Annotated in this window: 98 protein-coding genes and 1 tRNA gene (1 of these 99 only partly in view); 41 read left to right on the plus strand and 58 right to left on the minus strand. The window is 68.1% G+C overall.

The annotated features are described in order from the left end of the window. The 7 genes from ACYX7E_RS11660 to ACYX7E_RS11690 all read right to left on the minus strand — a co-directional run. Positions 1-133 carry the start of an anthranilate synthase component II gene (locus ACYX7E_RS11660; RefSeq protein WP_462080746.1) on the minus strand. The gene continues 455 nt to the left of window position 1, outside the view, so 133 of the gene's 588 nt are visible here — the first part of the coding sequence; the start codon lies at positions 131-133; the stop codon falls past the left edge of the window. A 157-nt stretch (positions 134-290) separates the two neighbouring features. Continuing rightward, positions 291-1,391, minus strand: coding sequence for a threonine aldolase family protein (locus tag ACYX7E_RS11665; RefSeq protein WP_462080747.1), 1,101 nt, complete (start codon positions 1,389-1,391; stop codon positions 291-293). Continuing rightward, positions 1,391-2,902 carry an anthranilate synthase component I gene (gene trpE, locus ACYX7E_RS11670; protein ID WP_462080748.1) on the minus strand — a complete coding sequence of 504 codons (1,512 nt, stop codon included), beginning with the start codon at positions 2,900-2,902 and terminating at the stop codon, positions 1,391-1,393. Before trpE ends, ACYX7E_RS11665 begins: the two co-directional genes overlap by 1 nt. Positions 2,903-3,148: 246 nt before the next feature. Further along, positions 3,149-4,078 (minus strand): lipid kinase YegS, encoded by a 930-nt coding sequence (gene yegS / locus ACYX7E_RS11675; protein ID WP_462080749.1) that lies wholly within the window; start codon positions 4,076-4,078, stop codon positions 3,149-3,151. A 378-nt stretch (positions 4,079-4,456) separates the two neighbouring features. Next, positions 4,457-4,933, minus strand: coding sequence for a ribonuclease E activity regulator RraA (gene rraA, locus ACYX7E_RS11680; RefSeq protein ID WP_462080750.1), 477 nt, complete (start codon positions 4,931-4,933; stop codon positions 4,457-4,459). Next, on the minus strand, positions 4,930-5,619 hold the full coding sequence (gene rpe, locus ACYX7E_RS11685) for a ribulose-phosphate 3-epimerase (RefSeq protein WP_462080751.1): 690 nt from the start codon (positions 5,617-5,619) through the stop codon (positions 4,930-4,932). The genes rraA and rpe overlap by 4 nt, the downstream gene beginning before the upstream one ends. A gap of 154 nt (positions 5,620-5,773) precedes the next feature. Then, positions 5,774-6,109 (minus strand): J domain-containing protein, encoded by a 336-nt coding sequence (locus tag ACYX7E_RS11690; RefSeq protein ID WP_462080752.1) that lies wholly within the window; start codon positions 6,107-6,109, stop codon positions 5,774-5,776. 209 nt (positions 6,110-6,318) lie between these two features. On the opposite strand from ACYX7E_RS11690, the gene ACYX7E_RS11695 reads away from it, so the two are divergent. From ACYX7E_RS11695 to ACYX7E_RS11705, 3 genes are all read left to right on the plus strand, one after another. Next, the gene (locus ACYX7E_RS11695) at positions 6,319-7,215 is read left to right on the plus strand and encodes a phosphoribosylaminoimidazolesuccinocarboxamide synthase (protein ID WP_462080753.1); all 897 of its coding nucleotides are present in this window, start codon (positions 6,319-6,321) and stop codon (positions 7,213-7,215) included. Between the two features lie 243 nt (positions 7,216-7,458). Continuing rightward, a complete protein-coding gene (locus tag ACYX7E_RS11700; RefSeq protein ID WP_462080754.1) occupies positions 7,459-7,794 on the plus strand; it encodes a DMT family transporter in 336 nt (111 codons plus the stop codon). Positions 7,795-7,810: 16 nt separating this feature from the next. Next, positions 7,811-8,311 (plus strand): Mpo1 family 2-hydroxy fatty acid dioxygenase, encoded by a 501-nt coding sequence (locus ACYX7E_RS11705; protein ID WP_462080755.1) that lies wholly within the window; start codon positions 7,811-7,813, stop codon positions 8,309-8,311. A 108-nt stretch (positions 8,312-8,419) separates the two neighbouring features. Here ACYX7E_RS11705 and ACYX7E_RS11710 read toward each other — a convergent pair whose 3' ends face one another. After that, entirely contained in the window at positions 8,420-9,331 is a 912-nt protein-coding gene (locus tag ACYX7E_RS11710; protein WP_462080756.1) for an SDR family oxidoreductase, read from the minus strand. Between the two features lie 293 nt (positions 9,332-9,624). Between ACYX7E_RS11710 and ACYX7E_RS11715 the strand changes: the two genes are divergently transcribed. The 6 genes from ACYX7E_RS11715 to ACYX7E_RS11740 are packed head-to-tail and all read left to right on the plus strand — an operon-like array spanning position 9,625 to position 15,631. Continuing rightward, on the plus strand, positions 9,625-12,462 hold the full coding sequence (locus ACYX7E_RS11715; RefSeq protein ID WP_462080757.1) for a monovalent cation/H+ antiporter subunit A: 2,838 nt from the start codon (positions 9,625-9,627) through the stop codon (positions 12,460-12,462). Beyond that, positions 12,462-12,854, plus strand: coding sequence for a Na+/H+ antiporter subunit C (locus tag ACYX7E_RS11720; protein ID WP_462080758.1), 393 nt, complete (start codon positions 12,462-12,464; stop codon positions 12,852-12,854). Before ACYX7E_RS11715 ends, ACYX7E_RS11720 begins: the two co-directional genes overlap by 1 nt. After that, positions 12,851-14,380 (plus strand): monovalent cation/H+ antiporter subunit D, encoded by a 1,530-nt coding sequence (locus ACYX7E_RS11725; RefSeq protein WP_462080759.1) that lies wholly within the window; start codon positions 12,851-12,853, stop codon positions 14,378-14,380. The genes ACYX7E_RS11720 and ACYX7E_RS11725 overlap by 4 nt, the downstream gene beginning before the upstream one ends. Continuing rightward, entirely contained in the window at positions 14,377-14,865 is a 489-nt protein-coding gene (locus tag ACYX7E_RS11730; protein WP_462080760.1) for a Na+/H+ antiporter subunit E, read from the plus strand. The genes ACYX7E_RS11725 and ACYX7E_RS11730 overlap by 4 nt, the downstream gene beginning before the upstream one ends. After that, positions 14,862-15,131, plus strand: a complete 270-nt coding sequence (locus tag ACYX7E_RS11735; RefSeq protein ID WP_462080761.1) for a K+/H+ antiporter subunit F — start codon at positions 14,862-14,864, stop codon at positions 15,129-15,131. The genes ACYX7E_RS11730 and ACYX7E_RS11735 overlap by 4 nt, the downstream gene beginning before the upstream one ends. Next, a complete protein-coding gene (locus ACYX7E_RS11740; protein ID WP_462080762.1) occupies positions 15,128-15,631 on the plus strand; it encodes a Na+/H+ antiporter subunit G in 504 nt (167 codons plus the stop codon). Before ACYX7E_RS11735 ends, ACYX7E_RS11740 begins: the two co-directional genes overlap by 4 nt. Here ACYX7E_RS11740 and ACYX7E_RS11745 read toward each other — a convergent pair. The 4 genes from ACYX7E_RS11745 to hppD form a co-directional block, all read right to left on the minus strand. Further along, positions 15,620-16,567, minus strand: coding sequence for a sodium:calcium antiporter (locus ACYX7E_RS11745; protein WP_462080763.1), 948 nt, complete (start codon positions 16,565-16,567; stop codon positions 15,620-15,622). The genes ACYX7E_RS11740 and ACYX7E_RS11745 overlap by 12 nt on opposite strands. A 115-nt stretch (positions 16,568-16,682) precedes the next feature. After that, positions 16,683-17,339 carry a hypothetical protein gene (locus ACYX7E_RS11750; RefSeq protein WP_462080764.1) on the minus strand — a complete coding sequence of 219 codons (657 nt, stop codon included), beginning with the start codon at positions 17,337-17,339 and terminating at the stop codon, positions 16,683-16,685. 129 nt (positions 17,340-17,468) lie between these two features. Next, a complete protein-coding gene (hmgA, locus tag ACYX7E_RS11755) occupies positions 17,469-18,746 on the minus strand; it encodes a homogentisate 1,2-dioxygenase (protein WP_462080853.1) in 1,278 nt (425 codons plus the stop codon). A gap of 227 nt (positions 18,747-18,973) precedes the next feature. Next, on the minus strand, positions 18,974-20,083 hold the full coding sequence (gene hppD, locus ACYX7E_RS11760; protein WP_462080765.1) for a 4-hydroxyphenylpyruvate dioxygenase: 1,110 nt from the start codon (positions 20,081-20,083) through the stop codon (positions 18,974-18,976). 86 nt (positions 20,084-20,169) lie between these two features. Here hppD and ACYX7E_RS11765 point away from each other — a divergent pair, with 86 nt between their 5' ends. Further along, positions 20,170-20,655 carry a MarR family winged helix-turn-helix transcriptional regulator gene (locus tag ACYX7E_RS11765; RefSeq protein ID WP_462080766.1) on the plus strand — a complete coding sequence of 162 codons (486 nt, stop codon included), beginning with the start codon at positions 20,170-20,172 and terminating at the stop codon, positions 20,653-20,655. 48 nt (positions 20,656-20,703) lie between these two features. Here ACYX7E_RS11765 and ACYX7E_RS11770 read toward each other — a convergent pair whose 3' ends face one another. The 4 genes from ACYX7E_RS11770 to ACYX7E_RS11785 form a co-directional block, all read right to left on the minus strand. Further along, positions 20,704-21,201: a DUF6265 family protein gene (locus ACYX7E_RS11770; RefSeq protein WP_462080767.1), complete on the minus strand. Its 498-nt coding sequence runs from the start codon at positions 21,199-21,201 to the stop codon at positions 20,704-20,706. Between the two features lie 220 nt (positions 21,202-21,421). Next, entirely contained in the window at positions 21,422-22,927 is a 1,506-nt protein-coding gene (locus ACYX7E_RS11775; protein ID WP_462080768.1) for a peptide MFS transporter, read from the minus strand. A 218-nt stretch (positions 22,928-23,145) separates the two neighbouring features. Then, a complete protein-coding gene (locus tag ACYX7E_RS11780) occupies positions 23,146-24,738 on the minus strand; it encodes an AbgT family transporter (protein WP_462080769.1) in 1,593 nt (530 codons plus the stop codon). A 126-nt stretch (positions 24,739-24,864) separates the two neighbouring features. Continuing rightward, the gene (locus ACYX7E_RS11785) at positions 24,865-25,740 is read right to left on the minus strand and encodes a tryptophan 2,3-dioxygenase (RefSeq protein ID WP_462080770.1); all 876 of its coding nucleotides are present in this window, start codon (positions 25,738-25,740) and stop codon (positions 24,865-24,867) included. A 261-nt stretch (positions 25,741-26,001) separates the two neighbouring features. Here ACYX7E_RS11785 and ACYX7E_RS11790 point away from each other — a divergent pair, with 261 nt between their 5' ends. Together ACYX7E_RS11790 and ACYX7E_RS11795 are read left to right on the plus strand one after the other, a co-directional pair. Next, positions 26,002-26,379, plus strand: coding sequence for a VOC family protein (locus ACYX7E_RS11790; RefSeq protein WP_462080771.1), 378 nt, complete (start codon positions 26,002-26,004; stop codon positions 26,377-26,379). 80 nt (positions 26,380-26,459) lie between these two features. After that, the gene (locus tag ACYX7E_RS11795; RefSeq protein WP_462080772.1) at positions 26,460-26,843 is read left to right on the plus strand and encodes a VOC family protein; all 384 of its coding nucleotides are present in this window, start codon (positions 26,460-26,462) and stop codon (positions 26,841-26,843) included. Positions 26,844-26,963: 120 nt separating this feature from the next. On the opposite strand, the gene ACYX7E_RS11800 is transcribed toward ACYX7E_RS11795, so the two are convergent. From ACYX7E_RS11800 to ACYX7E_RS11810, 3 genes are all read right to left on the minus strand, one after another. Next, positions 26,964-27,899, minus strand: a complete 936-nt coding sequence (locus ACYX7E_RS11800; protein ID WP_462080773.1) for an MBL fold metallo-hydrolase — start codon at positions 27,897-27,899, stop codon at positions 26,964-26,966. A gap of 178 nt (positions 27,900-28,077) precedes the next feature. Then, positions 28,078-28,389, minus strand: a complete 312-nt coding sequence (locus ACYX7E_RS11805) for a hypothetical protein (RefSeq protein WP_462080774.1) — start codon at positions 28,387-28,389, stop codon at positions 28,078-28,080. Beyond that, positions 28,386-29,726 (minus strand): tryptophan--tRNA ligase, encoded by a 1,341-nt coding sequence (locus ACYX7E_RS11810; RefSeq protein ID WP_462080775.1) that lies wholly within the window; start codon positions 29,724-29,726, stop codon positions 28,386-28,388. Before ACYX7E_RS11810 ends, ACYX7E_RS11805 begins: the two co-directional genes overlap by 4 nt. Positions 29,727-29,929: 203 nt before the next feature. Here ACYX7E_RS11810 and ACYX7E_RS11815 point away from each other — a divergent pair, with 203 nt between their 5' ends. Then, positions 29,930-30,880: a hypothetical protein gene (locus ACYX7E_RS11815; RefSeq protein ID WP_462080776.1), complete on the plus strand. Its 951-nt coding sequence runs from the start codon at positions 29,930-29,932 to the stop codon at positions 30,878-30,880. Positions 30,881-31,220: 340 nt separating this feature from the next. On the opposite strand, the gene ACYX7E_RS11820 is transcribed toward ACYX7E_RS11815, so the two are convergent. From ACYX7E_RS11820 to ACYX7E_RS11850, 7 genes are all read right to left on the minus strand, one after another. Then, on the minus strand, positions 31,221-31,424 hold the full coding sequence (locus tag ACYX7E_RS11820; RefSeq protein ID WP_462080777.1) for a CsbD family protein: 204 nt from the start codon (positions 31,422-31,424) through the stop codon (positions 31,221-31,223). A gap of 431 nt (positions 31,425-31,855) precedes the next feature. Next, positions 31,856-32,011 carry an entericidin A/B family lipoprotein gene (locus ACYX7E_RS11825; RefSeq protein WP_462080778.1) on the minus strand — a complete coding sequence of 52 codons (156 nt, stop codon included), beginning with the start codon at positions 32,009-32,011 and terminating at the stop codon, positions 31,856-31,858. 205 nt (positions 32,012-32,216) lie between these two features. Next, positions 32,217-33,140, minus strand: coding sequence for an arginase (gene rocF, locus ACYX7E_RS11830; protein WP_462080779.1), 924 nt, complete (start codon positions 33,138-33,140; stop codon positions 32,217-32,219). 78 nt (positions 33,141-33,218) lie between these two features. After that, positions 33,219-33,294, minus strand: a tRNA-Thr gene (locus tag ACYX7E_RS11835). An 86-nt stretch (positions 33,295-33,380) separates the two neighbouring features. After that, entirely contained in the window at positions 33,381-34,145 is a 765-nt protein-coding gene (locus ACYX7E_RS11840; protein ID WP_462080780.1) for an SPOR domain-containing protein, read from the minus strand. A gap of 9 nt (positions 34,146-34,154) precedes the next feature. Then, positions 34,155-34,925, minus strand: coding sequence for a type III pantothenate kinase (locus ACYX7E_RS11845; protein WP_462080781.1), 771 nt, complete (start codon positions 34,923-34,925; stop codon positions 34,155-34,157). After that, entirely contained in the window at positions 34,922-35,926 is a 1,005-nt protein-coding gene (locus ACYX7E_RS11850; protein ID WP_462080782.1) for a biotin--[acetyl-CoA-carboxylase] ligase, read from the minus strand. Before ACYX7E_RS11850 ends, ACYX7E_RS11845 begins: the two co-directional genes overlap by 4 nt. A 330-nt stretch (positions 35,927-36,256) precedes the next feature. On the opposite strand from ACYX7E_RS11850, the gene ACYX7E_RS11855 reads away from it, so the two are divergent. Together ACYX7E_RS11855 and ACYX7E_RS11860 are read left to right on the plus strand one after the other, a co-directional pair. After that, positions 36,257-36,538: a hypothetical protein gene (locus ACYX7E_RS11855; protein ID WP_462080783.1), complete on the plus strand. Its 282-nt coding sequence runs from the start codon at positions 36,257-36,259 to the stop codon at positions 36,536-36,538. 67 nt (positions 36,539-36,605) lie between these two features. Continuing rightward, a complete protein-coding gene (locus ACYX7E_RS11860) occupies positions 36,606-37,382 on the plus strand; it encodes a M90 family metallopeptidase (RefSeq protein ID WP_462080784.1) in 777 nt (258 codons plus the stop codon). 109 nt (positions 37,383-37,491) lie between these two features. On the opposite strand, the gene ACYX7E_RS11865 is transcribed toward ACYX7E_RS11860, so the two are convergent. The 5 genes from ACYX7E_RS11865 to dusA form a co-directional block, all read right to left on the minus strand. Continuing rightward, the gene (locus tag ACYX7E_RS11865) at positions 37,492-38,868 is read right to left on the minus strand and encodes an ATP-binding protein (RefSeq protein WP_462080854.1); all 1,377 of its coding nucleotides are present in this window, start codon (positions 38,866-38,868) and stop codon (positions 37,492-37,494) included. A 216-nt stretch (positions 38,869-39,084) separates the two neighbouring features. Then, on the minus strand, positions 39,085-39,771 hold the full coding sequence (locus ACYX7E_RS11870; protein WP_462080785.1) for a response regulator transcription factor: 687 nt from the start codon (positions 39,769-39,771) through the stop codon (positions 39,085-39,087). A 101-nt stretch (positions 39,772-39,872) separates the two neighbouring features. Further along, on the minus strand, positions 39,873-40,244 hold the full coding sequence (locus ACYX7E_RS11875; protein ID WP_462080786.1) for a hypothetical protein: 372 nt from the start codon (positions 40,242-40,244) through the stop codon (positions 39,873-39,875). 243 nt (positions 40,245-40,487) lie between these two features. Beyond that, on the minus strand, positions 40,488-41,396 hold the full coding sequence (locus ACYX7E_RS11880) for an arginine deiminase-related protein (RefSeq protein WP_462080787.1): 909 nt from the start codon (positions 41,394-41,396) through the stop codon (positions 40,488-40,490). A gap of 37 nt (positions 41,397-41,433) precedes the next feature. Further along, positions 41,434-42,399 (minus strand): tRNA dihydrouridine(20/20a) synthase DusA, encoded by a 966-nt coding sequence (gene dusA, locus ACYX7E_RS11885; RefSeq protein WP_462080855.1) that lies wholly within the window; start codon positions 42,397-42,399, stop codon positions 41,434-41,436. A gap of 328 nt (positions 42,400-42,727) precedes the next feature. Between dusA and ACYX7E_RS11890 the strand changes: the two genes are divergently transcribed. Both ACYX7E_RS11890 and ACYX7E_RS11895 read left to right on the plus strand, forming a co-directional pair. Continuing rightward, complete coding sequence (locus ACYX7E_RS11890) at positions 42,728-43,501, plus strand: DUF72 domain-containing protein (protein WP_462080856.1); 774 nt, start codon at positions 42,728-42,730, stop codon at positions 43,499-43,501. Beyond that, positions 43,494-44,222, plus strand: coding sequence for a DNA-formamidopyrimidine glycosylase family protein (locus ACYX7E_RS11895; RefSeq protein ID WP_462080788.1), 729 nt, complete (start codon positions 43,494-43,496; stop codon positions 44,220-44,222). Before ACYX7E_RS11890 ends, ACYX7E_RS11895 begins: the two co-directional genes overlap by 8 nt. A gap of 94 nt (positions 44,223-44,316) precedes the next feature. Here the strand turns inward: ACYX7E_RS11895 and ACYX7E_RS11900 are convergent, their stop codons facing one another. The 6 genes from ACYX7E_RS11900 to ACYX7E_RS11925 form a co-directional block, all read right to left on the minus strand. Then, positions 44,317-46,083, minus strand: a complete 1,767-nt coding sequence (locus tag ACYX7E_RS11900) for a serine hydrolase domain-containing protein (RefSeq protein ID WP_462080789.1) — start codon at positions 46,081-46,083, stop codon at positions 44,317-44,319. 312 nt (positions 46,084-46,395) lie between these two features. After that, the gene (locus ACYX7E_RS11905; RefSeq protein ID WP_462080790.1) at positions 46,396-46,974 is read right to left on the minus strand and encodes a hypothetical protein; all 579 of its coding nucleotides are present in this window, start codon (positions 46,972-46,974) and stop codon (positions 46,396-46,398) included. A gap of 31 nt (positions 46,975-47,005) precedes the next feature. Then, the gene (locus ACYX7E_RS11910) at positions 47,006-47,437 is read right to left on the minus strand and encodes a hypothetical protein (RefSeq protein ID WP_462080791.1); all 432 of its coding nucleotides are present in this window, start codon (positions 47,435-47,437) and stop codon (positions 47,006-47,008) included. A gap of 87 nt (positions 47,438-47,524) precedes the next feature. Continuing rightward, positions 47,525-48,238, minus strand: a complete 714-nt coding sequence (locus ACYX7E_RS11915) for an HAD family hydrolase (protein WP_462080792.1) — start codon at positions 48,236-48,238, stop codon at positions 47,525-47,527. A gap of 229 nt (positions 48,239-48,467) precedes the next feature. After that, a complete protein-coding gene (locus ACYX7E_RS11920; RefSeq protein ID WP_462080793.1) occupies positions 48,468-48,821 on the minus strand; it encodes an EF-hand domain-containing protein in 354 nt (117 codons plus the stop codon). A 435-nt stretch (positions 48,822-49,256) separates the two neighbouring features. After that, on the minus strand, positions 49,257-49,445 hold the full coding sequence (locus ACYX7E_RS11925; RefSeq protein ID WP_462080794.1) for a CPXCG motif-containing cysteine-rich protein: 189 nt from the start codon (positions 49,443-49,445) through the stop codon (positions 49,257-49,259). Positions 49,446-49,550: 105 nt separating this feature from the next. Between ACYX7E_RS11925 and ACYX7E_RS11930 the strand changes: the two genes are divergently transcribed. After that, on the plus strand, positions 49,551-50,729 hold the full coding sequence (locus ACYX7E_RS11930) for a PQQ-dependent sugar dehydrogenase (protein WP_462080795.1): 1,179 nt from the start codon (positions 49,551-49,553) through the stop codon (positions 50,727-50,729). 144 nt (positions 50,730-50,873) lie between these two features. On the opposite strand, the gene ACYX7E_RS11935 is transcribed toward ACYX7E_RS11930, so the two are convergent. After that, complete coding sequence (locus ACYX7E_RS11935) at positions 50,874-51,689, minus strand: lytic transglycosylase domain-containing protein (RefSeq protein ID WP_462080796.1); 816 nt, start codon at positions 51,687-51,689, stop codon at positions 50,874-50,876. A 195-nt stretch (positions 51,690-51,884) separates the two neighbouring features. Here ACYX7E_RS11935 and ACYX7E_RS11940 point away from each other — a divergent pair, with 195 nt between their 5' ends. Next, the gene (locus ACYX7E_RS11940; protein ID WP_462080797.1) at positions 51,885-52,403 is read left to right on the plus strand and encodes an adenine phosphoribosyltransferase; all 519 of its coding nucleotides are present in this window, start codon (positions 51,885-51,887) and stop codon (positions 52,401-52,403) included. Between the two features lie 32 nt (positions 52,404-52,435). On the opposite strand, the gene ACYX7E_RS11945 is transcribed toward ACYX7E_RS11940, so the two are convergent. From ACYX7E_RS11945 to ACYX7E_RS11955, 3 genes are all read right to left on the minus strand, one after another. Next, on the minus strand, positions 52,436-52,894 hold the full coding sequence (locus tag ACYX7E_RS11945; protein ID WP_462080798.1) for a hypothetical protein: 459 nt from the start codon (positions 52,892-52,894) through the stop codon (positions 52,436-52,438). Between the two features lie 85 nt (positions 52,895-52,979). After that, complete coding sequence (locus ACYX7E_RS11950) at positions 52,980-53,747, minus strand: LytR/AlgR family response regulator transcription factor (protein ID WP_462080799.1); 768 nt, start codon at positions 53,745-53,747, stop codon at positions 52,980-52,982. Continuing rightward, a complete protein-coding gene (locus tag ACYX7E_RS11955; RefSeq protein ID WP_462080800.1) occupies positions 53,740-55,014 on the minus strand; it encodes a histidine kinase in 1,275 nt (424 codons plus the stop codon). The genes ACYX7E_RS11950 and ACYX7E_RS11955 overlap by 8 nt, the downstream gene beginning before the upstream one ends. A 299-nt stretch (positions 55,015-55,313) precedes the next feature. Here ACYX7E_RS11955 and ACYX7E_RS11960 point away from each other — a divergent pair, with 299 nt between their 5' ends. Next, complete coding sequence (locus ACYX7E_RS11960) at positions 55,314-56,219, plus strand: dienelactone hydrolase family protein (RefSeq protein WP_462080801.1); 906 nt, start codon at positions 55,314-55,316, stop codon at positions 56,217-56,219. Between the two features lie 511 nt (positions 56,220-56,730). Beyond that, positions 56,731-59,457, plus strand: a complete 2,727-nt coding sequence (locus ACYX7E_RS11965; protein WP_462080857.1) for a TonB-dependent receptor — start codon at positions 56,731-56,733, stop codon at positions 59,455-59,457. Positions 59,458-60,044: 587 nt separating this feature from the next. Here the strand turns inward: ACYX7E_RS11965 and ACYX7E_RS11970 are convergent. Beyond that, on the minus strand, positions 60,045-60,713 hold the full coding sequence (locus ACYX7E_RS11970) for a Rossmann-fold NAD(P)-binding domain-containing protein (RefSeq protein WP_462080802.1): 669 nt from the start codon (positions 60,711-60,713) through the stop codon (positions 60,045-60,047). A gap of 42 nt (positions 60,714-60,755) precedes the next feature. After that, positions 60,756-61,082, minus strand: coding sequence for a DUF6122 family protein (locus ACYX7E_RS11975; protein WP_462080858.1), 327 nt, complete (start codon positions 61,080-61,082; stop codon positions 60,756-60,758). A gap of 242 nt (positions 61,083-61,324) precedes the next feature. On the opposite strand from ACYX7E_RS11975, the gene dbpA reads away from it, so the two are divergent. Further along, the gene (gene dbpA / locus ACYX7E_RS11980) at positions 61,325-62,707 is read left to right on the plus strand and encodes an ATP-dependent RNA helicase DbpA (RefSeq protein WP_462080803.1); all 1,383 of its coding nucleotides are present in this window, start codon (positions 61,325-61,327) and stop codon (positions 62,705-62,707) included. A gap of 252 nt (positions 62,708-62,959) precedes the next feature. Here the strand turns inward: dbpA and ACYX7E_RS11985 are convergent, their stop codons facing one another. Then, positions 62,960-63,223, minus strand: a complete 264-nt coding sequence (locus ACYX7E_RS11985) for a hypothetical protein (RefSeq protein WP_462080804.1) — start codon at positions 63,221-63,223, stop codon at positions 62,960-62,962. Between the two features lie 109 nt (positions 63,224-63,332). Continuing rightward, a complete protein-coding gene (gene glnE / locus ACYX7E_RS11990) occupies positions 63,333-66,245 on the minus strand; it encodes a bifunctional [glutamate--ammonia ligase]-adenylyl-L-tyrosine phosphorylase/[glutamate--ammonia-ligase] adenylyltransferase (RefSeq protein WP_462080805.1) in 2,913 nt (970 codons plus the stop codon). Between the two features lie 232 nt (positions 66,246-66,477). Between glnE and alkB the strand changes: the two genes are divergently transcribed. Next, the gene (alkB, locus tag ACYX7E_RS11995; RefSeq protein WP_462080806.1) at positions 66,478-67,122 is read left to right on the plus strand and encodes a DNA oxidative demethylase AlkB; all 645 of its coding nucleotides are present in this window, start codon (positions 66,478-66,480) and stop codon (positions 67,120-67,122) included. A gap of 283 nt (positions 67,123-67,405) precedes the next feature. Here the strand turns inward: alkB and ACYX7E_RS12000 are convergent, their stop codons facing one another. Together ACYX7E_RS12000 and ACYX7E_RS12005 are read right to left on the minus strand one after the other, a co-directional pair. Next, entirely contained in the window at positions 67,406-69,043 is a 1,638-nt protein-coding gene (locus ACYX7E_RS12000; RefSeq protein WP_462080807.1) for a phytoene desaturase family protein, read from the minus strand. Then, the gene (locus ACYX7E_RS12005) at positions 69,043-70,242 is read right to left on the minus strand and encodes a UDP-N-acetylglucosamine--N-acetylmuramyl-(pentapeptide) pyrophosphoryl-undecaprenol N-acetylglucosamine transferase (RefSeq protein ID WP_462080808.1); all 1,200 of its coding nucleotides are present in this window, start codon (positions 70,240-70,242) and stop codon (positions 69,043-69,045) included. Before ACYX7E_RS12005 ends, ACYX7E_RS12000 begins: the two co-directional genes overlap by 1 nt. Positions 70,243-70,430: 188 nt before the next feature. On the opposite strand from ACYX7E_RS12005, the gene ACYX7E_RS12010 reads away from it, so the two are divergent. Further along, positions 70,431-71,954 (plus strand): acetyl-CoA hydrolase/transferase family protein, encoded by a 1,524-nt coding sequence (locus ACYX7E_RS12010; RefSeq protein WP_462080809.1) that lies wholly within the window; start codon positions 70,431-70,433, stop codon positions 71,952-71,954. 203 nt (positions 71,955-72,157) lie between these two features. Here ACYX7E_RS12010 and ACYX7E_RS12015 read toward each other — a convergent pair whose 3' ends face one another. Together ACYX7E_RS12015 and ACYX7E_RS12020 are read right to left on the minus strand one after the other, a co-directional pair. Then, entirely contained in the window at positions 72,158-72,469 is a 312-nt protein-coding gene (locus ACYX7E_RS12015; RefSeq protein ID WP_462080810.1) for a GIY-YIG nuclease family protein, read from the minus strand. Positions 72,470-72,548: 79 nt separating this feature from the next. Beyond that, positions 72,549-74,822 carry a hypothetical protein gene (locus ACYX7E_RS12020; RefSeq protein WP_462080811.1) on the minus strand — a complete coding sequence of 758 codons (2,274 nt, stop codon included), beginning with the start codon at positions 74,820-74,822 and terminating at the stop codon, positions 72,549-72,551. A 172-nt stretch (positions 74,823-74,994) separates the two neighbouring features. Here ACYX7E_RS12020 and ACYX7E_RS12025 point away from each other — a divergent pair, with 172 nt between their 5' ends. Continuing rightward, complete coding sequence (locus tag ACYX7E_RS12025; RefSeq protein WP_462080812.1) at positions 74,995-75,696, plus strand: hypothetical protein; 702 nt, start codon at positions 74,995-74,997, stop codon at positions 75,694-75,696. A gap of 222 nt (positions 75,697-75,918) precedes the next feature. Here ACYX7E_RS12025 and ACYX7E_RS12030 read toward each other — a convergent pair whose 3' ends face one another. Continuing rightward, positions 75,919-79,884, minus strand: a complete 3,966-nt coding sequence (locus ACYX7E_RS12030) for an autotransporter domain-containing protein (RefSeq protein WP_462080813.1) — start codon at positions 79,882-79,884, stop codon at positions 75,919-75,921. 285 nt (positions 79,885-80,169) lie between these two features. Here ACYX7E_RS12030 and ACYX7E_RS12035 point away from each other — a divergent pair, with 285 nt between their 5' ends. The 3 genes from ACYX7E_RS12035 to ACYX7E_RS12045 are packed head-to-tail and all read left to right on the plus strand — an operon-like array spanning position 80,170 to position 86,926. After that, entirely contained in the window at positions 80,170-83,616 is a 3,447-nt protein-coding gene (locus ACYX7E_RS12035) for a transglutaminase family protein (RefSeq protein WP_462080814.1), read from the plus strand. A gap of 6 nt (positions 83,617-83,622) precedes the next feature. After that, positions 83,623-86,022 carry a circularly permuted type 2 ATP-grasp protein gene (locus ACYX7E_RS12040; protein WP_462080815.1) on the plus strand — a complete coding sequence of 800 codons (2,400 nt, stop codon included), beginning with the start codon at positions 83,623-83,625 and terminating at the stop codon, positions 86,020-86,022. A gap of 10 nt (positions 86,023-86,032) precedes the next feature. After that, positions 86,033-86,926 (plus strand): transglutaminase family protein, encoded by an 894-nt coding sequence (locus ACYX7E_RS12045; RefSeq protein ID WP_462080816.1) that lies wholly within the window; start codon positions 86,033-86,035, stop codon positions 86,924-86,926. 96 nt (positions 86,927-87,022) lie between these two features. On the opposite strand, the gene ACYX7E_RS12050 is transcribed toward ACYX7E_RS12045, so the two are convergent. From ACYX7E_RS12050 to ACYX7E_RS12060, 3 genes are all read right to left on the minus strand, one after another. Further along, complete coding sequence (locus ACYX7E_RS12050) at positions 87,023-88,096, minus strand: 3-deoxy-7-phosphoheptulonate synthase (protein WP_462080817.1); 1,074 nt, start codon at positions 88,094-88,096, stop codon at positions 87,023-87,025. 300 nt (positions 88,097-88,396) lie between these two features. Then, on the minus strand, positions 88,397-89,707 hold the full coding sequence (locus ACYX7E_RS12055; protein ID WP_462080859.1) for a sensor histidine kinase: 1,311 nt from the start codon (positions 89,705-89,707) through the stop codon (positions 88,397-88,399). A 68-nt stretch (positions 89,708-89,775) separates the two neighbouring features. Then, positions 89,776-90,489, minus strand: coding sequence for a response regulator (locus ACYX7E_RS12060; RefSeq protein WP_462080818.1), 714 nt, complete (start codon positions 90,487-90,489; stop codon positions 89,776-89,778). 146 nt (positions 90,490-90,635) lie between these two features. On the opposite strand from ACYX7E_RS12060, the gene ACYX7E_RS12065 reads away from it, so the two are divergent. After that, on the plus strand, positions 90,636-91,586 hold the full coding sequence (locus tag ACYX7E_RS12065) for an aspartyl protease family protein (RefSeq protein WP_462080819.1): 951 nt from the start codon (positions 90,636-90,638) through the stop codon (positions 91,584-91,586). Between the two features lie 114 nt (positions 91,587-91,700). On the opposite strand, the gene groL is transcribed toward ACYX7E_RS12065, so the two are convergent. The 4 genes from groL to ACYX7E_RS12085 all read right to left on the minus strand — a co-directional run bounded on the left by groL (position 91,701) and on the right by ACYX7E_RS12085 (position 98,261). Beyond that, positions 91,701-93,338 (minus strand): chaperonin GroEL, encoded by a 1,638-nt coding sequence (gene groL, locus ACYX7E_RS12070; RefSeq protein WP_462080820.1) that lies wholly within the window; start codon positions 93,336-93,338, stop codon positions 91,701-91,703. 117 nt (positions 93,339-93,455) lie between these two features. Further along, a complete protein-coding gene (gene groES, locus ACYX7E_RS12075) occupies positions 93,456-93,746 on the minus strand; it encodes a co-chaperone GroES (RefSeq protein WP_462080821.1) in 291 nt (96 codons plus the stop codon). 285 nt (positions 93,747-94,031) lie between these two features. Continuing rightward, complete coding sequence (locus tag ACYX7E_RS12080; protein ID WP_462080822.1) at positions 94,032-97,247, minus strand: amidohydrolase family protein; 3,216 nt, start codon at positions 97,245-97,247, stop codon at positions 94,032-94,034. Between the two features lie 519 nt (positions 97,248-97,766). Next, positions 97,767-98,261: an acyloxyacyl hydrolase gene (locus ACYX7E_RS12085; RefSeq protein ID WP_462080823.1), complete on the minus strand. Its 495-nt coding sequence runs from the start codon at positions 98,259-98,261 to the stop codon at positions 97,767-97,769. A 188-nt stretch (positions 98,262-98,449) separates the two neighbouring features. Between ACYX7E_RS12085 and cutA the strand changes: the two genes are divergently transcribed. The 12 genes from cutA to ACYX7E_RS12145 all read left to right on the plus strand — a co-directional run bounded on the left by cutA (position 98,450) and on the right by ACYX7E_RS12145 (position 110,840). Beyond that, positions 98,450-98,773 (plus strand): divalent-cation tolerance protein CutA, encoded by a 324-nt coding sequence (gene cutA / locus ACYX7E_RS12090; protein WP_462080824.1) that lies wholly within the window; start codon positions 98,450-98,452, stop codon positions 98,771-98,773. Positions 98,774-98,781: 8 nt separating this feature from the next. Further along, positions 98,782-101,166, plus strand: coding sequence for a protein-disulfide reductase DsbD family protein (locus ACYX7E_RS12095; RefSeq protein WP_462080825.1), 2,385 nt, complete (start codon positions 98,782-98,784; stop codon positions 101,164-101,166). Further along, complete coding sequence (locus ACYX7E_RS12100; protein ID WP_462080826.1) at positions 101,163-101,762, plus strand: TlpA family protein disulfide reductase; 600 nt, start codon at positions 101,163-101,165, stop codon at positions 101,760-101,762. Before ACYX7E_RS12095 ends, ACYX7E_RS12100 begins: the two co-directional genes overlap by 4 nt. Before the next feature lie 117 nt (positions 101,763-101,879). Next, on the plus strand, positions 101,880-102,323 hold the full coding sequence (gene aroQ / locus ACYX7E_RS12105; RefSeq protein WP_462080827.1) for a type II 3-dehydroquinate dehydratase: 444 nt from the start codon (positions 101,880-101,882) through the stop codon (positions 102,321-102,323). A 204-nt stretch (positions 102,324-102,527) separates the two neighbouring features. Continuing rightward, complete coding sequence (accB, locus tag ACYX7E_RS12110) at positions 102,528-103,019, plus strand: acetyl-CoA carboxylase biotin carboxyl carrier protein (RefSeq protein ID WP_462080828.1); 492 nt, start codon at positions 102,528-102,530, stop codon at positions 103,017-103,019. 10 nt (positions 103,020-103,029) lie between these two features. Next, a complete protein-coding gene (accC, locus tag ACYX7E_RS12115; protein ID WP_462080829.1) occupies positions 103,030-104,397 on the plus strand; it encodes an acetyl-CoA carboxylase biotin carboxylase subunit in 1,368 nt (455 codons plus the stop codon). An 83-nt stretch (positions 104,398-104,480) separates the two neighbouring features. Next, positions 104,481-105,395, plus strand: coding sequence for a 50S ribosomal protein L11 methyltransferase (gene prmA / locus ACYX7E_RS12120; RefSeq protein WP_462080830.1), 915 nt, complete (start codon positions 104,481-104,483; stop codon positions 105,393-105,395). A 683-nt stretch (positions 105,396-106,078) separates the two neighbouring features. Continuing rightward, a complete protein-coding gene (locus ACYX7E_RS12125) occupies positions 106,079-106,558 on the plus strand; it encodes a DUF3426 domain-containing protein (protein WP_462080831.1) in 480 nt (159 codons plus the stop codon). Positions 106,559-106,757: 199 nt separating this feature from the next. After that, complete coding sequence (gene fis / locus ACYX7E_RS12130; RefSeq protein WP_462080832.1) at positions 106,758-107,030, plus strand: DNA-binding transcriptional regulator Fis; 273 nt, start codon at positions 106,758-106,760, stop codon at positions 107,028-107,030. Positions 107,031-107,120: 90 nt separating this feature from the next. After that, positions 107,121-108,722, plus strand: a complete 1,602-nt coding sequence (purH, locus tag ACYX7E_RS12135) for a bifunctional phosphoribosylaminoimidazolecarboxamide formyltransferase/IMP cyclohydrolase (RefSeq protein WP_462080833.1) — start codon at positions 107,121-107,123, stop codon at positions 108,720-108,722. 106 nt (positions 108,723-108,828) lie between these two features. Further along, the gene (gene purD / locus ACYX7E_RS12140) at positions 108,829-110,115 is read left to right on the plus strand and encodes a phosphoribosylamine--glycine ligase (protein ID WP_462080834.1); all 1,287 of its coding nucleotides are present in this window, start codon (positions 108,829-108,831) and stop codon (positions 110,113-110,115) included. A gap of 251 nt (positions 110,116-110,366) precedes the next feature. Next, positions 110,367-110,840, plus strand: coding sequence for an acyl-CoA thioesterase (locus tag ACYX7E_RS12145; protein ID WP_462080860.1), 474 nt, complete (start codon positions 110,367-110,369; stop codon positions 110,838-110,840). An 86-nt stretch (positions 110,841-110,926) separates the two neighbouring features. Here the strand turns inward: ACYX7E_RS12145 and ACYX7E_RS12150 are convergent, their stop codons facing one another. Continuing rightward, a complete protein-coding gene (locus ACYX7E_RS12150) occupies positions 110,927-115,120 on the minus strand; it encodes an SNF2-related protein (RefSeq protein WP_462080835.1) in 4,194 nt (1,397 codons plus the stop codon). Positions 115,121-115,343 lie beyond the last annotated feature (223 nt).

Here is a 115,343-nt window from a genome sequence, read left to right on the forward strand (position 1 = left end):
CCGGCGCCAGCGCGGCGATCTGCGCAACGCTCAGCTCATCGTTGCGCACCACCTTGACCTCGGCCCCCAGGGCCTGCAGGTACTGCACGAGGTTCCAGGTGAAGCTGTCGTAATTGTCGAGCATCAACAACATGATTCAATCCGCGAGCAGGAAGATGGCGTAGAGGTGTTCGGCGATGTGGATGATGTGGATCCTGCCGACGGCGATGCGTTCGCGATGATTGCCTGTGCCGTGCATCGCCAGCGGGCGGCGCCAGACGGCACATCAGGTCGCCCACCAGACGACAGGATCACGACGCGACCGCCCGATCGGACGTCGCGCGCGCTGCGGACGCATGCGCGCGCATCAGGGCGGCATGCGCGTGGACCAGTGCATCCACCGCGTCCTCGCGCGTCGCCCAGGATGTCGCCAGCCGCACCACCTGGCGCCCTCCGCCGAGCGACTGCCAGGGCTGGAACTCGCAGATGGCCGCCAATGCGGAGGCCTCGTCATCGGTCACGAGCAGCAGCAACTGGTTCGTGGCCAGCGGTGCGGCGAACTCCGCACCGTTGCCGAGCAATCCGGCATGCAGGCGCGCGGCCATGCGGTTGGCATGCCGGGCCAGTTCGAAATACAGGCCGTCCTCGAACAGGGTCTCGAACTGCACGCCGAGCACCATGCCCTTGGCCAGCAACGCGCCGCGTTGCTTGATCAGGTAGCGCAAGTCCTGCTGCAGGCCGGGATGGACCACGACCAGCGCCTCGCCGAGCAGGGCGCCGTTCTTGGTCCCACCGATGTAGAACGCATCGACCAGCGCGGCGATGTCGGCCAGCGTCATGTCGTTGGCGTCCGCGGTCAGCGCGGCGCCCAGGCGCGCGCCATCGACGAACAGCAGCAGCCCGCGCGCGCGGCACAGGGCCGAAAGCGCGACCAGTTCGCTGCGCGAGTAGACGGTGCCCGACTCGGTGCTGTTGGACACGTAGACCAGCCGCGGCTGCACCATGTGCTCGTTGCCGTGCGCGTCGAGCAGCGCTTCGACGTCGACAGGCGCGAGCTTGCCGTCCGTCGACGGCGCCACCAGCACCTTGTGCCCGGTGGCCTCGATGGCGCCGGTCTCGTGGGTGGCGATGTGGCCGCTGTCGGCGGCGATCACCGCCTGGTGCGGGCGCAGGAACGCCGACAACGCGACCAGGTTGGTCTGGGTGCCGCTGGACAGCAGGTGCACGGCCGCGGACGGCTGTCCTGCCAGGGCACGGATCAGTTCGGCGGCACGCACACTGTGGCGGTCGCACCCATAGCCGGCGTTCTGCTCGTTGCTGGCGCGGACCAGGGCTTCGAGGATGCGCGGGTGCGCGCCCTCGCTGTAGTCGTTGCGGAAGACCAGCCGCGACGGCGTGGCATCGTCCTGCATCACAGCCCCCGTGCCGCTTCGGCCACCGCACGGAACAATGCCCGCCCCTTGTTCATCGTCTCGTCCCATTCCTTCTCGGGATCGGAGTCGTAGACGATGCCGGCGCCGGCCTGCACGTGCAGCCGTCCGTCCTGGATCACCGCGGTGCGGATCGCGATCGCGGTGTCGGCATCGCCGTGCCAGCCGATGTAGCCGACCGCGCCGGAATAGACGTTGCGCTTGATGGGTTCGAGTTCGCGGATGATTTCCAGCGCACGGATCTTCGGCGCGCCGCTGACGGTGCCTGCCGGGAAGGTCGCGCGCAGCACGTCGGCATAGGTCAGGCCCGGCTTCAGGTGGCCGGTGACTTCGCTGACGATATGCATGACGTGGCTGTAGCGCTCGATGACGAAGCGCTCGCCCAGCTCGACCGTCCCCGCCGCCGAGACATGGCCGACATCGTTACGGCCGAGGTCGATCAGCATCAGGTGCTCGGCGCGCTCCTTGGGGTCGGCCAGCAACTCGGCCTCGAGCGCCAGGTCCTCGTCGCGGGTCTTGCCGCGCGGACGGGTCCCGGCGATCGGCCGGACGGTGACCTGCCCGACGCCATCCTCGGTATGCTGCAGGCGCACCAGGATCTCGGGCGAGGAGCCGACCACCTGGGTGCCGCCGACATCGAGGAAATACATGTATGGCGACGGATTCAGCGCGCGCAGCGCGCGGTAGACGTCGACCGGGCGCGCATGGAACGGCACCGACATGCGTTGCGACAGCACGACCTGGAACGCGTCGCCCGAGGCGATGTAGGCCTTGCTCTTCTGCACGGCCTCGATGAAGCCTTCGCGGGTGAAGCCGGACACGAAATCGGCTTCGTCGAGCGCCGCCGGCACCAGGGTCTCGGGATAGCCGGCACCGCCATGGCGCAGGCGGTGGGCCAGGCCATCGAGGCGGCGGTTCGCCTTCGCCCAGGCCTGCGGCTCGCGCGGGTCGGCGTGCACGATCAGGTACAGGCGGCCCTTGAGGCTGTCGAACACGGCGACCTCCTCGCTGAGCATCAGCAGGATGTCGGGCGTTTCCAGCTCGTCCCGGTTGCCGTTGCCGGCCAGCCGCTTCTCGATGTATTCGATGCATTCGAACCCGAACCAGCCCACCAGACCGCCGGTGAAGCCCGGCAGGTCGTCGAGCTTGGGCACCGAGTGCGCCTTGCGCAGGCGCTCGACCTCGGCGAAGGGGTCGGCCACTTCTCGGGTTTCGACGACTTCGCCATGCTCGCTGACGGTCAGCGTGTGGCCATGGAATGCGAACACCCGCGACGCCGGCAGGCCGATGATCGAATAGCGACCGAAACGCTCGCCACCCTCGACCGATTCGAACAGGTAGGTATACGGGCCATCGGCCAGCTTCAGGTACACCGACAGCGGCGTATCGAGATCCGACAGGACCTCACGCACCACGGGGACAAGATTGTAGGAGGGCCCGGAGGCCTGGCCGTCAGCGGCGGCGTACTGCAGGAACTGCTGTTGCGAAATCACGCGACAAATCCTTCAACGACGAATGGGCAGGAGCGACGACAGCAGGAAGCCACCATCGCCAACCCAGGTCGGCGGCAAGGAGTTGCGGGATTGCAGGGACGCTCATGGCGCTACTGTAACCGGTCCGGGGGCCTGTCGTCATGAGCCGATGTCATGCCGGCCAAACGCAAGGGCATGCCGGCACAGGCCCTCTGCGACCCTCCTGCGCCGGGCATCCCCGTCAGACGCGCCCATCGGGCATGCCGGCTACGACGACAGCAGCGGGCTCGCCTCCGGCAGGTGCATGCGCACGCGTGCCGGCACGCAAGTGATGCGGAAGCTGCGCGCCTCGACCGGCTCGCCATCCAGATTGAGCGTCAGCGGTTCCGGTGCCTGGATCTCGACCCAGGGCAGGCGGGCACGTTCGGCGACGCGCTCTAGCGCCGCGGCCTTGCCATCGGCGACCACGGTGCCGAGCGTTGCCGCCACCTCACCTTCCAGTCCCGGCACCACGGTCAGTTCGAGCAGGCCGTCGTCGACCAGTGCATCCGGGCACAGCGCCTGCCCGCCGCCCGCCTGCCGGCCATTGCCGACCCCGAGCGCGATGAAACCGCCTTCCCATGCAAAGCCGGGGCCATGGATGCGCGCCTGGATCGGATCGATCCGGCCCAGCTTCGACAGGCCGGTCAGCAGATAGGCCAGCCCGCCGAGCATCTTCTTCAGGCCCTCGTTGGTCTCGACGGTGATGCGGGTGCCGAAGCCGCCGCTGGCCAGGTTGGCGCACCAGTGCACGCCATCGTCGGCGTCGATCCGCAACAGGTCGATCGGCTGCGCCGGACGGCTGGCAATGAGTTCGAGGGCGGCCAGCGGCGCATCCGGAATCAGCGCGGCGGCCGCAAAGTCATTGGCGGTTCCCAGCGGGATCAACCCCAGGGTCGGCAATGCCCCGGCCTCCTCGTCGCGATGGGCCAGCGTCGTCGCGACCTCGCTGAGCGAACCGTCGCCACCGGCGGCGACGATCGTGTCAACGCCATCGGCGATGGCCTCGGCGACGTAGCGCTCGGCATCCCCGGATTCCCAGGTCACCCGCACGTCCAGCGCGATGCCCCGCGTGCGCATCTGCGTCACCGCGTCGCGCAGGTCGTCATCGCCCGCGGACTTGCCATTGAGGATCAGACGCCAGCGGGGAGATGTCATGGAGCGGCGACCTGGTTGGTGGCGGATTGCGCAGCGGCGACGCTACGGGCAGACGCGCTAAGCCGCAGTGAATACGCACACTGCGGGCGGGAGGCTTGCGCCGGCACGCCGCACGCTCCCGCGATACCTGCGCCGGCGATGCATGCTGCGTCGATGCTCCAGTACGCATCGACGGCTGTCATCATCCGGCATCGGCAAACCGGAGCATGGCAGGCCATAGCAGGGACGACGGGCGGAGGCAGGATGCCTCCCTGCGGCGGGGTCCTTGGGCATCAGGCCGAACCAGCGGATGCCCAGGCCCCCTGACAATCCATCGGCCATCGTGGAGCAGCGCCCGCGCGGCAAACGCACGGCCAGCACGGACCTTCCCCGGCGTTCTCAGGCCACCAGCACGCGATCGGCCAGGACGACGCCATCCTCGTCTGCAGCCAGCCAGTCGCCGGGGCGGATCAGCACGCCACCGAATTCGACCGGCACATCCCGCAAGCCTTCGCCGCGCTTGTCGGTCTTCATCGGGCAGGTGCCCAGCGCCTTGACGCCCAGGTCCAGCAGGCTGATCGCCTCGCTGTCGCGGATCGCGCCATGCACCAGCACGCCAGCCCAACCATTGGCGACCGCCTTTTCCGCCAGCATGTCGCCGAGCATCGCGCGGCGGCCGGAACCGCCGCCATCGATCACCAGCACGCGTCCGTGACCGGGTTCGGCGACGGCTTCGCGGACACGCGAGTTGTCTTCGAGCGCCTTGACCGTGCTGACGATGCCGGCAAACGCGACCCGTCCACCGAAGTCACCCAACGTCAGGTCCAGGACCCGGACGTCCGCTTCGAACTGGTCGCACAGGTCGCAGGTCTTCATGCGCTGGTCCCGGCGGCGCGCGCCTGCGCGATCTCGGCCTGCATCTGCGTAATGACCGCCGCGTAATCGGGCTTGCCGAAGATCGCCGAACCGGCAACGAAGGTATCGGCGCCGGCAGCGGCGATCTCGCGGATGTTGTCGGGTTTGACGCCGCCATCGATCTCCAGCCGGATCGGTTTGCCGAGTGCGTCGATGCGCGCGCGCACCTTGCGCAGCTTGTCCAGCGTCGACGGAATGAAGGCCTGCCCGCCAAAGCCGGGATTGACCGACATCAGCAGCACCAGGTCGAGGTCTTCAAGCACGTAGTCCAGCACCTCCAGTGGCGTCGCCGGGTTCAGCACCAAGCCGGCCTGGCAGCCTGCGGACTTGATCAACTGGATCGTGCGATGCACGTGGGTGCTGGCTTCGGGATGGAAGCTGATCAGACTGGCGCCGGCCTGCGCGAACTCCGGCACGATGCGGTCGACCGGCGAGACCATCAGGTGCACATCGATCGGCGCGGTCACGCCGTGCTTGCGCAAGGCTTCGCAGACCAGCGGGCCGATCGTCAGGTTGGGCACGTAGTGGTTGTCCATGACGTCGAAGTGCACCCAATGAGCACCGGCGGCGAGCACGTTGTCGACCTCCTCGCCAAGGCGGGCGAAGTTTGCGGACAGGATGGACGGGGCGATCACGGGGGCTTGCATGGCGGTCCTGGGCGTAGGGCGGAAGCGGGCGCGTCGCTGCGCCCGGCGCCTAGTTTAGGCCATCTGCGGCCGCGGCCCTGACGGGCTTGCGGACACCGACAGCATGCGGCGCGTCCTGTCGCGTGCTGCCTTCTCCGCTGTCCCGCCGCCGCGGTCAGCCCTTGCGGCGACGCCGGGTCTGCAGCTTGTCGTAAGCGGCGTTGATCTCGCGTGCCTTCTGTTCGGCCTGCTCGCGCAGTTCCGGCGCGGCACCCGCGACCTTGTCGGGATGGTATTGCGACATCAACCGGCGATAGGCCTGGTCGATCTCGGCATCGCTGGCGTCGCTGGTCAGCCCCAGCGCGCGATAGGGCGCATCGCGGTTGGGCGTGATCCAGTCGGCATCGAACGCGTGCCCGATCAGCAGGCCGATCAGCCCGCCCGCAGGATGTCCGCGCATCAGCAACATGCCGGCGATGAAGCCGAAGAGTTTTCCGTACCAGCGTTTCATGCGCACAGTCTATGGCGTCCGGGGCGCCACGTCTCGGCAGCGTTTGGGTTCCCGGCGGAGGCGATCAGGCGCAAAGGGCCTGAAAACAAGGCCATCCGGCGGCCAGCTGCCCCCTCCCGGCGTCCCTGGCCGTCGCCCGGCCGTCCGGAACGCTGCATCCGGCCATGAAATCGCACTAAACTGGTCGGCCCGCCCGCTGGGAACCGCCCTTGGCAACCACGCTGCTCTCGTCCGATCTTCCCGGACTGACCCTGCGCCACCGCGGCAAGGTGCGCGATGTTTTCGACCTTGGCGACGAGAAACTGCTGATCGTCGCCACCGATCGCCTCAGCGCGTTCGATGTGGTCCTGCCCGACCCGATCCCGGGCAAGGGCGAGATGCTGTGCCAGATCAGCAATTTCTGGTTCGCGCGCACGTCGGCGTTGATGCCCAACCACCTGACCGGCATCGACGTCGCCAGCGTGTTGCCCGCTGGTGTCGACGCCAGCCTGTACGCACAACGCGCGGTCGTGACCCGCAAGCTGCGCCCGGTCCCGGTCGAAGCCATCGCCCGCGGCTATGTCATCGGCAGCGGCTGGAAGGATTACCAGCGGACCGGCCGCATCAGCGGCATCGCCCTGCCCGACGGCCTGCGCCAGGCCGAGAAACTCGCCGAGCCGATCTTCACGCCGTCGACCAAGGCCGCCGTCGGCGACCACGACGAGAACATCGACTTCGATACCGCGGTCAAGCTGGTCGGCGCCGATCTTGCCGAGCAGGTCCGCGACGCCACGCTGCGCCTGTACCGCCACGCCGCCGAGTACGCGGCACAGCGCGGCATCCTGCTGGCCGACACCAAGTTCGAGTTCGGGACCGATGCCGACGGCCGCCTGTATGTCATGGACGAAATGTTGACGCCCGACTCCTCGCGCTATTGGCCGGCCGACGAGTACGAGATCGGCACCAGTCCACCGAGCTACGACAAGCAGATCGTCCGCGACCATCTGGAAACCACCGGCTGGGGCAAGACCGCACCGGGTCCGCGCCTGCCGCCCGAAGTCATCGCGCGCACCCGTGCCCGCTATGCCGAAGCCCTCCAGAAGCTGGCAGGCATCTCGGTCGACTGACGGCGCATCCGCGCGACATCATCAGCCGCGCATGGCAACGCTGGCCCGCCGTATGTCCGGCATGCCTCCGGGAGACTGCCGGGCGATGACACGCGCATGGGGCCTCCGGATCAAGGCTGCGCCCGTTGAGCACGGCCGGCGTGCGACGAAGACCGGCGCAGGGTCAAGCACGCGGGGACAGGCTGGGTTCACTGCACGATCCCTTAGACTCCGCGCCCCTTCAAGCCGTCTGGAGTCACTGCCATGTCGCCTGCCTACCTCTTGCTCGGCATCGCTATCGTCGCCGAAGTCATCGCCACCAGCGCATTGAAGGCCTCCGAGGGATTCACCCGGCTGGGCCCGTCCTTGCTGGTGGTCGCCGGCTACGGCGTCGCCTTCTATTGCCTGTCGCTGGTCATGAAGACCATCCCGATCGGCATCGCCTATGCCATCTGGTCCGGGGTCGGTGTCAGCCTGATCGCCCTGATCGGCTGGCTGGTTTACCGGCAGCCCCTCGACCTGGCGGCGATCGTCGGCATCAGCCTGATCATCGGCGGGGTCATGGTTTTGCAGCTATTCTCGTCCACTGCCGCGCATTGACCCTGGGAGGGGTGCCATGAACGCCAGTGCAGACCACGATGCCACCGCGCCGCAGCGCCCGATCGATCGCTGGTTCGCCAGCTACAGCAGCGACCACCGCGACGACACCAACCAGGCGATCCATGTCTTCGCCGTCCCGGCGATCCTGTGGAGCGTCATCGCCCTGCTGTGGTGCATCCCGGTGCCCGGCACCTGGTTCGGCCCCGGGCTGTGGGCGGCGCTGGCGATGTTCGCGGCCTGGATGTTCTATTTCCGCTCATCGCGCGTCCTCGGTACCGGCATGCTGGCGATCTTTGTCGCGATGTCGTGGCTGACGCGCTGGCTGCATGACGGACTGGGCACCCCATTCCTGCTCGGGCTTGCGCTGGCGGTCTTCGTCGTGGCCTGGATCGCGCAGTTCGTCGGCCACAAGATCGAAGGCAAGAAGCCGAGCTTCCTGACCGACCTGGTCTACCTGCTGATCGGACCGGCGTGGGTGCTGTCGAAGCTGTATCGCAAGCTGGGGCTGCGCTGGTAACGGCCCTTTGGTCGCGACGGCCGTCGGTTACGGAAGCGGCCTGCGCCGTTGCCGCCTGCTGCCGATCCCCCTTGAGTGCAGGACGCCGGCGCGCGCGCCCAGGCGCTGCTACGACGGACGCGTGTTCCGCTCGGCGTCCGCCGCGATGAACATGCCGGGGATCGGCCGAAACGCCCGCGGCGCGTAGCCGAAATCCCGCTGGGCCGGGCCGTTGTCGAAGGCCAGGTCATCGCGCAGCCGCGCGAACGCGGCGTCACCGAAACCGGCGGCGATGCCGATCCTGCGTGCCGCCCACAGCACGGTCCGGAACAGCGGCGAAGGGAGGACCCACAGCGGACGCGGTGGTTCCAGCGACTGCAGCACGCGGCGCACCATCTCGCGATACGGCAAGACCTCGCCTCCCGCGAGCGCATAGATCCGGCCATGGCTCGCATCGGCCGCCTGCGCAGCGACGGCGGCCTCGGCCAGATCCTCGACATGCACCGGCTGGCGCAACCCGGTCGCATCGCGGGGCAGCACGAAGCAACGCAGCCGGCGGGCAATCGCAGCGATCCGGCTCAGGTTGACGTCGCGCCCGCTGCCATAGACCAGCGTCGGCCGCAGGATCGTCATGGCGGCGCCGCGCTGGGCGGCGGCCGCCATCAGGGAGGCCTCGGCATGCTCCAGCCGCTGCACGATGTCGCGCTCATGCGCGTCTGCAGAGTCGGCCTTGACGCCAATGCTGGTGGAGCCGAAGGCCACGACCCGCGGCGCGATCACCTGCGCCAGCGCGTACCACTGCGCAAACGCATCCAGGGGGCCACAGCTGAAGATCGCATCGGCTGCCGCCGGCAATCCGTCCACATCCGCGAAGCTCCCCTGCCGCCAGGTCAGTCCCGGGGCATCCGCACGCAGGCTGCGCGTGACCCCGACCACGTCCCAGCCCAGCGCGCGCAGCCGCGCCTGGAGGGGCATGCCGATCTGGCCACTGGCGCCGAACACCAGGGCCAACGGACGCCGGGGCGCGCCCGCGGCGGTCATGGCCGATGGCTCCCGACACCCTCGGCAGGGCGTGGAAAGACGGGAGACCACATCATCGCGGCAGGGATCATGCAGCAAGGATAGGCGATGGACCTGCATGACGCCGGGCCGGCAAGGGACGGACGCGGCCCCCCTCCGGGGCCGCTACGCAGGGCCGGGCGGACGGGCGCCAACGGCGACCTATTTCGTCGAAAAGAGGCTGATCGTCATGTTCCCGCGCATATTTTCTGTTAACGGGACGGCGGCGTACTGCTAGAATCGAACGCCTTGCTCGCGAATCGCGCATTCCCTGCATGCCCTCACCGCTCTACCTCCTGCTCTCGCTGCCCTTCCTGCTCGCGGCTGCCGTCATGGCGGTCCCCCGAGACACGTCCAGAGGCACGATCGCATGGATGGCGGCAGCGGCACCGCTGCTGGGGCTGGGGATCCTGGCCTGGCTGACGCCGGAGGTCATCAACGGCGGCATCCTGCGCGGCGGTCACGCCTGGATCCCGGAAGCCGGCCTCGACTTCACGCTCAGGCTCGATGGCCTGGCCTGGATGTTCGTGCTGCTGATCCTCGGCATCGGCGCCCTGGTGGTGCTGTACGCGCACTACTACCTGTCGAGCCGGGACAGCGCGCGGCGCTTCTTCTGCTACCTCCTGCTGTTCATGGGCGCGATGCTCGGCATGGTGCTGGCCGGCAACCTGCTGCTGCTGGTGGTGTTCTGGGAGCTGACCAGCATCAGTTCGTTCCTGCTGATCGGCTTCTGGTCGCATCGCCAGGACGCCCGCGAGGGCGCACGGATGGCGCTGACGATCACCGGCATGGGCGGGCTGGCGCTGCTGGGTGGCGTGCTGGTGATCGGACGCATCGTCGGCAGCTACGACCTCGACATCGTGCTTGCGTCCGGCGACCTGATCCGCGACAGCGCGCTGTATCCGTTCGCGCTGGCGCTGGTGCTGCTGGGCATCTTCAGTAAGAGCGCGCAGTTCCCGCTGCACTTCTGGTTGCCGCATGCGATGGCGGCGCCGACGCCGGTGTCGGCCTACCTGCATTCGGCGACGATGGTGAAGGCCGGCGTGTTCCTGCTGGCGCGCCTGCACCCGGCGCTGGCCGGCACCGACCTGTTCTTCTACACGGTCAGCGGTGTCGGCGCGGCGACCCTGCTGTTCGGCGCCTGGAACGCGATCTTCCAGCACGACATCAAGGGCCTGCTGGCGTACTCGACGATCTCGCACCTGGGCCTGATCACCCTGCTGTTCGGCCTGTCGACGCCGATGGCGGTGGTGGCCGGGCTGTTCCACATCATCAACCATGCTGCGTTCAAGGCCTCGCTGTTCATGGCCGCGGGCATCATCGACCACGAGACCGGCACCCGCGACATGCGCCGGCTCGGCAACCTGCGCAAGCTGCTGCCGGTGACCAGTGCGCTGGCAGTGATCGCATCGATGGCGATGGCCGGCATCCCGCTGCTCAATGGCTTCCTGTCCAAGGAGATGTTCTTCGCCGAGGCGCTGGACATCCAGCAGCACGCGCATATGCGGACCGCGATCAGCGTGGTCGCCGCGCTGGCCGGCGTGTTCGGCATCGCCTACAGCCTGCGCTTCGTGCACGACACGTTCTTCGGCGAAGGCCCGCGCGCGCTCGATACCGAGCCGCATGAGCCGCCGCGCTGGATGCGCATCCCGGTCGGCATCCTGGTCGCGCTGTGCCTGGCGGTGGGCGTGTTCCCGGCCTGGACCGTCGGCGCGGCACTCAAGACCGCCGCCATCGGCACGCTGGGCGATGCGACGCCCGATTTCAGCCTGGCGATCTGGCACGGCTTCAACCTGCCGCTGATGATGAGCATCGGCGGCATGATCGGTGGCGTGCTGCTGTACCTGGGCCTGCGCCGGCTGTTCGACCTGCATGCGGTGATGCGACATTCGGCCGGCCGCCGCCTGTTCCACCTGAACATCGAGACGCTGTTCCGCCTGGCCACGCGCTTCAACGAGGCCGTGGCCAACGGCAGCTTGCAGCGCAGCCTGTTCTGGCTGATCGTCGTGTCGATGGTCGCGGCGGCATTGCCGTTCGTGGGGCGACTGTCGCTGGAGATCGCCCACCTGCCGGCGCCGCAATCGATGCCGCTGCTGGGCTGGCTGCTGTGGACGGTGCTGGTCTCGGGTGCGATTGGCACCGTACTGGTGCACGGCAAGCGCCTGACCGCGCTGATCGTCATCGGCTCGGTCGGCCTGATGGTCAGCCTGCTGTTCGTCTACCTGTCGGCGCCCGATCTCGCACTCACCCAGCTGCTGGTCGAGATGGTGACGATCGCGCTGATGATGATGGCGCTCAACTACCTGCCCAAGCAGTCCAAGCACAATGCCCGCACCAAGTACCGCAAATGGCGCGACGTCATCATCGCGCTGTTCGCGGGCGTGGGCGTCGCCGGCCTGGCCTACGCGATGATGATGCGGCCGCTGGACTCGGTGTCCACGGAACTGCTGGCGCGTGCGCTGCCCGAGGCCTATGGCCGCAACGTCGTCAACGTGATCCTGGTCGACTTCCGCGGCTTCGATACCTTCGGCGAGATCACCGTGTTCGGCATCGCCGCGCTGGTCGTCCACGCGATGCTCAAGTGGGTCCGCCTGAAACCCGATGAAGTGATGCCCGGGCCACCGGTGCAGTTGCCGATCCCGGCCGACCTGACGCAACTGTTGTTCCCGCTGGCGCTGACAGTGTCGATCTACCTGTTCCTGCGCGGCCACAACGCGCCGGGCGGTGGCTTCATCGCCGGCCTGGTGATCGCGGTGCCGGTGTTGATGAAATACGTGCTGCAGGGCGCGCGCTCGGTCGAGGCGACGTTCGGTTTCGACTACCTGCGCGGCATCGCGATCGGCTGGCTGTTCGCGATCGTCGGCGGCGTGGGCTCATGGTGGTTCGGCTATCCCTTCCTGACCAGCGGGCATGTCGACCTGGAACTGCCGGTGATCGGCAAGCTCGCGCTGGCCAGTGCGATGGTGTTCGACATCGGCGTGTATGTCGTGGTGTTCGCCGGCACGCTGCTGATGCTGTCGACGATGGGCACGGTGCGGCAGCGCCGCGACGATGCCGCGAGCGACGCCGCCGACGCAGACATGGCCGCTGCACCCGCCAGAGGAGGCGCCTGATGGAACTGGCAATGGCCACCGCGATCGGCGTCCTGGTGTCGGGTGGCGTCTACCTGCTGCTGCGCGCACGCACGTTCGACGTGATCCTCGGGCTGACTCTGCTGTCGTATGCCACCAACCTGCTGATCTTCTCCTCCGGGCGCCTGGTCGTCGGCAAGCCGCCGGTGCTGCGCGAGGGCGTCGCCGCGACCCTGGCCAATCATGTCGATCCGCTGCCGCAGGCACTGGTGCTGACCGCGATCGTCATCGCCTTCGCGATGACCGCGATCATGGTAGTCATCGCGATGCGCGAACACGCCGACCTGCGCAGCGACCACGTCGACGGCCATGAGCCCGAAGCCGAAGAGCGCCGCACCGAAGCGCCTGCCGCGCGCGACGGAGGCATGCGATGAAGCACCTGGCGATGCTGCCGATCCTGATCCCGCTGCTGACCGGCGCGCTCCTGCTGCTGCTCGAGCGGCACCACCGCATGCGCGTGCTGCGGGTCGGCGCCTGGATCGGCATGGCGGCGCTGCTGGCATCGGCGATCGCGCTGCTGCTGCAGGTCCACGAGCAGGGCATGGTCGTGTACCTGCTGGGCGACTGGCCGGCACGCCTGGGCATCGCGCTGATGGTCGACCGCTTGAGCGTGATGATGGTGCTGACCACCACGCTGCTGGCGATTCCGTGCCTGATGCACGCCTGCGCCGGCTGGGACCAGCGTGCGCTGCATTTCCACACCCTGTTCCAGCTGCAGCTGATGGGCCTCAACGGCGCGTTCCTGACCGGCGACGTCTTCAACCTGTTCGTGTTCTTCGAGGTCATGCTGATCTCGTCGTACGGCCTGCTGCTCAGCGGCGCGCGCGGACCGCGCATCCGCGCCGGCATGCACTACGCGGTCTTCAACATCGCCGCATCGACGCTGTTCCTGATCGCCCTCGGCCTGCTGTACGGCATGCTCGGCACCTTGAACATGGCCGAGATGGCACTGCGGATCGCCAATGCCAGCGCGCAGGATGCCGGCATGCTGCGCGCCGGGCTCGGCCTGCTGCTGGTGGTGTTCTGCGCCAAGGCCGCGCTGCTGCCGCTGTACCTGTGGCTGCCCGAGGCCTACGCGCGCGCGCCTGTCGCGGTCGCCGCGCTGTTCACCATCATGACCAAGGTCGGCCTGTACGCGGTGCTGCGCATCAGCAGCCTGATGCTGGGGCCCGATGCCGGCGCCCTGGCCGGCTTTGCCTCGGGCTGGCTGCTGCCGGCCGGCGCGGCGACGCTGGTGCTGGCCGCGCTCGGCGTGGTCGGCGCGCCGCGGCTGCGCATCGGTATCGCCTACCTGGTGCTGCTGTCGGCGGGCACGCTGTTCGTCGCCTTCGCGATCGCCACGTCCGGCACGATTTCCGCGGGCCTGTACTACCTGCCGCACAGCGCATTCGTCACCGCCGCGCTGTTTCTGATCGCCGACCTGGTCCAGCGCCATCGCGTGCACAGCGGCGACTACCTGATGCCGATCTCGGCGATGGCCGACAAGACCCTGCCGGCATTCCTGTACATGGTGGCCGCGGTCTCGGTGATCGGCCTGCCGCCGCTGTCGGGCTTTGTCGGCAAGCTGATGCTGTTGTCGGCCACGCCGCAGGACCGGATCGCCCTGGTCTGGACGGTGATCCTGGCCAGCAGCCTGATGGTGCTGATCGGCATGTCGCGCGCGGGCACGCAGCTGTTCTGGCGGGTCGAACCGGCGCCGAAGGACCTCGACACGCCGACCGTGCGCCGCATCGAGATCGCCGCGATCGTGGTGCTGCTGGGCTATGGCATCGCGATGACGCTGGCCGCCAATCCGATCCTGGCCTACACCCGTGCGACGGCCGAGCAACTGCTCGCGCCTGCCGCCTACATCGAGCAGGTGCTCGGGACGACGCCACAACTGAGGAGGCCTTCGCCATGAAGAACCGCCTGTTGCCATCGATCCCGCAGAGCCTGACGGTCTTCCTGTTCTGGCTGCTGATGGCCGAGGACGCCGGCGCGGCCAACCTGGTCATGGCCACGTTGCTGGCGTTCCTGATGCCGCTGCTGGCGGCGCGCCTGGAACGCGAGTTCGCGCGCCTGGGCCAGCTGTCGATCCTGCTGCCGTTCATTGGCCTGGTGCTGTACGACATCGTCGTCGCCAACGTCACCGTAGCCCTGCAGGTGCTGGGACCGGAACGCAAGCTGCAATCGGGCTTTATCTGGATGCCGCTGGCGATGACCAACATCCACGGCATCTCGGCCCTGGCCAGCGTGATCACGCTGACGCCGGGCACGGTGTCGGCCGAACTGTCGGAAGACCGCAGCCACCTGCTGATCCACTACCTCAGCTCCGATGATCCCGAGGCGCTGGTGGCACTGATCAAATCCCGCTACGAAGCGCCGCTGCACAAGGTGTTCCCATGATCGGCGTCGCGATCGTCGTTTCGCTGCACATCGTCGGGCTGGCGATGCTGCTGTCGCTGTGGCGCCTGCTGCGCGGCCCCAGCGCGCCCGACCGCATCCTCGCGCTGGACACGCTGTACGTCAGCACCGTTGCCCAGTTGATCCTGTTCGGCATGCATCTCAACACCGCGATCTACTTCGAAGTCGCGCTGATCATCGCCATGCTCGGTTTCGTCGGGACCGTGGTGATGAGCAAGTACGTCATCCGCCGGGATATCGTCGAATGAACCTGGCCTGGGAAATCCTGCTCGCGTTGCTGCTGCTGGTCGGCTGCTTCTTCACGCTGCTCGGCGCGATCGGGCTGGTCAAACTGTCGGATTTCTTCCGTCGCATCCATGGACCAGCCAAGGCGAGCACGCTGGGCGTGGGCTGCATCCTGGCAGCCTCGGTGGCGTATCACGCCGCCTACGGCAGCGGCCTGCATCCGCGCGAACTGCTGATCACGGTGTTCCTGTTCCTGACCGCACCGGTCAGTGCGCACCTGATGTCGCGCGCGGCGCTGTCGCTGATGGACAAACGCCCCTTGCATCCGGGTGAGATCCCCGACAGCGATGTACCGGCCGATTACGATGCGCGCAATCGCGGCGCAGGCAACAGTGACACGGAGGCTGGCGACACGGGTGCCGGCGACGCAGGCCCTGACGGCGCAGGCCCGTCGCCCACCGCATCCTCGTCCGACGACGCCGGCAAGGCGGCGGCGAATCCGCGCCCGCCGTCAGATCAGTAGCAGCTCCAGCGCGACCCATCCGGCGAACGCCGCGACCAGTACGCCGCCCTCGATGCGGCTGATGCGCAGGTCACCGCGCAACAACGGATACAGCACCAACACGAAGGCGATCGCCGCAGGCAGCTCCAGGCGGACGAACGATTCCGGCAGCGACAGCGGACGGAACGCGGCCATGCCGCCAACGACGACCAGCAGGTTGAACAGGCTCGAGCCGATCACATGCCCGGCGACGATGTCGCCACGCCCGCGCCGGGCGGCGGCGATCGCGGCCGCGACCTCCGGCAACGCGGTGCCGATCGCGACCGGCAACAGGCCGACCAGCAGCGGCGTCCAGCCCCAGGCCACACCGAGCGCGCCGGCCGACTGCACTACGTACTTGGCGCCGAAGAACAGCAACGCAGCAGCGATGACGAAACGCGCGACGCCCAGCCACAGCCCTGTCGGCGTGGTCGCGTAGTCCGCGATGGCCTGCTGGACCTCGGACGCCTCGCGGCGGCCGCGTGCCAGCACGAATACCAGCATCGCGACATAGCCCAGCAACAGCACGCCCCCTTCGACCCGGCTGATGCTGCCATCCAGCCCGAACACGATCAGGGCCAGGGTCGCCACGGCCAGCAACACCAGCAGGGGCGACAGCAGGCGCATGCGCAACAACAGCGGCGCGGCCAGCGCGGCCACGCCCAGGGTCAGTCCAAGATTGGCGATGTTGCTGCCGACCGCATTGCCCAGTGCCAGGTGGATGTCGCCGGTGAACACCGCGCGCGCATTGACCGCCAGTTCCGGCAGCGAGGTCGCGAACGAGATCAGCAGCAGGCCCGCGACGAACGGGGAAGCGCCGAAGCGCTGCGCCAGCCCGGAGGCGCTCTTGACGATGGAGTCGCCGCCCAATGCCAGCAGCAGCAATCCGGCGAACAGCAGTCCCAGTGCTTCCAGCATCCCCACTCCCCCACGATGGCCGTCCCGGGATTCTATGCCCGATTTGCGTTCCGGCGACGCGACCGGGCCTCCGCCACAGCGAAGGCCCGCATCAGTCCATCAGCCAGTCAGCCGGTCAGGAGCACCCTTCGACATAGTCGACCTGGGGCGGCACGCCGACGCGCCAGCGCGTCACCGCGCCATCGGCGCCGGTCTCGAAAACCAGCACGCCATTGCCGCCGGCATCGGCCTTGACGCGCAGGTTCTTCGCGCCTTCGACGTACTTGTGGGGATGGGTCTCGACGCGGCCGGGATACAGCTTGGCGATGTCGTCGGCCTTCATGCCAATGCGGCCGCCGCCGGGAGCCACGATATCGCTCGCGCGCACGTCCAGACGCGAGAAGCGATCGCCCTCGATCATGAAGGCGATCCGGTAGCCGGCCCCGGTCGGCGGCTGCGGGATCAGGTAGTAGCAACCGCCCGGCTCGGACGGCGCGGCACTGCCCAGATCAGCGCCCCAGGACATCCGGACCTCTTCCTCGGTCGCACCGAATGCCGCCGGACCGAAGCCCGAGAACGAGATCGCGCCTTCCGCCGGCATCGCAGTGGCGGCAGGCGGCGCAGGGGCGGCATCGGCGACATCGGGTGATGTCGCGGTATCGGCAGCAGGTGCTGCAGGCGCCGGGGCATCCGCGGCGGGCGTCGGCGTCGACGCGGTATCGGGCGTACGCGATGCGTCGCAGGCGGCCAGTGCGACCACCAGCGTGGCAGCGGTGAGCAGGTGAAGCTTCATCGGCGATCTCCGGAGCGGGCTCGAGTGATCGCCGATTGTGCGCCCGAAACCGTCAACGCAGCGAAAAGTCGCCGGCCGTTCCGCTCCGCCCTGCCCCCTCTCTCGCCCTGCCGCGTCCGCTCGCCGCGGTCAGACCGGGGCGACGAAGTGGCTGCGCAGTCCGGCCCAGCAGGCCTGGTAGTCGCGCTGCCGGTGCGCCGCCGCGATCGCCTGCGCGGTCGTGCGGATCACCGCCCGGGTCTCGAACATGAAGGCCATCGTGCCGGCGATGACGTCCGGATGCGACAGGTCGGCACTGGAGGCCTTGGCGAACGTCGCCGCATCCGGTCCATGCCCGGTCATGCAGTTGTGGATCGAACATCCGCCCGGTGCGAAACCGTCGGCCTTGGCGTCGTAGACGCCATGGACCAGGCCCATGAACTCGCTGGCGATGTTGCGGTGGAACCACGGCGGCCGGAACGTGTCCTGCGCCACCAGCCAGCGCGGCGGGAAGATCGCGAAGTCCACGTTGCCCACGCCGGGGGTATCGGTCGGCGACGTCAGCACCAGGAAGATCGACGGATCGGGATGGTCGAAGCTGATCGAACCGATCGCGTTGAAACGGCGCAGATCGTAGCGGTAAGGCGCGTGGTTGCCATGCCAACCGACCACGTCCAGCGGCGAATGCCCGATGTCGGCACGCCACAGGTGGCCCTGGAACTTGGCGACCAGCTCGAACGCGCCCTGCACGTCCTCATAGGCCGCGACCGGGGTTTCGAAATCGCGCGGATTGGCCAGGCCGTTGGCGCCGATCGGCCCCAGGTCCGGCAGGCGCAGGAACGCGCCGAAGTTCTCGCAGACATACCCGCGCGACGGACCGTCAGGCAGCTCCACGCTGAAACGGATGCCTCGCGGGATCACCGCGACCTGCTGCGGTTCGACGTCCAGCACGCCGAGTTCGGTGGCGATCCGCAGGCGCCCCTGTTGCGGCACGATCAGGAGTTCGCCGTCGGCATCGTAGAAGAAGCGCCCCTGCATCGAACGGTTGGCCGCGTACAGGTGGATGCCCACGCCCTGCTGCGCGGCCGGCGAGCCGTTGCCGCCCATCGTGTACAGGCCATCGACGAAATCGACCGCCTGCTCGGGCAGCGGCAGCGGATCCCAGCGCAACTGGTCCGGCGACACCGGCGCATCGCCGAAATCGCTGTGCAGGCGCGACTGCGGCAGCAGCGAGAACTCGCTATGCATCGCCGCCGGACGGATCCGATACAGCCAGCTGCGCCGGTTCTCCGCACGTGGCGCGGTGAACGCGCTTCCCGACAACTGCTCGGCGTACAGGCCATACGCCACCTGCTGCGGCGAGTTGCGGCCGATCGGCAACGTGCCGGGGATCGCTTCGCTGGCGAAGGTATTGCCGAAACCCGACATGTAGCCGGCAGCCTGCGTGGCCTGGGGGTCGCGCTGCGGCAGGGCGATGATGGTGTCGTCGATGGAGGCGTTCATGCGTGTGGTCCTGGGACCCTGCCCGGGCCAGCAGAAGACCGTCCGGGACAGAGTGGAAACGAGGGTGGGCGCTGGTCGCCCATCTGCCGCCATCGCTCCGTTGGCGCGTCCTGTCGCAGGCGACAGGACACGACCGCAGGCGGGATGGCCGCTTAGAGCACGCCGCGCTGCATCTGATCGCGTTCGATGCTCTCGAACAAGGCCTGGAAGTTACCCTCGCCGAAGCCTTCGTTGCCCTTGCGCTGGATGATCTCGAAGAAGATCGGCCCGAGCGCGTTCTTGGTGAAGATCTGCAGCAGCTTGCGCTGCTTGGTCTCGGGATCGGCGTCGATCAGGATCTTGTTCCTGGCCAGGCGCTCGACGTCCTCGCCATGGTTCGGGATGCGCTGGTCGATGACCTCGAAGTAGGTGTCGGGCGTATCCAGGAAGTCGACGCCGGCTTCGCGCATCTTCTCGACAGTGGCATAGATGTCGTCGGTGAAGCAGGCGATGTGCTGGATGCCTTCGCCGTCATACGCGTCCAGGTACTCGTTGATCTGCGATTTCGGATCGGTGGACTCGTTGAGCGGAATGCGCACCATGCCGTCCGGCGCGGTCATCGCCTTCGAGGTCAGGCCGGTCTTGGCACCCTTGATGTCGAAGTAGCGGATCTCGCGGAAGTTGAACAGGCGCTCGTAATAGTCCGACCACTTGGCCATGTTGCCGTGGAACAGGTTGTGGGTCAGGTGGTCGATGAAGGTCAACCCGAAGCCCTTGGGCATCTTGTCGACACCCGGCAGCCACTCGTAGTCGGGGTCGTGGATCGTACCCGTCTCGTCATAACGGTCGACCAGATACAGCATGCAGTCGCCGATGCCCTTGATCACCGGGGCCGCGACCGCCTTGGTCAGCTCGCGCTCGCCGATCTGCTCGGCGCCGTTCTTCAGCGCCTGCACGCGCGCCCACTCGGCCAGCTTGTTGATGCGGATCGCGAAGCCGCAGGCACTGGGGCCGTGCTTGGCAGCGAAGTCCGCCGCGAAGGAGTCGGGATCCTCGTTGATCAGGAAGGTGCAGTCACCCTGCCGGTAGGTGCTGATCGGGCGCGTCTTGTGGCGCGCCACCTGGATGAAGCCCAGCTTGCGGAAGTAGTCGTGCAGCTGGGCAGCCTTGTCGGCCGGCGCCGCGAACTCCACGAATTCAAAACCGTCGATGCCCATGGGGTTGTCGAAGGTGGTGACCTGCATGCCGGTGTCGGCGGAGGCGGTTGGGGATGTGGCGGTCATGGGATACTCCTCGGGTTCGGCAACGCGACAGCGTGACTGGATCCTTTATAGTTTCAATTGCAACCATAAGCAAGGCGCAAGGCAACATGGCCGGACCCGACTCCCAGACCCCCGATCCGGCCGAGCAGCAGGCCGATCATGCCACGCTCGATCTCGAGCACTTCCTTCCCTACCGGCTCAGCGTGCTGACCAACCGGATCAGCCAGTCGCTGGCCGACCTGTATGCCGAGCGTTTCGGCATCAGCGTCACCGAGTGGCGGGTCATCGCCGTGCTGGGCCGCTATCCACAACTGTCGGCCAATGGCGTCGCCGAGCGCACCGCCATGGACAAGGTCGCGGTCAGCCGCGCGGTCGCCCGGCTGCTGGAGCGCGGCTTCCTGCAGCGCGACATGCACGAGCAGGACCGCCGGCGGTCGGTGCTGGAACTCAGCCCTGCCGGCTACGGCGTCTACGACCAGGTCGTGCCGCTGGCGCTGGACTACGAGCGCCGGCTGCTGGCACCGCTGGAGCCGGGCGAACGCGAGATCCTCGACCGGCTGATGCAGAAGCTCGGCAGCCGCTTCGGGCTGTAATCCCGGCCTGCCAGGCGTCCTGCCGGGCAAGGCCCTGCTGCTGGCGCATTACCCCACCGGCGGCATCTCCGGCGGAGTGGGGTCGCCGCAACGACGGTACTCGAACGTGACCCGTGCACGCGTGCCCGACGTCCGCCCTGGCCCTTCGATCGCAGCCTGCAGCGCGTCGCCGTCGCGGCGGTATTCGATCCGGTCAGGGAAGTCGTGGACCGGACTCTCGAAACGCACCCAGTCGACGCCTCCTGCCGTGCGTGCGAACGCCGTCTCGGCGCGCCCCTGCGGCTGCGCCAGGAAGGTCGGCACGCCGTCGCGCGTCTCGATGCGCATGAACTCGAAGCCCACGACCCGGCCGTTGCGGACCGTGCGCGACAGCCCCTGCGCCGCACCCGCGACCGGCGGCAGCCAGTACTCGTCGACCTGGTCGGCCCCTTGTTGCGCACACCAGCGGCCCTCGATCCACGCGAATGCCGCGCCAGCCTCCGGTGCGCCCGCCTGCCCCGATGCGTGTACCTGCGCCGTCGGCAAGGCCGCAAGCGAGCACACCATCAGTCCTCGCCAGTTCATCCGCATCCCACCGCGCTCCTGTTCGCCGCCGCGCGACCGGCCAGCGGCGGCGGACATCGCCATCATGCGCCACGCGCCGGCCGCCGGGTGATCGCCGTCGCGCGCCCCGGAACGACAATGGCGACCCGAAGGCCGCCATTGCGCTACACCATTGCACGGGACCCGCGACGACCGCGCACAGGCGCGGGCGCCACGACGGCGGTCACTTCACGCCGTGCATCAGCTTCTGGATCAACGGCGCGATCAGGAACAGCAGCACGCCCGCGCCAAGCAAGGCCCAGAAACCAAACGTGTAACCGGTTTGCGCCGACGCCACGGTCATGCCGCCCTCGCCGCTGACGCTGCTGGCGAAGATGCCTGACAGGTTGTTGCCGATTGCGATCGACAGGAACCAACCGCCCATCGCCAGACCACCGAGCCGTGCCGGTGCCAGCTTGGTCGTCATCGACAGGCCGATCGGCGACAGGCACAGCTCACCGATGGACTGGATCACGTAGACCATGAACAAGGTCCAGAACGGGATTTTCAGCGTTTCCGGATCAACCAGACTGGACAGCGCAAACATCAGCAGCAGGAAGGCCAGGCCATTGAAGATCAGACCGATACCGAACTTGCGCGGGATCGATGGATTGCTGCGACCCATCTTGACCCACAGCCAGGCGAGCACTGGGGCCAAGGTGATGATCGCAATAGAATTGACCGACTGGAACCAGCCGACCGGGAAGATCCAGCCACCGAAGTCGCGGTTGACAATGTTCTGGGCGAGGAAGTTGAACGAACTGCCGGCCTGCTCGAAGAACATCCAGAACAGCACGTTGAAGCCGAAGATGATCAGCATGGCGATGACCATGTCGCGCTGTCTGGAACCCTCGCGCATGCCCTCGACCAGCAACATGACTGCGGGAACGATGAACAGCGCGATCAAGACCCAGTTGAGGATGCTAGCCTCGATGGTCAGCAGAAAGTAATACACCGGGATCGCGATCAACCCGCCGATGGCGACCGCCAGCACTCGACCCAAGCCAGCGGCATGCGGCTCCGGGGCGCCGATCCCCTTGAGCTGACTGCGCCCGAACCAGAACCAGATCAGGCTCAGCACCATGCCCACGCCAGATGCGAGGAATACTACTTTGTAGGCCGGGAATTCCGCTGATCCGAGGAAATTCTCGGCAAGCCAGCCGGTCAGCAACGGGGCAATGAATCCGCCGATGTTGATGCCCATGTAGAAGATCGTGAAGCCAGAATCACGCCGCCCGTCGCTGGTCGCATAAAGCTTGCCGACCATGGTCGAGATGATCGGCTTGAACATGCCGTTGCCGACGATCACCGTGGCCAGGCCGAGCTTGAGCCACTGCTCACTCGGCAACATGATCAGAAACAGGCCAGCGGCCATGAACACCGCGCCAAGGAGGATCGAACGCTGATAGCCGATCAGTTTGTCGGCGACGTAGCCGCCGAAGATCGCCGCTGCGTAGACCAGCGCCAGGTAGGCGCCATAAAGCTCACTGGCCTGCGCCTCGCCGGTGGCGGCACCGTTATGGAACTGGGCCACGATATACAGCACAAGAGCCCAACGCATGCCGTAGAACGCAAAGCGTTCCCAGAACTCCGACATGAACAGCATCCACAGCGGCTTTGGATGGCCGAGGACCTGTTTGAATTCGGGCACCTCGCCCGGGCCAGGCGCGGCGTTCGCGATTCCACTCATGCGGTCATCCCCTTGGGTTGTTCTTGGTGGCTGTGGATGCCCGCTGGGTGCGCGGGACGCGGCAGGATGTCCGACCCCGGCCGGAACGTCAAACCCTGCCGCACGCCTGCGCATTCATGCTGCGCCGCAACAACATTGCTATGCCCATCCACCATCGGATGCCGCGACCACGCGGTCGGCCCGGCAGCCAGCCGGCCCCCAATCGCTCCGCGAGCCGGTCAGCCCGCCGGATAGTCGTAGCTCGAACCGATGCCCAACGGAATCCCGAAGCCCCAGAACGCCAGCAGGAACAGCGTCCACAGCAGCGACAGCGCGATCGAGTACGGCAGCATGATCGACACCAGCGTCCCGATGCCGGCCGAGGTCACGTAGCGCTGGCAGAACACGACGATCAGCGGGAAATACGGCATCAGCGGCGTGATGATCGTGGTCATCGAATCGCCGACCCGGTACGCCGCCTGGGTCATGTCCGGCGACACGCCGAGCTGCATCATCAACGGCACCATGATCGGCGCCAGCAGCGCCCACTTCGCCGACGCCGAACCGATGAACAGGTTGACGATGCCGGTCATGATGATCAGGCCGATGATCGTCATCCACATCGGCAGGCCCAGCGCCTTCAGAAAATCCGCACCCTCGACCGCGATCAGCGTGCCCAGTCCGGAGCCGTTGAAGCCGGCCAGGAACTGCGCGATGAAGAACGCGATGACGATGTAGTAGCCCATGCCGCTCATCGACTTGGTCATCGCCGCGATGATGTCGCGATGGCTCTTGACGGTGCCGGCGATGTAACCGTACACCGCGCCGGGCACCAGGAAGAACACGAAGATCAGCGCGACGATCGACTGCATCACCGGTGCCGCAGCGACCAGCAGCGGATGGCTGCCTTCCGGCACCGCCTCGGCCGGCGCGCGCCAGGGCGAGGTGTCCGGCATCAGCGTCAACGCGAACAAGGCCGCGGTGACCAGCATCGCCAGCACCGCCCAGGTCAGGCCGCGACGCTCGCGCGCACTCAGCGCGTCCATCTTCGGCAGGTCCTTCAGGTCGGCATCGACCCGGGTGCGCTGCAGCCGCGGCTCGATGATCCGGTCGGTGACGAACCAGCCGATCGCGACGATCAGGAAGGTCGAGGCCGTAGTGAAGATCCAGTTGTTGAGCGGATTGATCACCAGGGCCGGATCAAGAATGCGTCCGGCTTCCTGGGTGAAGCCGGCAAGCAGCGGGTCCAGCGATGAGGGAATGAACAGCGTCGCGGAGAACCCGCCCGAGACGCCGCAGAACGCGGCCGCGATACCGGCCAGCGGGTGCCGGCCGACGGCATAGAAGATCACGCCGCCGAGCGGAATCACCAGCACATAGCCGGCGTCGACCGCCACGTGGCTGAGCACGGCGACCGCCACCAGCATCGGCGTCAGGATCTGCCTGGGCGTCACCGACAGCACGCGGCGCAGGCCGGCATTGATGAAGCCGGTGTGCTCGGCCACGCCCAGGCCCAGCATCGCGACCAGCACGACGCCGAGCGGCGCGAACCCGAGGAAGACCTTGACCATGTTGGCCATGAAGCTGGTCAGCGAATCGCCCGCCAGCAGGTTGACGATGCGGATCGGCTCGCCATTGCGCGGATCGACCGCTTCGAACTGCATGCCCGACAACCACCACGACAGTCCCCAGACCATCAGCATCAGCAGCAGGAACAACATCGCCGGATCCGGCAGCTTGTTGCCGACCCGTTCCACGGTATCGAGGAAGCGGCCCATGAGGCCGTTCGGTGCCTGCGGGGAGGCGGATGGCGTGCGGCTGGGCTGGGTCATGCAGTCGGGGTCCGGGATTGATCGATCGACGCATCCTAGCAGGCCCGCCGGCCGTGGCCGACCGCAGCCCGTCTCTCGCCCGTGACGCGATCCCGTCGCGCGATCAGGCGGAAGGCAACGCGGGGATCAGTACGCCGCGTTGCCGCTGTCGACGCCGATCTGGGTGCGCACGTCGAACAGTTCCGGGAAAAACGTCAGGTCCAGCGCCTGCTTCAGGAAGCCCACGCCCGACGAACCGCCGGTCCCGCGCTTGAAACCGATGATGCGCATCACCGTGCGCATGTGGCGGAACCGCCACAGCTGGAACTGCGTCTCCAGGTCGACCAGGTCCTCGCACAACGAATACTCGCGCCAGTAGCTGGCGGTGTCCTCGTAGATCGCGGCGAACACCGGCAGCAACACATCGTCACGGACATGCGGCAGGCGCCAGTCGCGCTGCAGGTGCTGGGCCGGAATCGGATGCCCCCAGCGCGACAGGTAGCGCAGAAATTCGTCGTACAGGCTGGGCGCATCCAGCACCTCGCGCAGCCGGGCCTGCCCTGCGGGATCGTGCTCGAACACCTTCAGCATCGATGCGTTCTTGTTGCCCAGCAGGAACTCGATGGTGCGGTACTGCAGAGACTGGAAGCCCGACGACGGGCCCAGCACATCGCGGAACTCCATGTATTCCGCAGGCGTCAGCGTTTCCAGCACGGCCCACTGCTCGGTCAACTGGCGCAGCACCTGCTTGCAACGCGCCAGCACCTTGCGGCATTGCCAGACCTCGTCGCGCTGCAGGTGCGTGATCGCCGCCGCCAGCTCGTGCATCGTCAGCTTCAACCAGAGTTCCGACACCTGGTGCTGCACGATGAACAGCATCTCGTCGTGATGCGGAGGATTCGACAGCGGCTGCTGCGCTGCGAGCAACTGGTCCAGCCGCAGGTAGCCAGCGTAGGTGGTGCGGCCGGAAAGCTCGGTGTGGATCCCGGCTTCGAGCGGGCGCTGGTTGTTGTCGATCGTCATCGGCAAAGGGTACCGCATCCCCCCTGTCGCGCGTCAGGGGCGCCGTGTTGCGCAGTGTGGATCCCCGGGCCCCCGCGGCCATCCCGCGCCCCTCTCAACGGCATCCATCGCGCATGTCGACCACGGTCCCGGGCCGTCCCGAGGGCGGCAACAGCCGCCACACGATGGCCGATGGCATGCGCCGCAGCCAGGCGCCATACCATTGCGGATGCAGCGCGGGGGCATTTGCGCGCGACACCCATCGTCTGCGAGCATCGCGACATGCCCGCCATCCAGCGCCTGACACCGATGCTGCGGACCTGGGACCTGCCCGGGACGCTCGCCTTCTATCTCCAGTCACTCGACTTCGTGGTGACGTCGCAGGCACCTGGCTGGGCCGCGCTGTCACGCGACGGCATCGCATTGATGGTGTCCAGCCCGAACGCCCAGACGGGCGACGTCACGCCGGCATTCACCGGTTCGCTGTACTTCCAGGTCGATGATGTCGATGCCCTGTGGGCGTCACTGCCCGCGACGCGCAAGGTCTGCTATCCACCGGAAACCTTCGGTTATGGCATGCGCGAGTTCGGCATCTACGACAACAACGGCTATCTGCTGCAGTTCGGCACGCCGGTCTGCGAGCCCGGCTTGATCGCATGACCGACTGGCGGCCCGACTGCTGAGTCGTCATGCGGACGGCCGCTGCCGTCCGTCCACATTCCACGCTGGAGGCATCCGCCATGGCCCATCGCAGCCGCCTGTCCACCTTCGTCCTCGATTGCCAGGTCGAGGACCTCGCCGCCTCGGTCGAGTTCTGGAGCCAGGCGCTCGGCAAACCTGTCGACAGCCTCGACGAGGACGGCGATGGCAAGTACGCACGGCTCGACACCGAGCGCGACGAGCCGGTGTTGCTGCTGCAGAAGGTCGAGCATGCATCGCGCATCCATCTCGACATCGAGACCGACGATGTCGAAGCCGAAGCCGACCGGCTGGTCGCGCTCGGCGCCCGCAAGATCGAGAAGGTCCACACCTGGTGGGTCATGGAAGCGCCCAGCGGGCACCGCTTCTGCGTGGTCCGGCCACAGCGCACGCCGCTCGGGCCGCATCTCAACCGCTGGAAATAGCCCGCCTGGACGCAGGCTGGTCTGTGGCCTTGCCTGGGAGCGCTCGCCTGCTCGCTCGCCCACCGATGACGCACACTCGATCCGGCGCGGTCCGTACCACGGCCTACAGTACCCGGCGCCCTATTGCCGCTTGATGCGATCCAGCCAGATCGCCAGTCCCTGCGCATTGAGTTCGATGTCCCCACCGAGGATGTCCTCCACCCGCTGCGGTGCATCCTGCATGCCCTGGGCCTGTGCCCGCTGCACGTAGAGCTGGGTCAGCGCGCGCACCAGCCGGGCATGGCGATCGGGGTGTCCGTCCGCTGCACGCGCGGCCTCGACCATCGCATCGACCTGATCCTGCAGGTCCTGGGCCAGTCGGCCGCAGTCGGTGACGCGGCCGTAGTGCGCGATGTGGATCGCCTCGGGCTGCCGTGCCACCAACGTCGCGATCGAAGCCTTGAGCTCGTCGGGATCGAACTGCACCGGCGAGGTCGTCGGCAAGATGAACGCAGCGCCGATGTCGTCGAACTCACGATAGGAGATGCCGAAGGTGTCGCCGGCAAACCAGCTGCGACTGCGCGCATCCCAGACGCTGTAGTGGTGACGCGCATGCCCGGGCGTGTCGATGCACAACAGTGGGCGCCCGGCGAGATCGACGACATGGCCGTCGTCGGCCACGACGACGCGCGCTTCTGGCACCGGCAACATGCCGCCGTGGTCGCGCTCGAACATCGCCTCGCCATAGACGGCGCGGGCGCCAGCAATCAGCTTGGTCGGGTCGATCATGTGCTGGGCACCGCGCGGATGCACGACCAGGCGCGCATGGGGCAGCGCCTGGATCAGGGGACCGGCCGCTCCAGCGTGGTCCAGGTGCACATGCGTCACCATCAGCCAGTCGACCGCTTCGCGCGGGATGCCGGCGGCGTCGATCGCTTCGAGCACACGCGTCGCGCAGGTGCTCGTGCCGCAATCGATCAGCGCCGCACGTCCCTGTTCGACCACCAGATAGGCCGCACACAGTCCCGGACGGATGTAGCCGGTATCAATGGTGATGATGTCGGGTCGGTCCTGCATGTCGCGATTCCCTGATGGCCTGCCGTCAGTCTAGATCCCACGCGTGGGCATGGATATTCCGCTTTGGTCGCCCCGAACGGCGGCGCGGCGTGGACGGCATGCAACGACTTGCGATGACACGTCCGTCGGTGCGCGCCTGCCTGGGGCCCTTCAGACTGGCCGCCTCAACCGAGCGACCTCAGCGTTGCCGCCGCAGCCAGCGCCAGCGCAGCACGAACGCGACCGCGATCACGCCGAGGAACACCGCATATCCCAGCGCCGTGGCGAGGATCTGCTGCCACATCTTGCCGAAGCTGGGGTCGGCGTTGGCGAACGACCAGTGCACGCTGGCCAGGAACGCCCCCAATGCCAGCAGCAGGGCCACGATATCGAAGACCACGCGCGCCGCATGCCGCGGCTTGCGCGGGAAACACCAGAACAGCACGCCCAGGATCAGGAACCACGGCAGGAACAGCAGCAGGGTCAGGTTGAGCTCGACCGCCGGGCTCATGCCTTGCTGCCTGCCTTTTCCGCGTCGACCACCGCGATGGCGTCCAGCGCGGCCTGCACCAGGGCGGCATCGACACCGTCGGCCAGCACGATCCGCGCGTCGTCCAGCGCGAGCTCGCCGCGCTTGAGGCCCGCGATGACCAGGCCCGCATCGCGGGGCGCATCGAACGCCAGGCTCTGTACCAGCACGCGCTCGCCATCGGCCAGCTTGAAATAGAACTTGCCGTCGTGCTCGCGGTACTGCTTGAACACTGCCAACGGCGGCCGCTGGGTTTCGATGCCCGCATCGATCTCGGCCCCGACCGCCACCGCGCCCAGGCGCGACAGGTCGCGCAGGCCGACGGCATGCCGCAGCTCGGTCAGCAGCGGCGTCGCGTAGCGCTCGCGCAGGCGGCGCGCGCCATCGCGCAGCACGTCCTCGATATCGCCAGGCCGCGCGATCAATGCCTCATAACGCTCGCGCAACGGCGCGATCTCGCGATCGAGCAGATCGAACAGCTGCTGCTTGGCATCGCCCCAGCCGATGCCGTCGGCATAGGCCTGCGCGAAGGCGTGCGATTCGTCCGGCGTGGCGAAGGCCTGATGGATCTGGAACAGTGCCGAGCCTTCGGTGTCCTTGGCTTCGCCGGGCGCTCGCGAATCGGTCAGCATCGAGAACACCAGCTTCTTCAGCTGATCGCGCGGCGCGAACAACGGAATCGTGTTGTGGTAGCTCTTGCTCATCTTGCGGCCGTCCAGGCCCGGCAGCGTCGCCACGTTCTCGTCGACCACGGCCTCGGGCAGCACGAAATAGTCGCGCCCATAGACATGATTGAAGCGCTGGCCGAAGTCGCGCGCCATCTCGATGTGCTGCACCTGGTCGCGGCCCACCGGCACCTTGTCGGCGTTGAAGATCAGGATGTCCGCGGCCATCAGCACCGGGTACATGAACAAGCCGGCGGTCACCGCGGCATCGTCGTCCTCGCCATCGGCGCGGTTCTTGTCGACGGCGGCCTTGTAAGCATGCGCGCGGTTGAGGATGCCCTTACCGGCCACGCAGGTCAGGAACCACGTCAGCTCGGTGATTTCCGGCACGTCGCTCTGGCGATAGAACCATACCTGCTGCGGATCCAGGCCGGCGGCCAGCCACGTCGCGGCGATCTCCAGCGTCGAACGCTGCGTGCGCTCGGGCTGCTGCGCCTTGATCAGACTGTGCAGATCGGCCAGGAAGTAGAAGCTCTCGGCATTGTCGGCCCGGCTGGCGGCAATCGCCGGGCGCACCGCGCCGACGTAGTTGCCAAGGTGCGGGGTACCGGAGGTGGTGATGCCGGTCAGGATGCGGACGGGACGCTGTGGCATTGCGGTCAACAACAGGAAGCCGAACGCCAGTTTAACCGTTCGTGCCCGCCCATCGCTGCCGGCAACCCCATCGGCCATCGCGGCGCGTTTCCGGTCTCGCGAGCAGGACGCCGATCACAGGCCCTCCCCCTGCCCGACGTCCGCCCAACCTCTCACGCCAAACCTGTCACGTCCGCCCATCACGTCAGCCCCGGAGATCCGCCATGTCACGCTCGCCCAGGTCCTGCTGGCCCAAGTCCCTCTCCCGTAAGCCCCCCGTGTCCGGCCCTCGCGGGTGCAGACCTGTCGCCACCCCACCCGTACGCCGCGCGACCATGGTGCTGCTCACGCTGCTGATGAGCGTGATCGCCGCGCTCATTCCGTTGCATGCGCATGCACAATCACGCGTCTCCGGCGACGGGGCACCCGTCCGCATCGATCTGGTCGATCGCGACCTCGGCCAGTGGCTACCGCAGTACACGCATCACGGCGAACAGTGGGTCGCCGGCCAGCCCGGGCATCGCTACGGCGTGCGCCTGGTCAACACCACCGCAGAGCGCCTACTGGTCGTGCTGTCGATCGACGGCATCAACGCGATTACAGGCGACACCGCTCATCCCGCGCAAAGCGGCTACGTGCTGGCGCCCTGGCAAAGCACCGAGATCAGCGGCTGGCGGAAGTCGATGCAGGACGTGGCCCAGTTTGTCTTCACCGACCTTCCCGACAGCTATGCGGCGCGCACCGGGCGACCGGCCAACGTCGGCACGATCGGCATCGCGGTCTTCCGCGAGCGCCGGCCGATGGTCGTCGCACCGTCGCCACCGATCGCCCGCGGCCAGCAACGCTACGAAAAATCGCGTGCATCCCACCCATCCGATGCGGCCGCCGCGGCCAGTCCCATGCAGGAACAGGAGCAGGTCGCAGCTCAGCGGATCGGCACCGGACATGGCCAACGCGAATGGGCGCCGGTGGGCCAGACCACCTTCGATCGTGCCGGTACGCGCCCGGTGCAGTTGCTGCAGCTGCGCTACGACGCCCCGGAGGCGCTTGCCGCGCGCGGCATCCTGCCCCGGGCGTATGCGCCCCATCCGCCGCGTCGGCACGGACCGCAGGCATTTCCAGACCGTTTCGTCGCTGATCCCCCGCGCGGCCGGGACGATTATTTCGATCGCTGAGAGGCCGTGATCGCAGCCGATGGCATGCGCTATAGACTTGCCGGCGCCACAATCCTGATGCTCACGGCAGCGGTGGGCCGGGCGGAGGCTGCGCCCAGCACGCCATGGATCGCGTGCGCCCGAGTCAGGGCTGGATGCCCTGACCGAGGGAGAGCAACCGTAGTCCGGCACTCCGCTACGCATCCGGAGCCAGTGAGCCGAGATCTGCAATGCTCAGGATCAAAAAAACGGGCCGGATGACCGGCCCGTTCCTCTCGCCCCGATTCCTCGTCCAGACCGGGGCGACTCAACCTGATCAACACGTGATCAACGCCTGATCATCAGGAGCCGATCAACACGATCAGCTGTCGAGCGTCTTCTCGAAGTCTTTGACTTCCTTTTCGGCGCGGTCGCGCTGCCAGCCATACTTTTCCTGCAGCTTGCCAGCCAGATACTTGCTGTCACCCTTGGCAACGTCGAACACGTCGTCGGTGAGTTCGCCCCACTTGGCCTGGGCTTTGCCCTTCACCTGGGTCCACTTGCCTTCAATGATGTCTTTGTTCATTGCGCTCTTCCTTCTCTTGGGGGATCGCTTGGGGATATCGAGAGCAGGCCTGCTGCATGTCCTGATCGATGGATCCATGTTGCCCTTGACCACATCAATCCACGGTCAAGATTTCGTTGGCGATGTTTCACATCGCTGACTGCGCTGCAGCGCTGCATTCATGCGCGCAGGGTGTACACGGTGTGTACCTCGCGCAACTTCACGCCGCACACGTCACGCCACCCAAATCAAATCAAATCAGGAAAATCACGCCAGACACGTCACGTTCGATCCAGATGCGCGGCGGCATGGCGACGACGACACCGCGGGCGATGACATCCGCACACTACATGCCGCGCAGACCACTGGCGCGCTGCTTTCGCACATCAACTTCCAGCCAACAAAAAAGCCGGCAATGCCGGCTTTTCTGTCATCTCACGATGGGCAGCTCGTCATGCAGGATTGGTGCCACCGGTGTTGTCGGCCTTCTCCTGGACCTTTTCGCCCGCCTTTTCGACGTCCTTGCCCACACCCTTCATGGTGTTGCAGGCAGAGAGCGTGGCCATGGAGAACATGGCAAGCAGCATCAGGGCCATCAAACGCTTCATAAAGCCTCCTCGATCGTGTCATGCGATCCGCGGACATCCGCGACCGTCGATGCCATCAGACCCGGAGCGATGTGAAATCCATGTGGATTGCGGCCCGGGCCGCGGGATAGCGCCGCACCCGACCGGGCCCGCGTTCAGCATTGCGCAGTCGACGTGAGGCAGGGCCGGCGACCCGTGGGTCGACAGCCCTCTCCGACCGCCACGATCAGTCGCGCATCAGCGTCGATTTGCCGAACAGGCTTTCGACCAGGTCCACGGCCAGCTCGGCCGTGGCATTGCCGTTGTCCAGCGCGGTGTTGACCTCGACAATGTCCAGCGACCCCATGCGACCGGTATCGGCGATCATCTCCATCATCAACTGGGCTTCGCGATAGTTGATGCCGCCCGGGATCGGCGTGCCGGTGCCCGGTGCGATGCTCGGGTCGAGGATGTCGACGTCGAAGCTGACATGCAGGTGGGTCTGCTCGTCCAGTCCCTGCAATGCCTGCTCCATGACCGTCTTCATGCCGACTTCGTCGATGTAGCGCATGTCGTAGATGTCGATCGCGTGCTTCTGGACCAGGCGCTTCTCGTCCTCGTCCACCGAGCGGATGCCGATCTGCCGCAACTGCGCCGGCACGATCGCCGGGGTGTGGCCACCCAGCCCGGTCAACTGCTCCGGGCCGATGCCGCACAGGCACGACACCGGCATGCCATGCAGGTTTCCCGACGGGGTGATCTCCTGGGTATTGAAGTCGGTATGCGCATCCAGCCACAGCACCCGCAGCTTCTTGCCGGTCTGGCGGCAATGGTTGGCAACCGCGGCGATCGATCCCACGGCAACGCAATGGTCGCCACCCAGCATGACCGGCATGCGGCCGGCCGCGAGTTCGGCCGCGGTCGCCGCCAGCACGCCCTGGTTCCAGGCCACCACTTCATCGAGGTGGCGATAACCGTTGACCGGGCCGGTCCACGGATTCTTCGGACCCGGAACGTCGCCACGATCGACGACATCGATGCCGCGCGCGCGCAGCGCCTCGATCAGGCCAGCGACCCGCAGGCCTTCGGGCCCCATCGAAGCACCGCGACGACCGGCACCGATATCGGTGGGCGCGCCAAAGATCGAGATCGGCAAATACTGACGACGCATAACAGGCTCCTGGTGCAATGGGCAAACCCTCGGCGGGGCTTCTCGCAACAGGACGCGCCGACGGGTCTGTATCTGAGATGGTGCCGACAGTCTGACTCGAACAGACGACCTACCGCTTACAAGGCGGTTGCTCTACCAACTGAGCTATGCCGGCACAGGCAATCCGGATCCGATGGGGTCCGGCGGGCGCATTCTAGCGCGACCCCACGTTCCGTCGCACGTGCCTGCAGGCGCACGTCCTCAACGGGAAACCGCGCAATCGATCGCGTTCGCGCGCGATGCGCCGACTACACGCCGCAGAGCCGCAGCGTCGGTATCGGCGGCAATCATCACGTCGACCCAGTACTGGGACGTGGCCTCGCCTTCGCCCTCGACCAGTACATCGGGGAAGCCGGCCGCGCGCAGTGCGGCCTGGTGATTGCGCGCAGCCTGCGCGGAACTGAAGCGACCCAACGCAAGACGGCTGCCACCTGCATCCGCCGTGCCCGGCATCAGGTAGTGGTCGTTGAATCCGGCCGCCGTCAGGCGGGTGGCCAGCGCGCGCGCCGCAACGTTGTCGGCCAACACCGGGGTCAGCACGCGCCAGCGATCCGGACGGCCCTCGACAGCACGCAGATCTGCGCGCGGCACCCGGGCACGCAGTTGCGCCAGCGCGGCATCGGCCGTACTGCGATCGCTGAACGGGCCCAGGGCATGGCAGCGCGGCGGGACCTGCTGCGCGATGACGGTCGCAGCATCAGACGCGGTCGCTGCGTCGCTCGGCGTGGGTGGCTGCGCATCGACGGTCGCCACATCACCGACATCACCGACCTCGGATTCCGGTGTTTTTACCTGCACCTGTGCGACATCCGGTACGGCGGCGTCCAGCGGCAACCATTCCAGGCTGGCGCCCGACACCGGCATCTCCGGCGCAGCTGCAACCGGCGCTGGCACGCGCGTCCACCACCACAGCGCAACGCCAAGGTTCAGGACCAGCAGCAGGACGATCAGTGCACGCGAGAACATGCCCGGATTCTAGGGCCTGCCGCCGGACGGAACTGCGGCGTCGGTCCCGTCGACGAAATGCGACCAGCGCGCGAGGCCTTCGAGCACCAGCGACGGCGCATGTTCGGCGTCGGGCAACAACGGTCGCATCGCTTCCGCGCCACCGCCATGCAACAGGATCTGCAAGGGCTGGCGCACGACCGACTCGGCGGCGCGCAGGCTGTGCTCGACCAGGCCCAGCGCGGCCCCCAGACAGCCGGAGGCCAGTGCATCTTCGGTATCAGTCGCGAACGGCAGGTAACGGCCGCCCGCCTGCGGCAACTGCACCGCACGCTGGTGCAGTGCCTGCCGCATCAACGTCGGCGATGGTCCGATGCGACCACCGTGATGCTGGCCCTGCGCATCCAGCAGATCGATGGTCAATGCGGTGCCGACCCCGACCACCAGCCAGGGACGTGCCTGCCGCGCATGCGCGCCCAGCATCGCCAGGAAACGGTCGACACCGAGCTTGCGCGGATGCGCGTACGCAATGCGTACGCCGGCGCAGTGGCGCAGCGTCGCCGCGAACGAGATCCGCGTCGCGCGCCGGGCCAGCGCTTCCAGCAGCGCGGTGCGCACCGGCGACTGCGCGACGTTGGCGACATCGGCCGCTTCGATATGCGCCGGCAGCCGCTGCGTCCATGCCGGATCCAGCACCAGCCCATCGTGCGCCTGCGCATAGGCTTCGCCGACGCTGCCATCGGGCAGCAACGGCGCGAACTTCAGGCGTGAATTGCCCAGGTCGAACAACCACGTGGTCATGTCGTCTCCGCTGTCGTCGCGCGTGCGCGCAGGCTGACTTCGCCCGCGTGGAACCTGCGCTCGACGCCATCGATCAACACCCGAAGCGCGCCATCGGCAGCGATGCCCTGGGCGATCCCCTGATGCACGCCATCGCCGGCATGCACGTTGACCGGCTGCGCATCGAGCGCGTCGGCATCGGCGTAGCGCGCCACGAAGGGTGCGATGCCCTCGCGATCGAACACCTGCAGCGCCGGCAGCAGGCGCGCCAGCAGGGCCGCTGCCAGGGTGTTGCGCGACAGGCGGGGGCCGCCTTCGAGCATCGCCAGCTCGGTCCAGGGCTGGTCGATCTGCGCGGAATCCGCCGCCGGCAGCCGCAGGTTCAGTCCGATGCCGATGACGCCGCGCACCGGGCCGGCGTGTTCGCCGCCGCCCTCGACCAGGATGCCGCCCAATTTGTGCAGGACCCCGCCGTCGCGCACGACGATGTCGTTCGGCCACTTCAGCCGCGCCTGCAGCAGGCCCAGGCCATGCAGGGCATCGACCGTGGCGACGCCCGCGACCAGGCTCAGGCCCGACAGCCTGGCCAGCCCGCCCTCGAACCCGCGCAGCACCGACATCGCCAGGCTGCCCGCCAGCGGCGACTGCCACTTGCGCCCGCGCCGGCCTCGGCCGCCGGTCTGACGCTCGGCGAACAGCACCTGACAGCCCTCGGCCGGGACCGGGCTGGACAGCAGCTGGCTGTTGGTCGAGTCCAGCGACCAGGCCACGTCCAGCGCGGCGATGTGGTCGCGGGCCGGCCCTGGCACCTGCGCCAGGATCGATGCTGGGTCCAGCAATTCGACCGGATGCGCCAGCGCATACCCCAGGCCCGGCCGGGCCTGGATGCCGACCCCGGCCTCGCGCAGCGCCTCGATCCGCTTCCAGACGGCGGCGCGGGTCAGCCCCAGCTCGCGGGCCAGGGCGTCGCCCGACACCGGGCCATCGATCAGCCGCAGCAGCAACCTGCGATCGGCACTCATCGGCACGCGCCCCTGGCGGGAGCCGAGGGCACGGGAGCGGGCGACACGGGCACGGGGGGGCGTGACTGGGGTTGGGCGAAAAGCGGCATCCGGCGATTATCGGCGAATTCTCGATGCGACCGGGAATGCCCACCCGCCTGCCGCCACGCCCGCCACCACCTTCTGCAGCCAGGGGCATGGGGCGCTGCGTCCGACCGCTGTGTCCCGCCCCTGCAGGGAACGGCGCCGATCATGCTGCCAAGCAGCATGCAACCTTCTGCAGCCTCGCTGCATCCACGCTATAGTGCGGCATTGCATTCCGCTCGCCGCGACCTCCAACGGACTGTTCCCATGGCCATGAAGTGCCTGCTCCCGCTGCTGCTGGTCTGCTTCCACCTTCCCGCGACTGCGGCCGAAGTGCGCCAACTCAGCGCCAATGGCGGTGGTGGCGCCTGCCCGCCTGCGGCCCAGGCCGTCGAGGACGACGTCGTCGGTTCGCAACTGCCGGGCAAGCGCTCCGCAGCCACGCCGCCGAAGGCCGCCGACAAACTGCCGGCACGTCGTGGTGGTACCGACGACCCGCAGGTGCGTCCGCCACGCTGGCACAGTTTCCTGCCGGGCATGTTCCGCTGATCCTTGCGCGATGACGCCGGGGAAAGCGCTGACGGCGATCGCATGACGCACGCATTCCGGGCCTGACATGGCAGGCCTGCTTCTGGTCGATCTGATCCGCCCGTGGTTCCGGTCCACACCCCGCACGATCGATGACGCACGCTGGCAGCGTGTGCGGCAACGTGCGCGCTGGATCTCGTCGCTCGACGATGGACGCGATGCGCGCCTGCAGGATCTGACCGCCCGCTTCCTGCAGCACAAGACCATCACCGCCTTGTCGGGCCTGCAACTGGACGATGACGACCGCATGCTGCTGGCGGCGCTGTGCTGCCTGCCGCTGCTGGAATTCGGCGCCGAAGGACTGCATGGCTGGTCGCAGCTGCTGGTCTATCCCGACGCGTTCCGCGTCAATCGCAGCCATGTCGATGCCGCCGGCGTGCTGCACGAATGGGAAGACGAACTGATCGGTGAATCCTGGGACAGCGGCCCGCTGGTGCTGTCGTGGGCCGACATCCTTGCCGACCTGGACGAACCCGACGCCGGCTATTGCGTGGCCGTGCACGAGATGGCGCACAAGCTCGACGCGCTCGACGGCCTGCTCGACGGCACGCCTCCATTGCCACGCGACTGGCAGGCCGCGTGGGCGAAGGATTTCCAGGCCGCCTACGACGCCCTGGTCGATGAGGTCGACGCCGACCGCGAAGGGCCGATCGATCCCTACGCCGCGGAGGCGCCGGAAGAGTTCTTCGCCGTCTGCAGCGAATACCACTTCAGCGATCCCGGCCGCCTGCGCGCGTTCTTGCCCACCGTCGCCGCACACCTGCAGCGCTTCTACGGCGCATCGCCCATGGATCGCGCGCCTTAGGGTCTCACGCCCAACTGAGCGAGATCGCCCGTCACGCACCGAGTGAGCGACGCCCGGAGGTGCATGCGCCGACTGCGCGCGAGACGCCCGCGACAACACGCCACCACGATCAAAGGCCCGGCGGCAGGCTCACTTCGAAACGCGCACCACCCAGCTCATCCGAACGCCCGACCTGCAGGGTGCCGCGATAGCTGCGCACGATGTCCTGCACGATCGACAGGCCGATGCCATGGCCCTGCACGCGCTCGTCGCCGCGCACGCCACGCTGCAGCACGAGGCTGATGCGCTCCTCGGGAATGCCCGGGCCATCGTCGTCGACCGCCAGCATCAGGCCCGGGCGCCGGTCGGGTGCGGTATTGCCGACCTTGACCGTCAGCAGCACGCGCGAACCCGCCCACTTGAACGCGTTCTCCAGCAGGTTGCCGAGCAGTTCCTGCAGGTCGCCGGGCTCGCCGTGGAAGCGCGCATCGCCATCGATCTCGAATTCGCAGATCACGCGCTTGCCGGCGTAGATCTTCTCCAGACCCTGCACCAGTTGTTCGGCATAGGGCTCGATCTCGACCGGCGCCGAGAACAACTTGTGGCCGCTCGAGGCCGCGCGCCCGAGCTGGTAGCTCACCAGGTCGTTCATGCGCTGCAACTGCGTGGCGACATCGTCGCGCAACGAGGCTTCGTCGATATCGCTGTCCAGGCGCGCGCGCAGCACCGCCAGCGGCGTCTTGAGGCTGTGCGCCAGGTCCGACATCGTATTGCGCTGGTGATCGAGGTTCTCGCGCTCGCTTTCGATCAGCGCATTGATGCTGTCGGTCAGCGGTTCAAGCTCGCGCGGATGGCGCTCGCCCATGCGATTGGCCTGCCCGCGCTGGACGCGCTTGAGCTCGGCGATGACGCGACGCAGCGGCATCAGGCTCCAGCGCAGCACCAGCATCTGCAGCAGCAACAGGATCGCGCCGGCGATACCCAGATTGACCCACAGCGCCGCGCGGAACACCCGCACCTGCTGCGGCACCGTGCCGGCATCCTCCATGACATAGATCGTGTATGGCACTTCGTCGCCGGTCGGCGCGACGCCTTCCGAAGCCACGAAGCCGATGCCGTAGCGGTACACCTCGCCGACCGAGCCATCGGTGCGTGTCATCGTCAGCGGGCCTTCGAAGCGCTCTTCGGCCGCGGTCAGCATCGGCGCCTCCGGCAGCTGCGGGCCATAGGCCGAGCGCGAGGTCCAGTTGCCGTTGGCGGTCACGACCTCGGCATAGAGGCCGCTGCCGGGCCGCGCAAAGCGGTCGTCCGGCGGGATTTCCGGCAGGTAGACGTCACCGCTGCGCAGGAACTCGACGTCGCCTGCGTAGGAATAGACATAGTTCTTCAGGCGGTCGCGCTGGCCATCACTGGAGACGTCAAGAAACGCGCGGTCGAGGGCGTAACCGGCCAGGGCCAGGAACGCGATCAGGCCAAGGCTGGCCGCAAGCAGCTGTCGCGCCTGCAGCGAACGCGGGCGCCACGGCAGTTCGCGGGGAGGTCGTTCGCTCATCGGGTCGGGGTGCGCATCAGGTCGTCGCCCGCCTGGCCGCTCGGGGCCGCGCACGTGCGGCCATGGGGCTGTGCGGACGGCTTGCCGTAAGACAGGCGACGGAGACCGGCAGGCACGCCATGCGGATCACGCGCGACCTCCGGCCTTCCGGCATACGGATGTGAGCTGGCCTCAGCTTTCGCCGTTGCGCGGGATCGCGAAGCGGTAGCCGCGGCCACGCACGGTCTCGATCGGCTTCAGCGCGCCATCGGGATCGAGCTTTTTGCGCAGGCGGCCGATGAAGACCTCCAGCACGTTGGAATCGCGATCGAAGTCCTGCTGGTAGATGTGCTCGGTCAGGTCGGCCTTCGAGACCAGCTCCCCGGCGTGCATCATCAGGTACTCGAGCACTTTGTACTCGTAGCTGGTCAGGTCGACGTTGGCGCCGTTGACGGTTACCGTCTGCGCGGCCAAGTCCAGGATCACAGCACCGCATTCCAGCGTGGGCTTGCTCCAGCCGGCGGCGCGACGCACCAGCGCATTGATGCGCGCCAGCAGTTCCTCGACGTGGAAAGGCTTGACCAGGTAATCGTCGGCGCCCTGCTTCAGGCCATCGACCTTGTCCTGCCAGCTCGACCGCGCGGTCAGGATCAGCACCGGGAACTGCTTGCCCTCGTCGCGCAATGCCTTGACCAGCTCCATGCCCGACATCTTTGGCAGGCCGAGGTCGATGATGCCGACATCGAACGGGACTTCACGCCCCATGTAGAGGCCTTCTTCGCCATCTTGGGCGGCGTCCACCGCGAAGCCTTCGCGCTTGAGGCGCGCGGCCAGGGTTTCCCGCAGGGGGGCTTCATCTTCGACGAGCAGGATGCGCATGTTTCGACTCCGATCAGCAGCATGAACAGATGCGGCCAGTGTGGACGGCCTTTCCTGAACAGAATGCCTGAACTGAACGAACTTGCTGAACGGATCGCCGCTCAGTCGTCGTCGCGGGCCCCGGGGCGTGGCGGCGGCGGGCGCTGCCCGCGATCGGACTCGCGCGGATCGTCGACATAGACACGGACGCGGCCGCGATCGTCGACCATCTTGATGCGATTGAGGTCGCGGCCATCGGACTGCATGCGCTCGGCGCTCAGCACCCGGCCCCCGCGGTTCTCGCGGCCGTAGCGACGGACGGAATCCGAGAGATCCTCCTGGCCGCGCGAGCGCGGTTCCGGCATCCGCGGCGTGCCGCGGTCGGATTGCGGCGGGCGCGGCGGATCGTCGTAGGCGCGCACGGGCAACGCCCCGCCGGCCATCAGCATGGCAAGCAGGGCGGCAGACAACAGGCGTGGCGCAGTCAGGGACATCTTCGTTCCGATTCCGGGGAGGCCAGCAATCCTTGCCGGGAAACAGCACGTGCAGGCACCCGAAGGAAACCGGCAGACGTGTGATTCTCGAAACCTGCGGGTGAATCCGTCCTTAACTTTTCGTTTACGTTGTTGGCCATGTTCAGCCACGTCTTGCGTGGCCGCCACAGCGGTGCCCCGGAGATCCCGAAAGCCGCGGTTCCAGGCGCCCCGGCGCCCGCCGGCCCGGTCGCCAGGCTCGGCTCAGAAGATCTCGGCGACGCAGCAGCGCAGGGAGCCCCCGGCCGCCTCGATCGCCGGCAACGGCACACTGCGCACTTCCAGCCCCGCGTCGGCCAGCGTCCGTCGGTTGCCGGCACTCAGCGCCGCGTCGGCTGCTGCGCTCATCCAGACCGCATCGCCCGACACCGAGATCGCGTTGCCGGCGAACCCTGCCTGCTCGGCCGGCGACAGCATGACCCCGCAGGGCGCGTACAGCTGCGCGATCGCCTCGGCCGCCGCCGGATCGGCGAAGCCCTGCGGACAGACCAGCGCGGCCCGGCCGGCCAGCACCGCCAGCACCACATTGGTGTGGTACTCGCCCGGCGCCAGGTCGAACACAAAGGTCGCACGCAGGCCGAAGGCCTCATGCATCAGCGCCGCCCCCTCGGCATCGCAACGATCCGACAGGCCGCAGAAGCCAAGGCCACGGGCACGGTCCACCACCAGTGCGCCGGTCAGCTCGCAGGCATGCGGCTGGTTCGACAGGTCGATCTCGCTGCATCCCAGCACGTCGCGGAAGAAGCCGCGGATGTCAGGCCGCTCGGCCTCGCGTTGACGCACCGGGTGGAACATCCGGCCGACGATCAGCTGGCCCGGGGTGCTGGCGAAGACATTGTTGGGGAACAGCGCGTCCGGGGTATCGGCAGCGCTCGGGAAGCAGATCGTCGGCAGGCAGGCGGACAGCGCGCGATGCAGTTGCCGGTGCTCGGCCAGCGCCGCGCCGCGATCGAATGCATCGGCATCGGCCATGTAGACGTTGTCGCGTGCGGACTCCTCGGCACGCGCGAAGGCGTCGGGCGACACCAGCATCGCGGCCTTGGCGGTCGCCGGACCGAAGTCGGGCGCGCACTGCGACGCAAAGGCCAGAAATGCAGCGGGATCGCGCGTCATCATCCAATCATCTCCAATGTCCTCTCCCATGTCGCGCTCATGCCGCCACCCGTGCCGCCTGTTCCCGCGTGACCTCGATCGCCTGCGCGACCAGCGACCATGACGCGCCTGGACGGTGGGCGCCCTCGCTGAGGATCTGGCGGAATGCGCGACCGCCCGGCTGGCCATGGAACAGGCCCAGCAGATGCCGGGTGATGTGCTTCAACGCGACACCTCGCTGCAACTGCGATTCGACGTAGGGCTGCATCGACAGCAGCAGCGCGTCGCGCGGCCGCACGGTACCACCGAACCAGGCCACGTCCAACAGATGCAGGAGATACGGATCGTGGTACGCCGCGCGCCCCAGCATCACGCCATCGACGTGCGGCAACTGGGCATCGGCGGCGTCGATGCTCGCGATGCCGCCATTGATCAGGATCCCCAGCGTCGGCCGCAGTTGCTTCAGGCGCCAACCCCAGTCGTAGCGCAGCGGCGGCACCTCGCGGTTCTCCTTCGGCGACAGCCCCTTCAGCCAGGCGTTGCGCGCGTGCACGACGAAGGTCTGGCAACCGGCTGCCGCGACGGTGTCGACGAAGGCCAGGAAGCGTTCGAAATCGTCGTCGTCATCGACGCCCAGCCGGCATTTGACCGTGATCGGCAACGGCGCACCGGACTCCGCGACCGCAGCCACCATCGCCGCGACCGCGTCGGCGACCAGCGCCGGCTCACGCATCAGGCAGGCGCCGAAGCGGCCCGCCTGGACGCGATCGGACGGGCAGCCGCAATTGAGGTTGATCTCGTCGAAGCCATGCGCTTGGCCGATGCGCGCGGCCTCGGCCAGCAGCGCAGGATCGCTGCCACCCAGTTGCAGCGCGACCGGGTGCTCGACCGGATCCTTCGCCAGCAGGTGCTCGCGATGCCCGTGGATCACCGCATTGGCGTGCACCATCTCGGTGTACAGCAGCGCATGCGGCGCCAGCAGCCGATGGAAGACCCGGCAGTGGCTCTCGGTCCAGTCCATCATCGGCGCGACGGCCAGTATTTTTTCTTTACGATTCAAATTGTTATCCAATATGCCGCGACTGCCGGCACGGTGCAGGCCGGCATCGCATCGCCGGCGAATCCCCTGCCTGCAACGCGACATCGTATGCCAGCGGTGCGCTTCATGCGACATGGACGGGCGGGCAAGGACAAAGGCCAGCTACCCACACGATTCTCCAGAGGTAACGCTGAAGCCGGGCCAAGCCGATGACCCCGCAGCGCCCGGGCTGACACCGGCGCTCGATCCGGTCGTTGCTTGCCCGCCTGCCCTTCTCCGCAAGCTCACGGCCTCACCTCGACACTCTGCCGGCATGGCGACGCACCTTGTCAGGGTTGGATGTGCCGGCTGGTCGATCTCGAGCCAGCATCGGCGGCTGTTCGGGCCGGGCGACAGCATGCTCGAACGCTATGCAACGCGCTTTTCCGTCGTCGAAGTGAACTCGTCCTTCTACCGGCATCATCAGCAATCGACGTATCAACGCTGGGCCAGGACGGTTCCCGCCGATTTCCGTTTCTCGCTCAAGCTGCCACAGCAGATTTCGCATGTGCTCGGCCTGCGCGGTGCCGGCGCGGTCCTCGACCGGTTCCTGGACGAAGCCGCCGGGCTGGACGGGAAGCTGGGTGGCCTGTTGTTGCAACTGCCGCCCAGCCTCGCACTGGACGCACGCGTGGCATCGGGATTCTTCCGGGCATTGCGCAATCGCAGCGATGCCGCGCTGGCCTGCGAACCGCGCCATGCGAGCTGGTTCACACCCGAGGCTGACGCCTTGTTCGCACGTTTCGCGGCGACCCGCGTCGCGGCAGATCCAGCGCGCTTCGCGGGGGCTGGCCATCCGGGGCCCGACCCGCTATGGCCCTACTGGCGCTGGCACGGATCGCCACGGATCTACTACAGCGACTACCCGGACACGGCACTTGCCGCGCTTGCGAGCGAGGTCAGACGCGTCGGAGCAGGCAGCAGCGCCCCCTGGGTGATCTTCGACAATACCGCGCATGGATTCGCGACGGCCAACGCCGCACGTCTCCAGGCACTGCTCGCATCCGCGTCCCACCGCAAGCCGGCACCAGGACTAGCGCATGCCTGAAGGCCCTTCCATCGTCATCTTCCGCGAAGCGGCGGCAAAGTTCCGCGGCAAGACCGTGCGCACGGTCTCCGGCAGCAGCAAGCTCGACCTGGGACGGATGGAAGGCCGGCGTGTCGTCGCGGTCAGGAGCTGGGGCAAACATTTCCTCCTCGCGTTCCGTGGCTTCAGCCTGCGCGTCCACATGCTGATGTTCGGCACGTATCGTATCGACGATCGCAAGCCTGCGCGGGCACAGATGTCACTGCGGTTCGACAACGGCGAACTCAATGTCTACACGTCTTCGCTGAAGTATGTCGAAGGCGCGCTTGAAGACAGTTACGACTGGCGTGCGGATGTCATGGATTCCTCATGGGATCCGGCGTTGGCCCGCCGCAAGCTGAAGGCGAAGCCCGACATGCTGGTCTGCGATGCGCTGCTGGACCAGGACATCTTTGCCGGCGTCGGCAACATCATCAAGAACGAGGTCCTGTTCCGGATCGCGCTGCATCCCGAATCCCGCGTGGGCGATCTGCCGCCGCGGAAGCTCGGGCAATTGATCGCCCAGGCAAGCCAGTACAGTTTCGATTTCCTCGAATGGAAGCAGCAGTACGTGCTGCGCGAACACTGGCTTGTCCATACCAGACGCAGCTGCCCGACATGCGGGTCGCCTCTGCTCAAGCGTTATCTGGGCGTCACCCATCGCAGAACCTTCTTCTGCGAGCAGTGCCAGATACGCTACTGAATCGCATCCGCCAACCGATTCTCGGCTCGAGCGCTGTCGTCGCCGGTAGCGGATTCCCGGTCGATGCGACCGACCGGGAACGGGTGGTCCACGATCAGCCCTGCACGCGCGCCAGTCGCAGCGGGCCGAGCTGGTAGACATGGAACAGCAGCGCGGCCGGCTTGCCGTCGGCGCCGCGTTCCACGGTGAAGCGCAGGCCGCGCAGCGGACCGCCGTCGGCCTCGAAGCGGCCGCTCGCGGTCTCGACCATCGGCTGCGCACCGGCCAGCCATAGCGAATGCAAGGCGACCTTGCCCCCGTCCACGGTCACCCGATAGGTCGCGTCGATCTCGTCGCTGCGGTAGTCGCCGGCCAGCGCGGCAATCGCCGCACCGGAACTGGGCTCGGTGGCCACGCGCGACAGGCGCGGTGCGGGCGGGTTGGTGGAGCCTTCGGGCTTGACCGGCTCCAGGTCGACCACAGCACCATCGGCGCCCAGCGCTGCGCGGTAACGCCGGTCATCGTGCTCCCCGGCGCCGAAGCTGCCGTCGGCCCAGAACCGCAGCGGCTCCGGCTCGTCGCCCAGCGCCTGCACGGTGAAGCCGCCATTGGCCGCGCGCAGGGTCAGCACTTCCCCACCCGTCGATGCATAGCTGCCCTCGAGGCCAGGCAGCGGCGTCGAAGGCGCCGGCTGCGACGCCGGCGCGGCGGTCGCCTGTGCCGTCGCCTTGCCGGAAGTCAGGTAGATCTCCGCGACCCGGGTAGTCAGTTCCTCGGCCGGGAACGAACGGTTCGCCAGCACGACCACCGCAAAATCCTGCTCGGGGAAATAGACGAAGTTGGTGTTGAAGCCGGAAATCCCGCCGCTATGGGTCACCGCGGCATGGCCGGCGACCGTCTCGCGGATCAGGCCATAGCCATAGTTGACGGGCGTGCCGTCGCGCAATTGTGCCGGCGCGGAAAGATGCTCGATCAATGCGGCGTCGCCAACGACCGGCTTGGTGAAATTGCCGGCCCACTTGGCCATGTCGCCGACGGTCGACAGCACGTTGCCCGGCCCCAGCGCGATGCGGTTGTAGACCGCACGCCGCCAGCCCTTGTCGGCGTCCCCGCCCTCATTCTCATTCATGGGGATGTAACCGGTGGCGTAGCCGGGCTGCAGATCGGTCAGCTCATGGCGTACGCGGGTGTGCGTCATGCCCAGCGGTTCGAAGATGCGCTGCTGCACGAAGTCCTCGAACGGCACGCCGGACACGGCGGTCACGATCTCGGCCAGCAGCACATAACCGGTGTTGGAATAGCTGTAACCGGTGCCGGCGACGAAGTCGATGCCGCGCTGCCGTTCCAGGATCTGCACGATATGCGGCTGGCGGATCAGGCTTTCGTTGTCGTGGCCGCTCAGTGCGCCCAGCGCCATGTAATCGCGCAGTCCCGACGTGTGGTGCACCAGGTCGCCGACGGTGACCGGCGTCTCCAGCACGGGCATGCCGGGCAGGTAGCGCCGGATGTCGTCGGTCGGCTTCAACTTGCCGTCCTTTTCCAGCAGCGCGATCGCGACCGCGGCGAACTGCTTGGAAACGCTGGCGAGGTTGAACACAGTGTCGACCGAATTCGGCACGGCCAGGTCGACATCGGCCATGCCGTAGGCTTTGGCATAGACCAGCTTGCCGCCACGATAGACTCCGACCGTCGCGCCCGGCTCGTCGGGTTTGATGTGCTCGGCGAATGCCGCATCCACGGCCGCCTGCTCGTTCTGCGCATCGCCGGCCTGGACCTGGGGCGCCGCCGTGGTGGACACGGGGTCCGTGGACGGTTGCGGAGAACAGGCCCCCAGCAGCAGGGTCGATGACAGGACAACGATGGGAAACGCGAGGCGGATCATTGCAGCAGTCTCCTGGAGTCGAAAACACGATCGCAAGGCAGTGGGCAGGGAACGGCATGCGTCCCTGCAAGCGTCCTGCGGCAAAGGGAGGCATGTGGACCGGGCTGCAGCGGACATCGCGTCGAGCGACGCCAATACCCGGCGGTCCCTGTGCGGTCCGAAGCCATGCCGGCGACGGCGCCACGCAGGCCCGAACGACCGTCCCAGGCCAGCCGATACGCTAGGGTCGGCGCACGCACAAATAAATAGGAGGTTCCACGTAATTGCGGGACGCGCGACAGCCCCAGCGCGACACCCGCGATCGCGATGCGATCAGCGTTTGGCGGCAGCCGCGCGCCGCAATGGCGCATCGAGCGTGATCGGCCGGGCCCAATGCGCATAACTGGCGACGAGCCCGCGCTTGATCCTGAGCTGGGCGGCACCGCCGGGCTCGACGCCAAGAGCGGTCGCGACCGCCTGCCAGTCCGCGTCCTGCGACTGCGTGAAGCGGTCGACGACTTCCCGGCAGGGACGCGCCTGTACATGCGCCAGCGCGCAGGCGTAATACAGATCCGCCGGCAACATGCCTTCGCTTTCAAGCAGGGGTTCGACCAGCGACCTGGGCGCGCCGAGATAGCGCACGATCTCGTCGATGAAGGCCGCGCGGTGGTGCGCGGCATAGCGATTGACATCGACCAGCCATTGGTCGAGCCATTCGTCGCCGGTCCGGGCGCGCCAGGCGCCCGGCGCGGACGTCGCCGGCTGCGACGGCGCCTGTGCGTTGTTCGTCCCAGGCGCGGCAGTCTGCGGTGCGGCCTGGTTCTGTCCCTGCGCGAAGGCGGTCGGCGCCAACGTCATCAGCATCCACGCGATGCCCGCGCCGACGCAATGGCGCCTGGCTCCACGGATCATGCGCATGGTCGTGCCGCCCATCGACGCGGCCTCAGCGCTCCGAGATCACGAAACTTCCGAAGGCAATGCCGATGTCCCAGCCCCGTCCCCTGCCGGTCAGGGCCAGCGAGATCGGTCCCTTGGTCACCACCTGTGCCTTGACCGAGCGACCAGCGCCGGCGTGCGCTTCGGCGGTCGCGTAGCCGCCGATGACATCGCGGATATTGTAGACATCGGAGAACACGCCGACGCCATCGTCGATCTGGGTCTTGCCGAAGCTGATGCCGCCGCCCTTGGCGCTGATGCGCACGTTCAGGCGCTCGCCGTTGTTGCAGCTGACCGTGCCATCGCCGGACGAGGTCTTGTAGAACGCCGACCAGCCCGACATCGTGAAATTGAGGCGGCATTCCAGCGCGCCCGACGCCATGGCCGCAGGGGCGGCCGCCATCATCAGGAGGAACAACGCGAAGGCGAACTTGCGCATGGCAGGGCTCACAGAGGGGCTTGGACGCCAAGCCTAGCAAAGGCGGGTGTCGATCGCGTCGTCGTGGGGCAGGTGCCCGCCCCGCCTTCAGCTTGCGGCAATGCGCTCGACCGCCGCCACCAGTCCGGCCGCGTCCGCGACCTGTTGCAGCCGCGGATGCGCGGCGTCCACGTTGGCCTCCCTTTCGTGCTCCCAGGTCAGGTGATAGGGGACGTGGATGCCCCAGCCTCCCAACTCCAGCACGGGGGCGATATCGGAGCGCAGGGAATTGCCGATCATCACGAAGCGCGATGGCGGCAGCTCGAATTCCCCGAGCACCCGCGCATAGGTCTGCGCATCCTTCTCGCTGACGATCTCGATGCGGCCGAACAGCTCGCCCAGGCCGGAGTCGCGCACCTTGGCCTCCTGGTGGAACAGGTCGCCCTTGGTGATTAGCACGATCGGGTAATGTGTGCCGATGGCCTCGACGGCCTCACGCACGCCAGCCAGCAACTCGACCGGATGGCGCAGCATGTCCTTGGCCATTTCCACGATGCGATGCACGTCGGAGGCGCTGATGCGCTGGTTGCTGATCTGGGTCGCCGCCTCGATCATCGACAGCGTCATGCCTTTCACGCCGTAACCGAACAGCGCGATATTGCTCTTCTCGACGGCATACAGGCGTTCGCGCACGCGAGCATCGGCCAGATCGATGTATCCGCCGATGATGCGCTCGAATTCCTGCTGGGCCGCGTGGAAATAATCCTCGCTCTTCCAGAGTGTGTCGTCGGCATCGAAGCCGACCAGTCCGATCTCAGCCATGCCGCCATTATGGACCAGCACAAGCCACAAGGGCTGCCGATGGCAGCCCTTGCATGGATGACGCGTATGTACTTGCTGTCTGTCGCTGTCGTGAGGCGCCTGCCAGGCGCCACCGGCGGGGGTCGGTGGCGCCCGGGCTCGGAAACTCAAGCCCTCGGCAAGCAACCCAGCCTGGGGCTTTCAATCAGCCCGTCGACCTGATCGCCGCCGACCTGGCGGTCGGCCCGACTCAGTCGTCGCCACCATCGGTGGAAGAGGCAGGATTGTTGACCTGCGCGACATGCGCCTTGTATTCGTCGGAGGTCAGCTGGCCATCGCCATCGGCGTCGGCGTCATCGAATACCTGCACCAGCTGCGGCACCGGGGCGGCCTCGTCCTTGCTCAACGTCCCGTTGCCATCGGTATCGAGGTCATTCCAGGTCAGCTGCTGCGGCGTCGCGCTCTCGGCGGCCGGGGCGGGCTGCGCGGTCGGATCCTGCGGCTCCGGCGCCTGCGTTGCGGCGTCCTGTGCGAACGCGATCGGCATCGCGAAAGCGGTACCCAGGGCCAACAGGGCAATCAGCGGCTTGCGGACATTGGTCATGATGTATCTCCAGTCTTCGAAATGAGGGTGATCTCGTGCGAGTCCTGCCGTGTTGCTACTGGCGTGTCTCGTCTGTCCCGCACGGTTCCACCTTGCCAACCCCGTCATAAAGATCTGTGCATGCGCGGAGTTAAGGCTTCGTTTCATGCTGAACACACACGCGCATTCGATTCATGTTGGCAAAGACAGCGATCACACTTTGCATCGATTCCCCCGCGAATGCGCTCGCGCACGTCATCGCAGCACTGCGTCATCGCTGGATGCCGCGAGGCGTGCTGCACCATGTCGTGGCTGCGGATGTCATCACGACGCGATGTCGTGGATGGCGATATCGTCGATATGCGATGACCTGCGATCCCATGCGCCTTCGCTTCTGCGCCATCCCCCCGAACGCGAATGTCGTCATCGTTATCGACATGCCATGCCGCCACCTCGTCAGGCATCGTCCTCCCTGCGTGCCTCCACGCTGATGACACCGTCCTCGTCCAGACTGACGCGCAGCAACACCGGCCTGCAGCAGACATGACAGTCCTCGATGTACTGCTGGCCCTCTTCGCCCGGATCGGCGAAGACCGTGAACACCTCGCCGCAGTACGGGCACCCCACTTCGATGTCATCGACCATCTCGCGCCTCCTCGTCCCGATGCGGGACCGTGCATGCAATACCGTGATCGCGGTGGCCGTATGATGAATGGCTCTATCCGCCCGATCCGCCGACCGGAGGCTCCGATGCACCGACAACTGCCCCTTTCCCTCGCCCTTGCCGCCCTGCTGGGTGCCTGCTCGGCCAGTCCCGACACACCCGCGAGCACCACCGCAGCCGCAACCTCCGCACCCGAGGCGGCCGCCACGCTGGCATCGAAGACCATCGGCCCGTTCACGGTCACTGCGCATGCGACGTTCGACGAGCCCTGGGCGATGGCGTTCCTGCCCGACGGCCAGTTGCTGGTGACACAGAAGAAGGGCGCGCTGAAGCTGTTCAACTTCGACACCCGCCAGACCGGCGACATCAGCGGCGTGCCCGAGGTGGCCTACGGCGGTCAGGGCGGCTTCGGCGACGTCGTGCTGCACCCCGGCTTCGCCGGCAACCAGCAGGTCTATCTGAGCTACGCCGAGGCCGGCGACGGCGATACCGCAGGTGCGGCCGTGGCCCGCGCCAAGCTCGTGCTCGACGGCAATGGCGGCGGACGCCTGGAGGGACTGGAGGTGATCTGGCGCCAAGTCCCCAAGGTCAGCGGCCGCGGCCATTACGCGCACCGCATCGCCTTCGATGCCGACGGCAAGCTGTGGATCGCCTCGGGCGAGCGCCAGAAGTTCGATCCGGCACAGGACATGGCCTCCAACCTCGGCAAGGTCCTGCGCCTGAATGACGATGGCACCGCGCCGGCCGACAATCCCTTTGCGGGCCAGGGCGAGGTCGCGGCCCAGGTCTGGTCGCTGGGCCACCGCAATCCGCTGGGCTTCGCGTTCGATGCCAAGGGACAGCCCTGGGACGTCGAGATGGGCCCCAAGGGCGGCGACGAACTCAACCGCGTCGAGCGCGGCAGCAACTACGGCTACCCGATCGTCTCCAATGGCGACCATTACGACGGCCGTCCGATCCCCGACCATGACACCCGCCCCGAATTTGCCGCGCCCGCGATCACCTGGACGCCGGTGATCTCGCCGTCCAGCCTGGTGTTCTACTCGGGCGCGCAGTTTCCGGACTTCAACGGCAATGCCTTCATCGGCGGACTGTCGTCGCAGTCGCTGGTCCGCGTGGCCTTCGATGGCGACAGCGCGCGCGAGGCCGAGCGCTACGCGATGGGCAACCGCATCCGTGCGGTCAAGCAGGGTCCCGACGGCGCGCTGTGGCTGCTCGAAGATGGCAGCGGCGGCCGCCTGTTGGCGTTGACGCCCGCCAAGTAATCCCGGGCGTCACACACCAGGGAGCAGCGTCCGCACAGCGGCGCCGCTCTTGTTGGTTCTTGGCCGGATCGTGAGCATGGTGATCTGCCGGATCGCTGGTATTGATTCACTGACTGCGGATCCGCTGGGCAGGGCGTCCTGCGCCTATTGCGCAGGACGCTCGGGCTTGATGCCCATCGCCTCGCGATACGCCGCGTGCAGCGCATTGACGCGCGCGATATAGGCCTCGGTCTCGCGATACGGCGGCACACCGCCATAGCGGTTCACGGTGCCGATGCCGGCGTTGTAGGCCGCCAGCGCAAGCGTCTGGTCGCCCTTGTAGCGCCGCAGCAGGGACTTCAGGTGGCGGGCGCCAGCCGCGATCGATTCGCTGGCCGAGAACGGATCGACAACGCCGTAGTCGGAGACGACATCGGGCATCAACTGCATCACCCCCTGCGCGCCCTTGTCCGACAGCGCAGCAGCATCGAAACCGCTTTCGACATGCGCGATCGCGCGCAGCCAGGCATCCTCGATGCCGTTCGCCTTCGCGGCCGCACGGAAGGCCGCGGCATGGGGCTGCAGCTGCGGCTTGCCGATCCGACCGAGCCCGACATGCGCCGGCTCGCCTGGCGGCGTCTGCACGGTGAACTTCAGGTAGACCCGCGAGCCGGGCAGGTTGCGGGTGCCGTAGACCAGCTTGCCGTCCTGCTCGCGCTCATACAGGGTGCCGCTGAAGACGCCCATCGCGCCCCAGAGGTTGGGCGTCTGCACGGCGTTGTCGTCGATCTGGTGCGCTTCGCATTTCGCGCCGGGCTCGGGCGCGGTCGACAGGCTGACCGTGCCTGCCTGCACGCAGCGATAGACCGTACGCGCCTGCGCGCTGGTGGCGATGCCGAGCAGCACGACCGACGCCAGCAACAGCCGCGCATCGACGCCCGGGCGTCGTAGCAGGGATCGCTTCCGCAGCGGAGGCGTCATGGGCAGGCAAAGGCAAGTGTCCACGACGGCGCTGGCTCGGGGCCTCGGAGGGCAAGGGCGCGACGATAGCGCGAAACGCCCCGGCATGCCGTGACATGCCCTGACGCGCGCTCAGGTAGCATCGCTTCAGACAGCCTCGGGGCGCGCTTCAGCCCGCCCCGCTCGCACCGCCCCCGCCCTGACGAGTTGCGACGCATGACCTCCTGGCCGCACCTGCTCCGTGACATCACCGACTTCCCGAGCCCTGGCATCGTGTTCAAGGACATCACGCCGGTGCTGGCCGATGCCGCCGGCTTTTCCGAAGCCATCGCCGATCTCGCGACGCCCTGGCGCTCGGCCGGCCTGCAGGCGATCATCGGCATCGAAGCGCGTGGCTTCATCCTGGGCGCGGCGCTGGCGCAGGCGCTGGGAACCGGCTTCGCCCCGATCCGCAAGCCCGGCAAGCTGCCCGCGCAGACGCTGAGCCAGGCCTACAGCCTCGAATACGGGCAAGGCCACCTGGAGATGCACCTCGATGCATTGCCCGCGGGTGCGCGCGTGCTGATCGTCGATGACGTCCTCGCCACCGGGGGCACGCTGGCCGCGGCCCTGACCCTGGTCCAGCGGCAAGGCGCGGAGCCCGTGGGCGCCGCTGTGCTGGTCGAGCTGACCGCGCTGGCCGGCCGCGAACGCTGGCGGTCGGCGTTGCCGCTGCTGGCGGCACAGGCGTACTGACGGGGCGACAGACGCGCAGCGCGGCGTTGGCGCTACTCGCGCTTGCGACCGCAGCCCGGCGCGACCGGCATCGCATCGTGATCCACGCAATGCCGCACATCCACCGGCATGTCGTCGAGCTCGCGCACCTGCCCTGCCGCCAGCGTGAACTGCTGCAGCGTCCGCGTGGCGCAATCGCTTGCGCCGGAAGCATTCGCGCTGACGGTCATATCCGTGGCATCCGCGGAATTGCCGGCATTCTCCGCGTCGGCATCGTCGGTGTCGCGTGGCATCGCGCCCCCCGTGCACGACGATACATAGACCACGTAGTGGCATTGGCCACTGACGCTCTTGAGGCACTCGAAGCGCGCATGATCCTGGGTGATGCGGCTCTTGGTCGAGTTGACGCCAACGCCATCGACGCTGGCGATGCTGACGGTGGTGACCCCCGACTGCGGATTGCAGCCGATCAATGTCAGCAGGAACGACACCAGGGAGACAAGCAGTCGCATGGACGATCCTCCTTGAAGCATGGATGGTGGGGCGCGGCCCCTGCCGCGCGGTAGACGGCCGCATCGAGGCGGCGGCGGGCACGGTCTACATGTTCTTGAACAAGGCCATGAACGGCTGGCTGACGCTCAGCGCCTCCGGCAGCGCGCGCAGCTTGATCAACCCCTTGCCGGTCTCGTCGCGGGTGATCGATGCGATCGCCCGCAGGTTGACGATCGTCGATCGATGGATCTGCTTGAACGTTGCGGGATCCAGTGCATCCAGCAATTCGCGGATCGGCTTTCGCAGCAGGGCCTCGCCCTGAGCGGTCGCGACCACGGTGTATTTCTGGTCGGCGCGGAAATAGATCACGTCGTCGACCATGATCAACCGCGTCTCCTTGCCGGCACTGGCCGTGATCCAGACCAGCGGCTCCACCGGCGCCGGCACGATCGTGCTGCCCAGCCGCGCGATCAACGCCGCCAGTGCCGAGGCATCGAGCGTGCCGCTGGCGATCCGCGCCTGCACCCGCGACACCGTACTGACCAGGCGCTCGGGCGAGATCGGCTTCAGCAGGTAGTCCACCGCCCCCGCCTCGAAGGCATCGATGGCGTATTGGTCGTAAGCGGTCACGAACACGATCTGGGTCGACGGGCTGGCCTCGGCCATCGCGGTCGCGACCTCCAGCCCGGTCATGCCCGGCATCCGGATGTCGAGGAAGGCGACCTCGGGCTGGTGCTCGGCGATCGCGTCCAACGCGGTGGCGCCATCCTCGCACTCGGCCACGATGTCGAGCCCGGGCCAGGCCTGGGCCAGCAGTTCGGCCAACGCCTCGCGCAGCAGCGCCTCGTCTTCGGCGATGACGCACTTAGCCACGCGACACCTCCTGCGCGCCGGCGATGCGCTCGCCCGACGTGGGGATCGTGATCGTCGCGGCGACGCCATGCGGGAAGTTGCTGACGATGCCGAACGAGGCGGCCTCGCCATAGGCCAGGCGCAGGCGTTCGCGCACGTTCTTCAGGCCGATGCCGGTGCCGCTGCTCTGGTCGTTGAAGCCCTGTCCGTCGTCGGCGATGGTCACCGCGATGGCATCGTTGACCTCACGCGCGATGATCCAGACCGTGCCACCACCCGACTTGGGTTCCAGCCCGTGCTTGATCGCATTCTCGACCAGCGTCTGCAGCATCATCGTCGGGAACGGTTGCACCTTCAGCGCCTCCGGCACCTCGATCTGCAGGTTCAGGCGGCCGCCCATGCGGATGCGCATGATGTCGAGGTAGGCCTTGGTGCGCTCGAGTTCATCGCCCAGGGTGGCCAGCAGGTCGTCGGTACGTGGCAGCGAGTGACGCAGGTACTGGATCAGATTGCCGAGCATCTCGTCGGCACGCGCCGGATCGCTGCGCGTCAGGTACTGCGCGCTGGCCAGCGTGTTGTAGAGGAAGTGCGGTTCGACCTGCGCATGCAGCAGGCTCAGCTTGGCGACCGTCAGCTCCTTCTCGGTCTCGGTGCGCTCACTGGCCGCCTGCTCGCTGCGACGGCGCTCGGCCACGCGGCGGGTGATCGCGCGGGTCACCGCTTCGGCGGTCTGCAGATTGGTACCGTCGTCGAGCAGGAACAGGTCGGTCCAGGCGTCGGCATCCGGGCCCGCGACCAGGTTGATGCTGCTGGTGCCGTCGCGCGGGGTGATCGTGGCCAGCACCTGGTTGCGCTTGACCGCAAACCTCGCGAAGACATTCCAGCGCGAGACCGGCTTGTCGCTGTCGTAGCCATCCTTGCGGATCCGCACGCTGGCCTGCAGGCTGTCGCGCGCCGATTCGAACTGCTCGCTGCGCGGAAGTTCGCGCAGGGCCGCGGTAATCATCTCGAAAGCATCGTCGGCCTCGACCGGCACCTCGATCTGGCGACGCTGGCGGCTCGACAGGGTGCTGCGGTCCAGCGTGCCCGAGATCATCCAGACGCGTCGCACATGCGAGGCGATGCTGATCGCCACGCCGACCATCGTCAGCAATACCAGCATGCCGAAGAACCAGCCAGGGCCATCGCGCATGCCATTGAACAGGCCGCTCCACAGGAAGGCGGCGACGATGATCGCCACCGACCAGGCGGCCAACAGGCGGATGACGAGGAACAGGGTGGCGAGCACGAGGGCGTCCGTCGATGGTGGAAGCAGTGGACGCAGGTTAGCGGCAGCCCCGGCCTTGTTGTAGCGGCAAGCGACGAAACCGGGCATGCGGCGACGAAACCGGGCTTGCCGGGCGTGGAGGCCGGTGGTGTGGCCCGGATCGGCGCCACGATCTGCGCGGAACGGCGCTGGCGATCCCCGTCCCGGAGGTCGTGCAGCGACGACCGCGCCGCCGGTGCAACGCTGTAGCACTGCCCACACGCACCCGCGTCGACAGCCCGTCGGTACACTCGGGCCATAACTCCAGCCAGGACCCCGCCATGAGCTCATCCGATCGCCCGAAGGCCCGCGACTTCGATCCCGAGATCCTGCATCTGTTCGACGAGTACGTGCATGGCGCGATCGATCGCCGAGGTTTCCTGTCCGGTGCCGCCAAGGTCGCCTCGGTCGGCGCCGCTGGCGCGGCCGGCCTGCTCGCGGCACTGACCCCGCAGTTCGCCGCCGCACAACAGATCGCGCCTGACGATGCCCGTCTGTCGACGCGCCATGTCGACTTCGCCTCGCCCGACGGCTACGGCACCGGTCGCGGCTACCTCGCGCGGCCGGCCAACATCGAAGGCCCGCTGCCGGTGGTGCTGGTGGTCCATGAGAACCGCGGCCTCAACCCGCATATCGAGGACGTCACCCGCCGGCTGGCGCTGGAGAACTACATCGCCTTCGCGCCCGATGCGCTGTTCCCGCTGGGCGGCTATCCCGGCGACGAGGACAAGGCACGCGCCGCGTTCGCCACGCTGGACCAGACCAAGACCCGCGCCGACTTCATCGCCGCTGCCGGCGTCGCCGCGACACTCGAAGGCGGCAATGGACGCCTGGGCGTCGTCGGCTTCTGCTATGGCGGCGCCATCTCGCATTACCTGTCGACCCGGTTGCCGACGCTGGCCGCCGCCGCGCCGTTCTATGGCCCGGCGCCTGATCCGGCGGAAGCCGCCAAGGTCAAGGCCGAACTGCTGGTAGTGCTGGCCGCCAACGACGATCGCGTCAACAGCACCTGGCCTGCCTATGAGGCCGCACTGAAGGCCGCGGGCGCGCGCTATGCGCTCTACCACCCGGCCAACACCGAGCACGGCTTCCACAACGACACCACGCCGCGCTATGACGAGGTCGCCGCGCGCGAGGCCTGGAGCCGCACGCTGGCATTGTTCGAGCGCACGCTGCGGACGGCCTGACCGCCACCTGTGCCGGCCGGCCCCCGATGCCAACGCGCACGCCCGCCGGTCCCTGGGCGGTCTGCCACGACCGCCAGACGCCCCGGGCGCGCTGCGCCCGGATTAAGTCGATCAAAACCTTCCGATAATGCGCCGAACGCTGCGCACATGAAGATGCCATCCGGCACGGTCGCCGCATACAGGTATCGCTTCATGGCCATCCTGACAATACGCCAGAATCGGCAAAACGCGCTTACATTCCGGTCAAAAGTCATGTATGTCGCATACATTCACCTGAATTAATAGGACTTTATTCCATTCTATTAACTGAAATTGAACGGAATAAAAAGTAAATACGCAGCCCATTATTAAATTCACGCGAAACCGACAAACCTGAGACATAGAGTTGCGGCGCTCCAAGCGAGCGCCCCATCCTAAGACCAGGGAATCGACCGTGAACGCCGCACCCAACCTCTCATGTCGCCGGGTGCATCGCACCCGGCTCAGCCTTGCCCTTCCCGCCGCCATGCTGATGACGCTGTCCGCACAGGCTGCGTTCGCCCAGGACGCGTCCACGTCCACCGACACCAAGACGCTCGATCGCATCACCGTCACCGGCTCCAACATTCCGCGCACGACGACCGAAACCGCGTCGCCGATCCAGATCATCAGCCGCGAGCAGATCGACCGCACCGGCAAGACCACGGTCGGCGAATACCTGCAGAGCCTGTCCGTCGATGGCGCGGGCTCCGTGCCCAAGAGCTTCGGCAATGGATTCGCGGGCGGCGGTTCGGCGATCTCGCTGCGCGGCCTCGGCGCGGGCTCCACCCTGGTCCTGCTCAATGGCCGCCGACTGGCACCGTTCGGTCTGGCCGATGATGGTCAGAAGGTCTTCACCGATCTCAGCACGATCCCGCTGGATGCGGTGGAGCGCATCGAAGTCCTGAAGGATGGCGCATCGTCGATCTACGGCTCCGATGCGATCGCCGGCGTCGTCAACATCCTGTTGCGCAAGGATTTCACCGGCACCGTGATCACCGGTTCATACGGCACTTCGGGCGACAGCGACGGCAACCAGCGCAAGGTCTCGCTGACGACCGGCTTCGGCGACATGGCCACCGACGGCTACAACGTGTTCTTCAGCGTCGAAGGCGCCAAGACCGACGGCATCGGCATCTCCGACCGCCGCAACCGCAAGTGGATCGGCTCCGGCGACACGCGTCCGTATGGCTACGCGATCGGCACCAACCTGCCCGGCCGCATCACCGGTGGCGGCACCGGTGCCGGCGGTGGTCCCAGCGGCGCCATCGAGAACCCCAATACCGAACTGTTCGAATCCCTGCCCGGCTGCGCGGCGCTGTCGAACGTGACACCGCAGGATCCGGCAGGCGGCTGCCTGTGGGATGTCGGCCAGTTCCGCGACCTCTCGCCGCAGGAGGAGTACATCAACTTCTTCTCGCGCGCATCGTTCGCGGTCAGCGACACCTCCGAGCTGTACATGGAACTGGGGATGTCCAACAAGAAGACCGTGTTCAAGAACACCCCCTCCGGCGTCTCCGGTGCCTGGGGCTATCCCGGCGGCCCGGTCAACGCCAGCGATCCCGGTCCCGGCGCGACCGTGCTCGGCCCGGACCATCCGGATAATCCCTATCCGGGCACCGCCAACCGGCTGCGGTACACCGCCTTCGATGTCGGCCCGCGCACGACCTACAACGACAGCCGCTTCATGCGGCTGCTGCTCGGCTTCAAGGGCACGGTGGCGGACTGGGACTACGATGTCGGCTACCTGCATTCGCAGAGCAACCTCAACAACGAGCGCACCGGCTTCCTGCGCTACAGCGCCGTCAAGACCGCACTCGAAGATCCCAACAGCCCAGTCGGCTACTGGCGCATCGGCGACGATTCCGGCCTGAACTCGCAGGCGCTCTACGACTTCATCTCGCCACGGATTTCGGCCACCGGCGAGACCAAGCTCGACATCTTCGATGCCAAGGCCTCGCGCTCGTTGATAGATCTGCGCGGCGGCCCGCTCGGCATCGCGGTCGGTGCCGAATACCGCCGGCAATCCGTGCTGCTGACGCCGCAGACCTATACCGACGTCGGCGACATCATCGGTCTTGGCTATTCGGCCTATGAGGGCGTCGAGAAAGTCACCAGCGCCTATGTCGAACTCAATGCACCGGTCCTCGAAAGCCTGGAACTGACCGCGGCGCTTCGCACCGACCGCTACGACCAGGGCGAGAACTCGACCACGCCGAAGGTGGGCGTCAAGTGGACGCCCGCCGACTGGATCGCGTTGCGCGGCACCTATGCAGAGGGCTTCCGCGCGCCGAACCCCGCGGAAGCGGGCACCGGCGGCCTGGCAGCGTTCAGCACGGCGGTCGATCCGGTGCGCTGCGCGGCGCCGGGCAATGAACCGCAGGACTGCGATGCCGGCCCGATCGCGCTGATCACCTCGCCCAACCCGGAGCTGACGCCGGAGGAATCCAAGAGCTACACGCTCGGTGTCGTGCTGCAACCCTGGCAGGGCACGTCGTTGGCACTGGATGCGTTCCGGATCAAGCGCACCGACGAGATCTTCGGCGGCAGCGCCGATGCCGCGATCGCCGCCGGCGGTGCCAATGTCATCCGCGGCACCAACGAGATCCCGGGCACGCCTGGCAGCGGCTCCATCCTGGCGGTGCTGGTGGCGTACCAGAACGCCAGCTCGACCACGGTGGAAGGCCTGGACCTGGATCTCTCCCAGCGTTTCAATCTGGGCAATGCTGGCAACCTGCGACTGGGCCTGCAATGGACGCACATCAGCTCGTTTGAGCGTCTGGACGTTGACGGATCGCGATATGAGTTTGCTGGCACACATGGGAACTGTGATGTCACCAACTGCATCGGCACGCCCAAGAACAAGGCCAACTTCGCCGCCACCTGGGAGATGGACCGCTTCAGCCTCAGCGGCCTCGTCAACTGGCGCGACAGCATGCGCAACGTCTCGGCAGCGGCGGAAACCGAGTGCGCGAACGGATTCGCGAACGGCGACGATGCCCCGTCAGGTTGCGAGTTGGCCTCGTTCTACACGATCGACCTGTCGGGTCGCTGGGAAGCGACCGAGCACTGGGAGATCTTCGGTTCGGTCGCCAACGTGACCGATCGCATCGCCCCGCTGGACCCGCTGACCTACGGCGCCATCAACTACAACCCGCTGGACTTCAGCGGCGCCATCGGCCGCTACTACACGCTTGGCGCCAAGTTCAAGTTCAACTGACGCGCCGTCACGGCATAACCAGAAACCGTCTCTCTCCAAGTTCGCCCCGGCTCACCCCGGGGCGTCTTTTTGTGGCCTGCCATCCATGGCGGCCCCCCTTCGGGCCAACGCTGCGCGTTGTCAAAAATCGCTCCAGGCGATTTTTTGGTTCTTCTCCCATGTGCGTGTCCGTGTGTTGGCGGACAGGGAGCGGCATCGGCTCCGGAGACCGCGTCGCCCCGTCCGGGAATTACTGTCCGGCTCGGTCAGCCATCGTGGCTGACTCGCCGCCGCGGGCCATCCATGGCCCCGCTCTCCGCAATCCCCGGCCGAGGCGACGCACTGGCGTCGGAGGGGCCGAGGTCTTCGATGGGATGCACCCTGCCGAAGCCGCAATCGTGACGCTCGCGGCAGCGGCGAGGCGGGCGGAGGTTGCGCCGAGCACGCCATGGATGGCGTGCGCCCGAGTCAGGGCAGGATGCCCTGACCGAGGGAAGAGCAGCCGCAGCCCGGCAGGCCGCTGCAAATCCAGCACCGCGATCCCGCTCTGCTCTTTTCACTTCCAAGCGAAGCAAAACAGACACGTTGTCGGCTCGGAGACCGCGTCGTCAGCCGCGCACCGGCACCCACTTGAACGGACCGGCGTCGACCAGTTGATCCGACCCCACGGCCACCTGCCCCTGCACCGGGAGCAGCACGGCCTCGACCAGCGCAGCCGCAATGCACGCGGCCGGATTGATGCGCCAGCGCCGTGGCAGCACCGGTCCCAGCGCCTGCAGGACGATCGTCGCCGCGCGTTCGCCGCGACGGACGTCCTCGCGCTCGCCGCCGATCAGTCCCGGCCGCACCAGCGCCAGCGACGGATAACCGAGCGCCGCCAATGCAGCCTCCAGCTCGCCCTTGGTGCGGTTGTAGAAGATCCGCGAGCGCGGATCGGCGCCCATCGCCGAGTTCAGCGCGAAGACGCGCGCGCTGTGCGCCAAGGCGATGCGCGCGACCGCCAGCGGGTATTCGAGATCGACGGTCCGGAACGCCGCCTGCGATCCGGCCTGGGCGATCGTGGTGCCCAAGGTGCAGATGACGCCATCGACCGCCCACCATGGCGCCGTTTCCGGCAACGCCGCAAAGTCCACGGCCGGGTTCAGCAGCCTGGGATCCGACACGGCCAATACGCGGCGCGTCGGTGCCACCACCTGCGCGACACGCGGGTCGGCGAGCAGGCGGGCAAGCACCTGCTGCCCGACCAGTCCGGTGGCGCCGACGTGCAGGATCCTCATCGCCATGCCCTCCAGTGGGAACTGCCGACGACGACCACGCCGTCACGCACGTCCATGATGCATCCACATACAGTCCAGCGCGTCGAGCGCGATATGCACCAGCAGGCCGATGCCCAGCAGGCGCGTCCGCCGCGGTACCACCATGGCGCCATAGACTGCGATCGCGGGCAGCGTGTGCAAGGGATGGAAGCCGATGCTGCAGCGATCGGGTGCATAGATCGGATCGGCCAGCAGGTGATCGAGGTCGATCAGCCAGCCCAGCAACAGCAGCAACCACGCGTGCGCGAACCGGCCTCGCCAGAACAGCCAGGCCAGCAAGGCCGGCACGGCCGCGTGCAGGAACAGATGGAAGATCGCGCGCACACCCATGATGCCGGCGACTATGCCAAGCGTGCCCGGGGTTGTCGATGTCGATGCCGCCTTCGACACCAGCACGCCTGTCGCCGAGGATCGATGCCCCGGTGGAGGCCGCGACAACAGGAGGAACGTACGGTTGAACGGCGCTCCGCTGGCCGTCGCGCAGCTCCGAAACGCGGTCGATGGCCTGTACGCCCTTGACTGCCAGGCCACGTCGCGCCCTATTCGAGCGCCCGGCCTGCGATCATGTGCGCATGACCGAGACCCTATCCTTCACGCGCCTTCCGCTGTCCGCGGCCCTGCTGCAGGGCGTCGACGCCCTCGACTATACCGAGATGACGCCGATCCAGGCCCAGGCGCTGCCGGCCATCCTGGACGGGCGCGACGTCATCGCCCAGGCACCGACCGGCAGCGGCAAGACCGCGGCCTTCGGGCTTGGCCTGCTGCATCGCCTCGATCCCGCGCTGGTCAGGACCCAGGCCCTGGTGCTGTGCCCGACGCGCGAATTGGCCGACCAGGTCGGCAAGCAGCTGCGCAAGCTGGCGGTCGGCATCCCCAACCTGAAGGTGTCGATCCTGTGCGGCGGCATCCCGCTGGGACCGCAGCTGGCCTCGCTGACCCACGAGCCGCATGTCGTCGTCGGCACGCCCGGGCGCATCCAGGAACTCGCGCAGAAGCAGGCACTGCAGCTCAAGGGCATCCGCACGCTGGTGCTGGACGAGGCCGACCGCATGCTGGACATGGGCTTCGAGGAGCCGATCCGCGACATCGTCAAGCGCACGCCGAAGGATCGCCAGGGCCTGCTGTTCTCGGCCACGTTCCCCGATGCGATCCGCACGCTCGGCAATGCGATGCTGCGCGACGCGCTGGAAGTCAGCGTCGATGGCGGCGCGCAGCCGGCCGCGATCGAGCAGTTCTTCTTCGAGGTCGAGCCCACGCGCAAGGCCCCACTGCTGGCGGCCCTGCTGCTGCGCTACCGTCCGGAATCCACCGTGGTGTTCTGCAATACCCGCGCCGATACCGTCGAAGTCGTCGGTTCGCTGGAGCACTACGGCTTCTCCGCATTGGCGCTGCATGGCGACATGGAACAGCGCGACCGCGACGAAGTGCTGGTGCAGTTCGCCAACCGCAGTTGCAGCGTGCTGGTCGCCAGCGATGTCGCCGCGCGCGGACTCGACGTCGAGGACCTTGGCGCCGTCGTCAACTACGAACTCCCGACCGACGCCGACACCTACCTGCACCGCATCGGCCGCACCGGTCGCGCCGGACGCAAGGGCCTCGCGCTGGCGTTGTGTACCCCGCGCGAACTGCCGCGCGCCAGCATGATCGAAGAGCGCCAGGGCAAGCCCCTGCGCTGGGAAAAGATGCTGCCGCTGTCGGGCAAGGCCAGCCATGTCCCCAACGCCGCGATGGCCACCCTGCGCATCGATGCCGGCCGCACCGACAAGCTGCGTCCCGGCGACATCGTCGGCGCCCTGACCGGCGATGCCGGTCTGCACAAAGACGCCATCGGCAAGATCGACGTCTACGCCACTCGCAGTTACGTCGCGATCGCCCGCGCCCAGGCCGCCAATGCGTTGGCCCGCCTGCGCGAAGGCAAGATCAAGGGCCGCAAATTTCGCGTCAACCGGCTGTAGGGCGGGTCTCGACCCGCCATTCGGTACCTCGACAGTCGCCTGGTTCTCCCTCACGGCGATCACCTCCCGTGCCGACCCAGCGTGCGTGGGATCCGACGCGACCGGCGATGCGATGGTGCGTGGAGTTTGATGCGGCAGGCGGCGGGCGGCGGGTCGAGACCCGCCCTACGCAGGTGGCTACGTCTCTTTCTCTGTTCGACCGTCGCGTCGCATCGGTCGCACCCGCGTGCGCGGAATGCCTGCCGCAAGCGGTCAGCGGATCACAACGGTGGTGGCCTTGTTGGCGACCAGGTAAGGCGTCAGGTCGTCGACCTGGCCGACCTTGCCGATGGCGCGCTGCGCGAATTTCTGTCCGGTGATGCGGACGTGGCAGTTCAGGAAGGGCTTGTCCTTGTCCTTGCCCTTGGAGCAATAGACCACGCGGCCGTCGCGGTCCCAGCCCAGCACGAGGCGCTCCTGCTGGTTGCTGGTCCGATAGATGCAACCTTTGTGGATGTCGGATTCGGCCATGGCCATGGGTGTATTTCCTGATCGAAGTGAAGCGCCGCTGCCGCGCGGCGACGCTACCGTGCAGCATCGCAGGGCGGGTTTCAAGCCGCCGCCACGTACAGACCGTCACGCGCGTTCAAATACCCGCGTCTTTCCTGCCCGCGCTGCCGGCGCCACCGCCCCTCGCAGCGGCGTCGCGCGCGACATCGACCTGTGTTCCGGCCTCCACATGCAAGCCGAGCCCATCCCACGCGCGCTCGACCGCCTGCCTGGCCGCATCCAGCGACGCGTCGCGCGCGACCAGGCGTTGCCTGCGATCCAGGGTGCACGACAGGCCCAGCGATGACAGCAGGCCATGGGCGTCGCATAGTGCCGTGGCGATGCCGTCGTCGAGCAGGCCTTGCGTGCGCGCGGCTTCGATCAGCAGCGGCGTCGCGCGCGGCGCCAGCAAAGCGGGCCGGGTAGCGGCATCGCGCAACACGAGGTATTGCAGCAGGAACTCGAGGTCGACCAGGCCGCCCTCGCCCTGCTTGAGGTCGAACCGCTCCTCGCTGCTGCGATCGAGTTCCTTGCGCATGCGCTGGCGCATCGCCACGATGTCGGCGCGCAGGCTGTCGGCATCGCGCGGACGCGCCAGCGTGGCGGTGCGCACGCGCTCGTACTCGTCGCGCAAGGTGGCGTCGCCCGCGATCGCACGCGCGCGCACCAGGGCCTGGTGTTCCCAGGTCCAGGCACGCTCGCGCTGGTATTCGGCATAGCTGGCCAGCGTGGACACCAGCAGGCCCTTGCCGCCATCGGGGCGCAGGCGCACGTCGATGTCGTAGAGACGGCCGGCGCCGGTCACCGCGCCGAGCAGCGAGACGATCTTCTGCGCCAGCCGTGCGAACCAGCGGTTGGCGTCCATCGTGCGTGCGCCATCGGAATGCGCGTCGGCGGGTGCGTCGTAGAGGAACACCAGGTCGAGATCCGAGCCGAAGCCCAGCTCCTCTCCGCCCAGGCTGCCGTAACCGACGACGATGAAGCGCGCGCCAGGCACAACGCCATGGGGACCGCGCATCTCGCGCTGAGCCAGTTCCAGCACGGCTTCGACGACGCCATCGGCCAGCCACGCGAGTTGCCGGGTGGAATCCTGCGCCGGCTGGCGCTGGTCGAGCGTGGCCAAGGCGATGCGGAAGCTGAGCTGCTGGCGGATCTCGTTGAGGGCGAACAGCGCCGATTCGGTGTCCTGCTGCTGCAGCACCTGCCGGCAGGCTTCGATCATCTGCGTGCGCTCGGGCAACGGGCCTTCGGCGCGGGCGTCGAGCAGTTCGTCGAGCAGCAGGGGATGCGCGGCCAGGCGTTCGGCCAGCAGGGCGCTTCGCGTCATCACGTCGACCAGCCGCGCCAGCGCCACGGGTTGCTCGTCCAGCAGGGCGAGGTAGCTGGTCCGGCGCAGCACGTTGTGCAACAGGGCCAGCAAGCGGCGCACCGCCTGCAACGGGCGGTCGGCCGGTGCGGAGGCCTGCAGCAGCACCGGCATCAGCCGGTCGAGGCGCGCGCGCGCGGTGTCGGACAGGTCGCGCACGCTGGGCGAACGCACGAAGTCGCGCAAGGCGGCATCGACGTCCTCGGCATCCTGGAAGCCGGCCGACGACAGCGCCTGCGCGTCCGCCTGGTCGGGCAGCGCACGCCAGTAGCCGGACAGGTCATCGGCCACCACCGGGCGCCGCTTGCGCTGCGACAGCAGCGCGTCGAACTCGCGCGCGACGCGGTCGCGGTGCGCCGACAGCGCATCGTCGAGCGTCGTCCAATCGGGATATCGCATGCCCTGCGCCAGCCGCAGCCGTCCCGCGGCATCGTCCGGCAAGGCGTAGGTCTGCGCATCGCGCAGCATCTGCAGGCGGTTCTCGACATGGCGCAGGAACAGGTACGCCTGCTCGAGCGCCTGCACGGTCCCGGCCTCGATCTGCCCGGACTGCTGCAGCGCGCGCAGGGCCGGCAGCAGGCGGCGCTCGCGCAATGCCGGTTCGCGGCCGCCACGAATCAGCTGCAGGGCCTGGGCCAGGAACTCGATCTCGCGGATGCCGCCGGGCCCGCGCTTGATGTCGCCGGCCATTTCCTTGCGTGCGACCTCGGCGGCGATCATCGCCTTCATCTCGCGCAGGCCATCGAGCGCACCGTAGTCGAGATAACGGCGATAGACGAACGGCCGCAGCATAGCCAGGAAACGCTCGCCGGCCGCGATGTCGCCCGCGACCGGGCGCGCCTTCTGCCAGGCATAGCGCTCCCAGTCGCGGCCCTCGCGCTGGAAATACAGCTCCATCGCCGCGAAGCTCAGCGCGATGCGACCGGCGTTGCCGAACGGACGCAGGCGCAGGTCGACGCGATGGCAGAAGCCGTCGACGGTGGTTTCGTCGAGCAGCTTGGCCAGTTGCTGGCCCAGCCGCGCAAAGTAATCGTCGGCGACCAGCGCGCGCGCGCCGTCGCTGTCTCCGGCGGATTCGTAGCCGTAGACGAGGTCGATGTCGGAACTGAAGTTGAGCTCGCCACCGCCAAGCTTGCCGAGCCCGAACACGACCAGACGGACCGGCGCCCCCTCGTCACCGCCATCGCCCGTGCCACTGTCAGCGCTGGCACGCACATGCCCGTAGCGCTGGGCGAATTCGATTTCCAGCGCGGCCAGCGCCTGCTGCAGGCAGCGTTCGGCCAGTTGGGTGCTGCCGGCCAGCGTCTGCTCGACGCTGTCGAGGTCGAAGACATCGCGCCAGATCAGGCGCGTGGACTCTGCACTGCGATAACGCCGCAGCAGCATCGCCCATTCGCTGCGCTGCGCGGCCTCCAGCACCGGCGGCGGTTCCGGTTGCGCCCCGTCGTCGGCAAGCAGGCGCGACAGCAGGACCGGCTGGCGCAGCAGCACGTCGATCGCGAAATCGCTGGCGAGGGCGATGCGGCGCAGGCGCGCGACGGTATCCGCATCGCTGCGGACCGGCGCCGGGAAGCGGGCGAGCGCGCGCTCGACCAGGGCATCGAGCGTGGATTGCGTGGCGTCTGCCTGGGAAATGTCGTCCATGCCGCGATTGTGGCATCGCGTCGTGACGATGTATCGGCCGGTCTCAACCGGTATCGGCCGGCCTATGCCTGTGCGCCCGCTGCGTGTGCCATGCGGCGCATCGATGGTGTTGGCAGCGGCGCGCGCTCCGCCGCCAGGCCCTAGACTATGGCGTGGTGCGCGCCTGCCTGCTGGCGCGCGATCGCCGCACCCTTTCCGCTTCGCACCGCCCCTCCCGGAGCCCCGCCGCACGATGTTCGACCTGTTTGCCGACCAGCAGCTGGATGCGCGCGAAGCGATCGGCCGGCGCGCGTTCGTGCTGCGTGGTTTCGCACTGGCGCACGAGGACGCCCTGCTGCAGGCGCTGGCGACGGTGGCGGCGGCGTCGCCGTTCCGGCAGATGTCGACACCGGGCGCGCTGACGATGTCGGTGGCGATGACCAATTGCGGCGACCTTGGCTGGATCAGCGATCTTCGCGGCTACCGCTACACCGGCATCGATCCCGAGACCCGGGTGCCGTGGCCGGCGATGCCGGACGTGCTCCAGCGGCTGGCGGGCGACGCGGCACAGACGGCCGGATTTCCTGGCTTCGAGCCCGACGCCTGCCTGGTCAACCGCTACGTGCCCGGTGCCCGGCTGTCGTTGCACCAGGACCGCGACGAGCGCGATTTCGATGCCCCGATCGTCTCGGTGTCGCTGGGGATGTCGGCGATGTTCCTGTTCGGCGGCTTCGCGCGAGCCGATCGCAACGCCAGGGTCGCGCTGCACCATGGCGACGTCCTGGTCTGGGGTGGCGAGGACCGGCTGCGCTTCCACGGCGTGCTGCCGCTGAAGGGCCCGCCGCACCCCCTGCTCGGTGAGCAGCGGATCAATTTCACGCTGCGCCGGGCGGGCTGAGCACCGCGCCGGGCCCGGAGAACGCAGGCCCGGAGAACGTCGGCCTTGAACCGGTTCTGCCGGTGTTGGGCAATAAAAAAGCCCGCTTGCAGCGAACTGCCAGCGGGCTTTGCTCCCTCCCCCACGTCGGGTGCGGGGCCATCGTGAATGAAGTCTTACCCCCGTTGCACGCTGCACTGCAAAACAGAACCTATGGGTTCAATAACTCTGCAGGCCGCCGAGCGCGTGTCCACTGCGGTGCGAACCGCAGGATGGGTGAATGCGCGGAGGGTGACGCCACCCATCAGCGCCGCAGGTCCTTGAGGATTTCGCGCGCGGCGTTGCGCCCCGGCAGGCCGGTCACGCCGCCGCCGGGATGCGTGCCCGAGCCGCACAGGTACAGATGGCCGATGCGGCTGCGGTAGTTGCCCTCGCCCAGCAACGGGCGCGCACTGAACAACTGGTCGAGGCCGAGCGAGCCGTGGAAGATGTCGCCGCCGAGCAGGCCAAACTCGCGTTCGAGGTCGAGCGGCGTCAGCGCCTGGTAACCGAGCACGCTGCGCGCGAAGTTCGGCGCCTGCGCGTCGACGGTATCGATCATCAACCTGGCGACGGTGTCGCGGTGCGCATCCCAGCCGCCGTCGGCGTCGGCGATGACCGGATTGACGTGCTGGCAGAACAGGCTGGCGACATGCGCGCCCGCAGGTGCGACCCGGCCGTCGACCAGGGTGTCGTCGAGCGTTGACGAGATCACCAGTTCGACGATCGGCGCGCGGGCCCAGCCCGGGTTGTGCTCGCGCGACTTGGCATCGAAGTAGGCCTGCTCGAAATACCGCAGCGACGGTCCGATCAGGATGCCGCTCTGGTGGTGCGGTTGCAGCACGCTGCCGGGCGCGGCGGTGAAATCGGGCAGTTCGCTGAGCGCGACATTCATCCGGAACGTGCCCGATCCGCAACGATAGCGGGCGATGCGTTGGGCGGTGTCGTCGTCGAGCACGCCGGGTTCGATCAGCCGCGTGTACAGCAGCTTCGGATTGAGGTTGGAGACGAGGGTCCTGGCCAGCAGCTCGCGGCCGTCGGCCAGCGCGACGCCGATGGCCTGTCCGTCGCGCGTCAGCACGCGCGCGACCTCGGCGCCGGTGACGATGTCGACGCCGCGCGCGGCGCATTCGCGCGCCATCGCCTGCGTGATCGCGCCCATGCCGCCGATCGCATGGCCCCAGACACCGGTCTTGCCGTTGACCTCGCCAAACACGTGGTGCAGCAGCACATAGGCCGAGCCCGGCGTGTAGGGGCTGGCGAAGTTGCCGACCACCGAATCCCAGCCCAGCGCGGCCTTCAGCGGCTCGCTTTCGAACCATTGGTCGAGCAGTTCGCCGGCCGACTTGGTGAACAGGTCCATCAGGTCGCGGCGGCCGCGCATGTCCAGGTGCTTGAGCTGTCGTGCGACCGCGATCGAACCCAGCCAGTCGGCCAGCACGAAGCGGTCGGAAACGTTGGGCGGGGTGCGCCCCATCAGCGCACGCAGCACGACGACGACGCGGTCGAGCATCGCGTAGTACTGCGGCAGGCGCTCGGCATCGCGACGCGACCACGCCGCGACCTCGGCCAGGCCGTCGGGTCCGCCAAGGCGGAACGAGCGTCCTCCCGGCAGCGGCAGGAAGTTCGAGAACGGGCGCTCGACGACGCGCAGCCCGTGCTCGACCAGGCGCAGGTCGGCGATGACCTGCGGGTTCAACAGGCTGACGGTGTAGCTGGCGACCGAGTTGCGGAAACCCGGATGGAAACTTTCGGTGACCGCGGCGCCGCCGACGACGCCACGACGCTCGAGTACGCAGACCTTCAGTCCGCCCGCGGCGAGGTAAGCCGCGCAGACCAGGCCGTTGTGGCCGCCGCCGATGATCAGTGCGTCGTAGCCCGACGCCAGCGCGCGCGCGGCCATCAGCGGCGCGCCGCCGGCAGCATGCGCTCGACCAGGTCGGCCAGCAGCGACGCCGCCTGCGGGCGCCCCAGTGCGGCCGCCGCGGCCGCGGCCTGCGGCAATGCCTCCGGCGAGGCGAACAGCTGTTCCAGCCGCGTCGACAGCGCCTGCGGCGTCAGTTCGGCCTCGGGCACGTGCCAACCGACGCCGGCGTCGGCCAGGGTCTGCGCATTGCGCCGCTGTTCCTCGCGCGAGCCGCCCTGCGGCAACGGCACGAAGATCGCCGGGCGACCGATCGTCAGCAGGTCGGCGGCGGTGGTCGCGCCGGCGCGGGTGATGACCAGGTGCGCATCGCGCAGGCGTGCGCCGATGTCGTCGAAGAACGGACGCACCTCGGCATCGACGCCTGCGGCCCGCAACTGCGCCTGCACGTCCTGGGCATCGTCGCCCTTGTATTGCAGCGACAGTCGCAACCGATGGCGCAGCGGCGCCGGCAATGCCAGCAGTGCCGGCGGCACGACCTGGCCGAACACCTGCGCGCTCTGGCTGCCGCCGACGACCAGCAGGTGCAACGGCGAGGTCGCCGAGAACGCCGGATAGTCGCCCCGCGCCTCGAGGATCGCGCGCCGCACCGGGTTGCCGGTCTCGCGTACGCGCGAGGCATCGAAGCCGTCGGCACCGGCGATCTGCGGGAACGAGATCGCCAATCCATCGGCGAAGCGCAGCAATTGCTGGTTGGCCTTGCTCAGGCGAGTGGCCTGCTCGTGCAGCAGCAGCGGGATGCCGAGGCTGCGCGCCGCCAACGCCGGCGCAAAACTCGGATACCCCCCGAAACCGACCATGACCTGGGCCTTGCGCCGGCGCAGGTCGCCGCGCGACTGCAGCCATGCACGCGCGATCGTCCAGGCCGCCTTCAATTTGCGGCCCAGACCGCCCTCCAGGCTGCTAGCCGGCAGCACCACATGGTCGATGCCCTGCAGCGCCAGCGTGTAGGCCGCACCGCGCCGCTCGGTATGGATCACGACCTCGTGGCCGCGCGCCTGCAGTTCGCGCGCCAGCGCCTCGGCCGGAAACAGGTGCCCGCCGGTGCCACCGGCGGCCAGCGCGATCGTCGCGGCGACACGGGGGGCGACGGCCGCCCCTGCTGCGACAGAGGCTGATGCGGTCGGGAGAGGGGACGTCTGGGAGGCGGACGGAGCGGAGACGGATGCGTTGGACATGGGACGGCCGGCGGACAACAGGCGATGACTATAAAGCAGCGCCCGGCGCATCCCGAACCCTCGCCATGCGCCCGGGAACAACCGCGTTCAGCGCTGTCAATGCGCACAACGTCGCATGCCTGCGGCAGGACCTCGACGGAAGGCAGGGGCGATAATCGGACACCCCCACCCAGCAGGCTTTGCCCGCCATGCCCGAATCCCGTATCCGCCACGTGCCGCTGCGCGAGCGCATCGTCAGCGCCGAGACCGCCGCCGCCCATATCGCGCCGGGCGCGACCGTCGCGATGAGCGGCTTCACCGGCTCGGGCTATCCCAAAGTGGTGCCGGTCGCGCTGGCGGCCCGCATCGAACAGGCGCATGCCGCCGGCGATGCGTTCCAGATCCGGCTGCTGACCGGCGCCTCGACCGCCCCCGAACTCGATGGTGCGCTGGCCAAGGTCGACGGCATCGCGTTGCGGCTTCCGTTCCAGAGCGATCCCGATGCGCGCAAGCGTATCAACGACGGCAGCCTTGCCTACATCGACGCGCACCTGAGCCATGTCGCCCAGCACGCCTGGTTCGGCTTCTATGGCGATATCGACGTTGCCGTCATCGAGGCCACCGCGATCCGCGAGGACGGCGGCATCGTGCCGTCGACGTCGGTCGGCAACAGCAAGACCTGGCTGGACCTGGCGAAGAAGGTCGTCGTCGAGGTCAACAGCTGGCAGCCGCCGGAACTCGAGGGCATGCACGACATCTATTACGGCACCGCGTTGCCCCCGCTGCGCCGGCCGATCCCGCTGGAACATGGCGACGACCGCATCGGCGAGACCGCGTTGCGCGTGGACCCCCACAAGATCGTCGCGATCGTGCAGACGCATGCCCCCGACCGCAACAGCCCGTTCGCGCCGGCAGACGCCACCAGCCAGCGGATCGCCGGCCACCTGATCGAGTTCCTGCAGCACGAGGTTGCCAAGGGCAGGCTGCCGGCGAACCTGCTGCCACTGCAGTCGGGCGTCGGCAACATTCCCAACGCGGTGCTGGCGGGACTGGCGAACAGCGGCTTCCGCGACCTCAGCGCCTTCACCGAAGTCATCCAGGACGGCATGCTCGACTTGCTGCGCGACGGCGTGCTGAAGTACGCGTCGTGCACCGGGTTCGCCCTGAGCCCAGCGGCGAACGAGGTCTTCAAGCGCGACATCGCGCTGTACCGCGAGAAGATCATCCTGCGCACGCAGGAGATCAGCAACCATCCCGAGCTCGTGCGTCGCCTGGGCTGCATCGGCATGAACGGCATGGTCGAAGTCGACCTGTACGGCAACGTCAATTCGACCCACATCATGGGCACGCGCATGCAGAACGGCATCGGCGGTTCGGGCGACTTCGCGCGCAACGGCTTCCTGTCGATCTTCCTGAGCGCGAGCACCGCCAAGGGCGGCAGCATCTCGTCGATCGTGCCGATGGTCAGCCATGTCGACCACACTGAGCACGATGTCTCGATCGTCGTCACCGAACAGGGCTTGGCCGACCTGCGCGGGCTGTCGCCGAAACAGCGCGCGCGCGTGCTGATCGCACAGTGCGCGCACCCCGACTACCGCGATGCACTCAACGACTACTTCGAACGCGCGTTGCGCGACAGCTACGGCAAGCACACGCCGCACCTGCTGCCCGAGGCGCTGTCATGGCACCAGCGCTGGCTCGACAGCGGCACGATGCTGCCTGGCGGCGCCTGAGCGTCCCCAGAACCTGTTGACGATCTGTCGCGAGCGCAGTCAGGTGGCATGTGGCGTGCATACCAGTGAAGATCAGGCAGAAAGCGCAGTGTACGTGCAGGCATACGAGCAACCGAGCATCGCACGCGCGCCCGATGGCAAGCGCAGCAAGATCGTGTACAGGTTCTCAGGCCCGGGAGGTACGCACCCGCACTGCATGCCCGTTACGCCTGCGGGCACGCGTCCGCGCTGCAAGCGTCCTGCACGTCGGCCACCACGTCGAGGACGAAGAATGCCAGCTTGCGCGAACGCGGCAACTGCTTGAGCTGCCATTCCGCCCGCGAGGCGGTCGAACGGTCCGGATAGCCGCGGCTGGCCAGGATCCGCAGCGGTGGATGCGCCCGCGTATAGCGCGCCCCCTTGCCGGCGACATGCGCCTGGAAACGTCCCGGCAGGTCGGTGGTGATGCCGGCGTAGTAACTGCCGTCCTGGCATTCGAGCAGGTACAGCAGCCAGGGCGAGGGGACGACGGTCATGCCCGCCATTGTCCGCGAATCGCTGGCCCCTGGGCAGGCATGCCGCCAGCCATGCGGCCTGCAGGCGCTGCGTGCGGCGTCAATCGCGAAGGTAATGCGGCCGGCTGTCGAACCATTCGCGCGCGCCTTTCAGATGCATGCGCCGCTGGTCGCCATTGATCTCCATGCCGGCGCCGAGCACGCCCCACTTGGCATAGAGGTCGCCCGTACGCTGCTGGCCGCGCAGGCGGAAGCGTCCTTCGACCTGGAAGCGGTCGTTGGCGGCCTGCATCCGATCGAGCACGAGGGTCTCGCCCTGCCATTGCAAGCGGCCCTTCAGCCGCGCCTGGCCGTCATCGACCAGCCGGCCGATCCAGGCCGGATAACCGGCACGGTCGGAGAACAGCGCCAGCAGGAAGCCGACATCCTTCATGCGCGCATCCAGCGTCGCGCCGACCTGGTTGCGCTTGGCCCAGCGCACGTCGCCGCTGGGCATCTGCAAGGTCGCCCACCAGCCATCCCGGGTGCTGCCATCGGCCTCGGTGAAGCCGACATTGCGCAGCTGCACCGTCGAACCGCCAAGGCTGAAATGCCGGGCCTGCAGGTCGCCTCGGCGCAGCCGCGCATCGATCGCGATGTCACCACGCATACGCACGCCCGCCGCGACCAGTTCGGTGCGCGGGCCGCGCACCTGCAACCGGCCTTCGCCGAGTTCGCCTTCGCCATCGATGCGCAGGTCGCCGGTCAGCGTGCCGCTGCCGCCGGTGAAGCGCAGCGCCTCGCTGGGCAGGTAACGGTTGTACGCACGCAGGTCGGGCACGCGCGCATCGCGGAAGCGCACCTGTCCGCGCAGGCTGTCGCGCAGTTTCGCCAGCTCGTTGGCGGCGGTCAGTTCAAGCTGCAGGTCGCGGCCGGTGACGTAAGGCCGCGCGGGCGCATCCGATGGCGCGATGCCGAAGCTGTCGAGCTTCAGGTCCAGCCGTGTCGCGGACACGCCATTGGCCGCAGGCTTGATCATCGCCAGCAACTGGCCGCTGCCGCGCACGTGATTGCCCATGACATCGGCCGACGCTTCGACGTCCGGCACGCTCAGGCGACTGCCGTCGGCAAGCTTGCCCTGCGCGATCTGCAGGTCCATGTCGACGACGCCACGCCCGGCCAGGTTCAACCAGTCGGCCTGCACGAACAGTCCGCTGACCCAGTCCAGCGACGGGAAGTGCCACTGCCCCTTCAGATGTCCCGATACGCCGGCCAGGCGCGCGCGCCAGTTGCCGAGCGGCAACGTGTTGCCGGCGACACGCAGGTCGGCATCCAGCGACAGGTGTTTGCCATCGATCGCCGGCACGATCGCGCGCACGCGGATGTCGTCGTCGACGCTGACCGTGGCGTCGAGCGTGTTGCTGACGCGACGACCGGCGGGATCGATCGCGATCAGCGGCGCATGCAGGTGCAGCGACCCGCCCGGTGCCAGCCGTCCGCGCACCAGCGACAGGCTGCCCTGCACCCGCCCATTGCCGGGCACGGCATCGAAGCGGTAGCCCTTGTCGACATCATGGCTGGCTTCCAGCGCCACGCCGGTGCCGTCGATCTCCAGCGACGCCTGCAGCAAGGGCAGCTTGTCGAGGCCGCGCACATCGCGGGCGACATGCCGATCGAGCGAGAACGTGCTGGCGATGCGGGTGTCCTGCAACAGCATCTTCCCGCCCAGCGCCAAGCGCGTGTCGGCGAACGCGACCGTCGACGGATACAGGGTCACCGGTCCGCCACGCAGTCGCTTGTCGAACGCCACCGTGCCCTGGCCCTCTCCCGTGAGACGCCAGTTGCCGAGTGTCGCCTCGCGGATGCTGTCGCTGCTGATGCGGTCGAAACGCAACATCCAGCCGCCGGGGCGCGCCGCCGGCACGGGACGCTCGGTGTCGGCCTCGACGATCTCGGCATGGACCTCGCTGGCGTCCACCCAGGGCACACGCAGTTCGCGGCGCAGCAGCGGCAGCAGCGCGATCGCGCCCTGCGCCCGCGTCGCCCGCACCGACCATACCGTCTTGCGCACGTGGCCCTGCAGGTGCACGTCCGACAGCACCACACGCCCCGGCCACCAGGTCCAGCCGCTGCCCCACTGCATCTGGAAGGCGGCCGGTTTGCGGTTCACGGTACTGTGTCCGGTCCCGGTGTTGAGGAAGACGTTGCCGGCGACCAGGTACGCCAGGTACAGCGCCAGCAGTGCGCAGCCCAGCCACACGACGATGCGGCGCAGCCGTCGCAGGCCTGGCCGCGAGGGCGATGCGGCGCCACGGGAGGTGCGCGCGGGCGTGGGCGGCGGCCCGCCGGGCATGGCCGCCGGCGGAGGGGAATCGGAAGAAGGCGGAGACGTCATGCCGCCAGCATGCCCGAACCCTGTGCATGGCGGATGTTGACGGGCCTTGGCGCCCACGTTGCCAAGGGCGGAGATGTCCCGGAAATCCGGCGAAAGACAGCAGGCATTCAATCTGCGATTGCTAGCGTGGGTGGACGACGCTTCTGTCTGCTGCCCTTCCCGGAACCCCGCGATGAAGCACCTGCCTCCCGTCCTGTCGCTGTCGCTGCTGCTGGCCGCAGGCCCCGTGCTGGCTGCAGACACCCCCGCCGACACCGGACCGCAAGCGTCATCGAGCGCTACCGCGACCGATCCGGCCGCGCGCAGCGCACTTGATCTCAGCCTGCCCAAGCAGGCCGACACCGGCGCGCTGGCCGACGCTGCCGCAGCCAGGCCCTTCGACGCGGCAGCGGCCGATGATCGTGTGCCGGCAACCGCCGCGACCGCCGCCATTGGCGAATACGCGCCCGCGTACATCGCCGATCCGCCCGGCACCTACTACGGCGACCGCAGTGGACGCGCGGCCCCGTCCGGCGTGCTGACCCGCGAAGCGGCCGCCTGCGACGGCCAACTGCACGGCAGCGTCTCGATGGGCATGGGCTACTCGCGTCGGGGCGGCAACAGCAACTGGCAGGCGACCCAGCTCAATACCTGCAAGCGCTACGTGACCGACAGCGGCAAGGAGCGCCAGGTCGGCCTCAGCATCAGCGTCGGCCAAGGCAGCGGGCCCGGATACTGGGGTGGCTATGGCGGTGGCTATGGCGGCCCCGGCGGCTATTACGGACCCGAGGCCGGCTATTACGACGGCCGCTACGACGGCCGCTACCCTGGCCACTACGATGGCTTCGGCGGCCCCGGCCCCGGCTGGCGCGGCATGCCGTCGCCGGTCTGGTAAACGCCGTCTGATAGTTGCGATCTGGCAGTTGCACGCGTGGCAATCGCCCGCGTAGCGAATGCCGCGACGACGGTCACGGCAATACGAGCATGCGGATCATCCACATGTCAGTGTCCACATGCCACTGATCTGCGCGCGGATGTTCTACGACTGAGCGACGACCGGGCGCGTCCCTGCGCCCTCCATCAATATCCTGCCGCGACGACGCGGCGTCGCGTCGCATCACCAGCGCCAGCGCAGCCCCACGCGGCCATTGAACCCGCTCGCGCCGCTGCGGAAATCGCGCTCGGCACGCACGAACGCCTCCACGCCCCCTGCGGTTACCGCCGTCAACGCCAGTTCCGCGCGCCCATAGCTGTCCTGCGGCACGTCGGTGGCGTCGATCGCTTCACCGCCGTACCAGAGCTGGGTCGTGTTGCGACCGCGATGCTCCTCGATCGCATAGAGGCCGAGGCTGGGTACCCAGCGCGTCTCCTGCTGGCCCAGTTGCCCACCCAGGCGCACACCGAGGCGGCTCTGCAGGCTGTCGCCCCGCTCGAACTCGACACGCGCGGTCGCCGTCTCCAGATCGTCCAGGCCGGCGCGGACCCAGCTGGCGCCGATCACCGGCTCAACCCACAGGCCATCGCCCAGCCGCAGTCCGGTTTCGAACTGCAGGCCCAGGGCCGTGCCAGCGAGCTTGCCGCCCAGCGTGGCTTCGCCGGTCCGCAGGTCGCCGCTGTAGCGGTCCAGCTTGGCCAGGCCCTGTGCGAAGAAGAGGCCGCGGCCATACGCAGCGTAGACGCCAACGTTGGCGCCGTTGAGCTCATAGCGACCGGGGCTGCGCGAGAACTGTAGCGAGTAGTCGGTGTAGCCCAACGTCACGCCGAGCGCGCCATGGTCCGTGCCATCGCCCCACTGCCATTCGTGTCCCAACTGCAGGCCGCGCCATTGGCTGTCGGTCGACAGGTCCTGCACCAGGTCGCCGCTGCCGAGGTCGAAGCTGCCGCTGTTCTCGAAGTCGCGACCACCGCCATGCGCCTGCACCCAGCCACCGCGACCGGGCGCCCCGTCCTGCGCCCTGCGGACATCACGCATCGCCAGCATCCGCGCACTGACCGCATCACCCGACTTCAGCCAGAAGTCCTGGCCGGCGGTGATGCCCTTGAGCAGCTCGAACGCCGCCGTGCCCGGCACGGCCTTGACCACGAAGCGGTTGTTGACCGGATCGAACACGAGGTCGTAGCCGACCAGGCCGTCACCGATCGCACCGAGGTCGAGCGTGAACTCGTTGCCGGTCAGCGCCTGCTCCGACGCGATGATCGAGATGCCTTCGAGGTTGAAGCCGGGCGCGGACGCGGTATTGTTGACCACGATCCGCGTGCTGCCCTGGACGGCGTCCACGGCCAGCGAATCGCTGGCACCGCTGGCGAAATCGACATCCACCGCCAGCACGCTGCCGGCATTGCCGACATAGACCGTGCCGGGCATGGACAGGCGGTCGCCGGTCTGGCCGTTGACCAGGTTGACTGTGCCGTCGTTGACGAACGTGGTCAGGTTCAACAGCGAGGTCACGCCGGTGCCCGGCGCCTCGAACAGACCGCTGTTGCGCAGCACGTCGTTGCCAGCGCCGAAGTCGCTGGTGCCGGTGGCGATCCAGGTGCCGATGTTGTTGAACACGTCGTCGCCGTCGGTCAGCCGGATCGAGCCGATGATGGTGTTGCTCTGGTTGTTGATCGTGGCCGCGCCGCCGACCACCTCGATCGCATGGCCCTGGCTGGCGGAGATCTCGCCCAGGATGTTGATGGTGCTGCCGAGCGCGGAGGACAGCCAGACACCGCTGACGCCGGACACCTGTCGGCCAGCGCCCACGTCGAGGGTGACGTGGCCGGCATCGGACTGGGCGTGGATCGCCTGGCCGCGGGTCGACGACACGTCGCCGCTGACCGAGATGGCGACATCGCCAGACGCACTCCAGGCATGGATGCCGTGCTGATCGGCCACGATCTCGCCACTGACGATGTCGACATCGCCGCTGCCGCCAGCATGCACCCACAGGCCGGAGGCGCCTTCGCCGCTGGCCTGGGTCCGGCCCGCCTGCACGGCGATGTCGCCGTCGGTGTGGACCACGATACCGTGCGCATGGGCGCCGCGCGTGGTGACCGTGGCGGAGGCGAGATCGACGGCCCCGCTGGCATCGACCATGATGCCGACCGCATCCTGTCCCTGCGTGTCGACGCTGCCGCTGGTGATGTCCACCGACGATGCGCCGTTGACCCGGATCGCCGTCGACATCACGCCCGAGGTCGCCACCGTGCCACTGTCGATGACCACCGCGCCCTGCCCGCCCTGCGCGGAAATGCCATAGGCGGGCACCGGGCCGCTGCCGTAGTCGTGCGGCTCGCCCTGCACGACGATCGATCCGGAGCGCACGCTGACGCCTTGCCCGCGCGCCAGGATGCCGGTCGCATTGGCACCGGCCACCGAGATCGTCCCGCTGTCGACCGATACGGCGCCGCCGGCGCTGATCGCGTAGATGCCATGCGAGTTCAGCCCCTGCGTGGACACCTCGTCGCTGCTGACGGTCACCGTGCCGCTGCCGGTCGTGGTGGCGAAGAGCCCGATCGCGTAGTCGCCCTGCGTCGACACGCGGCCGCTGTCCAGCGTCACCGATGCCGTCGAACCACTGCTGCCGAATCCGACCTGGGCGCCGACACCATAGGCCGCCAGGCCATGGGTCTCGACTTCACCGCTGCGCACGGCGACATTGCCGAAGATCGAGCTGCCCCAGACGCCGGCACCGGCAATGCTGGCCAGTCGTCCGAACGCGTCGTTGTCGGCCGGGAACCCGCCGTCGTACAGCGACTGCACGCGCCCGGAATCGATCGTGATGTCGCCGGCATGAGCCAGCACGACGATGCCGTGGCTGCCTTCGCCCGACACCGTCACCGACGCGCTGTCCAGTTGCGTGTCTGCATCCCCGGCCTCCACGGCGATGCCTTCGGCGAAGCGGCCGCTCGTCGTGACCTCGCCGCTGTCGATGCGGAGGCTGCCATCGGGTTCGATCTGCGCGACATCGATGCCGACGGCGAAATCGCCGGCCGTGTCCACGCGCGTGCTGTCGACCTCGACGACGCGACCGCCGCGGACGCGGATGCCGGTGGCATGGCTGCCGGCGGTCTCGACACGGCCGCTGACGATCCGCGTGGTGCCCTGCCCGCCGTCGGCGAAGATACCGTACGCGCCCAGCATGCTGCCGTCGTTCTGCTGCTCCGAGCCTCCCCGGGTCACGACGCTGTCGGACTGCACGCTGATGTCGAGCGGTGCGCGCGCAAGGATGCCGTACGCGGTATCGCCCGAGGCCGCGGCATGGCCGCTGGCCACATCGACGGACCGGTTCAGGCTGACGGCATAGACCGCGTGCGCGTTGTAGCCCTGGGTCACGACGCTGTCGCTGAGCACGGTCACGTCGCCGCCGCCCCGCGCGAAGATGCCGATGCCGTAGTCGCCGCGCGTGAGCACGCGCCCGCTGTCGACAGCGACGCGTCCCAGCGATGTCGCGTCGCTGTAACCGGTCTGCGCGCCGATGCCGTAACCGGCAACGGACGCAGTCTCGACATCGCTGGCACCGACGCGGACGTTGCCCATCACCGAGCTTGCGAAGATGCCGGCGCCGCTGACGTTGGCCAGCATGCCGTACAGGGGCTGGTCTTCCGGGAAGGGGCCGTCATAGCGCGTGGCCACGCTGCCGGCCTCGACGGTCAGATCGCCGGAGTACGACAGCAGCACGATGCCGTCGGACCCTTCCCCGGTCACCAGCACGCGATCGGCCACGACCGTGATCGCACTGTCGTTGGAGGTGCCGCGGATGCCGTTGGCATAGCGCCCGCTCGTTGCGGCCTCTTCCACCGTCACCGAGGTCGCTGCCGCACCCGGCTGCGCGTCGCCCAGGTCGATCGCAGGCTGGAAGTCGGCGCTGGTCTGCGCACTGATCGCCCACGCCATCGTGGGCGCCAGCATCCCTGCGGCCAGGACACCGGCCGCCAGCAGCCCGCCAGGCCGGGCGGCCGCTGCGGCGCTGCCTGCCGTCGCGTTCGCGGTGCCACGTCGTCCGGTGGCGCGCGGGCCTGTCCTGCGACAGGCCAGCTCCGATGCCACGACCCAGGTACCGGTCGCCTCGTTCCATACCCTGCTGTAGATCCTGTTCATCGTCGTTCCCCTGGTTTCACGACAAAGTGTTGGTGCGGCCGTGCGTCTGCACGTCGTCAGTCGACGGCGATCACCATGGCGATGCCGTGCTCCGGATGCGGAACAGACGGATCATCGGCAAGCCCTGCGATCGCAGGACAGTCCCTTATCGGGCTTGACAAGCCCGGGTCTGCCGCGCTGCCGACAGGCCTGCCGGGCGCGGCTGCGTTTGAACATGCCCGCGCGTTGTGTTTACCTGCCATGGATCCGACGCCACCCCACAGCGCCGGACTATCCAGGGCAAGCATGGCCATCCACGCGGCGATCCGTCACCTGACCCACTATGTCTATGACCGTCCGGTCCAGTTGGGCCCACAGGTCATCCGCCTGCAGCCGGCGCCGCATTCGCGGACCAAGGTGCTCAGCCATTCCCTGCGGGTGCAGCCGGCGCAGCACTTCGTGAACCTGCAGCAGGACCCGTACGGCAACTTCCTGGCGCGCTTCGTGTTCCCTGAGCCGGTGACGGAGCTGAGGATCGAGGTCGACCTGGTCGCCGACATGACGGTCTACAACCCGTTCGACTTCTTCGTCGAGGAAGTCGCCGAGCAATGGCCGTTCGCCTATCCCGACGACCTCGCGCCGGACCTGTCGATCTACCTGCAGCCCGAACCCACAGGGCCTGCGCTGGCGGCATTCCTGGCCGGCATCGACCGCACACCGCGCAACACCGTGGATGTTGTCGTCGACCTCAACGCACGCATCCAGCGCGCGACCGGCTACGTGATCCGCATGGAGACCGGCGTGCAGACGCCGGAGGAGACCCTACTGTTGGCGTCGGGCTCGTGCCGCGATTCGTCCTGGCTGCTGGTGCAGGTGCTGCGTCACCTGGGGCTGGCTGCGCGCTTCGTGTCGGGCTACCTGATCCAGCTCAAGCCCGACCTGGTGTCGCTGGACGGCCCGGCGGGCACCGACCACGACTTCACCGACCTGCACGCCTGGTGCGAGGTCTACCTGCCCGGCGCCGGCTGGATCGGACTGGACCCGACCTCGGGCCTACTGACCGGCGAGAGCCATATCCCGCTGGCAGCCACACCGCATTACCGCAATGCCGCACCGATCAGCGGCGGCCTGACGGTGCTGGCGTCGCCATTGCAGACCGAACTGCGGACCGACTTCGATTTCGACATGCAGGTCGCGCGCATCGCCGAGCATCCGCGCGTCACCCGGCCGTTCCCGGATGCCTCCTGGCAGGCGCTGGACGCACTCGGCGAGGCGGTCGACGTCGCGCTGCGCGAACAGGACGTGCGCCTGACGATGGGCGGCGAGCCGACCTTCATCTCGATCGACGATGTCGAAGCCGGCGAATGGAACACCGACGCGGTGGGACCGACCAAGCGTGCGAAGGCCGATGCACTGATCCGCCGCCTGCGCGATCGCTTCGCACCCGGCGGCTTCCTGCATTACGGACAGGGCAAGTGGTATCCGGGTGAAGCGCTGCCGCGCTGGACGTTCTCGCTGTACTGGCGCAAGGACGGGGAACCGATCTGGCACGACGCGGCCCTGATCGCGCGCGAACGTCCCGCCGAAGACGAGGCCGGAACCACCGCCGAAGCCACGCCCGCCGCCGCCGATGCCGCGCGCCTGCTGCAGGCGATCGCGGGCGACCTCGGCATCGCGGCGGACATGGTCGTGCCCGCGTTCGAGGATCCCGGCGAATGGCTGCTGAAGGAAGCCAACCTGCCCGGCAACGTCGACCCGTCCAATCCGGAGCTGCAGGATGCCGAGGCCCGCGCACGGATGTCGCGCGTGTTCGCACGCGGCCTGACCGCGCCAGCGGGTTACGTGCTTCCGGTGCAGCGCTGGAACAGCCGCGCCGACGAGACCGCGCGCTGGCGCAGCGAGCACTGGAAGACCCGGCGCGGCACCTTGCTGCTGGTCCCCGGCGATTCGCCGGTCGGCTATCGCCTGCCGCTGGGCGCATTGCCGCATGTCGCGGCGATCGACTACCCGTACGTGGTGCCGGTGGACCCTTCCGTCGATCGCGTCCCGCTGCCCGCACCAGAGGCATTGCGTGATGCATTGCATGCCGGCAGGGCCACGCCGTCCCAGTATGCGTCGCAACCTGCCGCCGCGTTCAACCCCGACACCGTCGCCAGCCAGCGCCAGGTCGAGCAGACGCTCGGCGATGACGGCGTGCCCGGCAGCGACATCGACGGCGCGATCCGCACCGCGTTGTCGGTGGAACCGCGCGCGGGCTATCTGAGCGTTTTCATGCCGCCGGTGGAGCGCCTGGAGGATTACCTGGAACTGGTCGCGGCCGCCGAAGCCGCCGCCCGCGACCTCGGCCTGCCGGTCCAGATCGAAGGCTATGCCCCGCCGCAGGATCCGCGCATCAACGTGATCCGGGTGGCGCCCGATCCCGGCGTCATCGAGGTCAACATCCATCCGGCCGCCCAGTGGCGCGACTGCGTGGCCACGACCGAAGCGGTCTACGAGGAAGCGCGGCAGACTCGGCTCGGGACCGACAAGTACATGATCGACGGCCGGCATACCGGCACCGGCGGCGGCAACCACGTGGTCGTGGGCGGCGCGACGCCCAACAACAGTCCCTTCCTGCGTCGCCCGGACCTGTTGAAGTCGCTGATCCTGCACTGGCAGCGGCATCCGTCGATGTCCTACCTGTTCTCGGGACTGTTCATCGGTCCCACCAGCCAGGCGCCGCGCATCGACGAGGCGCGCCACGACAGCCTTTACGAACTGGAGATCGCGCTCGCGCAAATTCCTTCAGTGCATGCAGATGCAGATGCCGACCGAGACGCCCCGCCGCCGTGGCAGGTCGATCGCCTGCTGCGCAACCTGCTGACCGACGTCACCGGCAATACCCATCGCGCCGAGATCTGCATCGACAAGCTGTTCTCGCCCGACGGACCGACCGGCCGGCTGGGCCTGGTCGAGTTCCGCGGCTTCGAGATGCCGCCCGATGCGCGGATGAGCCTGGCGCAGCAACTGCTGGTGCGCGCCTTGGTCGCGCGTTACTGGAAGACACCGCTCGATGGCGGCTGCGTGCGCTGGGGCACCGCACTGCACGACCGCTACATGCTGCCGCACTACCTGTGGCAGGACTTCCTGGACGTGCTCGACGACCTGGCCCGGCATGGCTTTGCGCTGCGTCCGGAATGGTTCGAGGCGCAACTGGAATTCCGCTTCCCGTTCTGCGGGCAACTGCAGGTCGGCGACGTACGCCTGGAGCTGCGGCAGGCGCTCGAACCCTGGCATGTCCTTGGCGAGCAGGGCGCGATCGGTGGCACCGTGCGCTATGTCGACTCGTCGGTGGAGCGCTTGCAGGTCAGGCTCGAAGGCTGGAACCCGCAACGCCATGCCGTCGCCTGCAACGGCCGCGAACTGCCGCTGCACGCCGCGGGCCCGGCCGGCACCGCGGTTGCCGGCGTGCGCTACAAGGCCTGGCAACCGGCCTCGGGCCTGCATCCGCTGCTGCCGGTGGACGCACCGCTGGTGTTCGATCTCTACGATCGCTGGAGCGGCCGTGCGATCGGTGGCTGCACGTATCACGTGGCGCATCCGGGCGGCCGCAACTACGACAGCTTCCCGGTCAACGGCAACGAGGCCGAAGCCCGCCGGCTGGCGCGCTTCCTGCCCAGCGGGCACACACCGGGACCGTACCGGCTGGCCGCGGAAACGGTCTCGCCCGAGTTCCCGCACACCCTGGACCTGCGACGCCGGATGCGACAATAGCCGCCGATGGTTGCCGCCACCTCCCCCGCTGAAGACGACAGCCTGCTGTCGCGCTATCGCCCGCTGCTCGGCGGCGCCGACGAGATGCTGTCCGACGATGGCGCGTTGCGTCCGGCCTGGCGCGATTTCGTCAGCATGCTCGAGGCGATGCCGGCCGAGGAACTCGACACCCGCTTCGCGCGCGCCGAGCAGTACGTCAAGGATGCCGGCGTCTATTACCGCGCCTACGACAGCACCAGCGACGCGCCCGAACGCGCGTGGCCGCTGGCGCCGGTCCCGGTGCTGCTGGACGAGGACGACTGGACTCTGATCCGCCAGGGCCTGGTGCAGCGCGCCGACCTGCTGGAGCACATCGCGGCCGACCTGCACGGCCCGCAGCACCTGGTCCGCGACGGCCTGCTGCCGCCGGAGCTGGTCGCCGGCAACCCGGAGTTCCTGCATCCGCTGGTCGGCATTGCGCCGCGCGGCGGGCATTTCCTGCATTTCTGCGCATTCGAACTCGGGCGTGGTCCCGATGGACGCTGGTGGGTGCTGGGCGACCGCACGCAGGCGCCGTCGGGTGCGGGATTCGCGCTCGAGAACCGCGTCGCCACGCTGCGGGCGTTCCCGGATCTGCCCGAAGGCGTGCACGTGCACCGGCTCGCGGGGTTCTTCCGTCGCTTCCGCGATGCGCTGCAGGAACTGACCGGCGATCCCGCGCGCGCGGTCGCGATCCTGACGCCGGGACCGAACAACGAAACCTATTACGAGCACGCCTGGATCGCGCGCTACCTCGGCATCCTGTTGCTGGAAGGCGAGGACCTCAGCGTCCGCGACGGCCAGCTGATGGTGCGCACGGTGTCGGGCCTGCAACCGATCAGCGTGCTGTGGCGACGCCTCGATGCCGCCTTCACCGATCCGCTCGAGCTGCGTCCGGATTCGTGGATCGGCACGCCGGGCCTGGTCGGCGTGCTGCGCGCGGGCAATGCATCGATCGTCAACGCGCTTGGCAGCGGCCTGCTGGAAACGCGTGCGCTGGCGGCGTTCCTGCCCGGCATCTGCCGTGCGCTGCATGGCGACGAGCTGTTGCTGCCGGGCATCGCGACCTGGTGGTGCGGACAGGACAGCGCACGCGAACAGGTCATCGCCGACCTCGACCGCATGATGATCGGTCCGGCGCTGTCGACGCAGCTTCCGCACGACGACATGCAGGCCACGCTGCTGGCCGGCCAGCTCGATCCCGACGACCGCGCGCACCTGCTGCAGCGCCTGCGCGACGAGGGTGGGCAATGGGTGGCGCAGGAAGCGGTGACGCTGTCGACGACACCGGCCTACATCGATGGCCGGCTGGAACCGCGTCCGTTCGTGCTGCGCGCATTCGTCGCACGCACCGCGCAGGGTTGGGACGTGATGCCCGGCGGGTTCGCGCGCGTCGGTGCGCATACCGACAACCGCGCGATCGCAATGCAGCATGGCGGCCAGGCCGCGGACGTCTGGATCGTCAGCACGCGCCCGGTCAGCCAGGACACCCTGCTGCCGATGCGCCAGCCCACGCCACGCAGCGCCGGCACCAGCGAGCTGCCCAGCCGCGCGGCGGAAAACCTGTTGTGGCTCGGCCGCTATGCCGAGCGCAGCGAAGCCATCGCACGCGTGCTGCGCGCCTACCATGCGCGCCTGGCTGAACAGGCACAGGGTCAGGCGCCGCTGCTGGAGTTGCTGGCCGCGCACCTGCTGCAACTCGATGTCGCGGTCGAGCAGCCGATTCCCGAAGGCCTGCTGCGCAGCATCGACGGCGCCGCCACCAGCGCCGGACGCATCCGCGACCGCTTCTCGCCCGATGGCTGGTCCGCGCTCAACGACCTGTCGCACACCGCCTATCGCTTCTCGCGCCAGATCCGCCCCGGCGACGACGCCAGCCGCGCCGCGACCGTGCTGCTGCGCAAGCTGGCGGGCTTCTCCGGCCTGCTGCACGAAAACATGTACCGTTCGACCGGCTGGCGCTTCCTCGAGATCGGTCGCCGCATCGAACGTGGACAGCAGATCGCGCACCTGCTCGCGGAAACCGTGCGCGACGACGCGCCCGAAGGCCTGCAGCAGGCGGTGCTCGAGATCGGCGACAGCGTGATGACCTGGCGCAACCGCCATGGCGTGCAGGCCGGCCCGCTCAGCGTCATCGAACTGCTGGCGCTGGATCCGGCCAATCCGCGTTCGGCGAGGTTCCAGATCGACGTGCTGAAAGATGAGTTCGCACGCTTGCCGGCGCATGTCCACGGCGCCGCGCTGCCGTCGTTCTCGCGCGAGATCCTGCGCCTGCACACCAGCCTGTCGATCCGCGATGCCGACAGCCTCGGCGCCGACGACCTGGTCGCGCTCGGCAACGACATCGGCAACCTGTACGACCAACTGGCGCGGACCTACTTCGGATGAGCGGCCGTCGATGAGATACGACGTCCGCCTGCGCCTGCGCTACGTCTACCAGCACACGGTCGCCGACAGCCGGCAGCTGGTGCGCGTGGTCCCGCGCAGCCTGTCCGGCATCCAGCAAGTCCGCGAGACCCTGCTGCGGATGACACCGATGCCGACCGAGCGCAGCAGTTTCGACGACTTCTTCGGCAACCAGGTCGTCTCGGTCGCACTGCGCGACCCGCACCAGGAACTCGACCTGGAGATGCGTGCGCTGGTCGATGTCGAGCGCGGCCCGGAGGGCCCCGACCTGTCACCCGCGCTTGAGGACCTGCAGGCAGCGCTGCGCGGACAACGCTCGCTGGCCGCCGATGCGCCCTGCCATTACCTGCCGGCCAGCCGGCGCGTGCTGCTGCTGTCGCGGATCACCGCCTACGCCGCGCGCAGCCGACTGCACCCGGACGGCAGCGAACGCAGCGTGCTTGCGCTCGCGCAACACCTCAACCAGCGGCTGCGCGAGGACTTCGCCTACGACCCGGAAGCCACCGAGGTCGATACGCCGCTGGCGGAAGCCTTCGACATGCGTCGCGGCGTCTGCCAGGACTTCAGCCACATCATGATCGCGGGGCTGCGCGGGCTCGGCATTCCGGCCGGCTATGTCAGCGGCTTCCTGCGCACGATTCCACCGGAAGGCCAGCCACGCCTCGAAGGCGCCGATGCCACCCATGCCTGGGTCCGCGTCTGGTGCGGCGAACAGATGGGCTGGCAGGAACTCGACCCCACCAACGCGATCCGTGCCGGCAACGACCACATCGTCATCGGCCACGGCCGCGACTACAGCGACGTCACCCCGATCCTCGGCGTCCTCAAGACCTCGGGCGCGCATGAAGCGAGCCAGGCCGTCGACGTGATCGCACTGGACGCCTGACGCAGTCGAAGCGAGGACATCCGCAGGCGCCACCGCGCGGTCGCGCCCCTGTCCGCGCGCCCGGCATCGACGCGCCGCGACATTATCCTCGCCGCATCAGGCCGCCCGCTCCACCCGCAATGCGCGCCGCGCACGCACGGCTGTCGCCAGGCGTTCGAGCACGACAACCGACGTATCCCAGTCGATGCAGCCATCGGTGATGCTCTGCCCGTAGACCAGCGGTTGGCCGGCGACCAGCGCCTGCTTGCCGGCGACCAGGTGGCTTTCGATCATCACCCCGACGATGCGGTGTTCGCCGGCCTCGAGCTGGTGCGAGATGTCGTCGACGACCTTGGGCTGGTTGTCGGGATTCTTGCCGCTGTTGGCATGGCTGGCATCGATCATCAAGCCGGCAGGCAGGCCGTTGGCGACCAGCAGGCGCGCCGCCGCGTCGACGCTGGCGGCGTCGTAGTTGGGCTGGCTGCCGCCGCGCAGGATCACGTGGCAGTCCGGATTGCCGGCGGTCGCCGCGATCGCGCTGTGCCCGTCCTTGGTGACGGCCAGGAAATGATGCGGATGCGAGGCCGCGCCGACGGCGTCGACCGCGATCCGGACATCGCCGCTGGTGCCGTTCTTGAAGCCGACCGGGCACGACAGTCCCGACGCCATTTCGCGATGCACCTGGCTCTCGGTCGTGCGCGCGCCGATCGCGCCCCAGGCCACCAGGTCGGCGATGTACTGCGGCGAGATCGTATCGAGGAATTCCACGCCGGCCGGCAGGCCCAGTCGGTTGATGTCGCGCAGCAGGCCGCGCGCGACGCGCAGGCCCTTGTTGATCTGGAAGCTGCCATCGAGGTCGGGATCGTTGATCAGGCCCTTCCAGCCGATCGTGGTGCGCGGCTTCTCGAAATACACGCGCATGACGATCTCGAGCGCATCGCCGAGCGTGTCGCGCAGCGGGCGCAGGCGCTGCGCGTATTCGATCGCAGCGTCGGGATCGTGGATCGAACAGGGGCCGACGACGACAACCAGGCGGTCGTCGCGACCATGCAGGATGTCGTGGCAGGCCGCGCGCGCGGACGCCACCGTCGTGGAGGCCTCGTCGTCGCAGGGCAGGTCGGTCAGCAGTTGTGCGGGAGACACCAGCGGTTCGAGCTTGCGGATGCGCAGATCGTCGGTATGTGGAGGCATGTCGAGGTCTTCAGTACGGGAATCGGGAGGAGGAGACAGTCGGGAAAACAGGCAACAAAAAAGCCGCCAGGTTCGCTGGCGGCTTTCGGGAATGCGTCTGAAGGGTTTCTTCAGCGTGAGCGCAATCCTTCCTCCGCCTGTGGCTTTGGAAAGTAATACCAAGCAAAGTAGTTGGCGCGGACTGCGTTCATGGGGCGTATTGATAACACAGGGCTTGCGGACCGCCAACTGTTTCAGTCGCAACTTGACCGGCATCGACGGCAGCACGGCCAACGCCGTGTGCATGGCCGATCAGGGCGCTCAGGGCGAGCCGCGCGCCGGCCAGCGCAGCCGCGCGATCAATCCTCCGCCCGGCCGATCCAGCAACTGCACCTCCCCGCCATGCCGTCGGGCAGCCACCTGCGCGACCGCCAGCCCGAGCCCCACGCCGCCGGTGTCGCGATTGCGCGACGCCTCGTGACGCTCGAACGGCTGCAGCAGGCGTGCCTTGTCGGCTTCGGCAATCCCCGGCCCGCGGTCGGCGACATCGATGATGATGTCGCCTGCCTCCTGCCGCAGCGACAGCTCGGCCTGCCCGGCGTAGCGCGCGGCATTGTCGATCAGGTTGTCGACCGCACGCCTGATCAGCAACGCATCCAGTTCCAGCGTCCCGATGATCGGACAGTGGATTTCCATGGCGATACCACGAGCCCGTGCATGCTGCGCGCAGTCGCCCAGCAGCGCACACAGATCCGTCGCCTGCCGCTGCGGGGGCTGCAGCTCGCCGCGCGCGTAGTCCAGCACCTGGTCGATCATCAAGGTCATGCGCTCGATGTCGGACACCATGCGTGCCGCCTGCTCCGGCGGCGCGCTGTCCGCGCGCAGGCGCAGCCCGGTCAACGGCGTGCGCAGGTCGTGCGCGACCGCCGCCAGCATGCGCGTGACCGTCCCGGCCTGGTCGCGCAGGCGCTGGCGCGCCGCATTCACTGCGTCGGCAAGGTCCTGCACCTCGCGCGGCCCCTCGCGCGGCAATGATGATGCGGACTGCAGCGAGAGCGTCGTGCTCGCATCCGCCAGCCGACGCAGCGGGCGCGTCAGCCGCAAGGCCAGCCATGCCGCCAGCGGCGCCAGCAGCACGGCACCCGCGAGCAGGGCCCACAGGACCTGTCGCCGCCACGACGCCAATCCGCTGTAGTCCGGGCCAACGACAAGCCAATGGCCATCGGCCTGTCGTACCGCCAGCTCGAAGGCCGGCCAGCGCAGCTCCGGCAGCAGCAACGCCGGCTCCAGCCCTGCGCCCCTCGCCTGATGCGCATCCAGCAACCGCCCCTGCTTGATCACCTGGACCTGCACCGCGGCCGGGTCCACGGTCTGTCGCCAGACCGCGCGTACCTGCGACTGCGGACGTTGCAGCTGCTCGGCGACGACGGCCGTCAGCCACGCATTGCCGGTGCCCTCCGGAGGCTGCGGTTGCCGCCAGCGGCGCAGCCCTACGTCGTTGCCACGGCGTTCGCCGCGCATGACCTGCAGGGCCTCGCCCAGATTCATCTGCGGTGCCTGCGGGCTCGGCAGCATCCAGACGACCGCAAAGCTGATCGCCTGCGAGACCAGCAGGGTCGCAAGCGTCAGCAACGCGACCCAGGTCGCCGTGCGCCAGGGCCGGTTCCCCGCCGGGCGCTTGTCGTCGTCGAGCGGCCGGCTCATCTGCGCGTTACTGTGGCGGCGAAACGATAGCCCTCGCCGCGCAGGGTCTGGATCAAGGCCTCGCCGCCATGACTGGCCTGACCGAGCTTGCGCCGCAGGCGGCTGATCGCCAGGTCGATCACGCGGTCGAACGGCTCGCTGTCGTCGCCACGGGTCAGACCCATCAGCTGATCCCTGCTGAGCACCCGCCCCGTGCGCTCGACCAGCACACGCAGCAACGTGAACTCTCCACCGGTCAGCGCCACCTCGCCGCCATCGGGCGCCAGCAACACACGATGCTGCGGACGCAGGGTCCAGCCATCGAAGCGCAGTGTGTCGCCACCGATGTCGGCGTCTGCGGTCCTGGTCGCGCGCCGTAGCAGCGCGCGCACGCGCGCCAGCAGTTCACGCGGATCGAAGGGCTTTGCCAGGTAGTCGTCGGCGCCCATCTCCAGCCCGATGACCCGGTCGGGCGTGGTCGCCATGGCGCTGAGCATCAGGATGGGCATGCCGCGCGCCTGCATCCGCCTGCAGACCGACAGCCCGTCCTCGCCGGGCATCATCCAGTCCAGCACCAGCAGGTCGCTGGGGCGTTGCGCCAGCAAGGCGTCCATCGTCGCGGCGTCGGCCGCAACCCGGACCTGGTAACCGTGCAGGCGCAAGCACTCGGCGATCGCATCACGGATGCTGGCATCGTCGTCCACGACCAGGATGTCTTCGGCTGGGCTCATGCATGGGCTCCCGTGCCCGGATTATCACGCCGGTTTGTATCCACACTGTATCGGCCGGGTCGCCGCCCCGTACTGGGGCAGACTGCAACGGACATCCTGCCGATACAGGGCGCCGATGCAATGGCCGCCCCTGAAGGAGAATCCAGATGCGAACCACCGTTTTGTCGTCGATGCTGTCATTGCTCCTGCTCTGCGGCCCGGCCGGCATGGCCCATGTCCATGCAGACACCCCGCACAGCACCGCGCAAGACCACGACATCCCGATGTGGATGCAGGGCGGGCATCCGACCGTGGCGGTGCAGGTGAACAACAGCGTCGAGCCACTGCACTTCGTCATCGACAGCGCCGCCGGTGCGACCGTCATCGACGAGACGACGGCGCGCCGTATCGGCCTGGAAGATCCCACCGCGGAAGGCGTGGCCGTCGAGGGGGCCACCGATCGCAGCGCGCTGCTGCGGCGCAGCCGGGAGGCGCACTGGCGGGTCGGCAGCCTGTCGTTCCACGCGGCGGCCATGCAGACCGACCTCAGCCGCCTCGGCCGCGCGAGCCCGCGCCGCATCGACGGCATCCTCGGAAACGACATCACCCATGCCTATGACGTCACGTTCGACATCGTCGGGCAGCGGGTCACGTTGCAGCCACCCGGCACCTTGAAACTCGACAGCGCCTGCGCAGCCAACGCACTGCCCCATCGCGACGCCTCGATGGCGCATTTCGGCTTCGTGGTGATGCAGTTGGGTACGCAGAAGATCGATGCTGTCGCGGTCATCGACACCGGCGCCGCCCAGACGATCCTCAACGGCGCCGCGGCGAACGCGCTCGGGCTCAGCACTGATGGCAGCGATCAGCGCCTGCGCGTGCGCGAGACGGGCACGCGTGGCCTTGGCGAACGCGCCATCGAGACCTGGCTGTACACGCTGCCGTCGCTGGCGATGGGACCGTGGGCGCACGCGCCGCTGGAAGTCCGCATCAGTGAACTGCCGGTCTTCGCCTCACTCGGCCTGAAGGAGCGCCCGGCCTTGATCCTCGGCGCCGACGCGATGCTCGATGCCCGGGTGCAGATCAGTGCAGGTGCGGCACATATCTGCCTGCGCTGACGTGGAAGGGAAGCGGACGCCGGGTCAGTGACGCCTGCTTTCGGACACAAAAAACCCCGCCGTGAGGCGGGGTCCTTTTGATTGCGATGGCACGACGGGCGTCGTGCGGCTGGATCAGAAATCCATGCCGCCCATACCGCCCATGCCGCCGCCCGGCATCGCCGGCTCGTCCTTCTTCGGCAGCTCGGCCACCACGGCTTCCGTGGTGATCGCCAGGCCAGCGACCGAGGCCGCGTGCTGCAGCGCCGAACGGGTGACCTTGGTCGGATCCAGGATGCCGAACGCGATCATGTCGCCGAACTCGCCGGTCGCCGCGTTGTAGCCGAAGTTGCCTTCGCCTTCCTTGACGCGGTTGACGACCACCGACGGCTCTTCGCCGGCGTTGGCGACGATCTCGCGCAGCGGGGCTTCCAGCGCGCGACGGGTGATCGCGATGCCCAGGTCCTGGTCGGTGTTGGCACCCTTCAGGCCGACGACGGCCTTCAGCGCGCGGATCAGCGCAACGCCGCCGCCCGGGACCACGCCTTCTTCCACCGCGGCACGGGTCGCGTGCAGGGCGTCTTCAACGCGGGCCTTCTTTTCCTTCATCTCGATCTCGGTCGACGCGCCGACCTTGATCACCGCAACGCCGCCGGCCAGCTTGGCCACGCGCTCCTGCAGCTTCTCGCGGTCGTAGTCCGAAGAAGTCTCTTCGATCTGCGCCTTGATCTGCTTGATGCGCGACTCGATCGCACCGGTGTCGCCGGCGCCGTCGATGATGGTGGTGTTTTCCTTCGAGATCTGGATCTTCTTGGCGCGGCCCAGGTCGTTGATCGTGGCCTTCTCCAGCGACAGGCCGACTTCCTCGGACACTACGGTGCCACCGGTCAGCACGGCGATGTCTTCCAGGATCGCCTTGCGGCGGTCACCGAAGCCCGGCGCCTTGACGGCGGCGACCTTGACGATGCCACGGATGGTGTTGACGACCAGGGTCGCCAGCGCTTCGCCTTCGACTTCCTCGGCGACGATCAGCAACGGCTTGCCGGCCTTGGCCACGCCTTCGAGCACGGGCAGCAGGTCGCGGACGTTGGAGATCTTCTTGTCGTGGATCAGGATGAAGGGGTCGTCGAATTCAACCTGCTGCGACTGCTGGTTGTTGATGAAGTACGGCGACAGGTAGCCACGGTCGAACTGCATGCCCTCGACGACGTCGAGCTCGTTCTCCAGGCCCGAACCTTCCTCGACCGTGATCACGCCTTCCTTGCCGACCTTCTGCATCGCTTCGGCAATGATGTTGCCGATCGACTCGTCGGAGTTCGCCGAGATCGTACCGACCTGGGCGATCGCCTTGTCGTCGGCGGTCGGCTTGGACAGGTTCTTCAGCTCGCCGACGGCGGCCTTGACGGCCTGGTCGATGCCGCGCTTGAGGTCCATCGGGTTGATGCCGGCGGCCACGGCCTTCAGGCCTTCGCGGATGAACGCCTGGGCCAGCACGGTCGCGGTGGTGGTGCCGTCACCGGCGATGTCGGAGGTCCGCGACGCGGCTTCCTTGACGATCTGCGCGCCGATGTTCTCGTACTTGTCGGCCAGCTCGATCTCCTTGGCGACGGACACGCCGTCCTTGGTGATCGTCGGGGCGCCGAAGCTCTTCTCGAGCACGACGTTGCGGCCCTTCGGGCCGAGGGTGACCTTGACCGCGTTGGCCAGGGTGTTCACACCCTTGAGGATGCGGGCGCGGGCGTCTTCGCCGAAGCGGACTTCTTTGGCTGCCATGTTGGTGAAACTCCGAAAATTTGGAATGGGGACGTGAGAAAGGTCAGAAGCAGGAGCGACATCGCGGCGGAATGGAGATCAAGGCAGTGCCTGCTCCATCCCGGCCGTCGATCGGTATCAACCGATGACAGCGAAGATGTCGTCTTCCTTGACCACCAGGAATTCATTGCCGTCGAGCTTGACCTCGGTGCCGCTGTACTTGCCGAACAGGACCTGGTCGCCGACCTTGACCTTCGGGGTGCGGGTGCTGCCGTTGTCGAGCGCCTTGCCTTCGCCGACGGCGACGACTTCACCCTTGATCGGCTTCTCGGTGGCCGAATCCGGAATCACGATGCCACCGGCGGAGACTTTCTCTTCTTCGGTGCGCTTGATGACGACACGGTCGTACAGCGGCTTGATGTTGCTCATGGTCAATCCTTTAAGTGATTGATTGGATGGAAAAAGTTGGGCGATGTTAGCACTCGTTGATGACGAGTGCCAGCACAGCGGCCGTGAAAACCCCGGCGCACCGGGATGGTCGGAAGATGGGCGCCCCTCGGGGGGTTTCAAGGGGACGCCGGAAAAATTCCTGCCGACAGCGCCGTACGCCGGCGTGCGGTCGTTGCCCTGCCGGCCCGCATGCCCACAGGCAGGCAGCCCTGACAGGCCGGCCCTGACCTGTCGCGTCAGCCCAGGCTCGACGCGCGTACGCGATCAGGGCCTCGCAACCGCCGTACCCTGCGGACCGGCGTCGCGGAACCACGGGCGTGGCAAGGACCGCTGTCGCGGCCAGGTCTCGTCAAGCGAGCCGGCGTCGTAGAGACGGCCGTTCTTCATCACCGACTCGATCGCCTGGCTGTTGCGGATGTCGGCCAGCGGATCGCGCGTCAGCACCAGCAGATCGGCGAGCTTGCCGGCCTCGAGGCTGCCCAGTTCGCCGGCACGCCCGATGACGCCGCTCGACCCCAGCGTGGCCGCCCGCAGGACCTCGTGCGGTGTCGCGCCGCCCGACGCATGCGCCTCCAGCTCCCAGTGGTAGCCCACGCCCTGCATCTCGCCATGGCTGCCGACACCGATCCGGCCGCCGGCACGCTGCACCGCGGTGACGTCGCGGGCGAAGCGCGGATAGTCCTGGTCCTGCGGCCGCGACCAGCGCCGGTACTCGGTCTTGGCCTGCACCACGTCGCCGGGGATGAAGCGCCGCACCTTGGGATCGTCCTGCGGCAGGTGCGCGATGATCATCGCGTCCAGCGCCTGGCGCCCGCCGTACAGCACCTGGAGGGTCGGCGTATAGGAAATGCCGCTCCCGGCCAGCAGCGCGATGACGTCCGTGCGCAAGGGCGACACCGGCAGCGTGTGCTCGTTGCCGGCAAAGCCGTCGACGGCATGACTCAGGTTCAGGCGCGCATCGCTGGCGCCCTCGGTGGTCGGCAGCATGCCCATCGCATGCGCGGCTTCGATGAAGGCCCGCCGCTGCGCGCGGTTGCCCATCATGTAGGCCTTCACGTTGCGGGTGCGGTAGTGGTCGCGATAGCGCGCCAGCACCGCGCGCGCATCGTCGGCGCTGTCGATGCCGCTGTCGACGAAGACCCCGGGGCCGGTCGAATACGCGCGCGGTCCGACCATCAGGCCTGCATCGAGCAGGTCCTGGTAGGCGAACACGTCGGCGGTGAACGACTGCACGTCGAGCCCGCTGGTCACGCCATAGGCGAGGTTGGCGAGGAACTCCCAGGGTTCGGGATCGAGCACCGAGCGGCGGATCCCGAACCAGTGCGCATGCGTGTCGATGAAGCCCGGCAGCAGCCAGCGTCCGGAGACATCGCGGATCTCCACGCCGTCGGGCAATGGGAACGATCCGCGTGTGCCGATCGCGGCGATGCGGTTGCCGACGACCAGCACGTCGGCACGCCGGATGACCTCGTCGCCGCGCATCGTGATCGCGTTGCCGCCGCGCAGCAGCAGCGCGCCGGCAGGTTGGTCACGCGGCATCTCGACGCTGAGCTGCTGCGCGCGGGCCTTCGCTTCCGCGCTGCCGGCAGCCGCGCCGCGCTCGACATCGGCCAGGGCCACGCGATGGTAGGTCGACCCGACCATCCAGGCGATCGCCTTGCCGCCGTCGATCCAGGCGAACGCGTCCGCGCCGACGCGCGTCAGTGTCGTCCAGCCCGGCCCGGGACGGGTCAGGTCGACGTCCGGCGTAGCGCCGGGTTTCGCCGGCGCCGGGACATCGACCAGGAACAACTGCGAGGCCGCGCGCGCCAGCGCGCGCCGGCCGTCGGGGTGCAGCCGGACCTCGGCCACCGGGACCGGCACGCCGACATACTGCGATGGCGAACGCTGGCGCACCGCCAGCAGGGGATCGGGCTCGCCACCCGCGAGCGGGATCGAGACCACGGCCTGTCCGGAGTAGACCTGCAGGCGGCCGCGTGCGCGGTCGTACTGCAGCGCACGCGCACCCGCAACCTCACCCAGCCGCGTCTGCGCGCCATCCGCCGCGATGCGGACCAGATCAGTCGGTAGCGACGGCGCGAATTCGGTCGGTGCCGATACCCGCGCATGATGGCTGGCGCGCAGCACGACAAGATCGCCCTGTCCGTGTCCAGTGCCGACGGGCAGGAACATCGGCTCGCTGTAATACGCCGCCACCTGCGTGCGCTGCCCTGGCGGCTGCGTGCCATCGGCGGCCACCGTCCAGACCTGCCCACCCTCGCGCGGCGACCAGGTCACGTAGGCAATCATGGCGCCATCGGGCGACCAGGCCGGATGCCAGGCATGCACGCCGGAGGTCTCCAGCTTGCGTGGCGCGGTTCCGCGTTCGAGGTCGTGCACGTACAGCGCTCCGAACGCAGTGAACGCCAGCTGCTGGCCGTCGGGCGACAACGCCGGCGACTGCAGCAGGCGCGCACGCACGGGACCGGTCTCTTCGCTGGATTCGATATGCAGGTCCGGCCCGATCTCCAGCGCCACCCGCGTCGAGAACGGCAGCGGTGTACGCGTACCGTCGAGCGCGATGGTCTGCAGTCCGCCTCCGACCGCGACCAGCACGGCGCTGCCGTCCGGCAGGAAACGGTAACCGGGCAACAGGTCGGCGTAGTAGCCGCCCTCCTGTCCATCGGGATCGAGCGGCCAGCTCAGCCAGCGATCCTCCGACGTCTCCAGGTCGCGGATGCGCAGGCCGGTGCGGCCTTCGCTGCGGCTGGCGTAGACCAGCTTGCGCCCATCGCGGGACAGCACAGGCTTCATCGCGCCACCGGGCAATTGGATGAAGCCTGCATCGTCGCCGGTCTTCAGGTCGTGGCGCATGATCGACCAGGTATCCGGATTGACCTTGTCCGACCAGGTCGTGCCGCGCTTGCTGGCGTAATACAGGTAGCGCCCCTGCGGCGACACCGCGACGCCGAGCGCATTGCGCCGGCTGTCGAAGGATTCGTGCCCGGCCGGCTGCGCCGACACCACCTTGACCGGCTTGCCGCCCGACAGGTCGTAGCGGAACAGTTCGAACGCCAGCAGCGGCGGCATCGTCCGCGATGCATAGACCGAGGTGCCGTCGGCCGACCAGGCCGGTGAAGCGAAGAACTCGACGCCGGTATCGAACGACAACTGCCGCGGCTGGCTGCCATCGCTGCGGGCCACCCAGACATTGTTGCTGCCCGAGCGGTCGCTGAGGAATGCGAGCTGCGTGCCATCGGGCGAGAACACCGGGCTGGTCTCATGCGCAAGGCCGGACAGCAGCGGCGTCGCGTCACCACCCCCGATGTCCATGCGATGGATCTCGCCCAGCACATCGAACACGATCGTGCGTCCATCCGGCGAGACGTCGTGCGCCATCCAGGTCACTTCGCTGGTCTGCACCTCGAACGGGCGCGACTGCGGCAGCGAGGTCAATCCTTCGCTCGCGCTGGCGTGCGCGCCGGCCAGCAGCGTCAGCACGAGCGCAATAAGGCGAAGCCCATCGCCGCCAAGCCTCCGCGGCGTCGTGGCCCTGCCGATGTCATTGCCGACGTAGACCTTGCTGGCGTGGACCTTGCTCGGGTGAAGATTGCTCGCGTCAATGTCGCGACAGTTCTGGGCATGGCCGGCGCGGCCGGCAAGCGGGACACATGCGTGCAAGGCACGACCTCGGACGATGGCAGGAGCTACCGATGATAGTCGCGGATCATCGGATTGCAGGCCACGCGCGCGGACAGCGACCCGATCGCGGCCCGCGTTGACCCGATTGCGCGTGCACAGGGGTCGCGAGGCTCGCGTGCGCCGACGCGCATCACCTTTTCATCGCGCGGGGATCAACGTGTTGCGGTCACGGTGCAAGCGGATCGCACCGGCCCGCGCAGCGCATCAGGCATTGAAGTCCCGGCTGCCGCCTTGCGCGTCAGCGATCGACTGTTCCTGTCGTCAACCGGTGCTGCAGTCAAACAGTGCCGCTGCCCACCGGACGAACGCAATCGCCGATCAGAACCGCCAGGCGGCCTGCAGCATGGTCTCGCCGTCATTGGGCTGGTGGATGCTGGCGTTGGAGATGTGGCGGGCCAGCAGCGAGAAGTGGCTCCAGCGCCAACCGATGGTGCTGACGAACTGCGGATTGCCCGACAGCGCATCGGTCTGTCCGACCTGCAGGCCGACACCGAAGCCGGCGGTCAGTCCGCTCGGGCGCTCGTAGCGCAGGCCACCGTGGAAGACGCCGGCGTCTTCCTTCAGGTCCAGCCGGGTGTTGTCACGTCCGCGCACATAGATGCCGCCGACTTCCCAGCGCAGCGTGCCGCCCTTGAACTCGCGCCACTCCGGCAACCAGGCCACGGCCGCGACTGGCGTGGATTCGTTGTCACGGGTGAACGACATGCCAAGGCCGACTTCGACATTGTCCTGCGCCGAGGCGGGCGCGAGGGCAGACACGGCGGTGGCAAACGACAGGAGCAATCCCGACATCAACAGGGCAGAGGCGCGCATGGGCGTGGACAGACAGGTAAGAAGGCGAAATTATACTGCCGAGTTCACTATTTGTTGCAAGCCCGCTCGGCGCCATCGCTGGAACACTGCTTCCAGCCGCAATGGCTTGGCACCACCCGCGTGCCGACGGGCTGCTCCCGCCGAGGTCGGCTACCCTATCGGTCCCCTTCCGCATCGCTGTATCGCCCTTGTCTGCCCTGATCTGCTTCTGCGCCTGCCCGGATACCGACACCGCCGACCGTCTCGCCCGGACCCTGGTCGAGGAGCGGCTGGCGGCCTGCGTGCAGCGCCTGCCCGGCGTGCGCTCGGTGTATCGCTGGCAGGGCCAGGTCGAATCGGCCGACGAGCACCTGCTGCTGATCAAGACGGCCCCGGCGCAGTGGCCGGCCCTGCAGGCGCGCGTGCTGGCCCTGCATCCGCACGACGTGCCGGAACTGATCGCCGTCGAGACGGCGGCGGGCTTTCCGCCCTATCTCGACTGGATCCAGGCGCAGACCGGAGCCGCCGCATGAGACCTCGCATGATCGGGAACACGACCGCCGGTATACGACGCCTGCGACCGGGCTGGCAGGCCGCGCTCGCGGCCGTGCTGCTGGGCCTGTTCGCGCCGGCCGCCATCGCGGCGATCGACGAATCCGACCTGCTGCCGGTCGACGAGGCATTCGCGCTCAGCGCGCGCGCCGCCAGCCGCGACCGCATCGAGCTGCAATGGAAGATCGCGGACGGCTATTACCTGTATCGGCACCGCACCAGCGTCAAGGCCGCCGATGCCGGCTTCACCGCAGGCGAACTGCAGTTGCCAGACGGCAAGCGCCATACCGACGAATTCTTCGGCGAGGTCGAAACCTATCGCGGCAGCCTACAGGCGACCCTGTCCGGTAACGCGGCCGCCGCCACCCGCCAGGTCAGCGTGCAGGTGCGCTACCAGGGTTGCGCCGACCTCGGCATCTGCTATCCGCCGCAGACGCGCACGCTGCAAGTCACGCTGCCTGCAGCCGGCGCCGGCGACAGCGGTTTCGCCGCGCTCGGGCAGCGCCTGGGCGGCGGCGCAGCGGCACGGCCGAATGCGCTCGGCAGCCGCAACGCGCAGGCGTTGCCGCTGCCGCCCGAGCAGGCCTTCGCCTTCGAGGCCATCGTCGGCGACGGCAATACGGTGCTGATGCGCTTCACCCCGGCGCAGGGCTATTACCTCTACCGCGACCGCAACAGCTTCCGCGTCGACGGCGCGCCCGGCATCAGCGCCGGTAGTCCGCACTGGCCCAAGGGTCGCGCCCACCACGACGAACACTTCGGCGACGTCACGGTGTATTTCGATCAGGTCGACGTGCCATTGCCGCTGCGCCGACAGCACGGCGACGCTGCGAAGATCACGCTGCAAGCGACGTTCCAGGGCTGCCAGGACGACGGCATCTGCTATCCGCCGATGACGCGTTCGGTCGCGCTGTCGATCCCGGCAGGCACGGTGGAGAGCCCGACGCAGGCGGCGGCCGAAGCCGCAGTGGCAGCCGCAACGGCAGTCACCCAGTCATCGGGCGATGACGCCAGCCCTGGCAACACGACGCCTGACCCTATCGTGGGCAACGCCACACAGGTTGCCGACGGTCGCCCCGCCGCGAACACCCCGGGCCCCGCCGGCGATGCCTCGTCCGACAACGCCGCGCGCACGCCGCCCCCCGCACCTGCCGGCGGCAGCCTGCTCGGGGCCCTCATACTCGCCCTGTTCGGCGGCCTGGTGCTGAACCTGATGCCCTGCGTGCTGCCGATCCTGTCGCTGAAAGTGCTGGGGCTGGCGCAAAGCGGCGAGAGCCGCGCCCGCGCGCGCAGCCACGCGCTCTGGTACACGCTGGGCGTGCTGGCCGCATTCGCCGCGATCGGCCTGCTGGTGATCGCGCTGCGCGGCACCGGCCAGGCGCTGGGCTGGGGCTTCCAGTTGCAGCAGCCGTGGTTCGTCGCCGCGCTGGCCTACCTGATGTTCGCGGTCGGCCTGAGCCTGTCGGGCGTGTTCACGCTCGGCGGCGGTTTCGGCAACGTCGGTCACTCGCTGGCCAGCCGGCAGGGACCGGTGGGTGATTTCTTCACCGGCGTGCTGGCCTGCATCGTCGCCAGCCCCTGCATCGCACCGTTCATGGGCGGCGCACTGGCCTTCGCGTTCACCGCATCGACGCCGGTCGCGCTGGCGGTGTTCCTCGCGCTGGGCCTCGGACTGGCGCTGCCGTTCCTGCTGATCGGTTTCATCCCGGCACTGGCCACGCGCCTGCCGCGTCCCGGTGCGTGGATGGAAACGCTGAAGCAGGTCCTGGCGTTCCCGATGTACCTGACCGCGATCTGGCTGCTGTGGATCCTCGGCCGCCAACGCGGCGTGGACGCGATGGCGCTGGCAGCGGTCGGCCTGACCCTGCTCGCGCTCGGCCTGTGGTGGCACGAGCGCGGCCGCTGGCGCGAGTCGACAGTCGCGCGCGTGCTGGCCGGACTGGTGCTGCTGGCCGCCCTGCTGCCGATCTGGAAACTGCAGCAGTTGCCGCCGCCGCAGGCATCGGCCGCCACGACCGGCGTCGACGCCGGCCATGTCGCCTATGACGCCGCCAAGCTGCAGTCGCTGCGCGACGAAGGCCGCGTGGTTTTCGTCAACATGACGGCGGACTGGTGCGTGACCTGCAAGGCCAACGAAGGACGCGTGCTGTCCAGGCCCTTCTTTGCGGAGGCGCTGCGCGCAGCCGATGCCACCTACATGGTCGGCGACTGGACCAACATCGATCCGCAGATCAGCACCTTCCTCGAGCAGCACAAGGCCGTCGGCGTGCCGCTGTACGTGGTCTATCCGCGCGGCGGTGGCGATGGCGAAGTGCTGCCGGCGATCCTCGGCGAGGACATGCTGCGGGCAGCCCTGGAGCGCGCCGCGCGATGAAGGTCACGCCGCTGCGCATCGTCATCGCCGCCCTGCTGGCCGGCAGCCTGGGCGTCGTCGCCAGCGTGCTGATCAATGGCCCGGGGCCGCTGGCCGGCACCGAGTTCGGGCAGCGCGCGTTGAACCACGCCGCCAGCGCCAGCGCGCCGGCCGCACCGCCCGGGGTCAGGGTGCCGACCCGTGGCGACACGGTGGCGGCCTTCGAGATCGCCGACCTCGACGGCGCCCCGGTACGCCTGCCGGCCGACTTTGCCGGCCGCCCGCTGCTGGTCAACATCTGGGCCAGCTGGTGCGGGCCGTGCATCGAGGAAATGCCCGAACTCGACCGCTTCGCCGGCGAACAGGGCGCCAACGGCACCCAGGTCCTTGGCATCGCCCTCGACGACGCCGAGGCCGTGCGCAGCTTCCTGCAGCGCATTCCGGTCGGGTATGCGATCGCACTGGACGCTCCCGGTCCTGCAGATGCCGGCGTGCGCGTCGGCAATCCGCGCGGCGTGCTGCCGTATACGGCGCTGATTTCAGCCGATGGCCGCGTGCTGAAGCAGAAGATCGGGCCGTTCCAGCATGGCGAAATCGACGGCTGGGTCACGGATTGAAGTGAAAACTCAAACACTTGCTTAACTTCAGTCATCGTCGGCGAACTGGACAGTAACCGCGCCTTGGCGCAGACTGCCGCCCAATCCGGGCAAGCGCCCTTGGGCATACCATTGCGAATGGCGAAATTGCTGGTCCTGCACGGCCCCAACCTCAACCTGCTCGGTACACGCGAGCCCGAGGTCTATGGCCGCACCACCCTGGCCGACATCGAGGCGGGCCTGCGGCAGACTGCGGAGGCGGCCGGCCATGCGCTGGAGAGCCTGCAGTCGAACGCCGAGCATGTGCTGGTCGACCGCATCCAGGCCGCCCGCACCGACGGCACCGCCTTCATCCTGATCAACCCGGCGGCGTTCACCCACACCTCGGTCGCGATCCGCGATGCGCTGGCGGCAGTCAGCCTGCCGTTCATCGAGATCCACCTGTCCAACCCGCACGCCCGCGAAGCCTTCCGCCACCACAGCTATCTCAGCGACCTGGCGGTCGGCGTGATCTGCGGCTTCGGCGCAGACAGCTACCGCTACGCACTGGACGCCGCCTTGACGCGGCTGGGCGGCGCTTGAAGACGATCCGCCCGCTCACGGCCCAGCGCCGCCTGCCCCGCCCGTCACACGCGGTGCGCGCGACAGACCGCAGGCTGGCAGGCCAAGTCCGCGCCTCGACGCTGGCCAACGACCTCCCGACCCGCGCATGCCCCGACGCTGCGCCGTCACCCCGACACGTGCTTTGACGCATTCCCTTTCCTGAAAGACACCCCGAGGCCATCCATGGACCTGAGAAAAATCAAGAAGCTGATCGACCTGCTCGAGGAATCCAACCTCGCCGAGATCGAGATCAAGGAGGGCGAGGAATCGGTCCGCCTGTCGCGCAACCCGGTCGGCTCGGCGCAGATGGTCTACGCGCAGCCGGCCGCCTCGCAACGCGCGCCCGAAGCGATGCCGATGCAGTCCCCGGTCGAAGCCGCCACCGGCGGCGGCCGTCGCCCGTCCGACGCCGAACCGGCCGCAGGCAACGGCCTGCCCGACGGCCACGTCGTCAAGTCGCCCATGGTCGGCACCTACTACTCGTCGCCCGCCCCCGACAAGCCGGCGTTCGTCACCATCGGCCAGCAGGTCAAGGCCGGCGACACGCTGGGCATCATCGAAGCCATGAAGATGTTCAACCCGATCGAAGCCGACATCTCCGGCACCCTGCTGGCGATCGTCGTCGACAGCGGTCAGCCGGTCGAATTCGACCAGCCGATGTTCGTGATTGGCTAAGGGCCCGCTCATGCTCGATAAAGTCGTCATTGCCAACCGCGGCGAGATCGCGCTGCGCATCCTGCGCGCGTGCCATGCCCTCGGCATCCGTACGGTCGCGGTGCACTCCACCGTCGATCGCAACCTCAAGCACGTGGCGATGGCCGACGAGTCGGTCTGCATCGGCCCGGCGCCCTCCAACCGCAGCTACCTCGACATGCCGGCGATCATCGCCGCGGCCGAAGTCACCGATGCGCAGGCGATCCATCCGGGCTACGGCTTCCTCAGCGAGAACGCGGACTTCGCCGAACGCGTCGAACAATCAGGCTTCATCTTCATCGGTCCCAAGGCAGAGACCATCCGCCTCATGGGCGACAAGGTCGAGGCGATCCGCGCGATGAAGGAAGCCGGCGTGCCCTGCGTGCCCGGCAGCGGCGGACCGCTCGGCGACGATCCGGCGACCAACGTTCGCATCGCGCGCGAGATCGGTTACCCGGTGATCGTCAAGGCGGCCGGCGGCGGCGGCGGACGCGGCATGCGCGTGGTGCATACCGAAGCCGCGCTGGTCACCGCGATCGCGACGACCAAGCAGGAAGCCAAGGCCGCTTTCAGCAACGACATGGTCTACATGGAGAAGTTCCTCGAGAACCCGCGCCATGTCGAGATCCAGGTCCTTGCCGATGGCCAGGGCAATGCGATCCACCTCGGCGAGCGCGACTGCTCGATGCAGCGCCGCCACCAGAAGGTCGTCGAGGAAGCGCCGGCACCGGGCATCACCCCGGAGCTGCGCGCCGAGATCGGCAAGGTCTGCGTCGAAGCCTGCATCCGCATCGGTTATCGCGGCGCTGGCACCTTCGAATTCCTGTTCGAGGACGGCCGTTTCTACTTCATCGAGATGAATACCCGCATCCAGGTCGAGCATCCCGTCACCGAACTGGTCACCGGCATCGACCTGGTGCGCGAGCAGTTGATGATCGCGTCGGGCCGCAAGCTGTCAATCCGCCAGGAAGACATCGTGCTGACCGGCCATGCGATCGAATGCCGCATCAACGCCGAGGATCCCGAGAGCTTCCTGCCCTCGCCCGGCCTGGTGAAGCACTTCCACGTCCCCGGTGGCCCCGGCGTGCGCGTGGATTCGCACGTCTATGAAGGTTATGCCGTGCCGCCCAACTACGACTCGATGATCGGAAAGCTGATCGTGCACGGTGCCGACCGCGCGCAGGCGATCGCACGCATGCACGTCGCGCTCAGCGAGATGGTCGTCGACGGCATCAAGACCAACATCCCGCTGCAGCAGCGCATCATGCGCGACAAGGGCTTCCAGGCCGGTGGTCAGAACATCCACTACCTCGAGAAGCGCCTGGCCGAGCGCAAGGACAAGGGCCTGTCGATCGGCTGACCCCGGCGGCCTCTGGCCCGGTTTTTCTTCTCGAGCGCCGCGGCTTGCCGCGGCGTCTGCTTCTTCCATCGGCGGACCCTTGCATGCCCTTCCTCGAACTCTCCCTGCGCTGCCATGAATCCCTGCAGCCCCGCTACGAGCACGCGCTCGAGGATCTCGGCGCGCTGGCGGTGACGATGCTCGATGCCGATGCCGATACCAGCAACGAGCACGCGATCCTCGAACCCGGCGTCGGCGAGACACCGCTGTGGCAGTCGATCACGCTCAGTGCGCTGTTCCCGCACGATGCCGACGCGCTGGCACTGCTGGCGGCGCTGGAGTCGTTCGACCCCGCGCTCGACTGGTCGCCGGTCAGCTTCCGCAACGTCGAGGACCAGGACTGGGAACGCGCGTGGATGGACCAGTACGTGCCGCTGCGCTTCGGCGCGCGGACCTGGATCGTGCCGTGGAACCGCGAGCTGCCGGACGATGCCGGCCAGGACGCGGCCGTGGTCCGGCTCGATCCCGGCCTGGCGTTCGGATCGGGCACGCATCCGACGACCTCGTTGTGTTTGCAATGGCTGGATGCGCTGGCCGCCGACGGCACGCTGCAGGGCAGCACCGTGCTCGACTTCGGCTGCGGCAGCGGCATCCTCGCCCTGGCCGCACTGAAGCTCGGCGCGGCGCAGGCAGTCGGTGTCGACAACGATCCGCAGGCCTTGATCGCCAGCCATGACAACGCCGAACGCAACGGCATTGCGGCCGCGCTCAGCGTCTACGCGCCGCAGGCCGCACCCGACGAGCGCTATCCGGTGGTCGTCGCCAACATCCTGGCCTCGGCGCTTGACGCGCTGGCCGATACCCTCGCCGACCGCACCGCACCCGGCGGGCGGATCGCGCTGTCGGGCATCCTCGATGGCCAGCAGGAAGCCCTGTTGCAGCGTTACCGTCCGTGGTTCGAGCAACTGGCGGTCGCGCACGAAGGCGACTGGATCCGCATCGATGGCGTCCGCCGCTGAGTTGCTGCTGATCCATCGGCGGCACTTCGCGCAGGGGACAGGCCCCGCGCGGCAGCCCGCGGTCACGACGGAAGCCATCGTGATGGAACAATCGTGATTGAATAAGCGGCATGTTCATCAACTGCCACGCCTGCCGCGCGCTGGTCGCGACCGACCCGGTCAGTGACCTGCCGCCCGCGCAATGTCCGCGCTGCGGCGCGGAACTGCGGTCACGGAAAGCGCAGGCCGCCGCGCAGGCGAACGCACCGCCCTCCTCCGCCGGGCACGGCCGGGCAACAGCCATCCCCAACGCCGTCGTCGACGCGCAGCCACACGACATTGACGCCGCATCGTCCGCAGCGTCGGCAGCCTCTCCGCCGCGGGACGCATCGCCTCCCGTCACCGTCGACATTGCCGGCCTGCTGCACGGATCGACCTCGCCCTCGGGCCTGCGTCCGCATGTCGAGCCTGCCCCGACGGCGGCACCGGCCATCGCGCCCCGCATCCCCGACGATGCAGGCCCCTCCGGCGCTGCGCCTCCGGTGGTCGATCCTCCGCGCGAGATCGCCGACGCTTCGACGCCGACGTTGCCACCAACGCCGATTGCTGCGCCAGCACCCGCCATCGCAGCACCCCACCCTCAATCCGCCGCACCCAACCGGCCGGCGAGGCCCTCGCCGAGCTTCGCCGCATCGCAGGCCGCCGTGTCCCGCTCAAGCCTGCCGCGCTGGCTCGCGCCCGTCGTCATCCTGGCCCTGGTCGCGTCGCTGCTGCTGCAGGTGCTGCTCGCCGACCGCGCCCGGTTCGCCGCCAGTGCGACATGGCGCCCGCTGCTGACCACGCTGTGCGGAACCCTCGGCTGCCAGTTGCCGCCATGGCATGACCCCGCCGCCTTCGTGCTGTTGACCCGCGATGTCCGCGCGCATCCCGGCCATGCGGGCGTGCTGCGCGTGACCGCCACGTTCCGCAACGATGCGCGCTGGGCACAGGCCTGGCCGCAGTTGCAGTTGCGGTTGTCCGACATCAATGGCCAGGACATCGCCTCGCGCGGCTTCACCGCCGAGCAGTACCTTGCGGACACGCCGCACTCGCCACTGATCGCCAGCGGCCAGACAGCGACCATCCGCCTGGATGTCCGCGAACCCGCGACGGAGGCGGTGTCGTTCGCGTTCGACCTGCGCTGAGCATCGGCCACGCCGTGCGGGCCGTGTCCGGTCGACAGGCCGCGGGTCGCGATGTGCGCCTTGCGACCGTCCGGCGGTTTTCGCCTCCGGCGCAATGGCGGCTGCGACGATGAAGCGATAGACTCCCAAACCCCGCCATGCCCCGACCGCCTTTCGCACGGCGACGGCGCAGCCGTCACCGCAACTATCGGGAAACGACTTGAACAGCGCAGAACGCACCGACTCCGCCCCACGCACTGCCCCGCGTCCGCCGCTGCGTGAGCATGTCGCGACCTCGGTGCGCCGTTACCTGGGCGACCTCAACGGCTGCGATGCCGACAATCTGTACGAGATCGCGCTGCGCGAGCTGGAGATCCCGCTGTTCGTCGAAGTGCTGAACCACTGCGAAGGCAACCAGAGCCGGGCCGCCACGATGCTCGGCATCCACCGCGCGACACTGCGCAAGAAGCTGCGCGACTACGGCCTGGGCTGACGCCGCGACCGCACCGACCCGCCTGCGGCCCGGCAGGAGCTTGAACAGGGTCTTATAATCAGCGGCCTGCTCCTCTGCCCGCCCCCCACGATGACCTCCGACCTGCTGACCGGCCCGGCCGTCCAGATACGCCGCGCCCTGCTTTCCGTGTCCGACAAGACCGGCCTGATCGAACTGGCCACCGCCCTGGCCTCCCGCAACATCGAACTGCTGTCGACCGGCGGCACCGCCAAGGCGATCCGCGAGGCCGGACTGGCCGTGCGCGACGTCTCCGAGATCACCGGCTTCCCCGAGATCATGGATGGCCGGGTCAAGACCCTGCATCCCAAGGTCCACGGCGGCCTGCTCGGCCGGCGCGGCACCGACGATGCGGTGATGGCCGAACACGGCATCGATGCGATCGACCTGCTGGTGCTGAACCTGTATCCGTTCGAGCGCGTCGCCAGCCAGGCCGATGCGAGCTTCGACGACATCATCGAGAACATCGACATCGGCGGACCGGCGATGCTGCGCGCGGCGGCGAAGAACTTCGCCCACGTCGCGGTCGCGACCGACCCGGCGCAGTACGCCGGCCTGCTGTCGGAGCTCGACGGCAACGGCGGCGCGCTGTCGGCCAACACGCGCTTCGCGCTCGCGGTGGCCGCGTTCAACCGCGTCGCCCAGTACGACGCGCGCATCAGTGACGTGCTGTCTGCGATCGGCGAACCCTCCGATGCCGGCGCCGGCACGCGCGTGCAGTTCCCGGCGCAGAGCAACGGCAATTTCATCAAGGTCATGGACCTGCGCTACGGCGAGAATCCGCACCAGCAGGCCGCGTTCTACCGCGACCTCTATCCGGTGCCCGGCACGCTGGCCACGTTCACCCAGCTGCAGGGCAAGGAACTGAGCTACAACAACATCGCCGACGCCGATGCCGCCTGGGAATGCGTGCGCCAGTTCGCCGCACCGGCCTGCGTCATCGTCAAGCACGCCAATCCCTGCGGCGTCGCCGTCGGCGTTGCGCCGGGCGATGCCTACGAACTCGCGTATGCGACTGATCCGACGTCCGCGTTCGGCGGCATCCTGGCCTTCAACACCCGGCTCGATGCTGCCACCACCAAGGCGATCCTCGACCGCCAGTTCGTCGAAGTGCTGATCGCCCCGGACTTCGAAGACGCTGCGCTTGCCTATTGCGCCAAGAAGGCCAACGTACGAGTGCTGAGGATTCCGCACGGTGACGGCCGCAACAACGTCGACGTCAAGCGCGTGGGCTCCGGCCTGCTGATGCAGAGCGCCGACATCCGCGAGGTCGGTCGCGACGAACTACAGGTGGTGTCCAGGCTCGCGCCGACCGCGCAGCAGCTCGACGACCTGCTGTTCGCCTGGCAGGTCGCCAAGTACGTCAAGTCCAATGCGATCGTCTACGCCAAGGACCAGCGCACCATCGGCGTCGGCGCCGGCCAGATGAGCCGCGTCTACTCGGCGCGCATCGCCGGCATCAAGGCGGTCGACGCCGGGCTGCAGGTCGAAGGCTCGGTGATGGCGTCCGATGCGTTCTTCCCGTTCCGCGACGGCATCGATGCCGCCGCGGCTGCCGGCATCAAGGCGGTGATCCAGCCGGGCGGTTCGATGCGCGACAGCGAAGTCATCGCCGCGGCCGACGAACACGGCATCGCCATGGTGTTTACCGGCGTGCGCCACTTCCGGCATTGACACCGGCCGTGCCAGCCGGGGCCCGACGTTTGCGGTGCCACACCCCCTGCGCGCCTTCGGCGCGAATCGCCCCCTGACCCGGGGGCTGTCCTTCGGAGACGTTGCTATGAAAGTGTTGGTCATCGGTTCCGGCGGTCGCGAGCACGCGCTGGCCTGGAAGCTCGCGCAATCGCAGCGCGTGGATGAAGTCCTGGTCGCGCCCGGCAATGCTGGTACCGCCACTGAGAGCAAGTGCCGCAACGTCGCGATCAAGGTCACCGACATCGACGGCCTGCTGCAACTCGCCCGCGACGAAGGCGTGGCCACCACCGTGGTCGGCCCGGAAGTCCCGCTGGTGGCCGGCGTGGTCGACCGCTTCCGCGCGGCCGGCCTGCGCATCTTCGGGCCCACCGCGGCCGCCGCGCAGCTCGAAGGTAGCAAAGCCTTCGCCAAGGCCTTCCTTGAACGCCATGGCATCCCGACCGCGTGGTACGCCGTGCACACCGACGTCGACGCCGCGCTGGCCTATGTCCGCGACAAAGGCGCGCCGATCGTCGTCAAGGCCGATGGCCTCGCCGCCGGCAAGGGCGTGATCGTCGCGATGACGCTGGACGAGGCTGAAGCGGCGGTCCGCGACATGCTGTCGGGCAATGCCTTCGGTGATGCCGGCGCGCGCGTCGTCATCGAGGAGTTCCTCGACGGCGAGGAAGCGAGCTTCATCTCGATGGTCGATGGCCGCACCGCGCTGCCGATGGCCACCAGCCAGGACCACAAGCGCGTCGGCGATGGCGACACCGGCCCCAATACCGGCGGCATGGGCGCGTACTCCCCGGCACCGGTGGTGACCGCCGAAGTGCACGAGCGGGTCATGCGCGAGGTCGTCAACCCGACCGTGCAGGGCATGATCGACGACGGCATCCCGTTCACCGGCTTCCTCTATGCCGGCCTGATGATCGATGCCAGCGGCGCACCCAAGGTCATCGAGTTCAACGTCCGCTTCGGCGATCCGGAAACCCAGCCGGTGATGCTGCGGCTGCAGTCGGACCTGCTCGACCTGCTCGACGCCGCGATCGATGGCCAACTCGACCGCACTGAAGCGCACTGGGATCCGCGCCCGTCGCTGGGCGTGGTGATGGCCGCGGCGCCGTACCCGGAGTCGCCGATCACCGGTGACGTCATCGGCGGCCTCGATGCGGTCCCGGCCAGCGCCAAGGTCTTCCATGCCGGTACCGCGCTCGATGGCGACGGCAACATCGTCAGCGCCGGCGGACGCGTGCTGTGCGTGGCCGCCTTGGGCGACAGCGTCGCCGACGCCCAGCGCAACGCCCATGCAGGCGTCGAGCGCATCCATTGGGCCAACGCCTTCCACCGCCACGACATCGGCTGGCGCGCGATCGCACGCGAACAGGCCTGAGAACCTGCTCTGAGCGCAGTCCTGCGCTCCGGCTGACCGCAGGGAACGCAGCCGGCACGCGATGTTCCGCACGGCCACGTGCGGACGACGCCTGCCGGCACTACCATCGCGGCATCGTCCACCGTCGCGAGTCCCGCATGTCCAACGATCCCACGCCATACGAAGCCGGGACCTCGACCGCATCGGTTGCCCCGTCCGCCCACAGCTCGGCCGCGAACCTGCCGATCGCACCCGGCAGTGCAGAGCTGACGATGTCGCTGCTGATGACGCCGGACATGGCCAACTTTTCCGGCAATGTCCACGGTGGCGCCCTGCTGAAACTGCTCGATGAGGTCGCCTACGCCTGTGCCAGCCGCTATGCCGGCCGCTACGTGGTGACGCTGTCGGTGGATCAGGTGACGTTCCGCGAGCCCGTCCACGTCGGCGAGCTGGTGACCTTCCTGGCCTCGGTCAACTACACCGGGCGCAGTTCGATGGAAGTGGGCATCAAGGTCATCACCGAAGACATCCGCGTGCGCTCGGTCCGGCATACCAACAGCTGCTTCTTCACGATGGTCGCCGTCGACGAAGCCGGCCGCCCGACCCTGGTGCCGCCGCGAGAGCCGCAGACCGACGATGAGCAGCGCCGGTTCGAACAGGGACGCCAGCGCCGCGAGATCCGCCAGGAACTCGAAAGCCGCTACCAGGCGATGCGCGAAGGCATGTCGATGCCTGCGGTGGACTGAGCACCGCCCGCAGGCCAACATCGGAACGACGCCCGCAGAACCTGTTCAAAGTCTGTCGCGAGCGCAGCAGGACGTTGAACGGGGTCTCAGTCCTGCCGGATCAACGACAGCAGGGCCTCGGCATCCAGCCTCGCGCTGACTTCGCCGCCTTCGAGCAGGCTGTCGGCCAGGTCGCGCTTGTGCGCATGCAGGGCGACGATCTGCTCCTCGATGGTGTGCTCGGCCACCAGCCGGTACACCGTCACCGGGCGCAGCTGTCCGATCCGATGGGCGCGATCGCTGGCCTGGTCCTCGACCGCCGGATTCCACCACGGGTCGAGGTGGATCACATAGTCGGCCGCGGTCAGGTTGAGGCCGCTGCCGCCCGCCTTGAGGCTGATCAGGAACACTTCGCCCTGGCCGCCCTGGAACGCATCGACGGCCTCCTTGCGCTGGCGCACCGGCGTGCTGCCATCCAGGTACTGGTAGGCGATGCCCTGTTCGTCCAGCCAGGCGCGCACGATCCTGAGGTGATCGACGAACTGGCTGAACACCAGCGCGCGATGGCCGTTGTCGATCAGCTCGGTGACAATGCCGGCCAGTGCGTTCAACTTGCTCGATTCCAGGCGGCTGCCCGGCAACACCAGTGAGGGATGGCAGCAGAAGCGGCGCAGGCGCGTGATCTGCGCCAGCACCTTCAACGAGTCGTCGCCGCGACCGCCGGACTCGCGGCGTGTCTGCTCCAGTTCCGCCACCGCTTGCTGGCGCAGCGCTTCGTACTGGTGCATCTCCGCATCCGACAGCCGCACCATGTGGGTGATGTCGGTACGCGCCGGCAACTCGTCGAGCACCTGGCTCTTGAGCCGACGCAGCATGAAGGGCTGGATCATCTGCTTGAGCGCGCGGCGTGCCGAGGCATCGCCGGACTCGATCGGCGAGGCGAAGCGGCTGGCGAACTGTTCCTTGCGACCGAACAGGCCCGGATTGATGAAGCGGAACAGGTTCCACAGCTCGCCCAGGTGGTTCTCCAGCGGCGTACCGCTGGCGACCACCTTGAATCCGGCGTCCAGCGCCATGACGGCCTGCGAGCGCTTGGTCTGCGCATTCTTGACCGCCTGCGCCTCGTCCAGCACCACGCTGGTCCACGGCTGCGCCGCAAACGCCGCGTGATCGAACTGCAGCAGGCTGTAGCTGACCAGCACCACGTCGCCGGGCCCCAGCGCTTCGAGGCGGCGTGCGCTGCGGTAATCATGCAGGCGCAACGTCGGTGCGAAACGCTGCGCTTCGGCCTGCCAGTTGGACACCACCGAGGTCGGCGCCACCACCAGTTGCGGCCCCAGCTCCGCCCGATGCAGCAGCAGCGCCAGCAGCTGCACGGTCTTGCCCAGGCCCATGTCGTCGGCCAGGCAAGCGCCCACGCCCCATTGCGCCATGCGTGCCAGCCACGAGAAACCTTCGCGCTGGTAGTCGCGCAGTTCCGCCTGCAGCGCGCGCGGCACCGGCGGATCGAAATCGCGCAATGACTGCAGCCGCTCCAATTGCTGCTGCCAGGCCTCGTCGGCTTCGAAATCCGCGACCTCTTCGGCCAGGGTCGCCAGCAGCGGCGCGGTCAGCACATTGAGTCGCACGCCCTGTTCGTTGACGCGCTCGGCCAGGTGCAGCAGTTCGTCCAGCCGCTTGCGCAGGTCGTCGCCCAGCGCCAGCCAGTCGCCATCTCCCAAGCGTACGAAGCGGCCCGGGCTTCCGCGCATCAGCTCCAGCAACTGCCGGAGCTGCATCACGCGGCCATCGTCGAGCGCCACCTCGCCCTGCAACGCGAACCAGTCGCCCTGCTGGCGCAGCGACAACCGCAACTGGCGCATGCCGGGCCTGGAACGGATGCGCATGCGCTCGCCTTCGGGCCAGACGCATTGCACGCGCTGGCCGTCGAGCGCCTGCAACTCGCTCAACAGCTGCAGCGCATCCTGGACGTGTTCGAGCTGCCATTCCTGGCCATCGCTGTCGGCACGCGCAAGCGCCGGACAGTGTTCGAGCACGTACTGCAGGCTCGCGCGTTCGGCCTCCAGGTCGCGCCGGATCTGCAACGGCTTGTCGTCGCGCTCGCCCAGCAGGTGTACCGCACCATGCCCGGGCCGGCACCAGGCGCCTTCGGCCTGCGGACGCACCAGCAACTGCAGGCGCAGGCCTTCCGACAACGGCAGCAGATGCGCGTACAGCATCGGGTCGCCGTCGATGGTGTCCAGGTGCGCGGTCAGGCCGGGGATGTCCGAATGCACCGGCAGCAGCGGCGCGATCGCGGAAATCGCTTCGACCAGTTGCGTCCGTGCCGCCGCCGGCACGCTGAGGCCGGCGCCAACGATGCCGGCGATCTGCTTGAGCTCGGGCGTCGATCGATACAGGCGCAGGCGGGTCGGCGTTTCCTTGCGCAGCACCAGTTCGTCATCGCCGCCGATGCCCTCGGGCTCCAGTTGCAACTCGATGCGCCCCTCTTGCTCGCGCAGGTGCAGGCTCGGCTCGCCCTGTTGCAAGTCCACGCGCACGTCCGGGGCATCGGCCCAGTACAGCGCGGGATGCCCGACCAGCCGCGACAAGGCCTGTTCGCCGGACAGGCTGTACTGCGGCCCGCCAAGACTGGCGGGCTGGACCTCGATCGCGGCAATCGCCTGGCGATCCTGTTCGATCAGGTAATCGATGCCGGTGATCTCGTCGTGCAATCGCCGCAACGCTACCGCACGCCCGCGGCTCCAACGTCCCTTTGCGCCGCGCTTCTGTTCACGCGGCTCGACGCTGGCGTCGCCATGCAGCAAGGTGACGAACCAGGCCAGCCGGCGTTCCGCCACCGGCGCAGGCGCTGCCGGGGCCACGCCGCGGATGGCCGTCAACGCCTGCAGGGCGGATTCCCAGGCTTCGGGGCGGCGATACAGGCCCGCCAGCGGCACCCGCGCATGCGTCGCATGCCAGGCGGTCGTGATGGTGGGAGCCGGCGGCGCAGCGGTCGCAGTGGGCTCGTCGGGCTCGGCCGGTTTCCCGGGCTTGGCGCCTTCGGCGCCCATCGCCATCACCGCCTCGAACTCCGCCGCCAGCCAGTCGTAGCCGGCGGCGGCCAGACGCTGGCGCCAGGCCCGCTGCCGCTGCGCCCATTGCGGCACGCTGACATCGAGCCAGTGCACCGACAGCATCACCAGCAGGCAATCGAGTCCGTGCGCGCTTTCGCGCAGCGCCACCTGCGCCATCGTGCTCGCATCCAGGCCCGCTGGCGCGCCCAGCCGATGGTCAAGCAATTGCAGCAACAGCGCATGACCCGCCGCTGACTGCTGCATGCCGCGCTGCAGGGTCTGCCGCAGCGCCGGATAGGTCGCCGCGTCTTCGGTTCCGATCACCGCCAGCAGGCGCAGCGCCTCGATCGGACGCGGCAGATCGATCTGGGGCTTGCCGGTGCGCGTGCGCTCGGCGTCGATCCATTGCGACAGCCATTGCAGCGCCTGCGCGGGTTCGCCGGACGTCAGCGCATGCAGGAACGCCGCCAGGGTTTCCAGCCCGGGCGTCGCGCCCAGTCGCTGCATCGCCGCCGTGTCGCCACGCAGAAAGGCCTGCACCAGCAGTTGCTGGGCCAGCGCGCGCTCGCCTTCGGCCTTCGGGCCGCGCCACAGCGCAAGACCGGCCTGGTAGGCCACCGTGGCCGAGCCGAACAGGAAATGGCTGGACAGTTGCAGGTAGTCGGCCAGCAGCAGTCGCCGCAGGCTGGGCGCAAACCGAGCGAACACCGCCCGTCCATGCTCGTCGGCCAGCAGCAGCGGCAGCGGATGGATGCCGGCCAGCGCATCGGCCGGCATCGTGCGCAGCAGTTGCCGCAACTCGCGGACCGCGGCCTCGCCGTCGCCGGACAACACGCTGAGCCACAACACCTGTTCGGCGCGCGCGCGATCGGACGCCATCCATTCCGGGCGCTGCGGGAGGTCGGCCCACATGATCCGCATCCACGCATCCAGGTCCTCGCGTGCGCACAGGTCGAGCAGCATCAGGTTGCGACGGTCATCGCGCAGCCGCACGGGCTGCAGCTCGCCGCTGGAGGCGCTGCCCAGCCAGCCGTTGCGCTGCAGCGGCAGCAGCATGGCGGCCAGCCGCGCGCCATCCGGCCGCTTGCCGTCGAGCTGTATCGACTGCGCCAGCAGGGTCTTGAGCAGCGCACTGCGGGTCAGGCCGCCCGGCGCGATCGCCAGCGCGGACAGCAACGCACGCTCCGGCTGCGACAACGCCCTGAGGGCAGCATCGTCCGGCGGCGGCATGGAGACCTTGGGCATGTGGCAGGCAGTCAGGACAGCGGTGGACCGATCATTGTCCCATGGCTGGCAGCAAAGTCGCGGGATATCCGCGCATGTTGTCGGGATCGAAACATCAAGGCCACGTGCCCGTGTCCCACCGGTCGCCGTATCGGCGACCTCGCCGGCGCCCCCGCCGCGCGCCGCCAGGTCCACGTCAACCGCCATCTGCTGCGTCTACACTGCGCGCCAGGGCGACATCCCG

Source organism: Luteimonas sp. RIT-PG2_3 (genome assembly GCF_054902115.1).

Bases quoted from the DNA above. Each gene is read 5' to 3' on its own strand.
- ACYX7E_RS11665 (WP_462080747.1), bottom strand. From the start codon at position 1,391: ATGCAGGACGATGCCACGCCGTCGCGGCTGGTCTTCCGCAACGACTAC.
- yegS (WP_462080749.1), bottom strand. From the start codon at position 4,078: ATGACATCTCCCCGCTGGCGTCTGATCCTCAATGGCAAGTCCGCGGGC.
- rraA (WP_462080750.1), bottom strand. From the start codon at position 4,933: ATGAAGACCTGCGACCTGTGCGACCAGTTCGAAGCGGACGTCCGGGTC.
- rpe (WP_462080751.1), bottom strand. From the start codon at position 5,619: ATGCAAGCCCCCGTGATCGCCCCGTCCATCCTGTCCGCAAACTTCGCC.
- ACYX7E_RS11690 (WP_462080752.1), bottom strand. From the start codon at position 6,109: ATGAAACGCTGGTACGGAAAACTCTTCGGCTTCATCGCCGGCATGTTG.
- ACYX7E_RS11700 (WP_462080754.1), top strand. From the start codon at position 7,459: ATGTCGCCTGCCTACCTCTTGCTCGGCATCGCTATCGTCGCCGAAGTC.
- ACYX7E_RS11705 (WP_462080755.1), top strand. From the start codon at position 7,811: ATGAACGCCAGTGCAGACCACGATGCCACCGCGCCGCAGCGCCCGATC.
- ACYX7E_RS11710 (WP_462080756.1), bottom strand. From the start codon at position 9,331: ATGACCGCCGCGGGCGCGCCCCGGCGTCCGTTGGCCCTGGTGTTCGGC.
- ACYX7E_RS11715 (WP_462080757.1), top strand. From the start codon at position 9,625: ATGCCCTCACCGCTCTACCTCCTGCTCTCGCTGCCCTTCCTGCTCGCG.
- ACYX7E_RS11720 (WP_462080758.1), top strand. From the start codon at position 12,462: ATGGAACTGGCAATGGCCACCGCGATCGGCGTCCTGGTGTCGGGTGGC.
- ACYX7E_RS11725 (WP_462080759.1), top strand. From the start codon at position 12,851: ATGAAGCACCTGGCGATGCTGCCGATCCTGATCCCGCTGCTGACCGGC.
- ACYX7E_RS11730 (WP_462080760.1), top strand. From the start codon at position 14,377: ATGAAGAACCGCCTGTTGCCATCGATCCCGCAGAGCCTGACGGTCTTC.
- ACYX7E_RS11735 (WP_462080761.1), top strand. From the start codon at position 14,862: ATGATCGGCGTCGCGATCGTCGTTTCGCTGCACATCGTCGGGCTGGCG.
- ACYX7E_RS11740 (WP_462080762.1), top strand. From the start codon at position 15,128: ATGAACCTGGCCTGGGAAATCCTGCTCGCGTTGCTGCTGCTGGTCGGC.
- ACYX7E_RS11745 (WP_462080763.1), bottom strand. From the start codon at position 16,567: ATGCTGGAAGCACTGGGACTGCTGTTCGCCGGATTGCTGCTGCTGGCA.
- ACYX7E_RS11750 (WP_462080764.1), bottom strand. From the start codon at position 17,339: ATGAAGCTTCACCTGCTCACCGCTGCCACGCTGGTGGTCGCACTGGCC.
- hmgA (WP_462080853.1), bottom strand. From the start codon at position 18,746: ATGTCGGGTTTCGGCAATACCTTCGCCAGCGAAGCGATCCCCGGCACG.
- hppD (WP_462080765.1), bottom strand. From the start codon at position 20,083: ATGACCGCCACATCCCCAACCGCCTCCGCCGACACCGGCATGCAGGTC.
- ACYX7E_RS11765 (WP_462080766.1), top strand. From the start codon at position 20,170: ATGGCCGGACCCGACTCCCAGACCCCCGATCCGGCCGAGCAGCAGGCC.
- ACYX7E_RS11770 (WP_462080767.1), bottom strand. From the start codon at position 21,201: ATGGTGTGCTCGCTTGCGGCCTTGCCGACGGCGCAGGTACACGCATCG.
- ACYX7E_RS11775 (WP_462080768.1), bottom strand. From the start codon at position 22,927: ATGAGTGGAATCGCGAACGCCGCGCCTGGCCCGGGCGAGGTGCCCGAA.
- ACYX7E_RS11780 (WP_462080769.1), bottom strand. From the start codon at position 24,738: ATGACCCAGCCCAGCCGCACGCCATCCGCCTCCCCGCAGGCACCGAAC.
- ACYX7E_RS11785 (WP_462080770.1), bottom strand. From the start codon at position 25,740: ATGACGATCGACAACAACCAGCGCCCGCTCGAAGCCGGGATCCACACC.
- ACYX7E_RS11790 (WP_462080771.1), top strand. From the start codon at position 26,002: ATGCCCGCCATCCAGCGCCTGACACCGATGCTGCGGACCTGGGACCTG.
- ACYX7E_RS11795 (WP_462080772.1), top strand. From the start codon at position 26,460: ATGGCCCATCGCAGCCGCCTGTCCACCTTCGTCCTCGATTGCCAGGTC.
- ACYX7E_RS11800 (WP_462080773.1), bottom strand. From the start codon at position 27,899: ATGCAGGACCGACCCGACATCATCACCATTGATACCGGCTACATCCGT.
- ACYX7E_RS11805 (WP_462080774.1), bottom strand. From the start codon at position 28,389: ATGAGCCCGGCGGTCGAGCTCAACCTGACCCTGCTGCTGTTCCTGCCG.
- ACYX7E_RS11810 (WP_462080775.1), bottom strand. From the start codon at position 29,726: ATGCCACAGCGTCCCGTCCGCATCCTGACCGGCATCACCACCTCCGGT.
- ACYX7E_RS11815 (WP_462080776.1), top strand. From the start codon at position 29,930: ATGTCACGCTCGCCCAGGTCCTGCTGGCCCAAGTCCCTCTCCCGTAAG.
- ACYX7E_RS11820 (WP_462080777.1), bottom strand. From the start codon at position 31,424: ATGAACAAAGACATCATTGAAGGCAAGTGGACCCAGGTGAAGGGCAAA.
- ACYX7E_RS11825 (WP_462080778.1), bottom strand. From the start codon at position 32,011: ATGAAGCGTTTGATGGCCCTGATGCTGCTTGCCATGTTCTCCATGGCC.
- rocF (WP_462080779.1), bottom strand. From the start codon at position 33,140: ATGCGTCGTCAGTATTTGCCGATCTCGATCTTTGGCGCGCCCACCGAT.
- ACYX7E_RS11840 (WP_462080780.1), bottom strand. From the start codon at position 34,145: ATGTTCTCGCGTGCACTGATCGTCCTGCTGCTGGTCCTGAACCTTGGC.
- ACYX7E_RS11845 (WP_462080781.1), bottom strand. From the start codon at position 34,925: ATGACCACGTGGTTGTTCGACCTGGGCAATTCACGCCTGAAGTTCGCG.
- ACYX7E_RS11850 (WP_462080782.1), bottom strand. From the start codon at position 35,926: ATGAGTGCCGATCGCAGGTTGCTGCTGCGGCTGATCGATGGCCCGGTG.
- ACYX7E_RS11855 (WP_462080783.1), top strand. From the start codon at position 36,257: ATGGCCATGAAGTGCCTGCTCCCGCTGCTGCTGGTCTGCTTCCACCTT.
- ACYX7E_RS11860 (WP_462080784.1), top strand. From the start codon at position 36,606: ATGGCAGGCCTGCTTCTGGTCGATCTGATCCGCCCGTGGTTCCGGTCC.
- ACYX7E_RS11870 (WP_462080785.1), bottom strand. From the start codon at position 39,771: ATGCGCATCCTGCTCGTCGAAGATGAAGCCCCCCTGCGGGAAACCCTG.
- ACYX7E_RS11875 (WP_462080786.1), bottom strand. From the start codon at position 40,244: ATGTCCCTGACTGCGCCACGCCTGTTGTCTGCCGCCCTGCTTGCCATG.
- ACYX7E_RS11880 (WP_462080787.1), bottom strand. From the start codon at position 41,396: ATGACGCGCGATCCCGCTGCATTTCTGGCCTTTGCGTCGCAGTGCGCG.
- dusA (WP_462080855.1), bottom strand. From the start codon at position 42,399: ATGATGGACTGGACCGAGAGCCACTGCCGGGTCTTCCATCGGCTGCTG.
- ACYX7E_RS11890 (WP_462080856.1), top strand. From the start codon at position 42,728: ATGGCGACGCACCTTGTCAGGGTTGGATGTGCCGGCTGGTCGATCTCG.
- ACYX7E_RS11895 (WP_462080788.1), top strand. From the start codon at position 43,494: ATGCCTGAAGGCCCTTCCATCGTCATCTTCCGCGAAGCGGCGGCAAAG.
- ACYX7E_RS11900 (WP_462080789.1), bottom strand. From the start codon at position 46,083: ATGATCCGCCTCGCGTTTCCCATCGTTGTCCTGTCATCGACCCTGCTG.
- ACYX7E_RS11905 (WP_462080790.1), bottom strand. From the start codon at position 46,974: ATGATCCGTGGAGCCAGGCGCCATTGCGTCGGCGCGGGCATCGCGTGG.
- ACYX7E_RS11910 (WP_462080791.1), bottom strand. From the start codon at position 47,437: ATGCGCAAGTTCGCCTTCGCGTTGTTCCTCCTGATGATGGCGGCCGCC.
- ACYX7E_RS11915 (WP_462080792.1), bottom strand. From the start codon at position 48,238: ATGGCTGAGATCGGACTGGTCGGCTTCGATGCCGACGACACACTCTGG.
- ACYX7E_RS11920 (WP_462080793.1), bottom strand. From the start codon at position 48,821: ATGACCAATGTCCGCAAGCCGCTGATTGCCCTGTTGGCCCTGGGTACC.
- ACYX7E_RS11925 (WP_462080794.1), bottom strand. From the start codon at position 49,445: ATGGTCGATGACATCGAAGTGGGGTGCCCGTACTGCGGCGAGGTGTTC.
- ACYX7E_RS11930 (WP_462080795.1), top strand. From the start codon at position 49,551: ATGCACCGACAACTGCCCCTTTCCCTCGCCCTTGCCGCCCTGCTGGGT.
- ACYX7E_RS11935 (WP_462080796.1), bottom strand. From the start codon at position 51,689: ATGACGCCTCCGCTGCGGAAGCGATCCCTGCTACGACGCCCGGGCGTC.
- ACYX7E_RS11940 (WP_462080797.1), top strand. From the start codon at position 51,885: ATGACCTCCTGGCCGCACCTGCTCCGTGACATCACCGACTTCCCGAGC.
- ACYX7E_RS11945 (WP_462080798.1), bottom strand. From the start codon at position 52,894: ATGCGACTGCTTGTCTCCCTGGTGTCGTTCCTGCTGACATTGATCGGC.
- ACYX7E_RS11960 (WP_462080801.1), top strand. From the start codon at position 55,314: ATGAGCTCATCCGATCGCCCGAAGGCCCGCGACTTCGATCCCGAGATC.
- ACYX7E_RS11965 (WP_462080857.1), top strand. From the start codon at position 56,731: ATGACGCTGTCCGCACAGGCTGCGTTCGCCCAGGACGCGTCCACGTCC.
- ACYX7E_RS11970 (WP_462080802.1), bottom strand. From the start codon at position 60,713: ATGAGGATCCTGCACGTCGGCGCCACCGGACTGGTCGGGCAGCAGGTG.
- ACYX7E_RS11975 (WP_462080858.1), bottom strand. From the start codon at position 61,082: ATGGGTGTGCGCGCGATCTTCCATCTGTTCCTGCACGCGGCCGTGCCG.
- dbpA (WP_462080803.1), top strand. From the start codon at position 61,325: ATGACCGAGACCCTATCCTTCACGCGCCTTCCGCTGTCCGCGGCCCTG.
- ACYX7E_RS11985 (WP_462080804.1), bottom strand. From the start codon at position 63,223: ATGGCCATGGCCGAATCCGACATCCACAAAGGTTGCATCTATCGGACC.
- glnE (WP_462080805.1), bottom strand. From the start codon at position 66,245: ATGGACGACATTTCCCAGGCAGACGCCACGCAATCCACGCTCGATGCC.
- alkB (WP_462080806.1), top strand. From the start codon at position 66,478: ATGTTCGACCTGTTTGCCGACCAGCAGCTGGATGCGCGCGAAGCGATC.
- ACYX7E_RS12000 (WP_462080807.1), bottom strand. From the start codon at position 69,043: ATGGCCGCGCGCGCGCTGGCGTCGGGCTACGACGCACTGATCATCGGC.
- ACYX7E_RS12005 (WP_462080808.1), bottom strand. From the start codon at position 70,242: ATGTCCAACGCATCCGTCTCCGCTCCGTCCGCCTCCCAGACGTCCCCT.
- ACYX7E_RS12010 (WP_462080809.1), top strand. From the start codon at position 70,431: ATGCCCGAATCCCGTATCCGCCACGTGCCGCTGCGCGAGCGCATCGTC.
- ACYX7E_RS12015 (WP_462080810.1), bottom strand. From the start codon at position 72,469: ATGACCGTCGTCCCCTCGCCCTGGCTGCTGTACCTGCTCGAATGCCAG.
- ACYX7E_RS12020 (WP_462080811.1), bottom strand. From the start codon at position 74,822: ATGACGTCTCCGCCTTCTTCCGATTCCCCTCCGCCGGCGGCCATGCCC.
- ACYX7E_RS12025 (WP_462080812.1), top strand. From the start codon at position 74,995: ATGAAGCACCTGCCTCCCGTCCTGTCGCTGTCGCTGCTGCTGGCCGCA.
- ACYX7E_RS12030 (WP_462080813.1), bottom strand. From the start codon at position 79,884: ATGAACAGGATCTACAGCAGGGTATGGAACGAGGCGACCGGTACCTGG.
- ACYX7E_RS12035 (WP_462080814.1), top strand. From the start codon at position 80,170: ATGGCCATCCACGCGGCGATCCGTCACCTGACCCACTATGTCTATGAC.
- ACYX7E_RS12040 (WP_462080815.1), top strand. From the start codon at position 83,623: ATGGTTGCCGCCACCTCCCCCGCTGAAGACGACAGCCTGCTGTCGCGC.
- ACYX7E_RS12045 (WP_462080816.1), top strand. From the start codon at position 86,033: ATGAGATACGACGTCCGCCTGCGCCTGCGCTACGTCTACCAGCACACG.
- ACYX7E_RS12050 (WP_462080817.1), bottom strand. From the start codon at position 88,096: ATGCCTCCACATACCGACGATCTGCGCATCCGCAAGCTCGAACCGCTG.
- ACYX7E_RS12060 (WP_462080818.1), bottom strand. From the start codon at position 90,489: ATGAGCCCAGCCGAAGACATCCTGGTCGTGGACGACGATGCCAGCATC.
- ACYX7E_RS12065 (WP_462080819.1), top strand. From the start codon at position 90,636: ATGCGAACCACCGTTTTGTCGTCGATGCTGTCATTGCTCCTGCTCTGC.
- groL (WP_462080820.1), bottom strand. From the start codon at position 93,338: ATGGCAGCCAAAGAAGTCCGCTTCGGCGAAGACGCCCGCGCCCGCATC.
- groES (WP_462080821.1), bottom strand. From the start codon at position 93,746: ATGAGCAACATCAAGCCGCTGTACGACCGTGTCGTCATCAAGCGCACC.
- ACYX7E_RS12085 (WP_462080823.1), bottom strand. From the start codon at position 98,261: ATGCGCGCCTCTGCCCTGTTGATGTCGGGATTGCTCCTGTCGTTTGCC.
- ACYX7E_RS12095 (WP_462080825.1), top strand. From the start codon at position 98,782: ATGATCGGGAACACGACCGCCGGTATACGACGCCTGCGACCGGGCTGG.
- ACYX7E_RS12100 (WP_462080826.1), top strand. From the start codon at position 101,163: ATGAAGGTCACGCCGCTGCGCATCGTCATCGCCGCCCTGCTGGCCGGC.
- aroQ (WP_462080827.1), top strand. From the start codon at position 101,880: ATGGCGAAATTGCTGGTCCTGCACGGCCCCAACCTCAACCTGCTCGGT.
- accB (WP_462080828.1), top strand. From the start codon at position 102,528: ATGGACCTGAGAAAAATCAAGAAGCTGATCGACCTGCTCGAGGAATCC.
- accC (WP_462080829.1), top strand. From the start codon at position 103,030: ATGCTCGATAAAGTCGTCATTGCCAACCGCGGCGAGATCGCGCTGCGC.
- prmA (WP_462080830.1), top strand. From the start codon at position 104,481: ATGCCCTTCCTCGAACTCTCCCTGCGCTGCCATGAATCCCTGCAGCCC.
- purH (WP_462080833.1), top strand. From the start codon at position 107,121: ATGACCTCCGACCTGCTGACCGGCCCGGCCGTCCAGATACGCCGCGCC.
- purD (WP_462080834.1), top strand. From the start codon at position 108,829: ATGAAAGTGTTGGTCATCGGTTCCGGCGGTCGCGAGCACGCGCTGGCC.
- ACYX7E_RS12145 (WP_462080860.1), top strand. From the start codon at position 110,367: ATGTCGCTGCTGATGACGCCGGACATGGCCAACTTTTCCGGCAATGTC.
- ACYX7E_RS12150 (WP_462080835.1), bottom strand. From the start codon at position 115,120: ATGCCCAAGGTCTCCATGCCGCCGCCGGACGATGCTGCCCTCAGGGCG.